This is a genomic window from Mesorhizobium sp. 01N446 (genome assembly GCF_056399285.1).
This window is the reverse complement of the sequence record NZ_JBFTRA010000001.1, coordinates 226,680-341,082: the sequence shown is the minus strand read 5'-3', so window position 1 is coordinate 341,082 and position 114,403 is coordinate 226,680. Positions and strand designations below refer to the sequence as shown.

General features: G+C 64.2%; 100 protein-coding genes (2 of these 100 only partly in view). 46 read left to right on the top strand and 54 right to left on the bottom strand.

Annotated elements, in window-relative coordinates; all coding sequences use genetic code 11:
* The 9 genes from dhaL to AC1DPX_RS01510 form a co-directional block, all read right to left on the bottom strand.
* Positions 1-358 carry the 5' portion of a dihydroxyacetone kinase subunit DhaL gene (gene dhaL / locus AC1DPX_RS01550; RefSeq protein WP_477234122.1) on the bottom strand. It extends 245 nt beyond the left edge of the window, so 358 of the gene's 603 nt are visible here — the first part of the coding sequence; its start codon is at positions 356-358; its stop codon lies beyond the left edge, outside the window.
* Positions 359-430: 72 nt separating this feature from the next.
* Positions 431-2,071, bottom strand: coding sequence for a dihydroxyacetone kinase subunit DhaK (locus AC1DPX_RS01545; protein ID WP_477234120.1), 1,641 nt, complete (start codon positions 2,069-2,071; stop codon positions 431-433).
* A 70-nt stretch (positions 2,072-2,141) separates the two neighbouring features.
* A complete protein-coding gene (locus AC1DPX_RS01540) occupies positions 2,142-3,155 on the bottom strand; it encodes an ABC transporter ATP-binding protein (RefSeq protein ID WP_477234118.1) in 1,014 nt (337 codons plus the stop codon).
* On the bottom strand, positions 3,148-4,260 hold the full coding sequence (locus AC1DPX_RS01535) for an ABC transporter ATP-binding protein (protein WP_477234116.1): 1,113 nt from the start codon (positions 4,258-4,260) through the stop codon (positions 3,148-3,150). The genes AC1DPX_RS01540 and AC1DPX_RS01535 overlap by 8 nt, the downstream gene beginning before the upstream one ends.
* 2 nt (positions 4,261-4,262) lie before the next feature.
* Entirely contained in the window at positions 4,263-4,469 is a 207-nt protein-coding gene (locus AC1DPX_RS01530; protein WP_477234114.1) for a hypothetical protein, read from the bottom strand.
* The gene (locus AC1DPX_RS01525; RefSeq protein WP_183455750.1) at positions 4,466-5,416 is read right to left on the bottom strand and encodes a carbohydrate ABC transporter permease; all 951 of its coding nucleotides are present in this window, start codon (positions 5,414-5,416) and stop codon (positions 4,466-4,468) included. The genes AC1DPX_RS01530 and AC1DPX_RS01525 overlap by 4 nt, the downstream gene beginning before the upstream one ends.
* The gene (locus AC1DPX_RS01520; protein ID WP_477234112.1) at positions 5,413-6,360 is read right to left on the bottom strand and encodes a carbohydrate ABC transporter permease; all 948 of its coding nucleotides are present in this window, start codon (positions 6,358-6,360) and stop codon (positions 5,413-5,415) included. Before AC1DPX_RS01520 ends, AC1DPX_RS01525 begins: the two co-directional genes overlap by 4 nt.
* A 111-nt stretch (positions 6,361-6,471) precedes the next feature.
* The gene (locus AC1DPX_RS01515; RefSeq protein WP_202356497.1) at positions 6,472-7,803 is read right to left on the bottom strand and encodes an ABC transporter substrate-binding protein; all 1,332 of its coding nucleotides are present in this window, start codon (positions 7,801-7,803) and stop codon (positions 6,472-6,474) included.
* Between the two features lie 232 nt (positions 7,804-8,035).
* The gene (locus AC1DPX_RS01510; protein ID WP_477234110.1) at positions 8,036-8,734 is read right to left on the bottom strand and encodes a PIG-L deacetylase family protein; all 699 of its coding nucleotides are present in this window, start codon (positions 8,732-8,734) and stop codon (positions 8,036-8,038) included.
* Positions 8,735-8,760: 26 nt separating this feature from the next.
* Here AC1DPX_RS01510 and AC1DPX_RS01505 point away from each other — a divergent pair, with 26 nt between their 5' ends.
* The 5 genes from AC1DPX_RS01505 (at position 8,761) to nhaA (ending at position 15,699) form a co-directional block, all read left to right on the top strand.
* Positions 8,761-9,648, top strand: coding sequence for a DMT family transporter (locus AC1DPX_RS01505; protein ID WP_477234108.1), 888 nt, complete (start codon positions 8,761-8,763; stop codon positions 9,646-9,648).
* A 47-nt stretch (positions 9,649-9,695) separates the two neighbouring features.
* On the top strand, positions 9,696-12,290 hold the full coding sequence (hrpB, locus tag AC1DPX_RS01500) for an ATP-dependent helicase HrpB (RefSeq protein ID WP_477234106.1): 2,595 nt from the start codon (positions 9,696-9,698) through the stop codon (positions 12,288-12,290).
* A 32-nt stretch (positions 12,291-12,322) separates the two neighbouring features.
* Positions 12,323-13,648: an ActS/PrrB/RegB family redox-sensitive histidine kinase gene (locus AC1DPX_RS01495; protein WP_202359221.1), complete on the top strand. Its 1,326-nt coding sequence runs from the start codon at positions 12,323-12,325 to the stop codon at positions 13,646-13,648.
* Positions 13,649-13,712: 64 nt separating this feature from the next.
* Positions 13,713-14,276, top strand: a complete 564-nt coding sequence (locus AC1DPX_RS01490; protein ID WP_010913121.1) for an ActR/PrrA/RegA family redox response regulator transcription factor — start codon at positions 13,713-13,715, stop codon at positions 14,274-14,276.
* Positions 14,277-14,502: 226 nt separating this feature from the next.
* On the top strand, positions 14,503-15,699 hold the full coding sequence (gene nhaA / locus AC1DPX_RS01485; protein ID WP_477234104.1) for a Na+/H+ antiporter NhaA: 1,197 nt from the start codon (positions 14,503-14,505) through the stop codon (positions 15,697-15,699).
* Between the two features lie 28 nt (positions 15,700-15,727).
* Here the strand turns inward: nhaA and AC1DPX_RS01480 are convergent, their stop codons facing one another.
* The 3 genes from AC1DPX_RS01480 to cueR all read right to left on the bottom strand — a co-directional run bounded on the left by AC1DPX_RS01480 (position 15,728) and on the right by cueR (position 18,659).
* Positions 15,728-16,228 carry an MmcB family DNA repair protein gene (locus AC1DPX_RS01480; protein WP_167514825.1) on the bottom strand — a complete coding sequence of 167 codons (501 nt, stop codon included), beginning with the start codon at positions 16,226-16,228 and terminating at the stop codon, positions 15,728-15,730.
* Positions 16,229-17,811: 1,583 nt separating this feature from the next.
* Positions 17,812-18,144: an SMR family transporter gene (locus AC1DPX_RS01475; protein WP_477234102.1), complete on the bottom strand. Its 333-nt coding sequence runs from the start codon at positions 18,142-18,144 to the stop codon at positions 17,812-17,814.
* Between the two features lie 92 nt (positions 18,145-18,236).
* The gene (gene cueR, locus AC1DPX_RS01470) at positions 18,237-18,659 is read right to left on the bottom strand and encodes a Cu(I)-responsive transcriptional regulator (RefSeq protein WP_202356491.1); all 423 of its coding nucleotides are present in this window, start codon (positions 18,657-18,659) and stop codon (positions 18,237-18,239) included.
* Positions 18,660-18,886: 227 nt separating this feature from the next.
* On the opposite strand from cueR, the gene AC1DPX_RS01465 reads away from it, so the two are divergent.
* Positions 18,887-19,504, top strand: a complete 618-nt coding sequence (locus AC1DPX_RS01465) for a L,D-transpeptidase (protein ID WP_477234100.1) — start codon at positions 18,887-18,889, stop codon at positions 19,502-19,504.
* A 154-nt stretch (positions 19,505-19,658) separates the two neighbouring features.
* On the opposite strand, the gene AC1DPX_RS01460 is transcribed toward AC1DPX_RS01465, so the two are convergent.
* The 6 genes from AC1DPX_RS01460 to AC1DPX_RS01435 all read right to left on the bottom strand — a co-directional run bounded on the left by AC1DPX_RS01460 (position 19,659) and on the right by AC1DPX_RS01435 (position 27,840).
* The gene (locus AC1DPX_RS01460) at positions 19,659-20,228 is read right to left on the bottom strand and encodes a NifU family protein (RefSeq protein WP_202356489.1); all 570 of its coding nucleotides are present in this window, start codon (positions 20,226-20,228) and stop codon (positions 19,659-19,661) included.
* A 276-nt stretch (positions 20,229-20,504) separates the two neighbouring features.
* Entirely contained in the window at positions 20,505-20,996 is a 492-nt protein-coding gene (locus tag AC1DPX_RS01455) for a universal stress protein (RefSeq protein WP_140744643.1), read from the bottom strand.
* Positions 20,997-21,311: 315 nt separating this feature from the next.
* A complete protein-coding gene (gene trpS, locus AC1DPX_RS01450; RefSeq protein WP_477234098.1) occupies positions 21,312-22,379 on the bottom strand; it encodes a tryptophan--tRNA ligase in 1,068 nt (355 codons plus the stop codon).
* A gap of 117 nt (positions 22,380-22,496) precedes the next feature.
* Positions 22,497-24,104, bottom strand: coding sequence for a murein biosynthesis integral membrane protein MurJ (murJ, locus tag AC1DPX_RS01445; RefSeq protein WP_477234096.1), 1,608 nt, complete (start codon positions 24,102-24,104; stop codon positions 22,497-22,499).
* 46 nt (positions 24,105-24,150) lie between these two features.
* On the bottom strand, positions 24,151-26,952 hold the full coding sequence (locus AC1DPX_RS01440) for a [protein-PII] uridylyltransferase (RefSeq protein ID WP_477234094.1): 2,802 nt from the start codon (positions 26,950-26,952) through the stop codon (positions 24,151-24,153).
* 90 nt (positions 26,953-27,042) lie between these two features.
* On the bottom strand, positions 27,043-27,840 hold the full coding sequence (locus AC1DPX_RS01435; protein ID WP_477234092.1) for a glycosyltransferase family 25 protein: 798 nt from the start codon (positions 27,838-27,840) through the stop codon (positions 27,043-27,045).
* A gap of 332 nt (positions 27,841-28,172) precedes the next feature.
* Here AC1DPX_RS01435 and AC1DPX_RS01430 point away from each other — a divergent pair, with 332 nt between their 5' ends.
* The 3 genes from AC1DPX_RS01430 to AC1DPX_RS01420 all read left to right on the top strand — a co-directional run bounded on the left by AC1DPX_RS01430 (position 28,173) and on the right by AC1DPX_RS01420 (position 32,063).
* Positions 28,173-30,692 carry a heavy metal translocating P-type ATPase gene (locus AC1DPX_RS01430; protein WP_477234090.1) on the top strand — a complete coding sequence of 840 codons (2,520 nt, stop codon included), beginning with the start codon at positions 28,173-28,175 and terminating at the stop codon, positions 30,690-30,692.
* A gap of 43 nt (positions 30,693-30,735) precedes the next feature.
* Positions 30,736-31,128 (top strand): CopM family metallochaperone, encoded by a 393-nt coding sequence (gene copM, locus AC1DPX_RS01425; protein ID WP_477234088.1) that lies wholly within the window; start codon positions 30,736-30,738, stop codon positions 31,126-31,128.
* An 89-nt stretch (positions 31,129-31,217) separates the two neighbouring features.
* Positions 31,218-32,063, top strand: coding sequence for an aldo/keto reductase (locus AC1DPX_RS01420; protein WP_477234086.1), 846 nt, complete (start codon positions 31,218-31,220; stop codon positions 32,061-32,063).
* A 543-nt stretch (positions 32,064-32,606) separates the two neighbouring features.
* On the opposite strand, the gene mutS is transcribed toward AC1DPX_RS01420, so the two are convergent.
* Positions 32,607-35,336 (bottom strand): DNA mismatch repair protein MutS, encoded by a 2,730-nt coding sequence (gene mutS / locus AC1DPX_RS01415; protein WP_477234084.1) that lies wholly within the window; start codon positions 35,334-35,336, stop codon positions 32,607-32,609.
* Positions 35,337-35,550: 214 nt separating this feature from the next.
* On the opposite strand from mutS, the gene AC1DPX_RS01410 reads away from it, so the two are divergent.
* Positions 35,551-37,830, top strand: coding sequence for an NADP-dependent malic enzyme (locus AC1DPX_RS01410; RefSeq protein WP_202356480.1), 2,280 nt, complete (start codon positions 35,551-35,553; stop codon positions 37,828-37,830).
* A gap of 166 nt (positions 37,831-37,996) precedes the next feature.
* Positions 37,997-39,076, top strand: a complete 1,080-nt coding sequence (locus tag AC1DPX_RS01405) for a GGDEF domain-containing protein (protein WP_477234082.1) — start codon at positions 37,997-37,999, stop codon at positions 39,074-39,076.
* Between the two features lie 53 nt (positions 39,077-39,129).
* On the opposite strand, the gene AC1DPX_RS01400 is transcribed toward AC1DPX_RS01405, so the two are convergent.
* Positions 39,130-39,822, bottom strand: a complete 693-nt coding sequence (locus AC1DPX_RS01400) for an antitoxin Xre/MbcA/ParS-like domain-containing protein (protein WP_477234080.1) — start codon at positions 39,820-39,822, stop codon at positions 39,130-39,132.
* A 389-nt stretch (positions 39,823-40,211) separates the two neighbouring features.
* On the bottom strand, positions 40,212-41,204 hold the full coding sequence (locus AC1DPX_RS01395) for an adenosine kinase (RefSeq protein ID WP_477234077.1): 993 nt from the start codon (positions 41,202-41,204) through the stop codon (positions 40,212-40,214).
* Positions 41,205-41,509: 305 nt separating this feature from the next.
* Between AC1DPX_RS01395 and AC1DPX_RS01390 the strand changes: the two genes are divergently transcribed.
* On the top strand, positions 41,510-42,412 hold the full coding sequence (locus tag AC1DPX_RS01390) for a DMT family transporter (RefSeq protein WP_477234075.1): 903 nt from the start codon (positions 41,510-41,512) through the stop codon (positions 42,410-42,412).
* A 193-nt stretch (positions 42,413-42,605) separates the two neighbouring features.
* The gene (locus AC1DPX_RS01385) at positions 42,606-43,304 is read left to right on the top strand and encodes a sulfate transporter family protein (protein ID WP_477234073.1); all 699 of its coding nucleotides are present in this window, start codon (positions 42,606-42,608) and stop codon (positions 43,302-43,304) included.
* A 25-nt stretch (positions 43,305-43,329) separates the two neighbouring features.
* Here AC1DPX_RS01385 and AC1DPX_RS01380 read toward each other — a convergent pair whose 3' ends face one another.
* The 5 genes from AC1DPX_RS01380 to AC1DPX_RS01360 all read right to left on the bottom strand — a co-directional run bounded on the left by AC1DPX_RS01380 (position 43,330) and on the right by AC1DPX_RS01360 (position 46,846).
* Entirely contained in the window at positions 43,330-44,133 is an 804-nt protein-coding gene (locus tag AC1DPX_RS01380) for an isocitrate lyase/PEP mutase family protein (RefSeq protein WP_202356474.1), read from the bottom strand.
* 74 nt (positions 44,134-44,207) lie between these two features.
* The gene (locus AC1DPX_RS01375; protein WP_477234071.1) at positions 44,208-45,062 is read right to left on the bottom strand and encodes a hypothetical protein; all 855 of its coding nucleotides are present in this window, start codon (positions 45,060-45,062) and stop codon (positions 44,208-44,210) included.
* Between the two features lie 72 nt (positions 45,063-45,134).
* Positions 45,135-45,794, bottom strand: coding sequence for an HAD family hydrolase (locus AC1DPX_RS01370; protein ID WP_477234069.1), 660 nt, complete (start codon positions 45,792-45,794; stop codon positions 45,135-45,137).
* Positions 45,794-46,279, bottom strand: a complete 486-nt coding sequence (gene dut / locus AC1DPX_RS01365; RefSeq protein ID WP_477234067.1) for a dUTP diphosphatase — start codon at positions 46,277-46,279, stop codon at positions 45,794-45,796. The genes AC1DPX_RS01370 and dut overlap by 1 nt, the downstream gene beginning before the upstream one ends.
* Before the next feature lie 96 nt (positions 46,280-46,375).
* The gene (locus tag AC1DPX_RS01360) at positions 46,376-46,846 is read right to left on the bottom strand and encodes an Lrp/AsnC family transcriptional regulator (RefSeq protein WP_202356470.1); all 471 of its coding nucleotides are present in this window, start codon (positions 46,844-46,846) and stop codon (positions 46,376-46,378) included.
* A gap of 114 nt (positions 46,847-46,960) precedes the next feature.
* On the opposite strand from AC1DPX_RS01360, the gene AC1DPX_RS01355 reads away from it, so the two are divergent.
* The 3 genes from AC1DPX_RS01355 (at position 46,961) to AC1DPX_RS01345 (ending at position 49,721) form a co-directional block, all read left to right on the top strand.
* Positions 46,961-47,209 (top strand): DUF6356 family protein, encoded by a 249-nt coding sequence (locus AC1DPX_RS01355; RefSeq protein WP_477234065.1) that lies wholly within the window; start codon positions 46,961-46,963, stop codon positions 47,207-47,209.
* 15 nt (positions 47,210-47,224) lie between these two features.
* The gene (locus tag AC1DPX_RS01350; protein WP_477234063.1) at positions 47,225-48,025 is read left to right on the top strand and encodes a class II glutamine amidotransferase; all 801 of its coding nucleotides are present in this window, start codon (positions 47,225-47,227) and stop codon (positions 48,023-48,025) included.
* 322 nt (positions 48,026-48,347) lie between these two features.
* On the top strand, positions 48,348-49,721 hold the full coding sequence (locus tag AC1DPX_RS01345; RefSeq protein ID WP_477234061.1) for an amidase: 1,374 nt from the start codon (positions 48,348-48,350) through the stop codon (positions 49,719-49,721).
* On the opposite strand, the gene AC1DPX_RS01340 is transcribed toward AC1DPX_RS01345, so the two are convergent.
* Positions 49,715-50,788 carry an NAD(P)/FAD-dependent oxidoreductase gene (locus AC1DPX_RS01340; RefSeq protein ID WP_477234059.1) on the bottom strand — a complete coding sequence of 358 codons (1,074 nt, stop codon included), beginning with the start codon at positions 50,786-50,788 and terminating at the stop codon, positions 49,715-49,717. The two genes, AC1DPX_RS01345 and AC1DPX_RS01340, sit on opposite strands and share 7 nt — an antisense overlap.
* A gap of 127 nt (positions 50,789-50,915) precedes the next feature.
* Between AC1DPX_RS01340 and AC1DPX_RS01335 the strand changes: the two genes are divergently transcribed.
* The 3 genes from AC1DPX_RS01335 (at position 50,916) to AC1DPX_RS01325 (ending at position 54,128) form a co-directional block, all read left to right on the top strand.
* Entirely contained in the window at positions 50,916-51,512 is a 597-nt protein-coding gene (locus tag AC1DPX_RS01335; protein ID WP_477234057.1) for a TetR/AcrR family transcriptional regulator, read from the top strand.
* Positions 51,509-52,435: a haloalkane dehalogenase gene (locus AC1DPX_RS01330; protein ID WP_477234055.1), complete on the top strand. Its 927-nt coding sequence runs from the start codon at positions 51,509-51,511 to the stop codon at positions 52,433-52,435. The genes AC1DPX_RS01335 and AC1DPX_RS01330 overlap by 4 nt, the downstream gene beginning before the upstream one ends.
* 100 nt (positions 52,436-52,535) lie before the next feature.
* Positions 52,536-54,128 (top strand): peptide chain release factor 3, encoded by a 1,593-nt coding sequence (locus AC1DPX_RS01325; protein ID WP_477234053.1) that lies wholly within the window; start codon positions 52,536-52,538, stop codon positions 54,126-54,128.
* 167 nt (positions 54,129-54,295) lie between these two features.
* Here the strand turns inward: AC1DPX_RS01325 and AC1DPX_RS01320 are convergent, their stop codons facing one another.
* From AC1DPX_RS01320 to AC1DPX_RS01310, 3 genes are all read right to left on the bottom strand, one after another.
* Positions 54,296-54,766 (bottom strand): VOC family protein, encoded by a 471-nt coding sequence (locus AC1DPX_RS01320; RefSeq protein WP_477234051.1) that lies wholly within the window; start codon positions 54,764-54,766, stop codon positions 54,296-54,298.
* A 45-nt stretch (positions 54,767-54,811) separates the two neighbouring features.
* The gene (locus tag AC1DPX_RS01315) at positions 54,812-55,339 is read right to left on the bottom strand and encodes an SRPBCC family protein (RefSeq protein ID WP_051726897.1); all 528 of its coding nucleotides are present in this window, start codon (positions 55,337-55,339) and stop codon (positions 54,812-54,814) included.
* A 74-nt stretch (positions 55,340-55,413) separates the two neighbouring features.
* Complete coding sequence (locus AC1DPX_RS01310) at positions 55,414-55,758, bottom strand: ArsR/SmtB family transcription factor (RefSeq protein WP_202356461.1); 345 nt, start codon at positions 55,756-55,758, stop codon at positions 55,414-55,416.
* Between the two features lie 195 nt (positions 55,759-55,953).
* Here AC1DPX_RS01310 and ilvD point away from each other — a divergent pair, with 195 nt between their 5' ends.
* A complete protein-coding gene (gene ilvD, locus AC1DPX_RS01305) occupies positions 55,954-57,798 on the top strand; it encodes a dihydroxy-acid dehydratase (protein ID WP_202356460.1) in 1,845 nt (614 codons plus the stop codon).
* Positions 57,799-57,924: 126 nt separating this feature from the next.
* Here ilvD and AC1DPX_RS01300 read toward each other — a convergent pair whose 3' ends face one another.
* Positions 57,925-59,679, bottom strand: a complete 1,755-nt coding sequence (locus tag AC1DPX_RS01300; protein ID WP_477234049.1) for an ABC transporter ATP-binding protein — start codon at positions 59,677-59,679, stop codon at positions 57,925-57,927.
* Between the two features lie 149 nt (positions 59,680-59,828).
* Here AC1DPX_RS01300 and AC1DPX_RS01295 point away from each other — a divergent pair, with 149 nt between their 5' ends.
* The 3 genes from AC1DPX_RS01295 (at position 59,829) to AC1DPX_RS01285 (ending at position 62,882) form a co-directional block, all read left to right on the top strand.
* Positions 59,829-61,109 (top strand): amidohydrolase family protein, encoded by a 1,281-nt coding sequence (locus AC1DPX_RS01295; RefSeq protein WP_477234046.1) that lies wholly within the window; start codon positions 59,829-59,831, stop codon positions 61,107-61,109.
* A 107-nt stretch (positions 61,110-61,216) separates the two neighbouring features.
* Positions 61,217-62,140, top strand: coding sequence for a DMT family transporter (locus tag AC1DPX_RS01290; RefSeq protein WP_477234044.1), 924 nt, complete (start codon positions 61,217-61,219; stop codon positions 62,138-62,140).
* A gap of 268 nt (positions 62,141-62,408) precedes the next feature.
* A complete protein-coding gene (locus tag AC1DPX_RS01285) occupies positions 62,409-62,882 on the top strand; it encodes a DUF805 domain-containing protein (protein ID WP_477234042.1) in 474 nt (157 codons plus the stop codon).
* Positions 62,883-62,933: 51 nt separating this feature from the next.
* On the opposite strand, the gene AC1DPX_RS01280 is transcribed toward AC1DPX_RS01285, so the two are convergent.
* A complete protein-coding gene (locus AC1DPX_RS01280; protein WP_477234040.1) occupies positions 62,934-63,836 on the bottom strand; it encodes a phosphotransferase in 903 nt (300 codons plus the stop codon).
* A gap of 103 nt (positions 63,837-63,939) precedes the next feature.
* Here AC1DPX_RS01280 and AC1DPX_RS01275 point away from each other — a divergent pair, with 103 nt between their 5' ends.
* Entirely contained in the window at positions 63,940-64,572 is a 633-nt protein-coding gene (locus AC1DPX_RS01275; protein ID WP_477234038.1) for a class I SAM-dependent DNA methyltransferase, read from the top strand.
* Here AC1DPX_RS01275 and AC1DPX_RS01270 read toward each other — a convergent pair.
* A complete protein-coding gene (locus tag AC1DPX_RS01270) occupies positions 64,569-67,022 on the bottom strand; it encodes a GcvT family protein (protein ID WP_477234036.1) in 2,454 nt (817 codons plus the stop codon). The two genes, AC1DPX_RS01275 and AC1DPX_RS01270, sit on opposite strands and share 4 nt — an antisense overlap.
* Complete coding sequence (locus AC1DPX_RS01265; protein ID WP_477234034.1) at positions 67,019-67,906, bottom strand: phosphotransferase; 888 nt, start codon at positions 67,904-67,906, stop codon at positions 67,019-67,021. The genes AC1DPX_RS01270 and AC1DPX_RS01265 overlap by 4 nt, the downstream gene beginning before the upstream one ends.
* A 512-nt stretch (positions 67,907-68,418) precedes the next feature.
* Between AC1DPX_RS01265 and AC1DPX_RS01260 the strand changes: the two genes are divergently transcribed.
* Positions 68,419-69,195 carry a DeoR/GlpR family DNA-binding transcription regulator gene (locus tag AC1DPX_RS01260; RefSeq protein ID WP_477234032.1) on the top strand — a complete coding sequence of 259 codons (777 nt, stop codon included), beginning with the start codon at positions 68,419-68,421 and terminating at the stop codon, positions 69,193-69,195.
* On the opposite strand, the gene AC1DPX_RS01255 is transcribed toward AC1DPX_RS01260, so the two are convergent.
* From AC1DPX_RS01255 to AC1DPX_RS01240, 4 genes are all read right to left on the bottom strand, one after another.
* The gene (locus tag AC1DPX_RS01255) at positions 69,192-70,091 is read right to left on the bottom strand and encodes an NAD(P)/FAD-dependent oxidoreductase (protein WP_477234030.1); all 900 of its coding nucleotides are present in this window, start codon (positions 70,089-70,091) and stop codon (positions 69,192-69,194) included. The genes AC1DPX_RS01260 and AC1DPX_RS01255 overlap by 4 nt on opposite strands.
* Entirely contained in the window at positions 70,081-70,530 is a 450-nt protein-coding gene (locus AC1DPX_RS01250) for an RrF2 family transcriptional regulator (RefSeq protein ID WP_477234028.1), read from the bottom strand. The genes AC1DPX_RS01255 and AC1DPX_RS01250 overlap by 11 nt, the downstream gene beginning before the upstream one ends.
* A gap of 67 nt (positions 70,531-70,597) precedes the next feature.
* Positions 70,598-71,959, bottom strand: a complete 1,362-nt coding sequence (locus tag AC1DPX_RS01245; protein ID WP_202356449.1) for a sensor histidine kinase — start codon at positions 71,957-71,959, stop codon at positions 70,598-70,600.
* A 10-nt stretch (positions 71,960-71,969) separates the two neighbouring features.
* Positions 71,970-72,644 (bottom strand): response regulator transcription factor, encoded by a 675-nt coding sequence (locus tag AC1DPX_RS01240; protein WP_140888298.1) that lies wholly within the window; start codon positions 72,642-72,644, stop codon positions 71,970-71,972.
* A gap of 320 nt (positions 72,645-72,964) precedes the next feature.
* Between AC1DPX_RS01240 and AC1DPX_RS01235 the strand changes: the two genes are divergently transcribed.
* The 8 genes from AC1DPX_RS01235 to AC1DPX_RS01200 all read left to right on the top strand — a co-directional run bounded on the left by AC1DPX_RS01235 (position 72,965) and on the right by AC1DPX_RS01200 (position 81,019).
* Entirely contained in the window at positions 72,965-73,534 is a 570-nt protein-coding gene (locus AC1DPX_RS01235; RefSeq protein ID WP_477234026.1) for a class I SAM-dependent methyltransferase, read from the top strand.
* Entirely contained in the window at positions 73,531-74,148 is a 618-nt protein-coding gene (locus AC1DPX_RS01230; RefSeq protein ID WP_477234024.1) for a DedA family protein, read from the top strand. The genes AC1DPX_RS01235 and AC1DPX_RS01230 overlap by 4 nt, the downstream gene beginning before the upstream one ends.
* A gap of 78 nt (positions 74,149-74,226) precedes the next feature.
* Complete coding sequence (locus AC1DPX_RS01225) at positions 74,227-75,138, top strand: LysR family transcriptional regulator (RefSeq protein ID WP_202356446.1); 912 nt, start codon at positions 74,227-74,229, stop codon at positions 75,136-75,138.
* 217 nt (positions 75,139-75,355) lie between these two features.
* Positions 75,356-76,510 (top strand): ABC transporter substrate-binding protein, encoded by a 1,155-nt coding sequence (locus AC1DPX_RS01220; protein ID WP_477234022.1) that lies wholly within the window; start codon positions 75,356-75,358, stop codon positions 76,508-76,510.
* A 210-nt stretch (positions 76,511-76,720) separates the two neighbouring features.
* Positions 76,721-77,719, top strand: coding sequence for an ABC transporter ATP-binding protein (locus AC1DPX_RS01215; protein WP_202356444.1), 999 nt, complete (start codon positions 76,721-76,723; stop codon positions 77,717-77,719).
* Positions 77,716-78,684, top strand: a complete 969-nt coding sequence (locus AC1DPX_RS01210) for an ABC transporter permease (RefSeq protein WP_477234020.1) — start codon at positions 77,716-77,718, stop codon at positions 78,682-78,684. Before AC1DPX_RS01215 ends, AC1DPX_RS01210 begins: the two co-directional genes overlap by 4 nt.
* Positions 78,674-79,489, top strand: a complete 816-nt coding sequence (locus AC1DPX_RS01205; RefSeq protein ID WP_477234018.1) for an ABC transporter permease — start codon at positions 78,674-78,676, stop codon at positions 79,487-79,489. Before AC1DPX_RS01210 ends, AC1DPX_RS01205 begins: the two co-directional genes overlap by 11 nt.
* 102 nt (positions 79,490-79,591) lie before the next feature.
* Positions 79,592-81,019: a gamma-aminobutyraldehyde dehydrogenase gene (locus AC1DPX_RS01200; RefSeq protein ID WP_477234016.1), complete on the top strand. Its 1,428-nt coding sequence runs from the start codon at positions 79,592-79,594 to the stop codon at positions 81,017-81,019.
* A gap of 223 nt (positions 81,020-81,242) precedes the next feature.
* On the opposite strand, the gene AC1DPX_RS01195 is transcribed toward AC1DPX_RS01200, so the two are convergent.
* The 10 genes from AC1DPX_RS01195 to AC1DPX_RS01150 form a co-directional block, all read right to left on the bottom strand.
* A complete protein-coding gene (locus AC1DPX_RS01195) occupies positions 81,243-81,557 on the bottom strand; it encodes a hypothetical protein (protein ID WP_477234014.1) in 315 nt (104 codons plus the stop codon).
* A 133-nt stretch (positions 81,558-81,690) separates the two neighbouring features.
* The gene (locus AC1DPX_RS01190; RefSeq protein ID WP_202356440.1) at positions 81,691-82,053 is read right to left on the bottom strand and encodes a nuclear transport factor 2 family protein; all 363 of its coding nucleotides are present in this window, start codon (positions 82,051-82,053) and stop codon (positions 81,691-81,693) included.
* Between the two features lie 84 nt (positions 82,054-82,137).
* On the bottom strand, positions 82,138-82,617 hold the full coding sequence (locus AC1DPX_RS01185) for a carboxymuconolactone decarboxylase family protein (RefSeq protein ID WP_202356439.1): 480 nt from the start codon (positions 82,615-82,617) through the stop codon (positions 82,138-82,140).
* A 109-nt stretch (positions 82,618-82,726) separates the two neighbouring features.
* A complete protein-coding gene (locus AC1DPX_RS01180) occupies positions 82,727-84,280 on the bottom strand; it encodes an alpha/beta fold hydrolase (protein WP_477234012.1) in 1,554 nt (517 codons plus the stop codon).
* Between the two features lie 116 nt (positions 84,281-84,396).
* A complete protein-coding gene (locus AC1DPX_RS01175) occupies positions 84,397-84,705 on the bottom strand; it encodes a formate dehydrogenase subunit delta (protein WP_477234010.1) in 309 nt (102 codons plus the stop codon).
* Positions 84,695-85,525: a formate dehydrogenase accessory sulfurtransferase FdhD gene (gene fdhD, locus AC1DPX_RS01170; protein ID WP_477234008.1), complete on the bottom strand. Its 831-nt coding sequence runs from the start codon at positions 85,523-85,525 to the stop codon at positions 84,695-84,697. The genes AC1DPX_RS01175 and fdhD overlap by 11 nt, the downstream gene beginning before the upstream one ends.
* 2 nt (positions 85,526-85,527) lie before the next feature.
* Positions 85,528-88,440 (bottom strand): formate dehydrogenase subunit alpha, encoded by a 2,913-nt coding sequence (fdhF, locus tag AC1DPX_RS01165; RefSeq protein WP_202356435.1) that lies wholly within the window; start codon positions 88,438-88,440, stop codon positions 85,528-85,530.
* 10 nt (positions 88,441-88,450) lie between these two features.
* Positions 88,451-90,007 carry a formate dehydrogenase beta subunit gene (locus AC1DPX_RS01160; RefSeq protein WP_477234006.1) on the bottom strand — a complete coding sequence of 519 codons (1,557 nt, stop codon included), beginning with the start codon at positions 90,005-90,007 and terminating at the stop codon, positions 88,451-88,453.
* Positions 90,004-90,483: a formate dehydrogenase subunit gamma gene (locus tag AC1DPX_RS01155; RefSeq protein WP_202356433.1), complete on the bottom strand. Its 480-nt coding sequence runs from the start codon at positions 90,481-90,483 to the stop codon at positions 90,004-90,006. The genes AC1DPX_RS01160 and AC1DPX_RS01155 overlap by 4 nt, the downstream gene beginning before the upstream one ends.
* Before the next feature lie 135 nt (positions 90,484-90,618).
* Complete coding sequence (locus tag AC1DPX_RS01150) at positions 90,619-91,518, bottom strand: LysR family transcriptional regulator (RefSeq protein WP_202356432.1); 900 nt, start codon at positions 91,516-91,518, stop codon at positions 90,619-90,621.
* 181 nt (positions 91,519-91,699) lie between these two features.
* Here AC1DPX_RS01150 and AC1DPX_RS01145 point away from each other — a divergent pair, with 181 nt between their 5' ends.
* The 3 genes from AC1DPX_RS01145 (at position 91,700) to AC1DPX_RS01135 (ending at position 94,678) form a co-directional block, all read left to right on the top strand.
* A complete protein-coding gene (locus AC1DPX_RS01145) occupies positions 91,700-92,926 on the top strand; it encodes a sensor domain-containing diguanylate cyclase (RefSeq protein WP_477234003.1) in 1,227 nt (408 codons plus the stop codon).
* Between the two features lie 102 nt (positions 92,927-93,028).
* Positions 93,029-93,670 carry a DUF47 domain-containing protein gene (locus AC1DPX_RS01140; protein WP_202356430.1) on the top strand — a complete coding sequence of 214 codons (642 nt, stop codon included), beginning with the start codon at positions 93,029-93,031 and terminating at the stop codon, positions 93,668-93,670.
* Between the two features lie 3 nt (positions 93,671-93,673).
* Positions 93,674-94,678 carry an inorganic phosphate transporter gene (locus AC1DPX_RS01135; protein ID WP_477234001.1) on the top strand — a complete coding sequence of 335 codons (1,005 nt, stop codon included), beginning with the start codon at positions 93,674-93,676 and terminating at the stop codon, positions 94,676-94,678.
* 16 nt (positions 94,679-94,694) lie between these two features.
* On the opposite strand, the gene AC1DPX_RS01130 is transcribed toward AC1DPX_RS01135, so the two are convergent.
* Positions 94,695-95,072, bottom strand: a complete 378-nt coding sequence (locus AC1DPX_RS01130) for a VOC family protein (RefSeq protein ID WP_202356428.1) — start codon at positions 95,070-95,072, stop codon at positions 94,695-94,697.
* Between the two features lie 215 nt (positions 95,073-95,287).
* On the opposite strand from AC1DPX_RS01130, the gene AC1DPX_RS01125 reads away from it, so the two are divergent.
* Complete coding sequence (locus AC1DPX_RS01125; RefSeq protein ID WP_477233999.1) at positions 95,288-96,457, top strand: Mrp/NBP35 family ATP-binding protein; 1,170 nt, start codon at positions 95,288-95,290, stop codon at positions 96,455-96,457.
* Positions 96,458-96,473: 16 nt separating this feature from the next.
* On the opposite strand, the gene AC1DPX_RS01120 is transcribed toward AC1DPX_RS01125, so the two are convergent.
* Entirely contained in the window at positions 96,474-96,923 is a 450-nt protein-coding gene (locus AC1DPX_RS01120; RefSeq protein ID WP_202356426.1) for an SRPBCC family protein, read from the bottom strand.
* 149 nt (positions 96,924-97,072) lie between these two features.
* Between AC1DPX_RS01120 and AC1DPX_RS01115 the strand changes: the two genes are divergently transcribed.
* The 4 genes from AC1DPX_RS01115 to AC1DPX_RS01100 all read left to right on the top strand — a co-directional run bounded on the left by AC1DPX_RS01115 (position 97,073) and on the right by AC1DPX_RS01100 (position 101,807).
* On the top strand, positions 97,073-98,878 hold the full coding sequence (locus AC1DPX_RS01115; protein ID WP_477233997.1) for an IlvD/Edd family dehydratase: 1,806 nt from the start codon (positions 97,073-97,075) through the stop codon (positions 98,876-98,878).
* Positions 98,879-99,136: 258 nt separating this feature from the next.
* Entirely contained in the window at positions 99,137-99,955 is an 819-nt protein-coding gene (locus AC1DPX_RS01110; protein ID WP_477233994.1) for a chromate resistance protein ChrB domain-containing protein, read from the top strand.
* Complete coding sequence (gene chrA / locus AC1DPX_RS01105) at positions 99,952-101,343, top strand: chromate efflux transporter (RefSeq protein WP_477233992.1); 1,392 nt, start codon at positions 99,952-99,954, stop codon at positions 101,341-101,343. Before AC1DPX_RS01110 ends, chrA begins: the two co-directional genes overlap by 4 nt.
* A gap of 65 nt (positions 101,344-101,408) precedes the next feature.
* Positions 101,409-101,807 (top strand): hypothetical protein, encoded by a 399-nt coding sequence (locus AC1DPX_RS01100; RefSeq protein WP_477233990.1) that lies wholly within the window; start codon positions 101,409-101,411, stop codon positions 101,805-101,807.
* Between the two features lie 18 nt (positions 101,808-101,825).
* Here the strand turns inward: AC1DPX_RS01100 and AC1DPX_RS01095 are convergent, their stop codons facing one another.
* Positions 101,826-103,415: a trimethylamine methyltransferase family protein gene (locus AC1DPX_RS01095; protein ID WP_202356421.1), complete on the bottom strand. Its 1,590-nt coding sequence runs from the start codon at positions 103,413-103,415 to the stop codon at positions 101,826-101,828.
* Positions 103,416-103,606: 191 nt separating this feature from the next.
* Positions 103,607-105,100: a MocR-like pyridoxine biosynthesis transcription factor PdxR gene (pdxR, locus tag AC1DPX_RS01090; RefSeq protein WP_010913204.1), complete on the bottom strand. Its 1,494-nt coding sequence runs from the start codon at positions 105,098-105,100 to the stop codon at positions 103,607-103,609.
* A 303-nt stretch (positions 105,101-105,403) separates the two neighbouring features.
* On the opposite strand from pdxR, the gene pgi reads away from it, so the two are divergent.
* Positions 105,404-107,047, top strand: coding sequence for a glucose-6-phosphate isomerase (gene pgi / locus AC1DPX_RS01085; RefSeq protein WP_477233988.1), 1,644 nt, complete (start codon positions 105,404-105,406; stop codon positions 107,045-107,047).
* 5 nt (positions 107,048-107,052) lie between these two features.
* On the top strand, positions 107,053-107,775 hold the full coding sequence (locus tag AC1DPX_RS01080) for an HAD family hydrolase (protein ID WP_477233986.1): 723 nt from the start codon (positions 107,053-107,055) through the stop codon (positions 107,773-107,775).
* Here AC1DPX_RS01080 and AC1DPX_RS01075 read toward each other — a convergent pair.
* Both AC1DPX_RS01075 and AC1DPX_RS01070 read right to left on the bottom strand, forming a co-directional pair.
* Positions 107,759-108,433, bottom strand: a complete 675-nt coding sequence (locus tag AC1DPX_RS01075; protein WP_477235714.1) for a class I SAM-dependent methyltransferase — start codon at positions 108,431-108,433, stop codon at positions 107,759-107,761. The two genes, AC1DPX_RS01080 and AC1DPX_RS01075, sit on opposite strands and share 17 nt — an antisense overlap.
* Positions 108,434-108,507: 74 nt before the next feature.
* Complete coding sequence (locus AC1DPX_RS01070) at positions 108,508-110,586, bottom strand: long-chain-fatty-acid--CoA ligase (RefSeq protein ID WP_477233984.1); 2,079 nt, start codon at positions 110,584-110,586, stop codon at positions 108,508-108,510.
* Between the two features lie 467 nt (positions 110,587-111,053).
* Between AC1DPX_RS01070 and AC1DPX_RS01065 the strand changes: the two genes are divergently transcribed.
* The 3 genes in view from AC1DPX_RS01065 to AC1DPX_RS01055 are tightly spaced (at most 45 nt apart) and all read left to right on the top strand, a layout consistent with a single transcriptional unit that may run on beyond the window.
* Positions 111,054-112,652, top strand: coding sequence for an ABC transporter substrate-binding protein (locus AC1DPX_RS01065; protein WP_202356417.1), 1,599 nt, complete (start codon positions 111,054-111,056; stop codon positions 112,650-112,652).
* A 45-nt stretch (positions 112,653-112,697) separates the two neighbouring features.
* On the top strand, positions 112,698-113,705 hold the full coding sequence (locus AC1DPX_RS01060; RefSeq protein ID WP_202356416.1) for an ABC transporter permease subunit: 1,008 nt from the start codon (positions 112,698-112,700) through the stop codon (positions 113,703-113,705).
* Positions 113,706-113,731: 26 nt separating this feature from the next.
* Positions 113,732-114,403 carry the 5' portion of an ABC transporter permease subunit gene (locus AC1DPX_RS01055; RefSeq protein ID WP_244730845.1) on the top strand. The gene runs 213 nt beyond the window's last position, so only the first 672 of its 885 coding nucleotides appear in the window; the start codon lies at positions 113,732-113,734; its stop codon lies beyond the right edge, outside the window.

The following is a 114,403-nucleotide window of genomic DNA, read 5'->3' as shown; positions in this document are numbered from 1 at the left end:
GCGACTTGCCGCGCGCGGCCACCGCGTCGATCGCCTTGCCGAAGGCAGCCGTCAGGCCGGCGCGATCGGGATCCACCGTGATCTCCTTGCCTAGCGCCATGAACAGTGTGCCGAAGAGCGGGCCGGACGCGCCGCCCACCGTCATCACCAGTTTGGTGCCGATCGCCTTCAGGGCGTCGGGCAGCGGCTTTGCCGCGAACGCATCAGCCTCGGCCCGCACGGCCTCGAAGCCGCGCTTCATGTTCAGCCCATGGTCGCCGTCGCCGATCGCCTGGTCGAGCGCCGTCAATTCCCCGGCGTGCGCGGCAATCGTATCGGCGGCCACCGCGATCAGCCTGGCAAGGTTCAACGCCGCCATGTCGCCCAAAATCCTGGTTTCCAGTCTGCCGGCAGTAGCGAAAGAACGGTCATTCGACAACTGGTGCATGCGTCAGGCCGAAACAAGCAGCGTGGCGGCGGCCGCGAACACCTCGGCCACCGCATGGGCGCCGGGGTCGACCACGCCCTGCAATTTGGTGCCGACATAGGCGGATCGTCCGGCCTTGGCCTTCTCCATGGCGGCCGTGGCCTCGGCGCCGCGCCGGGCGGCCGCCGCTGCCTCTTCCAGACCGTCGGCGTCGAGCGCCTTCAGGGCTGGCTCCAGCGCATCGACCATGGTGCGATCGCCAGGCTTTGCGCCGCCGTAGAAAGTCATCCGCTCAAGCCCGGCAAGCAGTGCCTTGGCCAAGCTGGCGCCGCTGCCGAGGGCCTGCGCCGCGGCGGTGAAGAAGATCGACAGCAGAACGCCGCTGGAGCCGCCCATCGATGCGCTGAGTATGTCGCCGATCGCGCCCAGGGTTGCCACCGGTTTGGCCAGCGGCAGCGTGTCGAGCCGTTCGAGGACGCTGCGCGCGCCGGTCGCCACCGTCGAGCCGGTGTCGCCGTCGCCGGCCTTGGCGTCGAGCCCGTTCAATGTCGCTTCGAGCGAGATCAGTCTTTCGCAGACCGTGACGATCAGGCGCCTGGTGCCGGCATCCTGGCTGGCCCTGTGCGCCGCACTTGGTCCGACGGCTTTCGCCATCGGCACGATGACAGGCGCCGCGACCGGCTTGGCCGGCATCCAGGCATGCGGGCCGACCGGCGCCTGCAAGGCGGCCTCGCGGGCCGCGTCGAGCCGGATCAGCGACAGCGAGAAGCCGTTCATGTTGAGTGCCGTCATCAGCGGGCCTGGACCGATCGTCAGCTTGACGGTCCTGGCCAGCGGCGAGGCCAGCACCGCATTGGCAATCAGCGACATTTCGAGCGGCGGCACCGCGCCGAGATTGTTGATCAGCAAGGCATGGCTGGCCTGGGGATCGAGCCGCGCCAGGCGCTCAGCCATGATCGCCACCAGGCGGTCGGCGCTTTGCACCGCGATGCGCTCGACGCCGGGCTCGCCATGGATGCCAAGGCCAAGCTCGCCATCATTTTCGCCGAACCGGTCTTCATGCGGCTGGCCGGGGATCGAACACGACGACAGTGACATGCCGAGCGAAACGATGTCCTTCGCCGCCGCCCGCGCCGCCGCCGCGATATCGGCCAGGTCGTGGCCGGCCTCGGACAGATGGCCTGAAATCTTGTGCACGAACAAGGTGCCGGCGACACCGCGTGGCTGGTTGATATCAGGCAAAGCTATGTCGTCGGCGACGATTACCATCTCGACGCGAAAGCCCTCGGCGCGGGCCTTCTCGGCCGCCAGGCCGAAATTGAGGCGGTCGCCCGTATAATTCTTGACGATCAGCAGGCAGCCGGCCGGACCGGTGACCGCGCGGATCGCCGCAAGCACCGCTTCGACGCTCGGCGAGGCGAAGATCTCGCCGGAGACCGCCGCCGTCAGCATGCCCTTGCCGACAAAGCCGGCATGCGAAGGCTCATGCCCGGCGCCGCCGCCGGAGACGACGCTGACCTTCGTCTTGTCCCAGTCGGCGCGCAGCACGACCTTGATCTCGGGATAGCCGTCGAGGCGCGCGAGGTCACCCGAGCCGATGGTGCGCAACAGGCCGTCCAGCGCCTCGGTGACGATCGTTTCCCTGCGGTTGAAAAAGTGCTTCATCGAATTCGTCCCGTATTCGCGATCGTCAATCACAAGCGGCGTACCCTTGGCGGGAAACGCCGAAACCCGTTCACATCAATCTTTGTCCGTCGGCGCCGAAATAGAGCGGCGAGCGGTAGCGGATCACCACTTTGTCGCCCTGTGCGAGATCGGTGTCGGGGTCGGTCAGCGTCACCAGCTTCTTCGGCCCCACCGTCACATGCAGGTGGTTCTGGTCGCCGAGATGCTCGACCCAATCGACGACACCGTCGGCGTGGGCATTGGCGGCCTTCTCGATCGACAGATGTTCGGTGCGCGCGCCGATCGTCTTCGTCCCGGCCGGCGCGCCCCCATCGGGCAGAAGGCCGGTCGGCAGAAGATTGATTGCCGGCTGGCCGAGCCTTGCCGCGACATGCAGGTTTGCCGGCTCCGAGTAAATGGTTCGCGGTGAACCGATCTGCACCAGCACGCCCTCGGCGAGGATGCCGATGCGGTCGGCCATGGTCATCGCCTCGATCTGGTCGTGCGTGACATAGAGCATGGTGGCTCCGAGTTCGGACTGGATGCGCTTCAACTCCAGCCGCAAATCCGCCCGCAGCTTGGCGTCGAGCGACGACAGCGGCTCGTCCATCAGATAGATGGCGGGCTTGCGCACCAGAGCCCGGCCGATGGCGACGCGCTGCATTTCGCCGCCGGACAGCTTGGTGGAGCGGTTGGCGAGCTTGTGATGGATGCGCACCATCTTCGCCACCTCTTCGACCCGCCGGCGGATCTGGTCCTCCGGGATTTTCCGCGCCGGCGAGCGCAGCGGGAAGGCGAGGTTGTCGTAGACCGACAGATGCGGATAGAGCGAGTATTGCTGGAACACGAAGGCCGTGTCGCGCTCGGCCGGCGACAGCATTGTGGCGTTGTGGCCGCCGATTTCGATCGTGCCGCTGTCCGGCCGTTCCAGCCCGGCAATCAGCCGCAGCGTCGTCGTCTTGCCGGCGCCTGTCGGCCCGAGCAGCACGACGAATTCGCCGTCGGCGATATGCAGGTCGAGACCGTCGACGGCGACGTGCTCGCCAAAGCTCTTGGTCACGTTCTTGATGTGCACGTCAGCCATGCTGCGCTCTCCCTTGAGAGGCGGTGTCGTGGACCGCGGTTCTCACCGCGCGGCCCGATCCCTTGTCGAACAGCGACAGCCGCGCGCTGTTCAGCGCGAGACCGACATGATCGCCGGCATTGAGCCGGATTTCTGCCGGCACCCGCGCCTTGATGATGCCGTCCGCCGTCTCCACGGCGACGATCTGCGTGGTGCCGAGATATTCCGTTCCATAGATGGCGCCGCGCAGCTTCGAGGCATCGTCGAAGCGGATGTGTTCGGGCCGGATCCCAAGCGCCATGTCGCTGGGTGCTACATCCTCGCGCACCTCCGGCACCGCCACCTTCGCGCCCTGGACGACGACCTCCTTCGCTCCCTTGGCGAGCCCGCCGCCGAAGCCCAGAAAATTCATTGGCGGCGAGCCGATGAAGTCGGCGACGAACATGGTCGCCGGGCGGTCGTAGATTTCACGCGGTGTACCGAACTGTTCGATGACGCCGTGGTTCATGACGGCGATCTTGTCGGCCATCGACATCGCTTCCATCTGGTCGTGCGTGACGTAGACGGTGGTCGCGTGGATGCGGTTGTGCAGCTCGCGCAGCTCGTGGACCATGAGGTCGCGGAATTCGGTATCGAGCGTGCCGAGCGGCTCGTCCATCAGGAAGCACTTCGGCCGCCGTACGATGGCGCGGCCGAGCGCCACGCGCTGGCGGTCGCCGCCGGCAAGGCCAGAGACGGATTTGTTGAGCAGATGGTCGATGCGCAAAAGCCTCGCCGTCTCCTCGACTCGGGTGCGGATTTCGGCCGACGGCATGCCTTGCGCCAGCAGGGGAAAGCCGATGTTCTTGCGCACATTCATGTGCGGATAGAGCGCAAACAGCTGGAAGACGAAGGCGATGTCGCGCTCGCGTGCCCGCAACATGGTGACGTCCTCGCCGCCGAGCAGGATCTCGCCGCCCGTCGGCAGCTCGAGCCCGGCGATCATGCGCAGTGTCGTCGTCTTGCCGCAGCCCGAGGGTCCAAGCATGACGAAGAACTCGCCATCCTCGACGACGAAATTGGAATCCTGCACGGCGACGAAATCGCCGAAGGCCTTTCTCAGGTGCTGAACACGGATCTCGGCCATGGTTATTCCGGGAATTTCGAGACGATGATGAACATCACGGTGCCGGTGAGCATGGTGATGAAGGAATAGGTGTAGAGCGACAGCGCGAAGGGCTGGAACAGCATCAGGAAGCCGATGGCGATCAGCGCCGTCGCGATGTTTTCCATCAGGCCGCGCCGGGCCCAGACCGGCCAGCGCGATTTGCGTTTGACGGGATTGGTCATGCTCATTTGCGCACCGCACCGAAGGTGATGCCGCGCAGCAATTGCTTGCGAAGCAGGATGGTGAAGACCAGGATCGGCACCAGGAAAATCGTCGTGCCGGCCGCCACCGCCGGCCAGTCCTGGCCGCCTTCACCGATGATGGTCGGGATGAAGGGCGGCGCGGTTTGCGCCGAGCCTGACGTCAGCAGCGCGGCGAAGGCATATTCGTTCCAGGCGAAGATCAGGCAGAAGATGGCGGTCGCGGCGATGCCGGTGGTCGCCTGTGGCAACACGGTGCGCCAGAAGGCCTGCAGCCTGGTGTAGCCGTCGATCATCGCCGCTTCTTCATATTCGCGCGGGATCTCGTCGATGAAGCCTTTCAAGAGCCACACCGCCAGCGACACGTTGACCGCCGTGTAGAGCAGGATCATGCCAAGTGCGGTGTCCGACAGGCCGAGCTCGCGGTACATCAGGTAGATCGGGATAGCGACCGCGATCGGCGGCATGAAGCGCGTCGACAGGATGAAGAACAGAAGATCGTCGGCGAGCGGCACCTTGAAGCGCGAGAACCCGTAGGCCGACAGCGTGCCGAGAAAGACCGCGCAGAAGGTCGAGCCGAAGGCGATGATCAGCGAATTGACGAAGCGCGGCAGGAAGTTGGAAGGGCCGGCGATCACCATGTTGCGCTTGCGCACGGTCTCGTCGCAGAAGCCGGTCGCCGGCCCCAGCGAGTTGATATATTCCGGCGTCTGCCGCGTCCGTGTCGTGAACAGATTGCAATAGCCCTCGATGCTCGGCTGGAACACGATCTTGGGCGGATAGGCGATCGAGTCCGGCGGCGTCTTGAAGCTGGTGGCGAAGATCCACAGCAGCGGCACGATCGAGATCAGCGCGTAGGCGATGATGATCGCACCGGCGATGCGCTTCGAGTTGGCCGAAGGGGCGACGACCGAATGGGCAGTGGTCAGGCTCATCTCTGCTTCACCTTGTTGAGCGCCTTGACGTAGATGTTGGCGAGTCCGAATACCGCCACGAAGAGGATGATGGCGAAGGCCGAGGAATAGCCGGTGCGCCAGCTCTCGAAAGCCTGCCGCTTCAGCGTGATCGAGGCGACCTCGGTGGTCGAGCCCGGCCCGCCGCCGGTGAGCAGATTGACCATGTCGAACATCTTGAAGTTCTCGATGCCGCGAAACAGCACCGCCAGCATGATGAAGGGCAGCGCCATCGGCAGGGTGATCGACCAGAATTGCCGCCAGTTGGAGGCGCGGTCGACCTCGGCCGCCTCATAGATGTATTCGGGGATGGAGCGCAGCCCGGCGAGGCAGATCAGCATCACGTAGGGCGTCCACATCCAGGTGTCGACGATGATGATCGACCACGGCGCCAGCGACACGTTGGACAGCATCTGGATGCTTGTCGGCGGAATGCCGCTGACAAAGGAGATGACATAGGAGAACAGGCCGATCTGCGGCTCGTAGAGGAAGCGCCAGAAATTGCCGACCACCGCCGGCGACAGCATCATCGGCACCAGGATCAGCGTCGTCCAGAAGGCGTGGCCGCGGAACTTCCGGTCGATCAGCCAGGCCAACGTGAAGCCGATCAGCGTCTGCAACAGGATGGTCCAGAACACAAAATGCGCCGTGGTCTGCATCGCGATCCAGATATCCTGGTCGCCAAGGATGCGCTGGTAGTTGGCGAGCCCGAGATTCTTCACCACCTCGTTCGGCCGGTTGGCGCGGTAGTTGGTGAAGGACAGATAGATCGCCCAGAACAGCGGGAAGATGTTGATGGCCAGCAGCAACAGGATCGTCGGCGAGATGAACAGCCAGGCGAGGCCCTTGTCGCTAATGCCCCGGACCTTGCGGGCCAACGGTTCCGGGGTCGCCCGGGCAACGTTCTCCGCGGTCCGATTGAGCATGGTCAGTCCTGCTTCGGTCACTTGGGTCGTCTCTGTGATGGAATTTATCTGAACTGCGTCCCGTGCCAAGGGTGGCACGGGACGCTTCGGTCCTAGCTCGGGAGGAGCCGGTTACATCTTGCCGTCGTCCTGGAACACCTGGGTCCAGTCCTTGACCAGGCCGTCGAGCGCATCCTTGGCCGAACCCTGGCCGGCGACGACATAGTCATGGAAGCGCTTCTGCGATGCCTGTAGCAGCGGCGCGTAGCTCGGCTCGGCCCAGAAGTCCTTCACGATCGCCATCGAGTCGAGGAAGGTCTGCGCGTAGGGCTGGCTGGCAGGGAATTTCGGGTCCTTCACCACCGCGTTCAGGCAGGAATAGCCGCCGAGCGACCACCATTTGGCCTGCACGTCCTTGTTGGCGAACCATTTGATGTATTTCAGCGCCGATTCCTGCTTATCGGAATAGGACACCACCGAGATGCCCTGGCCGCCGAGCTGGGCGAACTGGTCGCCGTCGGGACCCTTCGGGTTGACGAAGTAGCCGATCTTGTCGCCGCCGACATTCTCGTCCTTCTGCAGGCCGGGCCAGGTGAAGGCGAAGTTCATGTGCATGGCCACCTGGCCGGATTTGAAGGCGTCGACGCCTTCGCCCATATAGCTGTTGGAGGCGCCGGGCGGCGTGCAGCAATCGTAGAGCGCCTTGTAGAATTCCAGCCCCTTCACCGATTTCTCGGAATTGACGAAGCCTTCCATCTCGTAGGGCTTCTTCGGGTTCTCATACTGGAAGCCGTAGCTGTAGAGCACATCCATGGCGCCCATGGTGATGCCTTCCGAGCCACGCTCGGTGTAGATCGAGGCGCCATAGACGGTCTTGCCGTCGATCTGCCGCTTCTGGAAGAACTCGGCGATCTGCTTCAGCTGGTCGAAAGTGGCCGGCGGGCCGAGATCCCAGCCATACTTCTCCTTGAATTCCTTCTGCAGTTCGGGCTTGGAGAACCAGTCCTTGCGATAGGTCCAGCCGACGACGTCGCCCATGGCCGGCAGCGCCCAGTAGTTCGGCGTGTTCTTCGGCCATTCGGAATAACCGACGACGGTCGCCGGCACGAAGTCGTCCATGCTGATCTTCTCCTTGTCGAAGAAGTCGTTCAGCTTGACGTAGTGGCCGTTCTCGGCCGCGCCGCCGATCCACTGGCTGTCGCCGATGATCAGGTCGCACAGTTTGCCGTGCGAGTTCAGCTCGTTGAGGAAGCGGTCGGCATAGTTGGTCCATGGCACGAATTCGAATTTCATGCCGATGCCGGTTTCCTTGGTAAAATCCTTGGACAGTTCGACAAGCGCGTTGGCCGGGTCCCAGGCGGCCCAGCAAAGCGTCAGGTCTTCAGCGTGCGCGGCGTTCGAGACGGCTGTCGACGCTGCAATCGCCGAGGTCAGTCCCAACGCCAGTTTCAAGCTCGATTTCATGCCTTCCTCCCATTTGCGAAACACGCCCGGATGACGGTTTCAAGAGCCCTCAACCTCTCTCCTCAGAGGCCCAAACATGGCGGCGCCGGAGCGCGGCAGATGTTTAGTAATTTGTTTAGTGATGCAATTTTTACTAAACAACGCAAGCGAATTCGTTGCTGCGTCGCAGCATGACGAAACGGATGATTGAAATCGTTGGGAAATGATCGCCGGATGTTTCTCCGGCTGCCTCTCAGCCGGCCTCGCCGACGACGTTCGTCTGTGGCGTCACCGGCCGCACGGGCGGTGCCGGCGGCAGCAAAGCGCGTATGTCGGCGAAGGGAAATGTCGGCTCGAAGCGAAAAGCCTCGGCCAGAGAACCGGGGACGGCGTTGCATTGGCCGGCGCGAAATTCATTCTGGATGCGCGCCCTCTCGACATATTGCTCCGGCCGCTGTGACCGGTGCATGCGGATCGCCTGTGTCTTGATGTCCCGGTAGGCGGATATGTCGACATAGTGCGTCGGCGAGAATCCGGTGCCGCCCATCGTGTCGGCATGCAGCACCGGAACCGCGAACGACGCCGCGATGCGCACGCCGTCCGACAGGGCGCGGTGGTCGGCGTGATAGTCGTTGGGGGCGTGCGTGATCACCAGCTCCGGCCCGGTCTCGCGGATCAGCGTTTTCAGCGCGCCGATCAGCGCGGCATCGGCCACCAGCGCGCCATCGGGAAAGTCGAGGAAGCGCGGCGCGGCACCAAGCAGGGCGGCCGCGGCTGTCGCTTCCTCGCGACGGACGCCGGCGAGGACCGTGGCATCGCTCTTGCCGCCCTTGGCCCCATCCGTGGCCACGGCAAAAGTCAGCTCTGCGCCTTGCGCCGCGTAGGCGGCCATCGTACCGAACATGAAGATCTCGATGTCGTCCGGATGCGCACCGAGCGCCAATATTTTCAAACCACTCTCTCCCGGAAATGAAAAACGTGCCGAACGGAATCCTGCTCGCCCTGATCGCCTATGCAAGCTATTCGGGCAGCGATGCCGTTATCAAGAGCCTGGGCGGACAGTTCACCGTCTTCGAGATCGGCTTCTTCGTTACCTTGTTTGCCGGCTTTTTCCTGTTCTTCACCCGCCCGGCGGGTGAACGCTGGCGCGATTTCTGGCTCATGAAGCGGCCATGGGCGGTGCAGGCGCGCGCCTGGGCCGGCATCGCGTCCGGCGTGCTCAGCGTCTATGCCTTCACCCACATTCCGCTGGCCGAGGTCTACGCGCTGATCTTCCTGGCGCCCTTGCTGGTCACCATCCTGTCCACCGTCATCCTGAAGGAAAAGGTCGGTCCGTGGCGGTGGCTGGCCGTCGTCGCCGGCTTTGCTGGGGTGATGCTGGTGGTGCGGCCGGGTTTTCGCGAATTGAACCTCGGCCATCTGGCCGCCTTCGTGAACGCCTTCCTCGCCGCGACCAGCGTCATCCTGCTGCGCTCGCTCGCCCAGCAGGAGAAGCGCACCTCGATGCTTGGCGTGCTTGTCGGCTATGGCCTGCTGTTCAACGGGGCCGGCGCCGCTGCGTCGTTCACTCTTCCGAACGCCATGCAGTTCGTCTGGCTGGCGATGGCGGGCGCCTTCACCGCCGGCGGGCAATTCATGCAACTGCTCGCGGCCAAATACGCTCCCGCCAACCGGATCGCGCCGACGCATTATTCGCAGATCGTCTGGGCGGTCATCCTCGGCGCGCTGTTTTTCCAGGAATACCCCGACTGGCTGACGCTGGTCGGCCTTGCGGTGGTCGGCGGTTCCGGCCTGCTGACCATGGTGCGCGAGGAGGTGCGGCTGGGCACCGTGCGCTGGAACCCGTTTGCGCGCACCCGGCTTTGAGCCGGCGCCGGTTGCACGGCGACCGTGACCGCTGATATGCGGACGCGATGACGAAAAGATCCCTGCCGGAGCTTCCGGTATCCGCCGTGCTCCCGGCGCTCAGCGAAGCGCTTGGCGCTGGCAACAGCGCCGTGCTGGTGGCGCCGCCCGGCGCCGGCAAGACGACGCTGGTGCCGTTGGCGCTGCTCGATGCGCCGTGGCTGGGTGCGGGCAAGATCGTGCTGCTCGAGCCGCGCCGGCTCGCCGCCCGCGCCGCGGCCCGCCGCATGGCGCAATTGCTTGATGAGGAGCCGGGCGGCACGGTCGGCTACGCGATGCGCATGGAAAACCGCGCCTCGGCCAGGACCCGCATATTGGTCGTCACCGAGGGCGTGCTGGCGCGCATGATCCTCGACGATCCCGAACTGGCCGGCGTCTCGGCAGTCATCTTCGACGAATTCCACGAGCGCTCGCTCGACGGCGATTTCGGTCTGGCGCTGGCGCTCGACGTGCAGGGCGCACTGCGGCCGGACCTGCGTCTGCTGGTGATGTCGGCGACGCTGGATGGCGCCCGTGTCGCGAAACTCCTGTCGGGCGCGCCGGTGATCGAAAGCGAAGGCCGCGCCTTCCCCGTCGACATAAGCTACGACGAACGGCCGGCCGGCGTCCGGATCGAGGACGCCATGGCCAAGGCGATCCGCGCCGCCCTTGCCGGCGAGAGCGGCAGCGTGCTCGCCTTCCTGCCCGGCCAGCGCGAGATCGAGCGCACCACTGAGCGGCTGGCCGGCAAGGTCGGCGCCGACGCCGACATCGTCCCGCTCTATGGCCAGCTCGACGGCAAGGCGCAGGACGCCGCCATCAAGCCGGCGCCGGCCGGCCGCCGCAAGGTGGTGCTGGCGACGTCGATTGCCGAGACCTCCATCACCATCGACGGTGTGCGCGTCGTCATCGATTCCGGCCTGTCGCGGCTGCCGCGCTACGAGCCGGCCAGCGGCCTGACGCGGCTGGAGACGGTTCGCGTCAGCAAGGCATCCGCCGACCAGCGCGCCGGCCGCGCCGGGCGCACGCAAGCCGGCGTCGCCATCCGGCTCTGGCGTGCCGAACAGACGGCGGCACTTCCCGCCTTCACGCCACCGGAAATCCTCGAAGCGGATCTTTCGGGCCTGCTGCTCGACTGTGCCGCCTTCGGTGTCGCCGATCCGACCGGTCTCGCCTTCCTTGATCCGCCGCCCGCACCCGCGCTCAACGAGGCGAAGGTGCTGCTGCGCGCGCTCCATGCCATCGACGAGGCGGGGCGCCTGACGGAAGCGGGCGCTTCGATGCGCAAGCTCGCTCTGCCCGTGCGGCTGGCGCATATGGTCGCCGAGGCAGCCAGCAGTGGCCATGCCGGTGAGGCGGCCATGCTGGCGGTGCTGCTCACCGAACGCGGCCTTGGCGGCGATGGCGCCGATCTCGAACGGCGGCTGATGCGCTTTCGTGGGGAAAGATCGCCCCGCGCCACCGCCGCACGGCAACTGGCTGAAAGGCTGGCCAGGCAGGCCTTACCCTCCCCCATGAGGGAAGGGTCGGCGAGTGAGCAGAGCGAAGCGACGCGAGGGAGACGGGGTGGGGTCGGTTCGGGCACGCCATCGTCGAGCACGCCACCGGCGACCCCACCCCGATCCGCTGCGCGGATCGACCCTCCCCTCGAGGGGGAGGGTAAGGTCGGTTCCCTCCTCATCAACGCCTGGCCGGATCGCGTCGCCAAGGCGCGTGGCGAGCGCGGGCGCTTCGTGCTGGCCAATGGCTCCGGCGCCATGCTGGATGCGGCCGACCCGCTGGCGGGCGAGCCGTTTCTGGTCGTCGCCGACCTGCAGGGCAAGGCGCAGAATGCGCGCATCACGGCGGCGGCGGCGGTCGGCGAGGACGACATCCGCGCCGCGCTTGGCGACCGGATCGAAACGCGCCGGCAAGCGAGCTTCGACCGCGAGCGCCGCGCCGTGCGCGTGCGAGAAACCGTGCGTCTCGGCGCCATCACGCTCGCCGAGCGCATGCTGCCGGCGCCTTCAGGCGCCGATGCCGACCGCGCGATCCTTGACGCCTTGCGCGAACACGGCCTGTCGCTGCTGAGCTGGAGCAAGGAAGCCGAGACGCTGCGCCAGCGCTTGTCCTGGCTGCATCGTGGCCTCGGCGCACCCTGGCCCGACATGTCGGATGAAGCACTGATCGACCGCCTCGACGACTGGCTGCTGCCCTTCCTGTCGGGGGCGGCCTCCTTTGCCGCCATCGATCCCGGCGTCGTCTCGGCCGGCCTGGCCTCGCTTGTGCCGCATGAGCTGCAGCGCAAGGTCGATGCGCTGGCGCCAACGCATTTCGACGCCCCGTCCGGCAGCCATGTGCCGATCCGCTATGACGGCGAATGGCCGGTGCTGGCGGTACGCGTGCAGGAACTGTTCGGCCTCGACCGCCACCCCTCGATTGCCAACGGCACGGTGCCGCTGACACTTGAGCTGCTGTCGCCAGCACATAGGCCGATCCAGACGACACGCGACCTGCCCGGTTTCTGGCGCGGCTCCTGGGCCGACGTGCGCGCCGACATGCGCGGCCGCTATCCCAAGCATGTCTGGCCGGAAAATCCGCTGCTTGCCGCCGCTACCGCCCGTGCCAAGCCACGCGGGACCTAGCGCTCCTCCTTTCCCGGCTATAATCCTTGGCCATGATCAACATCCTGAACGCGCCCGATTTCCAGCAGAGCCAGCGGCTGCGCCTCAACACGCTGATCCGGCTGCGCTGGCTGGCCATTGTCGGCCAGAGCGTCGCGGTGCTCGTCGTCGCCTATGGGTTGAAATTCCCGCTCCCGGTCAGCCTGTGTTTTGCCCTGATCGCCTGTTCGGCCTGGATGAACCTGTTCCTGGCCTTCCGGTTTCCGGCGGCGCACCGGCTCACCCCGTTTGCCGCCTTCGGCATCCTGATCTTCGACAGCCTGCAGCTTGCCGGGCTTCTCTATATGACCGGCGGCCTGACCAATCCGTTCTCGCTGCTGATGACCGTGCCTGTCGTCATTTCGGCGACATCGCTGCCCTTGCGCCTCACCGCCATCCTCGGCGGGCTGGTGATGCTGGCCGCAACCTTGCTGGTGTTCATCCATCTGCCGTTGCCCTGGTATGAAGGCGCGCCGCTGGCCATGCCCTTCATCTATGTCGCCGGCATGTGGATGGCGGTGCTGTCCTCGATCGCCTTCACCGCCATCTATGCCTTCCGGGTGGCCGCCGAAGCGCGGCTTCTGGCCAATGCGCTCGCCGCCACCGAACTGGTGCTGCAGCGCGAACAGCACCTTTCGGCGCTCGACGGCCTGGCGGCGGCGGCCGCGCATGAGCTCGGCACGCCGCTCGCCACCATCACGCTCGTCGCCAAGGAGATGGAAAAGGCGCTCGGCAGCGATCCAAAGTACGGCGAAGACGTCAAGCTGCTGCGCTCGCAGAGCGAACGCTGCCGCGAGATTCTCAAGCGCCTGACCAGCCTGTCGTCCGAAGGCGAGGCGCATCTGTCCCGCTTGCCGCTGACCTCGCTGGTCGAGGAGGTCACCGCGCCGCATCGCGACTTCGGTATCTCGATCAAGCTTCGCCCGGGTGAACGCACCGGGCCGGAGCCGGTCGGGCGCCGCAATCCGGGCGTCATCTACGGCCTCGGCAATCTGGTCGAGAACGCCGTCGATTTCGCCCGCAAGAGCGTCACCGTGCGCTGGAGCTGGGACGAGGCCGCCGTCACCTTCTCGATCATCGACGACGGGCCTGGTTTCCCGCCCGAAATCATCGACCGTATCGGCGAGCCCTATATGTCGACGCGCCAGGGCACCGAGGCCGGCGGCGGCCTGGGGCTCGGCCTGTTCATCGCCAAGACCCTGCTCGAACGCTCGGGCGCCACACTCGACTTCCGCAATTCGAGCGGCCTGGGCGAGGGCGCCGTGGTACAGATTTCGTGGCCGAGAACAGTCTTTCTGAACCCGGAAACGGCCCCGGCCACCATGTTTGACACTGCGTAAATTGGACAATAGCGGCGCAAAACTATATCTGCGTAAAATTAAGGCAGCAGGAATTCTCACGACGATGACAGGCGATGAAAATATTGGCGCAATGGTTGAAGGCGAGGACACCTCGCTTCTGATCGTCGATGACGACAAGCCGTTCCTCACGCGTCTCGCCCGCGCCATGGAAACCAGGGGTTTTGTGGTCGAGACCGCCGAGAGCGTCGAGGAGGCGGTGGGCAAGGCTCGCGCCAACCCGCCGGCCTACGCCGTGGTCGACATGCGGCTCGGCGACGGCAACGGCCTCGACGTCGTCGCGGCCATCCGCGAGAAGCGCGAGGATTCCCGCACCATCATCCTGACCGGCTACGGCAACATCGCCACCGCGGTGACCGCGGTGAAGCTTGGCGCTGTCGATTATCTGTCGAAGCCCGCCGACGCCGACGACATCTTCGCCGCGCTCACCCGCACCTCGGGCGAGCGCGCCGCGCCGCCGGAAAACCCGATGTCGGCCGACCGTGTGCGTTGGGAGCATATCCAGCGCGTCTACGAGATGTGCGAGCGCAACGTTTCCGAGACAGCGCGCCGGCTCAACATGCACCGCCGCACGCTGCAGCGCATACTGGCCAAGCGCGCGCCGCGCTGAGACTGTTTGGAAATTCTACTCCGGCGGCCATCTGATGGCGTTTTCTGCGCTTCCGGTGCTCACGGACCCAAATGTCCGCTCCGCTCCGGTTCTCGAAACCACCACCATATGACTCGCCGGAGCGAATTTCGAAACAGTCTCTGAGGCACTGAAAGACGGTCCGATTACTTGCCCGGAGACTGGAGTTTGAGCATCATCGAGAATGAGGCGGCATAACGGAGGCGACATGCAGGGTTTGAAGCAGCGGCCGGTTTCCGTCTTCCGCGAATTCCTCGACAGCGAGGCGGCCGGCGGCATCATCCTGATGATCGCGGCCGCCCTGGCGCTGATCGTCGCCAACTCGTCGCTCGCCGAGACCTATTTCTCCGTTCTGCATGCCTATCTAGGCCCGCTCAGCGTGTCGCACTGGGTCAATGACGGGCTGATGGCGGTGTTCTTCCTGCTCGTCGGGTTGGAGATCAAGCGCGAGATGCTGGACGGCCAGCTGTCGACCTGGCCGCGTCGCGTCCTGCCCGGCATTGCCGCGGCCGGCGGCATGGTGGTTCCGGCGCTGGTCTATGTCCTGGTCAACCGCGACAATTCGGCGGCACTTTCCGGCTGGGCGATCCCGACCGCCACCGACATCGCCTTCGCGCTCGGCGTTTTGTCGCTGCTCGGCAGCCGCGTGCCGGCCTCGCTGAAGGTCTTCCTGACCGCGCTCGCCATCATCGACGACCTCGGCGCGGTCATCATCATCGCCATCTTCTATACGAGCGGCCTGTCGCTCGCCTATCTCGGCGCCGCCTTCGCCGTCATTGCGGCGCTTGTCGTCCTCAACCGCATGCGGGTGATGACGCTGGTGCCCTATCTCGTGCTCGGCGCAATCCTGTGGGTGCTGGTGCTGAAATCGGGCGTCCATGCCACGCTTGCCGGCGTTGCGCTGGCGCTGACCATTCCGCTCGAACGCTCCGCCGGGATCGGCCACGACCTTGACCATTCGCCGCTGCACCGGCTCGAGCATGGCTTGCACAGGATCGTACCCTTTTTCGTCATCCCGATCTTCGGCTTTGCCAATGCCGGCGTTTCGCTCGCCGGCCTCAGTTTCGGCGCGCTGATCGAGCCGCTGACGCTGGGCGTCGCCGCCGGCCTCGTGGTCGGTAAGCTGGTCGGGGTGTTCGGTTCCTCGGTGCTTGCCATCAGGCTTGGCCTCGCCGACCTACCCGCGCATGCCGGCTGGTCGCACATGATCGGCATCTCGCTGCTCTGCGGCATCGGCTTCACCATGAGCCTGTTCATCGGCCTGCTCGCCTTCGCCAGCGATGTCGCCCTGCAGGATGCGGTCAAGGTCGGCATCCTCGCCGGCTCCTTCATCGCCGCCATTCTTGGCGCCGCCGTTCTGCTGATGGCGCCGGCGGCAGGTGGGACGGAAGAGGAGACGGAGTAGGGCGGTCAACAAACCTGGGTTCTTCGAGCTACTCGCTCTCCCCCTCCAGCGCCGGCACCGAGACGCCTGCCAGCTCCGCCGCCAGCAGCCGCGCCGCACCGGCGCGCGCGATCCGCAGCATCAGCGCCTTGCGCGTCGCCGCCGCCATGCGGTGCTCCGGCGCATCGCGCAGAATCTCGGCGCCGTAGCCGTCGGAGAGGATGAAGCCGCACTCCTCGGGGAAGATTTCCGCCGGCACGCCGGGATGGGTCGCGAAGAAGAAGCGATCGGAATGCAGCCGGTAATCGGGCCATTTGCGGTCGACGCGGAAATCCTCGATCGAGGATTTGATCTCGATGATCCAGATGTCGCCCTGGCGGGTCAGTGCCACGAGGTCGGCGCGGCGGCCGGTCGCCAGCGACAGTTCAGGCAGCACATGCGCGCCCATTGCCATCAGCAGCCGCTGCACGCCCCGCCGCACCAGCATGGCGCGTTCGGACTGGCGACCGTCGATGAGCGGGTTGATTGCGATAGGGGAAATGATCGGCATGGCAGGCACCATGCCAGACTTTGTTCACGGTTTGAACCCTTTTTGCAGAGGGCGATCTGAAGTATTCCCGTCTTCCCTATGGGTGGTAGCTTTCGGAAGCTGCGCACGGCACGTTTCGAATTCCGTAGGGTCTTTGAGGCGTCCTGTGCCACTTCCAGCGTTTTTTCTCGCGTTCACGCCAGTCGTTATATTTATATATTTCAGTATTTTAGATATAAAAGCAATTCACTGGCGAAAAACCGAGAGAAGGTCCCTTCTGTACGTTTATTTGACGCTTCATGTAGCCGTCATTATTGGGATAGTTGTATCCTTTTTCGAGTTATATATTAAAGAATGATAGCGGCCTGCCTCCGGTTTCCGGCCTGTCAAGGGCAAATACCTATTTCACTTCTAGGTTTGTAAACCAGATAATCGCCTTGCGCGGGGCGATTGCATATTCGGGCAGACCTATGACCGATGCAGACCCGCAGGAGTTCGGCAGGAGGAAAGTCGAGTCGATCCAGTGGACTGGTGCGGCTCTGAATCAGTTCGATTCGCGCTGACGAATGCGTTGTTTTTCGAGGAACCGCTTGGCGTGTTCCCCCCACTCCGCAGCCGTTGTCTTGTGCTCTTGAACATACGTTTCGAAAGCCCTGCGCAGAGCGTCAAGGTCCAAAACCCAAAACGGCTCGTCTTTTCCATCGTTCAACATTGCATCACCCAGCCCCATTGGGCCAACGGTATGCCCTTCAAATCAAGCCTTCAAGAACCGATCCCGACTTCTTTTGGGTGTATCTGCTCGGTCAAATATGCATACGCTGGAAACAGCAGGACAGGTTCTACCCTCAACACCCGGCCTGTCCGTGGACGGGACTTCAGTCTCAATTGAGCTGTAGCTAATATGCATATAGCTTAGGCAGTGCGGAGACGATCCCAAAGCCTGACCCGCAACGACCCGGCACGACCCCATGTCCCCCCGACTGCGAGCGTGCCGGGTCGTTTCTACAGGTGCGTGGCAAGCGGTGCATCCAAGGCGCGATCGCTTACGGAGCAACGGGTCGGTCTAACAGACAATCGCTTCATGCCGGCCGATTACAGGGTTGGCAAACTCCGGTCCGGCCCGAGCGAGCCTCCCGCGATCGCGCAATATCGGGCTGAGGGCGGTCTGGTATCCATCCCTGCGGAACGGCCCTATGTCGAGGCGATCAACTTCGGTTCTTCACTAGAGAGCGGCAGGACTAAAGTCTTGCGTGCCGGTGTGCGAAGGTCTGAGGGGACCTTTTAGGTTCCACAAATGTCCATTGGACGTTCCATTACTTTAGTTAGTCGGCATATAAAGGATGACGCTAGGGAATATGCCTTGCGGAATGGCCGGTGCAGTTTGGCCTTGGGTCTATATAGGGGACTGCACCGGCCATTGCGGGTTTGGGCTTTTGGGTGTGATTGTCCCGCGTTGATCAACCTATATGTATATTAGCAATCGCGCAAATAAGACTGAAGTCCCTGGTTCGATCGGAGCTTGCCGCATCGGGCCTGCGGTTCGACAGGCCGATTGCCCGCATCCCGGATGGTCGAGGCGACCTATGTTTGACAGATGGTCTAGATCAATGGGCGCTGGTCCTGGACAACAGGTTTAGGACCAGCACACCAGCCAGGGTCAGGCCCATGCCAATGAGGCCCGCGGCATCCGGCTTTTGCCCATGGACAATCCAGGCGACCAGCGCGACGAGGACGATGCCACCGCCGGCCCATACAGCGTAGGCGATGCCGATCGGTATCCGGTCCAACACCTGCGCGAGGAAGAAGAACGCCGCCCCGTAACCGAGCAGCACCACTGCCGAGGGACCCAACCTGGTGAAACCTTCCGAGGCCTTCATCGCGCTCGTTGCGATGACTTCGGCGATGATGGCCAGGGCAAGAATGGCATAAGCAGGCACGGCGAACCTCCATCGATGGGAGGCATCTAATGATCAGAAGCCGATGACGTCGTCACGTTCACGTTCCCGTGATCGGCGCCTGCGCCTCGCAGTCAAGCGGACTGCGAAACAGTCCTGTCGCCAGGCGCCGCAGCCCCTGCCATGTCATCCAGGATCGGGCAATCGGGCCGCTCATCGCCATGGCAGGCGTGGATCAGTTTCTGCAGGGTCGAGCGCATCGACTGCAGCTCGCGCACCTTCTCCTCGATCGCCGTGACATGGGCGGCGGCGATCTCGCGCACGTCGGCGCTGGCGCGGCCGCGATCCTGGTAGAGCGCCATCAGCTGGCGGCAATCGTCGATTGAAAAGCCGAGGTTGCGCGCGCGGCGCAGGAAGGTCAGCCGGTGGATGTCGTCACCGGAATAGTCGCGGTAGCCGTTGGCGGCGCGCGCAGGCGCGATCAGGCCGATCTCCTCGTAGTAGCGGATGGTCTTGGCCGGCAGACCGGACCGCTGGGCTGCATCACCGACATTCATGACTGATCCTCGATTCCAGGTAACCGTTTGATGTCGCCCCCATTGAATTTCCTCCACAATCCGGTGAGGGCTGTTGCTGAAATGCCATAGTGATACGCTTACCAGCATGTATGGCCACGCATATAGGCATCGTGCGCTTGGCAAGCAAAGCAATTGCCAGCATGAATGATGGTGACAAAGCGGCCGACTCGTGCCGCTGACATTTGGGCGGGGCTCCGGATCACCACATGCGCATGAAGTCGCTTGCAATAATTGCCGCATTGGCGCTGTCCACGGCCATCGCCGGCTGCAGCACCATCGGCGGGCAGATCTTCTCCAACGACTACGGCGCAGTGACCGATGCTGGCTACCAACTGCCGCGCATCCCGATCGAAAAGGTACCGAGGCAGTATCACCGGCAGGAAGTAAACTACGATACCAAGGAAAAGCCGGGCACCATCATCGTCGACACGCAGAACAAGTTCCTCTACTTCGTCGAGGGCGACGGCCGCGCGATCCGCTACGGCATCGGCGTTGGTCGCGAAGGCTTCGAGTGGCACGGCACTGCCCACATCGCGCTGAAGCGCGAATGGCCGACCTGGACGCCGCCCCGCGAAATGATCAGGCGCCAGCCGGAACTGGCCAAGTTCGCCGGTGGCATGGAGCCGGGCCTGAAGAACCCGCTCGGCGCGCGCGCCATGTATCTGTTCAACAAGGGCGGCGACATGGGCTACCGGCTGCACGGCAGCCCGGAATGGAATTCGATCGGCAAGGCGATGTCGTCCGGCTGCATCCGGCTGATGAACCAGGACATCATCGATCTCTATGACCGCGCCTCGGTCGGCGCAAAGGTCATCGTGATGTAAGGACCAGGATCCCTCGCGGGATCATGGTCGAACGGGAAGACAAGTTTCGTACGCGGACCGTCTAGGCAACAACGGACGTCCCAAACAGAAAACCGGGCAATTCGGCCCGGTTTTTTGTTGTTTGCAATTGAGATCGTGCCGGCAGCGGCAGTGGTCAGGAGACCTGTTCGACCTGCTGCACTTCCGGCACGAAATGCCGAAGCAGGTTCTGGATGCCGTGCTTCAGCGTCGCCGTCGATGACGGACAGCCGGCGCAGGCGCCCTTCATGTGCAGGAACACCGTGCCGTTCTCGAAGCCGCGGAAGGTGATGTCGCCGCCGTCCTGGGCCACCGCCGGGCGCACCCTGGTGTCGAGCAGTTCCTTGATGGTGATGACGAGTTCCTCGTCCGCCTTGTCGTAGAATTCGCCGGTCTGGCTGGTCTCCGCGGCCGGGCCGCTTTTCGCCATGACAGGCGCGCCGGACATGAAATGCTCCATGATGGCGCCGAGGATCGCCGGCTTCAGGTGCTGCCAGTCGGGGCCGTCCTTGGTCACGGTGATGAAATCGTAGCCGAAGAAGACGCCGGTGACGCCAGGGATTTCGAACAGCCGGCCGGCAAGCGGCGAGGCCGTTGCCGCACTGTCGGCGTCACGGAAATCGGCGGTGCCTTCCAGCAGCACTTCCTTGCCGGGCAGGAATTTGAGCGTCGCCGGATTGGGCGTCGATTCGGTCTGGATGAACATGGCCGTCTCCGTGCCCGTTTTGGGCAGATAGTTTGGAATAGTTCTAAATAGGCGTTATCGGCTGGACATTCAAGCGAAACGCATCGCCCGAACGGCTGGCTGGCGGAATGTTTTGCAGACCCTGCACTCAGGTGGAGATGTGCTGAGATTCAGGTCAGGCCGAGTCGAAAATGGCTGATGCCGAGAACCGGAGCGGAGCGTACTTGAAGTACGTGAGCACCGGAAGCGCAGGTGTCAGCCATTTGCAGAGCGGCATCACCTGAATATCAACACATCTCAAGCGAGGCTGTCGATCTCCTCGTCGGACAAATTCTGTGGCACCACCGTGACCGGAATAGGGAAGGCGGCGCCCTTGCCGGCCACGGCGCCGACCAGCGGCCCAGGACCTTCCTTGCCGGCGCCGGCCGCCAGCACCAGGATGGCGATGTCCTGGTCTTCCTCGATCAGCTTGTGGATCTCTTCCGTCGGCTTGCCTTCGCGCACCACCATCTCCGGCTCGATGCCGAGCTTCTGGCGCACCTTGTTGGCGTAGCCATCGAGAGCCGCGCGCGCCGTGGCGGTCGCCTCCTCGCGCATGATCTTCTCGACGCCCAGCCAATGCTGGAAATCGTCCGGTACGATGACATAGAGCAGCACCAGCGTGCCGCTGGTGCTTTGCGCCCGCTTAGAGGCGTAGGCGACGGCGCGTTCGCACTCCGGCGTATCGTCGATGATCGTCAGGAATTTCCTGCGATGACCGGCTTCGCGGCTAAGGCGTTTGGAGACCATGTCTATCTACCTAGTGTCGTGATTTCGAAGTTCGCCTGCTTTCGATATCTCGCTCCGAGCGAACTTCGAAATCAAAAGCGACACTAGAAATCAATAGTTTGCTCGTGTCCCTGATTTTGAAATTCGCATTACCCTTGATATCCAACTCTAGCGAATTTCAAAATCAGAGACACGAGTGCTATTGCGGCCGCAATCTGCCACCGCAGCGGACCGGCGGCAAGCCGCCGGTCCCTGGGCCAGTATCTCTTGGGCAAGATATCCTCGGGGCAGATACGTTGAGGCCAGTACGGTGCTGCGGTGCACTGACGACAGGCATCAGCCCTGCAGCAGGCCGATAATATCGCGCACCGTCTTCATCGTCGTTTCGGCGAGCACGCCGGCGCGTTCGCCGCCGTCCCTGAGCACCGCGTCGACATAGGCGCGGTCGCCTTCGATGCGGCGCATCTCGCCGGCGATCGGCGCCAGCTTCTCCACCGCAAGGTCGGCAAGCGCCGGCTTGAACACGGAAAACTGCTGGCCGCCGAATTCCTTCAGCACCTCGGCCTTCGACATCTCGGCCAGCCCGGCATAGATGCCGACCAGGTTTTCCGCCTCGGGCCGGCTTTCCAGCCCGTCGACTTCGCCCGGCAAGGCTTCCGGATCGGTCTTGGCCTTGCGGATCTTCTTCGAGATGGTGTCGGCATCGTCGGTCAGATTGATGCGCGACAGGTCCGACGGGTCCGATTTCGACATCTTCTTCGAACCGTCGCGCAGGCTCATGATGCGCGCCGCCGGGCCGCCGATCACCGGTTCCGTGATCGGGAAGAAGCCGTTCACCGTCTCCTCTCCGACCTGCATCTCGACGCCGACGCCAAGCCTGGCGATGCGGTCGGAAAAATCATTGTTGAATTTCTGGGCGATGTCGCGGGTCAGCTCCAGATGCTGCTTCTGGTCCTCACCCACGGGCACATGCGTGGCGCGGTAGAGCAGGATGTCGGCCGCCATCAAGGAAGGATAGGCGAGCAGGCCCAGCGAAGCATTCTCGCGGTCCTTGCCGGCCTTGTCCTTGAACTGCGTCATCTTGTTCATCCAGCCGATGCGCGCGACGCAATTGAAGATCCAGGCGAGCTCTGCATGCTGCATCACCCGCGACTGGTTGAAGACGATATGCTTCTTCGGGTCGATGCCGGAGGCAAGGAAGGCGGCGGTGATCGAACGCGTCTGGTCGGCCAGGTCGTCATAAACGAGCTGCGCGGTCAGCGAATGCAGGTCGACGACGCAATAGATGCAGTCGGACGTGTCCTGCAGGGCGACGAATTTCTTGATGGCGCCGAGATAGTTGCCGAGATGCAGATTACCGGTCGGCTGGACGCCGGAGAAGACGAGTGGCTTGAAGGCGGACATGGTTTCCTCATGGCTTGTGGAGGGCCGTTTCGCGCGCGGCGAAAGTCTTTCGACGGCGCGCTTATGAACGAACACGGCTTTACGATCAAGACCGCTGTTGCGGTCGGCGTGCCCCGGCTATTCGTCCAGGCCGGTCTTTGGCGCCGGTGGTGCTGCCTTGCCCGATCCGCGTTTGACATTGCGCCGGATCATGCCGAAATCGGCGCCGCCGGTGGCAAAGGCGGTGACGAAATAGAGCAGCGCTCCGCCGGCCACCAGCGTCAGCAGCGTCGTCGCCTTGACCACCAGCGGCGAGCCGGGACCGAGCCGGACGGCCAGCCAATGCTCGGCGAAATACAGCGCCACCGCCATCACCGCGGCCGACAGAACAAGCCGCGGAATACGCTTCAGCAGCGGTACGTCGCGGCCCCAATGGCCGCGCCTGATCAAGACCGCAAGCAGCATCAGCGCGTTGACCCAGCCGGCCACGGCCGAGGCCACCGCAATGCCGGGTGCGCCCATCCTGGGAAACAGCGTCAGCGCGGTGGCGACGTTCACCGCCACCGAGATGGCGGCGAAGATCATCGGCGTGCGCGTGTCCTCGCGGGCGAAATAGCCCGGGGTGAAGGCCTTGATCAGCACGAAGGCCGGCAGGCCAAGGCCGAAGATCGCCAGGATCGCCGCCACCGTCGGGGTCGAATGGTTGGCGGCGAATGCGCCGCGCTCATAGACCAGCCGCACGATCGGCTCCGACATGACCCAGAGTGCCGCCGCCGCCGGCAAGGTCATGAACAAGGTGAACTCGACGGAGCGGTTCTGCAGATTGGCGGCCTCAATGAGGTTGCCTGACTTCAGCGCCCGCGACAGTTCCGGCAACAGCACGATCGCCACCGCCACGCCGACGACGCCGAGCGGCAGCTGATAGACGCGGTCGGCATAGGCGAGCGAGGACACCGCACTGTCTTGCGCCGACGCGATCGCCGTGCCGATCAGCTGGTTGATCTGGGTGATGCCGCCAGTGATCGCCGCCGGCAGCGCCAGGATCAGCAGGCGCTTGACGTTCGGCGTCATTTTCGGCCGGCGGAAGCCGATCGAGATGCCGGCGTTGCGCACCGCCACCCAGACGATGGCGAGCTGCACCAGCCCCGCCGCCAGCACGCCCCAGGACAGGCTGAAGCCGACGGCATGCGCATCCAGCCCGTGATACCAGGCATAGCCAAGCACGCTGATCAGGATGATGTTGAGGAAAGCGGGTGCGATCGCCGCCGCGAAATAGCGGCGCAGCGAATTCAGCATGCCCGCCATCATCGCCGCGAGCGACATGCAGATGAGATAGGGGAACATGATCGTCGCCAGCAGGACGGTCGTCTCGAACTTGCCCGGCGTGTCGGCAAAGCCCGGCGCCACCAGGTAGCGCACGATCAGCGGCATCGCCAGTTCCATGGCGATGGTCAGCGCCAGCAGCGCCGAGAACAGCACGCCGAACACTTCCTCGGAAAAGCGCTTGGCGCCGTCGGTGCCGTGCGTCTCGATCTCCTTGGCGAACAGCGGCACGAAGGCGGCGTTGAAGGCGCCTTCGGCGAACAGCCGGCGAAAGGTGTTGGGGAACTGGAAGGCGGCGTTGAAGGCGTCGGCCACCGGTCCGGTGCCGAGTGCTGCCGCCATCAGCATCTCGCGGCCGAATCCGAGCGCGCGGCTCATCAGGGTGCCGGAAGCGACGGTGGCGAATTTCTTGACGAGGCTCATGCGTTCGAGGACTGCCTGTGGGATTGGGACAAGGTGAGGATGGCAGTCACTCGGCGGCCGCCTTGGCCTTGCCGCCGCGTTCGGGCGCGATGCCTTCGAGCGCTGCCATCAGCCGGTTGCGGATGGTGGCGATGCGGGCCGGGTTGTCGATCTTCTGGCCGGTGAGGTCGGTGACATAGAAGGTGTCGATGACCTTCTCGCCGAAAGTGGTGATGTGCGCCGAAGCGATGTCGAGCGACAGGTCGGACAGCGTGCCGGTGATCTCCGACAGCAGGCCCGGGCGGTCGAGACCCTCGACCTCGATGACCGAAAACCGGTTCGACAGCGTGTTGCGGATTTCGGCGCGCGGCGGGATCTTGAACACCTTGGCGCCGCGCCGCGGCTTGGTGCGCTTCTCAATCATCTCCGGCAGCCAGCTCTTGCCCGACAGCACGTCCTCGATCAGCCGGCCGACGCGCTCGGCGCGCCGGCGTTCGTCCTCGTCACGGTCGAACTCCCGCGAAATCAGGATGGTGTCGAGCGCGCGGCCGTCGGCGGTGGTGAAGATCTGCGCGTCGACGATATTGCCGCCGGCACCGACGCATGCCCCGGCAATGACGGAGAGAAGACGAGGATGGTCCTGCGCCAGAACGGTTATTTCGGTCACCGCCTCGAATTGGTGGGTCTTGACCATGGTGGCGAGCTTCTTGCCGGCCGCGTCGGCCTCGCGGACGAATTCGGCGTGGCGCAACTGATCCGGCAGGTCGACGGTCAGCAAATAGTTCTCGTAATGCAGCCCGACATACCGCTTGCGCTCCTTGTCGGGCCAGCCGGCGAGCGCCTCGGCCAGACGTTCGCGCGCCGCCGCCGTGCGCTGGGCGCGCGACACCTCCGAGAAACCGCCGGTCAAGAGCAGTTCGGTCTCGTAATAGAGCGTGCGCAGCAACTGGCCCTTCCAGCCGTTCCACACACCCGGTCCGACGCCCCTGATGTCGCAGACGGTGAGGATCAACAGCAGCTTCAGCCGCTCGACCGACTGCACGATCGAGGCGAAATCCTCGATGGTCTTGCGGTCGTTGAGGTCGCGGGTCTGCGCCGTCATCGACATGACGAGGTGGTTCTCGACCAGCCAGGCGACGGTTTCCGTGTCGGCCGCCGACAGTCCCATATGCGGGCAGATGCGCCGTGCGATGCGGGCGCCGGCCTCGGAATGGTCTTCCGGCCTGCCCTTGGCGATGTCGTGCAGCAAGACGGCGACATAGAGCGCCTCGCGGCTCTTCTTCAGGCCGGGCATCAGCGAATGCGACAAAGGATGCACCTTCTCGCCATCGCCGCGCTCGATCTCGGCCAGCACGCCGATGCAGCGGATCAGGTGCTCGTCGACCGTATAGTGGTGATACATCGAGAACTGCATCATGGCGACGATCTTGCCGAAGTCGGGTATCAGCCGCCCGAGCAGCCCGGCCTCGTTCATGCGCCGCAGATTGAGTTCGGCATTGCGGTCCGAGGTCAAGATGTCGAGGAACAGCCGGTTGGCCTCCTCGTCGCGCCGCAGCGATTTGTTGACCAGGCCGAGCGAGCGGGTGAGCAGCTTCAGCGCATCGGGGTGGAATTCCAGCCCGTGCTTGTCGGCGAACCAGAACAGCCTGAGCAGATTGACCGGATCGCGCTCGAATACCTGGTCGTCGGCGATGTTGATGCGGTGGTTGTCGACGATGAAATCGGACGTGCCGGCAAGCTTGCGCTTGCGGCGCTGGAAGGTGAGGAAGATGCGGTTGAAGCCGGGTACGTGCTTGGCTTGCTCCTCCTCGAGCGCCGCGCAGAAGATGCGGGTCAGGTCGCCGACATCCTTGGCGACGAGGAAGTAGTGCTTCATGAAGCGCTCGACCGCCGACAGGCCGGGATGGGTGGTGTAGCCGAGCCGCTCGGCGATCTCGCGCTGGATGTCGAAATGCAGGCGCTCCTCGGCCTTGCCGGTGAGGAAATGCATGTGGCAGCGCACCGCCCACAGGAAGTCCTCGGCCTTCTGGAACTCGCGGTACTCGGCCTCGGTGAAGACGCCTTTTTCGACCAGTTCCTCGCCGGTGCGCACCCGGTAGAAATATTTGCCGATCCAGAACAGCGTCTGCAGGTCGCGCAGGCCGCCCTTGCCGTCCTTGACGTTGGGTTCGACCAGATAGCGGCTCTCGCCGGCCTTGGCGTGGCGCTCGTCGCGCTCGGCGAGCTTGGCCTGGACATATTCCGGGCCGGTCGTGCGCACCACCTCGTGGTCGAAGCGCAGCATCAGCTCGTCATAGAGCTTGCGTTCGCCCCACAGGAAGCGCGCTTCCAGGATCGAGGTGCGGATGGTGATGTCGGTGCGCGACAGCCGCAGGCACTCATCGATGTTGCGGGTGGCGTGGCCGACCTTCAGGCCCAGATCCCACAGCATGTAGAGCATGTATTCGACGGTCTGTTCGCCCCATGGCGTCTGCTTGTAGGGCAGCAGGAACAGAAGATCGATGTCGGATCCCGGCGCCAGCGTCCCGCGGCCATAGCCGCCGACCGCCACGACCGCCATGCGTTCGGCCGACGAACGGTTCTTCACCCGGTAGACATGCGTCGCCGCGAAATCGTAAAGCGCCCGGATCAGCTCATCCATCAGATGCGACAGCCGCTCGGCGCAGGCATTGCCGCCGCCATCCTCCTTCAGCATGGCCTCGGCAATTTTCCGGCCTTCGGCGAGCCGGGCCTTGAGAAGCTGCAGCACGCCGGTGCGGGCTGCTGCTCCCGAACCGTCGCCCGCCGTGGCCGCCGTCAGCGYGGTCATCTCGCGGCGCAAGGCTTCGCCGTCGATCAGTTCATCGAGCTTCAGGGAGATTTTCGCCATAGGTACCAGTCGGCCTTGCCATTTGGGCGGCGTCTATAGCGTGTTTTCGCGGCGCTGGGTATGGGGCTCGCTGGTGGCGCGGCAGGCGGGCTAGTCCGTTGCCTCGATCGGATCGAGGGGAACGACGATCCGTTGCCGGAATCTGCAGAAATCGGCGATCCACCGTGCGGTTCGCCCGGCCTCTCTGCTGATTCTCACGGCCATCGGCTTCCTCTGCCTTCCCATAAGCCCGCTCGCGGTCCGCGCCGCATCGCGTTCCTGGTCAAGCAGGCTTGGCAGCTTTCCGCCGACGAACTGATCCTGTGCGCAAAGCGCCGGAACAAGTTGGTAGATGGTCTTGCCGGCCGACAGGACGGGATTGAAGATGAGATCATCGGTGGCAATGTTGACCTGCGCCGTTGCCTCCAGAAAGTCGCGCGCCGTTTGCCGCGAGAGCAGATAACCGCCGGCCCCCGGATGGCCCTTGCGGAGGCGGACCATGGAAAAGCCATGTCCGGCAGAGGTCCTTCTCCTCTGGATCACGGTTGAGGAGAAGAACGTCTCGAGCTTCACGACATCGGCGTCCGCCGGCACCCAGCTCGTATCGCTCAGCAATGCCCCGGCCTTGCTGGAGAAGACCATGTCGTCCTCAAACACAGCGCCGTATGGGGCCTCGTCCTGCGCAATGATCGTCCAGCAAGCCCGATGACTGTGCAGGCAGGCGATTTCGCTGCCGGAGAGCGGCCGGTTGGCATGTATCGCGTGCTGCGGCTGCAGCATTAGGTCGGGATGTTGCTTGCCATCGATCCCCGCGACCCGCTCGAACCCGATGCCCATCCGGGCGAATTCCTTCGACATGTGGGCAAGCCGATCGGGAGATCGATCGAGGTTGATGACCAGACGCTTCATTTCGCGAGCTATTTGTTCGAAACCTTGCTTCCACGGAACCGGCGGGAGCCGCCAAGCACTGCGGGAACCCTCTAGCACAGGTTATGCTATGGTTTGTTGATTTTTCCGGCGTGGATATCATGCCGCGCTGGGAGAGCCAACAGAGAGCCAGGCTTTTAAAGCCGGCCTGACTTCCCGGGATTGCCGTGACATTACGCCCGATGTGGCCGCCAGTTGTGCGGGCGAACTGCCAGTTGCGGGCTGAAAACGAAAAAATCGGAACAGCCCTTGACCTTCCAGTTACTGGAAGCACTACCTCCGCAACCAGGCAGAGGCATAAAGGCATTTTTGACATGACGCATCCAGACCATGACCATCGCGGCGATCACCACGCACATGGCGCGCACGGCAGCTGTTGCGCGTCGAAGGGCGCCGATGCTGCGGCCGTTCTGCGCGATCCGGTCTGCGGCATGACCGTGGATCCGGCCGCCGGCAAGCCGACATCGGAGCATGGCGGCCGCCTCTATCATTTCTGCAGTGAAGGCTGCCGTTCGAAATTCCAGGCCGGGCCGGAACAATATTTGACGGCCACCGACCCCGTCTGTGGCATGAGCGTCGACCGCTCGACGGCGAAGCACTTCGTCCGCCATGAAGGCCAGGGCTTCTACTTCTGTTCCGCCGGCTGCAAGGCTAAATTCGAAGCGGCGCCGCAGGCCTACCTAGGTGACAGGCCGGCGCCGCCGCCGGCGCCCAAGGGCACGCAGTACACTTGCCCGATGCATCCGGAGATCGTCCGCGACAAGCCCGGCTCCTGCCCGATCTGCGGCATGGCGCTTGAGCCGATGGGCGTGCCATCGGGAGATGAAGGACCAAACCCCGAACTGGTCGACTTCACCAGGCGGTTCTGGGTCAGCGCGGTTCTGTCGATCCCGCTTCTGGTCATCGCCATGGCGCCGATGCTCGGCCTTAGCTTCGAAAACCTGGTCAGTGACCGGACAAAAACTTGGGCGGAGTTGGTGTTGGCGAGCCCGGTGGTGCTCTGGGCCGCCTTTCCCTTCTTTCATCGTGGCTGGGAGTCGGTCCTCAACCGCAGCCCCAACATGTGGACACTGATTTCGCTGGGCGTCGGCGCGGCCTACCTCTACAGCGTCGTCGCCACGCTCTTCCCCGACATCTTCCCGCATCAGTTCCGCGGCCATGGCGGTGCGGTGCCGGTCTATTTCGAGGCCGCCGCCGTCATCGTCGCGCTGGTCTTCCTCGGCCAGGTGCTGGAATTGCGTGCCCGCGAAAAGACCGGGTCGGCAATCCGCGCCTTGCTCGATCTGGCGCCCAAGACCGCGCGGCGTATTGCCGAGGACGGCTCCGAGACCGACGTACCGCTGGACAGCGTCACGGCCGGCGATCGCCTGCGCATCCGGCCCGGCGACGCCGTGCCGGTCGACGGCACCGTGCTCGAAGGCCGCTCCTCCATCGACGAATCGATGATCACCGGCGAACCGTTGCCGGTCGAAAAGGCCGAGGGCGATGCGCTGACCGGCGGTACGCTCAACAGACAAGGGTCGCTGATCATGCGCGCCGAGCGGATCGGTGCCGAGACCACGCTGGCCCGCATCGTCGAACTCGTCGCCAAGGCGCAGCGCTCGCGTGCGCCGATCCAGGGCTTGGCCGACCGCGTTTCCTTCTACTTTGTCCCGGCCGTCGTCCTCGTCGCCGTCGTGGCCTTCATCGCCTGGGCCGTCTTCGGCCCCGAGCCCAGCCTGGTCTTCGCCATCGTCTCGGCGGTCTCGGTGCTCATCATCGCCTGTCCCTGTGCGCTCGGCCTCGCCACGCCGATGTCGATCATGACCGCCACCGGGCGCGGCGCGCATGCCGGCGTGCTGATCAAGGAAGCTGCCGCGCTCGAACGCTTCGCCTCCGTTGACACGCTGATCGTCGACAAGACCGGCACGCTGACCGAAGGCCGGCCGAAACTGACGGATGTCGTCGCGGCGAACGGCTTTTCCGAAGACGAATTGCTGGGTCACGCCGCGAGCCTGGAGAAGGGCTCGGAGCATCCGCTGGCCGAGGCCATCGTCGAGGGCGCCGCGGCGCGCGGCGCAACCGTCACGTACGCCGGCGATTTCGAGGCGGTTACCGGGAAGGGCGTTTCCGGCACGGTGTCGGGCAAGGCCGTCGCGCTCGGCAATGCCGCGATGATGGACGATCTCGGCGTCGACATTTCCGCCGTTTCGGCCAGCGCGGAAGCGCTGCAGGGCGACGGCAAGACGGCGATGTTTGTCGCTGTCGGCGGCCGACTGGCCGGCATCGTCGCCGTCGCCGATCCGGTCAAGGCGACCACCGCCGAGGCGATCAGGGCGCTGCATGACAGCGGCCTCAGGATCATCATGGCGACCGGCGACAATGAGCGCACGGCCAACGCGATCGCCAGAAGCCTCGGCATAGACGAGGTTCGCGCCGGCTTGTTGCCGGAACAGAAGGCAGCGCTGGTCGAGGAACTGCGCGGCAGGGGCGCCGGTGTCGCCATGGCCGGCGACGGCGTCAACGATGCGCCGGCTTTGGCCAGCGCCGATGTCGGCATCGCCATGGGCACCGGCGCCGATGTCGCGGTCGAAAGTGCCGGCATCACCTTGGTCAAGGGTGACCTCAATGGCATCGTCCGAGCCCGTACGCTTGCCCAGGCCACGATCGGCAACATCCGCCAGAACCTGTTCTTCGCCTTCCTCTACAATGTGCTTGGCGTGCCGGTCGCGGCAGGCGTGCTCTATCCGCTCACCGGCATGCTCTTGTCGCCGATGCTGGCGGCGGCGGCGATGAGCCTGTCCTCCGTCTCGGTCATCGCCAATGCATTGCGGCTGCGGACGTTGAAACTCTGATCCAAACCCCCAAATACGAAACCCAAACAACAGGAGACCATGGATGACCTTTGCCAAGAAACTCGTGCTTTTGCTGATGGCGGCCGGAATGCTGCTCGCCGTCTTCCTCGAAAGCGTTCCGGCGCAGAGCGAAGAGATGAAACACGACATGGCTGGCATGTCGATGGATGCGACCAGCCCCTCGACCGAGGGCTACAAGGCGGCGATGGACAAGATGCATGCCGACATGATGGCGTCGCAATACACCGGCAATGCCGATGTCGATTTTGTCAGGGGCATGATCCCGCACCATCAGGGCGCCATCGACATGGCCAAGGTCGAGCTTGCCAACGGCAAGGACCCGGAAATCCGCAAGCTCGCCGAAGGCGTCATCGCCGCGCAGGAAGCCGAGATCAAGCAGATGCAGGACTGGCTTGCAGCGCATCCGGTGAAATGAGCCCTTTCGCAACGGGCAGATTTGGGTGAGAACCCCTCCGGATTTCTCGCCCGCCCAGTGATGCGATCCGACCTCGAACGGAGCCTGCCATGCCATCCACCATCAGAACCACCACGCTGCCCTCTGGCGAAGCCGTTCAGGTGCTCGGCCAGGGCACGTGGAAGATGGGTGAGGATTCGCGTCGCCGCGCCGATGAGGTCAACGCTCTCAAACTCGGCCTCGATCTTGGCATCACATTGATCGACACCGCCGAAATGTATGCCAGCGGCGGCGCAGAGGAAGTGGTGGCGGAAGCCATTGCCGGGCGCCGCGCCGAGGTCTTCGTGGTCTCGAAAGTTCTGCCATCGAACGCGTCGCGCGCGGGTGTGCAACGCGCCTGCGAGAACAGCCTCAAGCGCCTGCGCACCGACCGCATCGATCTCTATCTCTTGCATTGGCCCGGCAGCGTGCCTCTGGTGGAGACGGTCGAAGCCTTCGAAGCCTTGAAGAAGGCCGGCAAGATCCGCCATTGGGGCGTCAGCAATTTCGACACCGACGAGATGGAAGACCTGGCCGGCTTGCCAGATGGCGGCAACGTCCAGACCAATCAGGTGCTCTACAATCTGGTCAGGCGCGGCCTCGAATTCGATCTGGCGCCCTGGAGCCGCAAGCGCGGCATCCCGCTGATGGCCTATTCGCCGGTCGAGCAGGGCGCGCTGGCGCGCAATGCCAGGCTCAATGCCGTCGCCGCCCGCCACAATGCCACCCCTGCGCAAATCGCCTTGGCCTGGGTGATGCACCAGGACGGCATCATCGCCATCCCAAAGGCCAGCAGCCAGGAACACGTCCGTCAGAATGTCGCCGCACTCGACATCGAGCTTACGCCGCAGGACGTCGCCGACCTCGACCACGCCTTTCCGCCGCCGACACGCAAGCGCGGCCTGGAGATGATCTGACAGCGATGAAGCTGCCAATCTCCCCCACGAGGGGGGGGATTGGCGGTTTCGGCGCCGGCGCGCGGATGTTAAAAATTATTTCCCGCCCAACCCCTTCAGCCGGTGGTCGAACTCGCGCCCATTTGCGCTTAAGGAAGCCGGCGACCTCGCTTCTGCGTCAAGTCGAATAGCGTGATATGATTTTGTCGCCTCTCGTCGAGGGTTCTTGTCCACTGCTCGGCTGAAGGCTAAATCTGCCTGCCTATCTGTCAGGAGCGCTGCTGTGCTGAAACGCATTATCAGGTCTGTCTTCAAAAAATACGGGTACAATTTTTTAAAAACAGAAAACCTATACGACATAGGAAACACGAATTATGCATCGATAAGTGTCGTAAACGAAATGGATGGAGAGGGTCGCATCCTTTTCATGTATATGGCAGATGAAGTAAGCAGGACTCACATTTTGTCGGTAAAGAACGTGAAAGAGATTATGATCTCTTGTGAAGAAATACTAAACTATCAAGACTGACGGCGCCTTAAATCCCTTTGGTCTGAGACTTTTTCTCATTGGCTGCCGATTAGCCCCTTCAGCCGGTAGAGCGCTTCCAGCGCTTCCCGTGGCGTCATCTCGTCCGGGTTGATGTCGCCAAGGGCGGCGCCCAGCGCGTCGCTCTTCACCGGCTTCGCAGCCTCCCGCTTCACCGCTACCGAAAACAGCGGCAGGTCGTCGACCAGCCGGTTGGTCTTGCCGGAAACCTCGCCTTCCTCCAGCTGGTGCAGCACCTGCTTGGCGCGGTCGACCACCGCTTCCGGCAGGCCGGCCAGCCGCGCCACCTGGACGCCATAGGAGCGGTCGGCGGCACCCTTGCCGACCTCATGCAGGAAGACGACGTCGCCTTCCCATTCCTTGACCCGCATGGTGACGTTGTGCAGCCGCGCCAGCTTGCCGGCGAGCGAGGTCATTTCGTGGAAATGGGTGGCGAAGATCGCCCGGCAGCGGTTCTTCTCATGCAGATATTCGACCGCCGCCCAGGCGATCGACAGGCCGTCGAAGGTGGCGGTGCCGCGGCCGATCTCGTCGAGGATCACCAGCGCCCGTTCGCCGGCCTGGTTGAGGATCGCCGCCGTCTCGACCATCTCGACCATGAAGGTCGATCGGCCGCGCGCCAGATCGTCCGAGGCGCCGACGCGCGAGAACAGCCGGTCGACGACGCCGATATGGGCCGATGCCGCCGGCACGAAGGAGCCGGTCTGGGCCAGGATGGCGATCAGCGCGTTTTGCCTAAGAAACGTCGATTTACCGCCCATGTTCGGGCCGGTCAGCAGCCAGATCGCGCCGTTCTTGGCGCTTCCTTCCGGCGACAGGTCGCAATCATTGGCGACGAACGGCCCTTCGCCGGAGCGGCGCAACGCCTGCTCGACCACCGGATGCCGGCCGCCTGATATCTCGAAGGCAAGGCTGGAATCCACCACCGGCCGGCACCAGGCTTCGCTTTCCGAAAGCAGCGCCAGCGCCGCCGAGACATCGATCGCTGCGAGCGCGTCGGCGCCGGCACGGATCTTTTCCGCCTCGCCGACCGCTTCCGCCGTCAGCGCATCGAAGGCGGCGAGTTCGATGCTGAGCGCCCGGTCGGCGGCATTGGCGATCTTGGTCTCGAGCTCAGCAAGCTCGGTCGTGGTGAAGCGCATGGCGTTGGCCATGGTCTGGCGGTGGATGAAGCGCGCCTTGGCGCCATCGCTGCCGGTCATGATCGCGTGGTGGTTGGCGGTCACTTCGATGTAGTAACCCAGCACATTGTTGTGCCGGATTTTCAGCGAGCGGATGCCGGTCTCCTCGATCAGCGAGCGCTCCAGCCCGGCGATCACTTTTCGCGATTCGTCGCGCAGCGCCCGCATCTCGTCGAGTTCCGGATGGTACCCGCCACGGACGAAACCGCCGTCGCGCTTCAACAGCGGCAGTTCCTCGCCCAGCGCCTGCGTCAGATGCCGGGCAAGCGCCTGGGGCAGCGCCTGGATGGCGGCCATCGCATCAGCCAATTCCTGTGGCAGGGCGGTCGCGGCGAAGATTTCAACGATGGCGCTGGCCGCCTCGAAGCCGGCGCGCAGTGCGCCGAGGTCGCGCGGGCCGCCGCGGTTGAGCGCCAGCCGCGACAGCGCACGCGGCATGTCGGCGACGCTCTTCAGGCTCGTCCGCACCGCCTGGCACAGCCGGGTTTCGGAGCGGAAGAAGGACACCGAGTCCAGCCGCGCGCCGATCGCCGCCGGGTCGGTCAGCGGCGCCATCAGCCGGTCGGCAAGCAGCCTGGCGCCACCGCCGGTCACCGTGCGGTCGATCGCCTTGAACAGCGAACCCTCGCGGCTGCCGGACAGCGTGCGTAAAAGTTCGAGATTGCCGCGCGTCGCCGGATCGATGGACAGGGTCGAGCCCTGCTCCTCGCGCTCGGGCCGCGACAAAGGCGGGCGCTCGGCCTTTTGCGTCTTCTCGACATAGGCGATGGCGCCCGAGATCGCCGACAGTTCGGCGCGCGAAAACGTGCCAAAGCTGTCCGGCGTCGCCACCTCGAAGAACCGGGCGATGCGCCCGGTGGCCGACGCCGAATCGAACAGCGACGGCGGCTGCGGGTTGGCGACGCGGCCGAGCACGTCGAACACCGGCCTCAGCTCCGGATCGTGGAAAACCGGCTCGGCGACGATCAGCTCGCGCGGATCGACGCGGAAGATGTCGGCGAGCAGCCGGTCGGCGGTGGTCTCGGCGACGCGGAAGGCGCCGGTCGAGATGTCGATCCAGGCAATCGCGAAGCTTTGGTCGCTGCCGCCCTTCACCCGCCCGAGCGCCATCAGGAAGCTCGATTCCGACGGCGCCAGCAATTTGTCTTCGGTGATGGTGCCCGGCGTCACCAGCCGCACCACGTCGCGGCGCACCACCGATTTGGAGCCGCGCTTCTTGGCTTCGGCCGGATCCTCGATCTGCTCGCAAACGGCGACGCGGAATCCCTGGCCGATCAGCTTCTGCAGATAGTCGTCGGCCGCGTGCACCGGCACGCCGCACATCGGAATGTCATGGCCCTGGTGCTTGCCGCGCTTGGTGAGCACGATGCCCAGCGCCCGGCTCGCCTTTTCGGCGTCGTCGAAGAACAGCTCGTAGAAATCGCCCATGCGGTAGAACAGCAGCGAATCCGGATTCGCCGCCTTGATCTCGATGAACTGCTCCATCATCGGCGTCACAGCAGCGCCGGGCTGCGGCGCCGTCATCACCTCGGGGGCGTCGGGCTCATTGGCTATGTGCATGTTCATGGCGCGGCACGCTAGCAGATGTGGCGGCCGGATTTAATGCCGGGGCTTCGAAAAGCAGGGGAAGACCGAGGCGATCGTTTGTATGCAATTGCCATCGGCCTGCGATTCCCGCGCGCTGGCGGTTTACACGCGGCGGCGCGTGGTCTTAATTCGGACCGAAACAAAGCACCCCGCCTCAAGGAGGTGCTGCATCGGCGAGGAAATCAAAAGCATCATGGCCAGGAAAACCGAGAACAACGGTCCGTCCGTCAGCGCGCAGGAAGCGCTCGAATTCCACGCGATGGGCCGGCCCGGCAAGCTGGAGATCGTCGCCACCAAGCCGATGACGACGCAGCGCGACCTGAGCCTCGCCTATTCGCCGGGTGTCGCCGTGCCGGTGCGCGCCATCGCCGAGGACCCGAGCCGCGCCTTCGACTATACGACGCGCGGCAACATGGTGGCCGTCATCTCAAACGGCACCGCCATCCTCGGCCTCGGCAATCTCGGCGCGCTGGCCTCGAAGCCCGTGATGGAAGGCAAGGCGGTGCTGTTCAAGCGCTTCGCCGATGTCGATTCCATCGATCTCGAGGTCGACACCGAGGACGCCGACGAATTCATCAATTGCGTGCGCTTCCTCGGGCCTTCCTTCGGCGGCATCAACCTGGAAGACATCAAGGCGCCGGAATGCTTCATCATCGAGCAGCGCCTGCGCGAACTGATGGACATCCCGGTCTTCCATGATGACCAGCACGGCACCGCCATCATCTCGGCCGCCGGCCTGATCAATGCGCTGGAAATCACCGGCCGCGACATGAAGACGACGAAAATGGTCTGCAACGGCGCCGGTGCCGCCGGCATCGCCTGCATCGAGCTGATGAAAGCGATGGGCTTCGCGCCGGAAAACATCATCCTGTGCGACACCAAGGGCGTGGTCTATCAGGGCCGCACCGAAGGCATGAACCAGTGGAAGTCGGCGCATGCGGTCAAGACCGACACGCGCAGCCTTGCCGAGGCGCTCGACGGCGCCGATGTCTTCCTCGGCCTCTCGGCCAAGGGTGCGCTGACCACCGCCATGGTGCAGTCGATGGCCAAGAATCCGATCATCTTCGCCATGGCCAATCCCGATCCGGAAATCACGCCGGAGGAAGTCGCCGAAATACGCACCGACGCCATCATGGCGACCGGCCGTTCGGACTATCCGAACCAGGTCAACAATGTGCTGGGCTTCCCCTACATCTTCCGCGGCGCGCTGGATGTGCGGGCCACCACCATCAATGACGACATGAAGATCGCCGCGGCCAAAGCGCTCGCCGAACTGGCGCGCCAGGACGTGCCCGACGACGTCGCGGCGGCCTATCAGGGCAACCGCCCGAAATTCGGCCCCAATTACATCATCCCGGTGCCGTTCGACCCGCGCCTGATCTCGGCCATTCCGCTGGCGGTGGCCAAGGCGGCGATGGAGTCCGGCGTCGCCCGCAAGCCGATCCTCGACCTCGACCGTTATGCGCAGGAGCTGTCGGCCCGCCGCGATCCGATCGCCTCCACCTTGCAGCGCATCTACGACCGCGTGCGCCGCCAGCCCAAGCGTATCGTCTTCGCCGAGGGCGAGGAAGAGCAGGTGATGCGCGCCGCCGTCTCCTATGTGAACCAGAAGCTCGGCACCGCCATCCTGCTCGGCCGCGACGACATCATCAAGGAAAACGCCAAGCACGCCGGCATCGACCTCAACAAGCAAGGCATCGAGATCATCAATGCAAGGCTGTCGCGCCGCAACGGCATCTACACTGACTATCTCTACGAGCGCATGCAGCGCAAAGGCTTCCTGTTCCGCGATTGCCAGCGGCTGATCAACAACGACCGCAACCACTTTGCCGCCTGCATGGTGGCGCTGGGCGATGCCGATGGCATCGTCACCGGCGTGACGCGCAACTATTCCACCGCGCTCGACGATATCCGCCGCGTCATCGACGCCAAGCCCGGCCATCGCGTCATCGGCGTCTCGATCGTGCTGGCGCGGGGCAAGACGGTGCTCGTGGCCGACACCGCCGTGCACGACATGCCGAACGCCGAGCAGATCGCCGACATCGCCGAGGAGGCGGCAGGCTTTGCCCGCCGCATGGGCTATGAGCCCAGGCTCGCCATGCTCGCCTATTCCACCTTCGGCCACCCGCAAGGCGAGCGCTCCGAGCGCGTCCAGGAGGCCGTGCGTATCCTCGACAAGCGCCGCGTCGATTTCGAGTATGACGGCGAAATGGCCGCCGACGTCGCGCTCAATGCGCGGGCCATGGCGCAGTACCCGTTCATCCGCCTCACCGGTCCGGCCAATGTGCTGATCATGCCGGCCTTCCACTCGGCTTCGATCTCGACCAAGATGCTGCAGGAACTCGGCGGCTCGACGGTGATCGGCCCGCTGCTGGTCGGGCTGAACAAGCCGGTGCAGATCGTGTCGCTGAACGCGAAGGATAGCGACATCGTCAACATGGCGGCGATTGCGGCCTATACGGCGGGGACTTGAGGGAAGGCGCAAGCCAACGATCCGGCTGTTCCAACACGGCGGCGCTCAAACGCCGCCGCCCCACCCCATAAGACATTGATAAGATTCGGCTGATATAGGGAAGCTCTTGCCGACATGCCGTAACGGCATCCACGGCGCGCTCAGACCGCTAAATGGGGGTGCGGCCATGAAGCATGACGGAGTTTCCGTGGTCGGCGAGCGCGCCTACCACGACGAGCGGCTGGACGCCTTGCTCAGCATCACCGGCCGCATGGACGGTTATCTCTACCGCTGCCGTAACGACGCGTCCTACACCATGCTCTATATCAGCGACGGCATTTTCACCGTCAGCGGCTATCGGCCAAGCGATTTCATTCACAATGCGGTGCGCGACTATGTCTCGGCCATCCACCCGGATGACCTGCCGTCGGTCTATGCCGCCGTCGACGCCGCGCTCGAGGCGCGCTGCAACTGGAACGTCGACTACCGCATCGTGCCGAGGGCCGGCGAGCCGCTCTGGGTCCGCGAGATCGGTGGCGGTGTCTGGGACGAGGCCGGTGAGCTCGAATTCCTGGAAGGTTTCGTCGTCGACATCAGCGACCGCAAGGTGGTCGAGGACCTCAACGCCCAGCTGGTCCTCGACCTGAAGACCGCCAACGAGGAATTGTCCGCGCAAAAGCGCGAGATCGAGGTGGCCAAGCAGCAGAGCGACCATTCGGCCAACCACGATGCCTTGACCGACCTGCCCAACCGGCGCGCGTTCCACAACGAGCTCAAATCGGTGGTCGCCCGCTGCGGCGCCACGGGCGAGGCGGCCGGGCTTTTGTTCATCGATCTCGACCGGTTCAAGGAAGTCAACGACACGCTCGGCCACGAGGCCGGCGATGCGCTGCTGCAGCGCGTGTCGAGCCAGCTTCGCTCGATCCTGCGTAGCGCCGATTTCGTCGCCCGGCTCGGCGGCGACGAATTCGCTTTCCTGTTCTCGGCCGACACCGAGCTGGCCCAGCAGAAGGCCGTGCGCGTCGCCGAACGCATCCTGGAAAGGTTGCGGATCAAGGTTCCCACGCCCAACGGCGCCATCCAGGTCGGCTGCACCGTCGGCGTGGCCATGTATCCGGCGGAAGCCGCCGACTCCGAAGCGCTGATCGCCCTCGCCGACCGGCTGATGTACATCGGCAAGAAGAGCGGCCGAAACCGGCTGGTCACTGCCAGCGAAATGGCGCCGCAACAGCCTTCGTCCCGGCCTCGCCTCCGCAAGACGGCGTAGCTATCGGCGCGAACTCGAGCCGGCTCCGAAATCCAAGGGTTGACCGCGCCGCTTCAGCCCGGTGCGAACGCACGTGCCGCTTCGACGACTTCACTGATCTGGTCCTGCCGCAACAGATCGATCGGAATGCGGCCGTCGAGTTGTGCTGCCGGGCGCGTCAGCCACAGCCAGGCGAGCCTCGGATTGCCGATCAGCGACTGCACGTCGCTTATGCCCGCGACCGGCCGGCCGTCGACGAATTGCGCCAGCGGGAAGACGTGCTTGCGGCCGCCCTTGCGCAAGGCGATGACATCGCCGCGCCTTTGCCAGCGGTGCAAGGTCGAGCGGGCAATCTGCAGGTTTTCTTCCAGATAGGTCGAGCCGGCGACGCGGCCGGCCCAGTCCTCGATCAGCATCGATTCGAGATCGTCGGACCGTGGCGGCGCGGCAAGCGTTTCATCGGCCGGCAAAACCATCGGCATATCCATGGCGCCGGCTTCGCTGCGGCGCGCGGCTTCCGCCGCCAGAGCGCGCACGAATTTCGAGGCGAGACCGGGAAGGTCGGCATGAATGGCGTCGATGGCGCGCTGGTGCTTTGGCGACAGCAAGGTGACGGCGGATGCTATGCTGCCGGCGATCTTGCCGACCGAGACCACGGTGGACTGGTTTATGGCCTCGTCATAATGGGCAAGCGCGCGCTCGACATCCTCCGCGACCATCTCCGCGAAGTCGTCCTGTCCAAGACCGGTTGTCTGAAATCTGCTCATGCATCTGTCTTCCGGCTGCGTGCTCCTCCCTCAGCCGCGGCCGATTGCTGAATGTCTAGTGCGGAAAACGGAAATCATGGCGGCAACAAATCGCGCCGCCCGACAGCTTGCTGTCTTGCATCTTTTCAACATCCCATCCGTCTGCAGGCGCCCCGAAATGTCAGTCACGGGAGGCTCTCGATTTCGTGTAGGAGCGATATGTGACAACTGCGCGACGGTGGGTCACCCTCACCCGCCCTCCGCTTCGCTTCGGGCGACCTCTCCCCAAGGGGAGAGGAGACTGCCGGCGCCGGCGCTTTCCTCTTCTCCCCAATGGGGAGAAGGTGGCCGCGAAGCGGCCGGATGAGGGGGAGCCTCGCAGCAGTTGCCGCAACGGCGGCGGAAAAGCGTTACAGCAATCCGGCCAGTTCCGCCTCGCGGCGCAAATTCTGCCTCGGCCTTGGGCCGATCTGCTGGATCACCAGGCCGGCGGCCAGTGAGCCGAGGTCGCCGCAGGTCTTGAGGTCGCGGCCTTGCGTGTAGCCGTGCAGGAAACCGGCGGCGTAGAGATCGCCGGCGCCCGTCGTGTCGACCAGCTCCCGGATGGCGGTGGCCTGGATGACCACGGTCTCGTCGCCACGCACGATGACCGAGCCTCTTTCCGAGCGCGTGACGGCGGCTATTCTGCAGTCCTTGCGGATCTTGGCCAGCGCCTCGTCGAAGGATGAAGTCTGGTAGAGCGACTTGATCTCGTGGCTGTTGGCAAAGACGATGTCGACCGTGCCCGAACGCATCAGGTCGAGGAATTCGTCGCGGTAGCGGTCGACGCAGAACGAGTCCGACAGCGTCATCGACACTTCGCGGCCTGCGGCGTGCGCCAGCCTGGCCGTCTGCCGGATCGCTTCCTTGGCGCGCGGCGGGTCCCAAAGATAGCCCTCGAAATAGGTGACCTTGGCGCCCGATGCCTTGTCGGCCTCGACATCTTCCGGCCCGAGCTCGACGCAGGCGCCGAGATAGGTGTTCATCGAGCGTTCGCCGTCGGGCGTGACGAAGATCATCGAGCGTGCGGTCGGTGGCTCGCCCTGGAGCGGCTTGGTGTCGAAGGCGACGCCCTGCGCATGGATGTCGTGCGCGTAGATTTCGCCCAGCGCATCGTTGGAGACCTTGCCGAAGAAGGCGGCGCGTCCGCCGAAGGAGGCGACGCCGGCCGCCGTGTTGCCGGCGCTGCCGCCGGAGGCTTCGATTGCCGGGCCCATGCGGCTGTAGAGCAGTTCGGCGCGGTGCGTGTCGATGAGGTTCATCGCGCCTTTGATGATGCCGTTGGTTTCGAGGAATTCCTCCTCGCATTGGGCGATGATGTCGACAATGGCATTGCCGATGCAAAGCACGTCATAATCCGGCATCAATGTCTCCATCAAAAACCTAAAGCAATTCCAGGAAAAGTGCGTAGCGGTTTTCCGTTCGGAATTGCGTACAAAGAGAGAGCCGGCTTCTTGCCACGCTGGCCGGGCGCGGGTTTAGCGATTCGCGGCGGCTTTGCCTAGGGCATGTTGACATTCAGGTGATGCCGGCCTGACCTGAAGTGCGAAACGCCCTGGAGCGCGACACGCCAGGCGCTACGACAATTCGACCGTGGACGAAGCATTTCGTCTGGCTGTCGCTTACAAGCTGGCTCTGCCGATCACCTATCAAGGGCGAGCCAGTTCCCATGTCCGCAAAGAACGACACGACAATCGACCTGGCATTGCTCGGCGTGCTGGCTGTGCTGTGGGGCGCCTCCTACACTTTCATCAAGATCGGCGTCGAGACGATCCCGCCGGTCACCTTCATCGCCGCCCGCACCTTGATCGCCGGCGGTATCCTGTTCGCCATCATCCGCTGGCGCGGGCTCGCCATGCCGCGCGATGCCGCCACCTGGCGCCGCTTTGCCTTCCAGGCCTGCCTCAACAGCGTCATACCTTTCACGCTGATCGCCGCGGCCGAACGCTCGGTCGATGCGGGGCTCGCCACCATCCTCAACGCGACCTCACCGATCTTCACCTTCCTGCTCACCGCGCTCATCACCCGCCACGAGCCGGTCACGGTGCGCAAACTCATCGGTGTCGGCGCCGGCATAGCCGGCATCTGCCTCATCGTCGGCACCGAGGCGCTGGGTGGCATCGGCCACGAATTGTGGGCGCAGGTCGCCATCGTCGCGGCGACGATCTGCTATGCCGGCGCCGCCATTTTCGGCCGTGGCTTCAAGGGTCTCGATCCGATGCTGCCAGCGGCAGGCTCGATGCTCTGTGGCGCCGTCATTTTGGTGCCGCTCAGCCTGATGGTCGACCAGCCCTGGACGCTCGCGCCGTCGACGGCGTCGATCCTCGCCCTGCTTGGCTTGTCGGTGTTCTCGACCGCGCTCGCCTTCGTCATCTATTTCCGCCTCATCCACACGCTGGGATCGGTCGGTACGACCTCGCAGGCCTATCTGCGCGTGCCGATCGGCGTCGGCATCGGCGCCGTCTTCCTCGGCGAAAGCCTGGGGCCGACGGCATGGCTTGGGATGGCCTTCGTCGTGGCCGGTGTCGCGGCCATGACCATTCCGGTCCGCAAGCCGGCGTTCGCTCGTTAGAGTGTTTCACCGTTTCATGGAAACGGCGAACCACTCTAACTCTTTGTTTTGACGCAATTCCGGACGGAAAACCGCTCACACTTTTCCTGGAATTGCTCTAGCCGCCCCGATTTACTTGTGTTCGCGACCCGCGCTGCCTATGTCGGGAGCGTCCGCCTTCCGGCGGCGTCCGCTGACCTGGGGTTGAAACACGGTGATTTTCGAAGCTGCCCGCATTGCGGTCCTCGAACTGCTCTCGCCGCCGTTTCGTGCCGTGTTCCTCAAGACGCTGGGCCTGACCGTGCTGGCGCTGGTCGCCTTGTGGTTCGGCCTGACCAGCCTTGTCGAGTGGCTGGCCCTGCCGTGGCTCCAGGCCTTGTTGCCCGGCATACCGACATGGGCCGGCTGGCTGGGGGGCATCATCGCGGCAATCGCGCTGGCCTTCGGCATGGCGCTGCTCATCGCGCCGGTCACGGCTGTCATCGCCGGCCTGTTCCTCGACGATGTCGCCGAAGTGGTCGAGCGCACCGACTATCCCCGCGACCCGGTCGGGCGCCCCATGCCGGCGTTGCGCTCGCTGGTGCTGGCGATCAAATTCTTCGGCGTCGTCATAGCAGGCAACATCGTGGCGCTCCTGCTGCTGCTGGTGCCGGGCATCAACATCGCCGCCTTCTTCATCGTCAACGGCTATCTGCTCGGGCGTGAATTCTTCGAATTCGCCGCCATGCGCTTTCGCCCGGAGGACCAAGCCAGAGCCCTGCGCCGGCAGTATGCCGGCACGGTGTTTCTCGCCGGGCTGGTCATCGCGGCCTTCCTGGCCGTGCCGCTGCTCAATCTGCTGACGCCGCTCTTCGCCGCCGCCATGATGGTCCATCTGCACAAGGCGATCAGCGCGCGGGAAAGCCGCCGGTGACCGCAAGTGTCATGCAGTCGGCCCTTTAGGCTGAGGATTTGCCGTACAGCGCTTGCAATTTGCCGAACGGCATGGCGGCGCGGGTGAAGCCGAACGTGCCGTCCTGCTGGATTTCGCGGGCCGCCGTCTCCAGCATGCCGTAGGCGAAGTTGGTCAGCCACGGCCCGAGCGAAATGCGCTTGACGCCAGCCATTGAGAGATCGGCGATGGTGAAGCCCGGTTTCGCCATGACGTTGACCGGCTTGCTGACAGCCGAGCAGAGCGTGCGCACCATCTCGATATCGCCGATACCGGGCGCGTAGAGCACGTCGGCGCCGGCCTTCTCGAAGGCTTGCAGCCGCTTGATGGTGTCGTCCAGATCGGACTTGCCCCACAGGAAATTCTCGGCCCGCGCCGTGAAGACGAAATCGCGTTTGAGGGCTCGCGCGGCCTCCACCGCCGCCGCGACGCGCTCGACCGCATGGGAGAAATCGTAGATCGGCCTGTCCGGGTCACCGGTGTGGTCCTCGATCGAGCAGCCGGCAAGACCGGCCGCTTCCGCCGCGAAAATGGTTTCGGCAGCCCGCTCGGCGCTGTCGCCCTTGCCTTTCTCCAAATCTGCAGAGACGGGCAGATCGGTCGCCGCCGTCACCTCGCGGCAGTGATGGATCATCTGCTCGAAGGTCACCGCGCCGTCTGGCAGGCCGCGCGAAAAGGCAAAGCCGGCGCTGGTCGTCGCCAGCGCCTTGAAGCCGAAGGATCCGAGCAGCTTGGTCGTGCCCGGATCCCAGGGATTGGGCATGACGAAGGTCGAGGCATGCAGGTCGCGAAAGATCTTGCCCTTGTCCATGAATGCTCCCCATCACGAGTGTAGGGGCGGATGCTATCGCGCTGTCTGCGGTCGGGCAAACGAATGCGGTTGGTTCAGAAGCGTTTCTCGTTCTCTCCTGCCAATTTCTCGAACGCATCGGAATCCTTCACGTAGCGCGATGTCTTCTTGTGCCAGTGATAGGTGACGGAAATGTCGTGTGACGCCGCATCGGGTGGCGCGTCGTCGCAGCTCTCATCGCTCGGCACCGTGCTGTCGGTCACCGTCACCTTGACGGCGGCATAGGGCTGGCCGTCGGCGATGGTCTGGAAAGCCATGTCCTGCTTGCGGCTGTATGCGCAGAGCCTTTCGTCGAACGTGTAGATCATGTCGATCAGCTCGAATTTGTCGTCACGCACCATGATCAGCGGCGTGATCACGTAGCCCTGGCTCGAATTGAAATGCGTGCTCATGGTGATGAGCATGTCGTCGCCGGCGCCGATCGATAGCTTGTTCGGTTCGCGGAAATAGGTGCTGCGGTCGACCGCGACATTGGCCGCATCGAGCAGTTTCGGCTTGGCCGTGACGTCGTAGAGCGCCAGCACCGCATAGCCCTCGGCGCTGTCGGGAGAATCGCCAAGGTCGAAAAGCATGGCCAGCCGGTCCTTGCCGCCGGCCCTGATGGGAAGCACCGCGGCATTGGGCAGGCTTGTCGTCTCGGGCGGCGAACCGCCGCTATCCGGTCCCTCGATGTGGCGCATCTCGATCGGCAATCCGCCCTTGTAGAAGCCGTCCCCGTTCGCGGCGAGGCTCGGGATGACCATCTTGGCCAGGTCAAGATAGGTCACATCGCTGCGGCCGGGCAGGGCGCCGCCCAGATCCGGAAAGCTGACGGCTTGGGCGCCGGCCGCGTTCCACAGGAACGGCAGCAGCATCACGGCAAGGATGATGCGTAAAAAGTTCGTTGGCATGAGCGCCCCCCAAGGATCAGGCCACTCACGCTAGCACGGGTCCAAGCATCGTGCAGCCGTGCCGGAACCGGATCAGTGGATCGGAACCAGCCCGGCCAGTTCGCGCATGTCGTCGAACAGGATGCCGCCGGCCTGGATCAGGCCGTCGCGGTCGGAATAGGGATCGCCGTGATAGGAAAACACCCGCATGCCGGCGGCGATCCCGGCCTGCGTGCCGGCGACGCTGTCCTCGATGACGATGCAGTCCGCGGGCGCGAAGCCCATGGTCTTGGCCGCATGCAGGAACAGGTCCGGGAACGGCTTGCCGCGCCCGACCATGGTCGAGGAAAACATGGCATGTTCGAACAGCGGCAACAGCCCGGTCTGGCCAAGCGTGATGTGCATCTTCGAAATCCTGGCCGAAGTGGCGACGCAATAGGGGATGCCGGCCGCCCGAACCGCCTCGATGAACTCCCGCACATAGGGGATTGCCTCGACGCCATGGGAAAACAGGTCCGGCAGGCCGGCGTTCCAGCGTTCGACGAAATCGGCGCCGAGTCGAACCTCGGTCGTCTCCTCGATCTCCTTCTGCACCGACGCCATGCTGCGGCCGGAGAAGTTCTTGCGGCAATATTCGAAGTTCGTCGGATAGCCGGCAGCGCTCAGCCATTCGGCAAGGCGTCGGTTGGCGAGATTTTCGGTGTCGACGAGGATCCCGTCGCAGTCGAAGATCACAAGGTTGGGTATGGGCATCAGGCTGTGCCGGTCGATCCGAACCCGCCCGAGCCACGCGCCGTGCCGCCGGCCAGCGAACGCTCTTCGACGGTCACCTGCGTCACGGCAGCGAAAACGATCTGGGCGATGCGCGTGCCCCGCGTCACCGCAAAATCCTCGTCGCCAAGATTGACCAGCAGCACCTTCACCTCGCCGCGATAGTCGCTGTCGACCGTTCCAGGGGAATTGAGGACGGTAAGGCCATGCTTGAAAGCCAGGCCGGAGCGCGGCCGCACCTGGCCTTCCATACCTTCGGGGATTTCCAGGATCAGCCCGGTCGGCACCAAGGCGCGTTTGCCCGGCAGGATCAGCAGCGGCCGGTCGTCGGGCACCGCCGCGCGAAGATCCATGCCGGCGGCGCCGGCGCTTTCGTAGGCGGGGAGGGGTAGACCTTCGGCGTGCGGCAATCTGACGAAGCCGACAGTCGGGCCGATGACGGAGGAGTTTTGGAGGGCTGCGCGCATAAAATCGATCCTATCGGCGCGATTGCCGATTCGGTCAATTCGCCCGCAAGCCTATCAACGGCTTTCTTTCAGGCATCACTATGGCCTGGGCACGCTTTAGCGCACTTCCATCGGGACAACCGTGGTCTCCTTGATCTCCTCCATGACGAAGGAGGCCGACACGTCGGACAGCGCCACCTTGGCGATCAGCCGCTGGTAGAGCCGGTCGTAGGCTTTCACGTCGGCGACGCGGGCGCGCAGGACATAGTCGAGGTCGCCGGACATGCGGTAGACGCCGGTGATCTCGGGAAGGCCGGTCACCGCGGCGCGAAATTTTTGCAGCCAGTCGGGATCATGGTTGGACGTACGGATCAGGATGAACACAGAAAGGCCAAGTCCGAGCTTGTCGGCATCGACCAGCGCCACGCGGCCGGTGATGACGCCGTCCTCCTCCAGTCGTTTGACGCGCCGCCAGCAGGCATTGCGCGACAGGGCCACCCGTTCCGACAGCTGGTCGACCGACAAGGTGCCGTCGCGTTGCAATTCGGCAAGCAGTTTTCGGTCTATTTCATCAATATCCAGTGCCATATTGGGATGTTTGTCCCATGAAATGGCAAAACACAAGGACATTTTGAGACCGATGAACCGGCGAAGCGTGTCAGGATACTCATATCGGAACGCAAGCGCTGAAGGGGGACCTCAATGTCGGTCGCAAGCATCTTCACTTCTCATCCCGCCAAGGTCGGCGAAACCTATTTCAGCCATATGGCCTTTGCCGCCTGGTTCTCCTCGCGCCTGCTGATGGCGGCCGGCGCCGCCCTCGTTCACGCTTTCTTGCCATTTCTCTTCGAGACTACCGCCAGCCGAATCGTTCGCGAGCTTTACGAGCGGACGCACAACAGAGGCACACACGCGACCAAGGAGCCGGCGGCTCTTCCAGATCGCGCCTAGAGGACGACGGAAGCAATGTGCCGGTGGGCGGCCTATCTCGGTGAAGCGGTCTTTCTCGAAGACATTCTGACGGCGCCCTGCCACTCGCTGATCGCCCAGAGCCATTGCGCCCAGGAAGCCAAGTCGCCGACCAATGGCGACGGTTTCGGCCTTGCCTGGTATGGCGACCGGCCGGAGCCTGGCCTCTACCGCGACATCCTGCCGGCCTGGTCCGATCCCAATCTGAAGAGCCTGTGCCGGCAGATCAAATCCGGCCTGTTCCTCGCCCATGTGCGGGCCTCGACCGGCGGCGCCACCAGCCGCATGAACTGCCATCCCTTCATCTCCGGCCCCTGGTCGTTCATGCACAACGGCCAGATCGGCGGCTTCGAAAAGATCCGCCGCGCGCTGGAAAACTCGCTGTCCGACGCCGTCTTCGACCAGCGCGAGGGCACCACCGATTCCGAACTGTTTTTTCTCCTGATGATCGACGAGGGCCTGGCCGGCGACCCGCAAGGCGCGGTGTCGCGCGCCACCAGCCGCGTGCTCGAAGCCTCACGCCGCGCCGGCCTCGAACCGGCCCTGAAACTCACCGCCGCCTTCTCGGACGGGCAGGCGCTGCACGCGGTGCGCTACGCCACCGACGCTCATGCGCCGACGCTCTACACCTCTATCCTGCGTAAAGGCGGCGGCCGCTGCATCGTTTCCGAGCCGTTCGACCGCGAAGGCGGTGATTGGCAGGCGATCCCGCCCTCGAGCTTCGTCACGATGACCGGGGATGGCATTGCCATCCGTCCGTTTGCTCCGGCGGCGGCAAAGCTGGCGCTGGCAGTCTAATTGCAAATTGGGGCGACGCCGCGGGCCAGCGCCCCCCTGTCCTGCCGGACATCTCCCCCACGAGGGGAGATTGGCTGTCATCGCGGCCTTCGCCAATTTTCAACGTCGCAGGAAGAGCGAGGCGCCGAAGCTGCCGATCTTCCCACCCGTGGGGGAGATGTCCGGCAGGACAGAGGGGGGCGCCGTAGAGCGCCGACTTCAACAGACGGTCGGCGCAATTTCGATCAAGTACCACTGAGCTTCAAATGCTCAACTCCGCTTGAAGTCGCGCCGCTGCCCACCATTTTCCAGGCAAGTGCGGCCAAGTCGGGAGCCTTTGATCATGGACATCGCTTTCTCCTCGACAACCGAACTCGCTGCCGCGATTCGCAACCGCAAAATCTCCGCCGTCGAAGCACTCGACGCTCATCTGGCGCAGATCGACAGCCACAACGACGCGATCAACGCCGTCATCTCGCTCGACAGGGAGGGCGCCTACGAACGCGCCAAAAAAGCCGACGCGGCACTCGCGCGCGGTGAGGCGGCCGGACCGCTGCACGGCGTTCCCTTCACGCTGAAGGACACGCACGAAACCGCAGGCATGAAAACCACGGTCGGCTTCCCACCCTTCGCCGGCTATGTCGCCAGCCATGACAGTCCCGTCGTTGCACGGCTGAAGGCGGCCGGCGGCATCCTGATGGCCAAGACCAATGTCCCCACCATGTTGTCGGACTGGCAGTCGAACAACCCGCTGTTCGGCCGCACCAGCAATCCCTGGAATCTTGAGCGCACCGCCGGTGGCTCCAGCGGCGGTGCCGCGGCGGCGGTCGCGGGTGGCATGACGCCGTTCGATGTCGGCACCGACATGCAGGATTCGATCCGGCTGCCGGCCGCCTTCTGCGGCGTCTACGGCCTGAAGCCGACCGAACACCGCGTCTCGCTGGCCGGCGCCTTCCCAAATCCTGGCGATGCCGCGCGCAGCGTGCGGCTGATGTCCTGCCTCGGGCCGCTGGCGCGCGGCGTGGACGATCTATCCCTGATCTATCAGATCATCGCCGGGCCTGACGGGCGCGACACCGATCTGCCGCCGGTGCCGGTCGAGACCACGCCGAAGCTCGATCTGAAGACCCTGCGCATCGCCTTCGCGCCGTCCTTCCCCGGCGTCCCGGTGGCCGGTGATATCAGCGTCGCGGTGGAAAACCTCGCGAGGCAGCTGCAATCGGCTGGGGCCATCGTGGAGCCGGCGAAACTGCCCAGGCTCGACCTGTGCGACGATCTCGCCCAGGGCGGCGCGCTGATCGGCATGATGATGGAGGCCGCCCAACCCCAGCCGCCGGAGCGGCCAACACCGGTCTCGTGCTGGTTCCAAGCGCTCGCCCGTCGCGACCGATCCATTCTGGCCTGGGACCGGTTCTTCGACGAATGGGACGCGCTGTTTTGCCCGGTCGCCATGACCACGGCCTTCCCGCATTGCGCGCCGGGGACGCCGATCAAGGTCGACGGCAAGGAGCAAAACTATTGGATGCTGCCGGCCTATGGCGCCGTCTTCAATTACAGCTGCCATCCGGCGCTCTCGATGCCGTGCGGACAGGATCGCGACGGCTTGCCGATCGGTCTGCAACTGGTCGGCAAACGCTGGTCTGAGGCGCACCTGCTGGCTGTCGCGGCGGCCGTCGAGCCGCTCACCGGCGGCTTTCGCCGCCCACCGGCTTACTGAGCAAAGCGCGACAACCCATAGGGCGCCAGCAGCGGGTCGCGCTCGCCGTCGAGGATTTCCCTTGTGGCGAACAGGCCGATGGCCGGCGCCAGCGTGATGCCGGAATGCATGACCGCGACATAGAGGCCGTCCAAGCCCTCGGCGCGGCCGATGATCGGGAAACCGTCGATCGGATTGGGGCGGTAGCCGATGGTGTGGAAATCGAGTTCCAGCCCCTCGGCGCCGCGCAATGCTGCCTTCGTGACCGCGAACAGCGCTTGGGCGGTCGCTTCGGCGTCCATACCGGGATCGCCGCCGGCGAAATCCGAGCCGGCGATGATGCGGCCCTCGGCCGTCTGGCGCATATGCAGCCTCTCGGCGTGCGCGAGGCCGTTGAGCAGCTTTTTGTACGGCCGCGAATGGACGATCAGCCCAGGTGGCGTCTCGATAGGCAGCCTGATGCCAGCCGTCGCGGCAATGTCGGGCGAGCCGGCGCCAGCCGCGATCACCACTTCGTCGGCGGCAATCAGCCCATGCGGTGTGTCCACGCCCGTGACTCTGCCGTGGGTCTGCGTCAATGCCGAGACCGTGCTGGCAACGACCCGAGCGCCATGCCGCTCGGCATCCGCCAGCAGGGCCCTGGCCGTCGCAACCGGCTCGGCGACGCCTTCCTCCGCGACATAAACGGCGAATTCAGGAGGCTCGACGAGGTTTGGTTCGATTTGCGCCGCCCGCTTGGCGTCAACGCGTTCGATGCCGTAGCCCCATGAAGAATGTTCGGCCGCATAGGCCTCGAGCCGGCCGGCCGGCAGGTCCCAGCACAGCCCGCCGCACCAGGCGACCGGCAGCCCGGGCAGCTCGTTCGCCAGCCTTTTCCATTCGGCCATGGCGCGGGTGCGCAGCCGGAAATAGACCTTGGGGTTGCCCCAGCTGGCGTTGATCCAGGCAAAGGAATTGGGCGTCGCGACGCCGCCCGCGCCGCTTTCGGAAACGACCGTCACCTCAGCGCCTGCTTTGGTCAGATGCCAGGCGATGGAGGCGCCGATGATGCCGGCGCCGATGACGATCACTTGTTTCGCATCTGCCATGTTCGCTCCTTTATCCGGTGGTCCGCCGAGGACGCTCTTGCAGTGCCACCGCGTTCGTCGCTTGCCAACATCGGACACGGCAAAAATATGCGCTTGACATCAATACGTACGTACGTATTATTTCGGCATGGCTAGACAATCACTCCGCGAAAAACTTCTCGACGCTGGTTTCCAGACCCTTTGGAACTCAGGCTATGCCGCCGCCGTCGTGCGCGACATCGTTGCCGCCGCCGATGCCCGGCCGGGATCCTTCACCAACCATTTCGCCTCCAAGGAGGCGTTCGCCGGCGAAGTGCTGGACCGTTACTTCACCTATGTCAGTGGGCTGGTCGAGGCGGCGCTGGCGAAAGACGGCACACCGCCCATCGGCAGGCTGCGCCGCTATCTCGACGTCATCACCTCGAAGCTCGAGGCGCATGACTGGGCGCGCGGCTGCATGATCGGCAATCTCAGCCTCGAGACCGCCGTGCACAGCGAGCTGTTGCGTTTGCAACTCGTCGCCATTTTCGAGCGCTGGCGCCAGCCATTCGCCGCCTGCATCGCCGAAGGCCAGGCGGCCGGCGACATCGCCAAGACCTTCGAGGCCGAGGACCTCGCCGACTTCCTGCTGTCGTCGTGGCAAGGCGCCATGTTGCGCATGAAGGTCGAGCGCAGCCCCGAACCGCTCGAGCGGTTCAAGAAAATCATCTTCAGCACAGTGTTCGCAAAGGAAGCGACCCCATGAACTCGAAAGCCGACGATCAACAGGCCGACCTCGCGGCGAGACGTTCGCAGGTTCCCGTACTCGATTCGACCATGTCCTATGTCGAGGCGGGAGCGTCCGGCCCGACCGTGCTGTTCCTGCACGGCAACCCGACCTCGTCCTATATCTGGCGCAACATCATTCCGCATGTCGCGCCTTTTGGCCGCTGCGTCGCGCCTGACCTGATCGGCTACGGCCAGTCCGGCAAGCCCGACATCGACTATCGCTTCTTCGACCAGGTCCGCTATCTCGATGCCTTCCTCGACGCGCTCGATATCGGTGACGTGGTGCTGGTCGCGCAGGATTGGGGCACTGCCCTGGCCTTCCATCTCGCGGCGCGGCGGCCGCGGTGCGTCCTCGGCCTCGCCTTCATGGAATTCATCCGGCCGTTCGCGCGCTGGGAGGATTTCCACCAGCGCCCGCAAGCCCGCGAAATGTTCAAGGCGCTGCGCACGCCCGGTGTCGGCGAAAAGCTCGTCCTGGAAGACAATGTCTTCGTCGAGAAAGTGCTGCCGGCCTCGGTGCTGCGCACGATGAGCAACGAGGAAATGGACGCGTACCGGGCGCCGTTCCCGACGCCGCAATCGCGCAAGCCGGTACTGCGCCTGCCCCGGGAAATGCCGATCGAGGGCCAGCCCGCCGACGTTGCCGCCATCAGCGCGCACGACCATCGCGCGCTGCTTCTGTCCACCTATCCGAAACTGCTGTTCGCGGGTGATCCCGGTGCGCTGATCGGGCCGCAGGCCGCGCAAGAATTCGCGGCCGGGCTGAAGAACTGCCGGTTCATCAATCTCGGGCCCGGTGCGCACTATCTGCAGGAGGATCATGCCGACGCGATCGGCAGCGCCATCGCCGGCTGGCTTCCGGAGGTCGTTTTGGCGAACCGGACGGGCGAACTGGCCTGAGGCAAGCCATGGCATCCAGCGGCGTCCGCGCCGCCGGACCGGTCGACAGCCCGGCACTACGCTGCTAGAAGCCCGGCCTGTCACACGGAAATCCCAGAGAATGCCCGAAACAATACCAGAGGAAGTGGCGCGCCGCCGCACCTTCGCGATCATCGCGCACCCGGACGCCGGCAAGACGACGCTCACCGAAAAGCTGCTGCTGTTCGGCGGCGCCATCCAGCTTGCCGGTGAGGTCAAGGCCAAGAAGGACAAGATCCAGACGCGCTCCGACTGGATGAAGATCGAGCGCGAGCGTGGCATCTCCGTCGTCACCTCGGTGATGACCTTCGAGTATGAGGACAATGTCTTCAACCTGCTCGACACGCCCGGCCACGAGGATTTCGCCGACGACACCTACCGCACCCTGTCGGCGGTCGATAGCGCCGTCATGGTCATCGACGCCGCCAAGGGCATCGAGCCGCGCACGCTGAAACTCTTCGAGGTCTGCCGGCTGCGCGACATCCCGATCATCACCTTCGTCAACAAGATGGACCGCGAAAGCCGCGACCCGTTCGAAATCCTCGACGAGATCGAGCAGAAGCTGGCGCTGGACACTGCCCCCATCACCTGGCCGATCGGCCGCGGCAAGACATTCTCGGGCACCTACCACCTGGCGTTGAATGCGGTGCGCAGGGGCGACGACGAGAAGGAGCGCACGCCGGTCAACGGCCCCGATTCCAACCGCGTCGCCGGGCTGCTGCCGGAAAACGAGCGCGAGGCCTTCATCGAGGAACTGGAATTGGCGCGAGAAGCGTGCAGACCCCTCGACATCGACGCGTTCCGCGAGGGCCATCTGACGCCGGTCTATTTCGGCTCGGCGCTGCGCAATTACGGCGTGCGCGACCTGATCGAGGCGCTCGGCGCCTTCGGCCCGCCGCCGCGCGCGCAGGAGGCCGATACCCGCAAGGTCGAGGCGACCGAGGACAAGATGACCTCCTTCGTCTTCAAGATCCAGGCCAACATGGACCCCAACCACCGCGACCGCATCGCTTTCGTGCGCGTCTGCTCGGGCAAGCTCGAGCGCGGCATGAAGGCCAAGCTGGTGCGCACCGGCAAGCCGATGAGCCTGTCGGCGCCGCAATTCTTCTTCGCCCGCACCCGCGTCACCGCGGATGAAGCCTTTGCCGGCGATGTCGTCGGCATTCCCAACCACGGCACGCTGCGCATCGGCGACACGCTGACCGAGGGCGAGGAGATTCTTTTCAGGGGCGTGCCGAACTTCGCGCCGGAAATCCTGCGGCGCGTGCGCCTCGGCGACGCGATGAAGGCGAAAAAACTCAAGGAAGCGCTGCACCAGATGGCCGAGGAAGGCGTCGTGCAGCTGTTCTCGCCCGAGGACGGCTCACCGGCCATCGTCGGCGTCGTCGGCGCCCTGCAGCTCGACGTGTTGAAGGAGCGGCTGAACTTCGAATACACGCTGCCCGTCGAGTTCGAAATGTCGCGGTTTTCGGTCTGCCGCTGGATCTCGGCCGACGACAAGGCCGAGACGCTTCGCTTCATCGAGGCGCATCGCGGCGACATCGCCCGCGACCTCGACAACGACCCGGTGTTCTTGGCCCAGCACGCCTTCTCGCTGAACTACGAAGCCGAACGCTGGAAAGCGATCCGCTTCGCCACGATCAAGGACTATCAGGTCCGCGACAAGGCAGCTTAGGTGCCAGTTTTACCTTCTCCCCGTTCACGGGGAGAAGGTGCCCGAAGGGCGGATGAGGGGCGGCGCCGACCTCAAGGATCATGTGCCCCCGGCCCTTCGCAGGCTCCGGGCGTTCGAAGCTCGAAAAGCCAAGCAATTGGCTTTTCGTCCGCTACGCGGACCGCTTCTCACCCCTTCGCTGCCGCTTCGAGCTTGGCAATGTCGATCTTGCTCATCTGCATCATCGCATCCATCACCCGGCTGGCCTTGGCCCTATCCGGATCCTGAAGCAGGCGCGGCAACTGCTCCGGCACGACCTGCCAGGAAACACCGAACCTGTCCTTCAGCCAGCTGCATTGCGATGGTTCGCCGCCACCTTCGAGGAGCCTGTCCCAGAAATAATCCACCTCTTCCTGCGTCTTGCATTCGATCGACTGTGACATCGCCTCGTTGAACTTGAATTGCGGTCCCCCGTTGAGCGCCTGGAACCGCACGCCGTCGAGCTCGAACGTCGTCACCAGCACCTTGCCTTCATCGGCGTGGCCCTTCGGCCAACGCATCATGCTGAGCACCTTCGAATTCTTGAAGATGGAGACGTAGAAATTCGTCGCCTCTTCGGCCTGGTCGTTGAACCACAGGCAGGTGGTGATCTTTTGCATGTCGTGCTCCTTGTTTTCTCTTTGGCTGCTTGGGTGAAGGAAGGGTCAGGCGGCGCCTTTGGCAGCGTCCTGAAGTGAAGCGAGATAAGCGTCGAGCTGGGCATAGCTCTCGCCCATGCCGCGGGTCATGCCGGTACCGAGCGCGCCGTCACGGGCCGCTTGCGAGGCGTAAAGCACCGTCTGGGTCAACAGCGTCTTTCCGGCCTGTTCGGTGAAGACCACGGTCCCTATGGTTTCGCCACCAGTCCAATCCTCGTCGAACAGTTCGGTGGCGACGATCCTGGCCGGACGCACGATTTCGCGATAGGCGCCGCTCATGCCCATGCTTCGGCCATCGCGATGCTGCCAGACGTAGCGCGTGGCGCCGCCAACCCTGAGGTCGATTTCGCAGATCGCCAGCCGCCAACCGTCCGGGCCATGCAGCCAGCCCTTCAAAAGCTCCGGTATCGTCCAGCAATCGAAGACCATTGGCCGCGACGCATCGAAGATGCGGGTGATCTGGACCTCGCGGTCGCTGGGCGTGGTCACCGTCAGCGTGGCGACGGTCGAACCGGGCAAGGTTGTGGTGCTCATCTTGGTCCTCCTCATGTTTGCCAAAGGACGTGCGGCAGGCCGGTGATCCGACACAGGCCGCGATCTTTTTTCGGCTATTGGTCGGTACTGTCGGGGGCTTTCTCGGCCTTCATCGCGCCGAGCAGCGCGTCGAGGCGCTGGAAGTTGCCTTCCCAGATCTTGCGATAACGCTCCAGCCAGTCATTGGCGTCGGCCAGCGGTTTTGCCTCCAACCGGCAGGGCCGGCGCTGCGCGTCGCGGCCACGCGAAATCAGCCCGGCGTTTTCCAGCACCTTGAGGTGCTTGGAGATCGAGGGCTGGCTCATCGCGAAGGGCTCTGCGAGTTCCATCACGGATGCTTCGCCCTGGATGAGCCGGGCCAGGATGGCTCGGCGTGTCGGATCGGCGAGTGCGGCAAAAGTGGCGTCCAGCTGGTCCATCGGATTTCCATAGCCAATAAGGTATATACCCAATTGGCTATATACAACCGAGATCCGATCGTCAACGTCCATCCGGATTTCGTGGCGCATCGCAAAAATGTGGCCAGACCAAGCTATGGCGTCTATAACGCCTGCGATCCAAATTCAGCTCCGCCGCGCCATTCCCCGGCCGCGGCCAGCCACCAAGGAAAAAACATGCCTGCCTATCGCTCCCGCACCACCACCCATGGCCGCAACATGGCCGGCGCCCGCGGCCTGTGGCGCGCCACCGGCATGAAGGACTCGGATTTCGGCAAGCCGATCATCGCGGTGGTCAATTCCTTCACGCAGTTCGTGCCGGGCCATGTGCATTTGAAGGACCTCGGCCAGCTGGTGGCGCGCGAGATCGAGAAGGCCGGCGGCGTCGCCAAGGAGTTCAACACCATCGCTGTCGACGACGGCATCGCCATGGGCCATGACGGCATGCTCTATTCACTGCCGTCGCGCGAGCTGATCGCCGATTCCGTCGAATACATGGTCAACGCCCACTGCGCCGACGCCATGGTCTGCATCTCCAATTGCGACAAGATCACCCCCGGCATGCTGATGGCCTCGCTGCGCCTCAACATCCCGACCGTGTTCGTCTCCGGCGGGCCGATGGAAGCCGGCAAGGTGGTGCTGGCCGGCAAGACCCAGGCGCTCGACCTGGTCGACGCCATGGTCGCGGCCGCCGACGACAAGATTTCCGACGAGGACGTCAAGGTCATCGAGCGTTCGGCCTGCCCGACCTGCGGCTCCTGCTCGGGCATGTTCACCGCCAATTCCATGAACTGCCTGACCGAGGCGCTCGGCCTGTCGTTGCCCGGCAACGGTTCCACGCTGGCCACCCACGCCGACCGCAAGCGCCTTTTCGTCGAGGCCGGCCATCTCATCGTCGATCTCGCCCAGCGCTATTACGAGCAGGACGACGAGAGCGCACTGCCGCGCAGCATCGCTTCGAAGGGCGCCTTCGAGAATGCCATGACGCTCGACATCGCCATGGGTGGCTCGACCAACACCGTGCTGCACATCCTGGCCGCCGCTCATGAGGGCGAGGTCGACTTCACCATGGAAGACATCGACCGGTTGTCGCGGCGGGTTCCGGTGCTCTGCAAGGTGGCGCCGGCCAAGTCCGACGTCCACATGGAAGACGTCCACCGCGCCGGCGGCATCATGGCCATCCTGGGCCAGCTCGACAATGCCGGGCTGCTCAACCGCGACCTGCCGACCGTGCACACCGCGAGCCTTGGCGAGGCGCTCGACCATTGGGATATTTCCCGCACGTCCAGCCAGAATGTCCGCGACTTCTTCCTTGCGGCACCCGGCGGCGTGCCGACGCAGGTCGCCTTCAGCCAGGACCGCCGCTGGGACGATCTCGACCTCGATCGCGAGAAGGGCGTCATCCGTTCGGCGGAAACGCCGTTCTCGAAAGATGGTGGCCTTGCCGTGCTGAAAGGCAATCTGGCGCTCGACGGCTGTATCGTGAAGACGGCCGGCGTCGATGAGTCGATCCTGAAGTTCACCGGCCCGGCGCGGGTGTTCGAAAGCCAGGACGCCTCGGTCAAGGCCATCCTTTCCAACGAGATCAAGGCCGGCGATGTTGTCGTCATCCGCTATGAGGGCCCGCGCGGCGGCCCCGGCATGCAGGAAATGCTCTATCCGACCAGCTATCTGAAGTCGAAGGGCCTGGGCAAGGCCTGCGCGCTGGTCACCGACGGCCGCTTCTCCGGCGGCACGTCTGGTCTGTCGATCGGTCATGCGTCGCCGGAAGCCGCCGAAGGCGGCACGATCGGGCTGGTGCAGGAGGGCGACACGATCGAGATCGACATCCCCAACCGCACCATCCGCCTTGCCGTCAGCGATGAAGAGCTTGAAGCACGCCGGGCGGCGATGGAAGCCAAGGGCGCCCTGGCCTGGAAGCCCGAGGAAAAGCGCAAACGCAAGGTGACGACCGCGCTGCGCGCCTACGCCGCCTTCGCCACCAGCGCCGACAAGGGCGCGGTGCGGCACGTGCCGGAGTGAACTAAGGCCGCGACCCCCTGCCTCCCCCTTGTGGGGAGGTCGGACCGAAGGTCCGAGTGGGGGCGGCGCCGTACCCCCCGCCCCGCTGCTGCCCGGCGACCCTCCCCACAAGGGGGAGGGTAAGGCTCACGGCATCAACTGGTACTCATAAAGCTTCTGGTAGAGCCCGCCCTGCGTGAGCAGCTCTCGATGTGGCCCGCTCTCCACCACCTTGCCGCCCTCCAGCACCACGATCGTGTCGGCCTGGTGCACGGTCGACAGGCGGTGGGCGATGACGATCGTCGTGCGGCCTTCGGTCAGCTGCTGCAGCGCCTCGCGGAACAAGGCTTCCGACTCGGCGTCGAGCGCGCTGGTCGCCTCGTCCAAGAGCAGGATTTCGGCGTCGCGCAGCATGGCGCGCGCGATCGAGATGCGCTGGCGCTGGCCGCCCGACAAGAGCCCGCCATTCTCGCCGACGTCGGTCTCATAGCCCTTCGCCTGCGCCATGATGAAGTCATGCGCGTTGGCGGCCTTGGCCGCGGCAATCACCTCGTTGTCGGTCGCGTCCTGCCGCCCAAGCCGGATGTTGTGCATGATGGTGCCGGCGAACAGGAACGTGTCCTGGCTGACATAGGCGATCTTTTCCCGCAGTGAGGCGAGCGTCGCGTGGGAAATGTCCTGGCCGTCGAGCAGCACCCTGCCGCTGTTGGGGTCGTACATGCGCATGATCAGGTTCAGGATCGTCGACTTGCCGCCGCCGGAGGGCCCGACCAGCGCCGTCATCTTGCCGGGCGCAAGGGTGAGGTCGAAACCATCGAGCACCGGCGGGCCGTTCTGATAGGCGAAGCTGACGGTATCGAACCGGATCTCGCCCGGTCCCGCCAGAAGTGGCTTTGCATCGGGCCTCTCGGCCAGTGTCAGCGGCGCGTCGGCGAGCTGGAACATCATGCGCACGCCGACGATGCCGCTTTCCAGCGAGATGCGCACGCGCGCGAGGCGCTTTGCCGGTTCATAGGCGAGCAGCAGCGCCGCGATGAATGCCATGATGTTACCCGGCATCTGGCCGCCCTGCAGAACCAGGAGACCGCTGATCATGACGGCGCCGGCGATCGCCAGCCCGGCCAGCGTCTCCATCACGGGGCTGGTCACCGCTTCCAGCGCGGCAATGTTGTTGGCCCGATCCTCGACGTCCGCCACCGCCTTGTACATGCGCTTGCGCATCAAGCCTTCGAGGTTGAAGGATTTGACCACGCGCACGCCGATAGCGGTTTCCTGCATCACCTGAATGATCTGGCCAACCGAGCGGAACTCCATGGCCGCGAACTTGCGCACGCGCTTCAGGATGCGGTTGACGCCATAGATGGCCACGGGCCCGGCGACGAAGCAGATCAGTGACAGCACCGGCTGCTGCCAGACCATGACACCAATCAAGGCAAGCAGGGTCACCAGATCGCGCACATAGGAGGTGACGATCAGGTCGAGCACGTTGCGTGCCGCCTGGGCATTGTTGGTCATGCGGGTGATCAGGTCGGATGACGAGGTCGAATGGTAGAATTCGATGCCTTGCGCCAGGATACGGTCGTAGATCTTGCGCTGTCGGTCGGCGATGATGGCATTGCCGACCCGGCTCATGAAATAGGCCTGGACGAAATTGGCGAGGCCCTTGAGGACGAAGATCCCGGCGACCGCCGCGGCAATCATGTTGACGCGGTCGACCCGCTTGTCGATCACGAATTCATTGGTGATTTCGCGCAGGATCCAGGCGCTGGCCGCGGTCATGCCGGCCACCACCAGCATCGATAGAATGGCCGCGCCATATCCGAACATATGCTCCCGGAACGATTCCCTGACCAGCCTTGCGACGAGGCGCTGGTTTTCCGTCGAGCGGAAGAAACGAAACAAAGGCTGATCCTTGATAGCGGAATGACGAAGGCGGCTTATAGAGGGAGTTGTGGCCGGATGGAACCGTTGGCGGCTTCTGGAAAGAAACCGCTGCGTCATGCTGTCTTTTGGGACACGATGGCAAAGTGATTCTTCAAGCGAGACGACAGATGGATTTCGACCTTATCGTTCGTGGCGGCACGCTGCCGGATGGCAGGATTGCCGATATCGGTATCAGCGGCGAGACGATCGCCGCGATCGAGCCCAAATTGCCGGGTTCCGCCCGGGCCGAGGTCGATGCCAGCGGCAATCTGGTCTCGCCGCCCTTTGTCGATCCGCATTTCCACATGGATGCCACGCTGTCCTACGGCATTCCGCGCATCAACGCCTCGGGCACGCTGCTGGAAGGCATTGCGCTATGGGGTGAGCTGAAGCCGCTTCTGACGCATGAGGCGGTGCGCGACCGGGCGCTGGCCTATTGCGACTGGGCGGTGTCGATGGGCCTGCTCGCCATCCGCACCCATGTCGACGTCTGCGATGACCGTTTGCTGGCGGTCGAGGCCCTGCTCGACGTCAAGAAAACGATCGCTCCCTATATCGACCTGCAACTCGTGGCCTTTCCGCAGGACGGCTTCTACCGCTCGCCGAAGGCGCGTGAGAACACCATTCGGGCGCTGGACATGGGCGTCGATGTCGTCGGTGGCATTCCGCATTTCGAGCGCACCATGGCCGACGGCGCGCGCTCGGTGACCGAGCTCTGCGAGATCGCGGCCAAGCGTGGCCTGATGGTCGACCTGCATTGCGACGAGACCGACGACCCGCTGTCGCGTCACATCGAGCAACTGGCCCACGAAACGCAGCGCCTCGGTCTGCAGGGCAAGGTGGCCGGCTCGCACCTCACCTCCATGCATTCGATGGACAATTACTATGTCTCGAAGCTGCTGCCGTTGATTGCCGAGGCCGGCGTTTCCGCCATCCCCAATCCGCTGATCAACATCATGCTGCAGGGCCGTCACGATAACTTCCCGAAGCGCCGCGGCCTGACCCGGGTCAAGGAGATGCAGGCGCTCGGCATCCGTGTCGGCTGGGGTCAGGATTGCGTGCTCGATCCCTGGTATTCGCTGGGCACCGCCGACATGCTCGACGTCGCCTTCATGGGCCTGCACGTCGCGCAGATGTCGAGCCCCGCCGACATGGCGCGCTGCTTCGACATGGTCACCAACGTCAACGCCGCCATCATGGGACTCGACCATCTCGGCCTCGCCGTCGGCAAGCGCGCCAGCCTTGTCGTTCTCGACGCCGGCAATCCGATCGAAGCCCTGCGCCTCCGCGCCGAGCGCATTTGCGTCATCGCCAGGGGCAAGATGGTGGCGGAGCGGACAAGGCAGGATACAAGGCTTTCCATCCCGGGCAGGCCGGCGCAGGTGAACCGCAGGCACAAAGCCACCTAGGCACAGCCGATTCCCGGCCCTGGTCCCGCGATTTTCCGGATTCTTCTCGTCAAAGCCGCCGCTTCCGTCTACGACGCGACCTAGGCGAGGGAGGAATCGGGATCGGCATGACGCAGCCCGTTACGCAGAATTCCACGATCAGGAACGTGCTTCTGGCCGGCATTCTGCTGATGCTGGCCGGCGACTTCCTGTTTGCGCTGAATGACGCGATGGGCAAGTGGCTGGTCGCCAGCTTCTCCGTCGGCCAGGTGGTGCTGATCCGCTCCATCGGCGCGTTCTTCGTGCTCGGGCCGATGATCGCGCATCAGGGCGTCGCCAAGCTGTTTCGCATGGAACGCCCTGAACTGCAGATCTTGCGTGTCGTCATGACCACGCTCGACACCGCGCTCTTCTATGCCGCGGTCGTCTATCTGCCATTGGCCGACGTCATGAGTTTCTACATGGCGGGGCCGATCTATGTTGCGGCGCTGTCGCACCTGCTGCTCGGCGAAAAGGTCGGCTGGCGCCGCTGGGTGGCGATCCTGGTGGGCTTCTGCGGCGTGGTGATCATGCTGAAGCCTTCCTCGGCGGCGTTCTCGCTGTCGTCGAGCTTCGCGCTCGCCGGCAGCATCGCCTTTGCCTTCGCCATCATCCTCAACCGGCGGCTGCGCGGCACCAGCGACACCAATCTGGTGACATGGCAGACGCTCGGCACGCTGCTGGTCGGCGGCGTGCTGACGATCGGCGCCTGGCAGACGCCCTCGGCGCTCGATTTCGGCGCCATGCTGCTGCTCGGCATTGTTTCCTGCGGCGCCCATCTGATGATCACGCGGGCGCTCAAGCTGGCGCCGGCCTCGACGCTGGCGCCGCTGCACTACACGCTGCTCCTGTGGGCCGTGGTGTTCGGGCTGGTGTTCTTCGGAGACGTTCCCAGTACACGCATCCTGATCGGCTCCGGCATCATCGTTCTGGCCGGCCTGTTCATCTTCCACCGCCAGAAGGTGGTCGACACCACTGTGCCGCCCGAAAACGTGCCGAAGGGCGTCAATTAAAGCGCTTCCTGGAAAATGCGAGACGGCTTTCCGTCCGCGATTGCATCCAGGCAAAGCATAAAGCGCGTCACGCCGCGCCATTTCGAAGCGACGCGGTTGGCGGCTGAAGGCTATCATCCGGAATTGTCTGAGTTTCCGCCCAGAAAAATCCGGTATTTACATCGATATTTTGCTGTGTACGTTGCCTTCCGGGCGCAATACGGGATCGATTCTTGCCCGGGAAGGGCAAGATCAGCATCTCTGGAAAATTGCGATAGAGGGGGCGACAATGGGTAGTTTTTCCGCATGGCACTGGCTGATTGTTTTGATCCTGATCGGCTTGCCACTGGTGTTTATTCTAAGAGCAGCGCCAGCTGGTGCCAATCGGTTCGGAGAAATGCCGCCTTCGATGAATTTTGGTGAGGCCGTTTCAAGTTTCTTCCGGAACTATGTGAATTTTTCCGGCAGGGCCAGCCGCTCGGAATTCTGGTATTCCTACCTCTTCATTTTCATTGTCGGCGTCGTTCTTGTCATAGTCGATGCCATTGTGAAGAATGAAATCATCTCATCGATCTGGAATCTTGCCATCCTTCTGCCGACGCTTGCCATGACTGCTCGCCGGCTGCATGACATCAACAGAAGCGGTTGGTATCAGCTTCTTGCGGCATTGTTCCCCATCGGCACCATCGCGCTGATCATTTGGTATTGCAAAAAGTCTGACGACACCGTGACGCTGGGCGAGATCGAGCGGGTTTTCAGGTAGACGCGACAACAGGCATTTAGGGGCTCCGAGCCCATGTCATATGGAATCGCTCTAACCCAGGCGCACGGCCGCCAGGTGCCGTGAAAACTCCGGCGTCTCCATCAGCGCCTTGCAGCGGGTGAAACGGCCGTCGGCATAGGCGCGGAAATCGTCGACGGGATTGTCGTTGGCAAGCTGGATCAACCCCCACAGCGTCCACAACAGATCACACATTGCCTTGTAGATGACGACGCGGCCGCGCTCTGCCGGTCTTGCCTCGCCGCCGAAATAGGCGCGCATCAGCGCTTCGTCCTGCGCGGCGTCGAATTTGCCTTCGACGCTGAGGTCGCCAAGATCCCAGAGCGGGTCGTTCATCCCCGAATATTCCCAGTCGACGATCCACATCCGCTCGCCGGTATCGAGGAAGTTTTCGCACAGCGGATCGCAATGGCAGGCGGCGAGGGGGGGCGGATGGGCGGCCAGCGCCGAACGCACGCTGCCGGCCTCGCGCACTACGTCGTGATAGCCGATGGGCAAGGTGACGTCCTTGGCCGACAGCACCTTGAGATAGTCGTCGATCATCGAAAACAGCTCGAAGCGGAAGGGAAACACCGCACCGGACGCGTGCAGCTTGCGGAAGGCTTCGCCGGCCCGGGCCGGGCTGCCCGGTCGCTCCCTGAATTTCTCCGGCGACATCGTCACGGCGCCCGCGATGAAGCGCGTCACCATCACGCCGGTATTGGCATCGGCATGCAGCACTTCAGGGCTGACGCCGGCTTTCGCCGCTTCACGCGCGGCCACCGTTTCGTTGGCGCGGTTGATATATTCTTCGGTGCCTTTGCCTGGAACGCGCAGACAGAGATCGCCGGCCCTGAAGACGAGGTTGGTGAGGCCGCCGAGACGCTCCAGCGGTCCGCTATAGCCGGCCAGCAAGGGAATGGCGGCCAGTTTTGCCCGCACCTCGTCCGTCGCCATGTCCGCGCCCCCGCGTCGTTATTTCTCACCGCAACGGTTCCACAATTTTCGCCGTTTGGCTATCATCGGATCGAAGGCAACTCGATCAGGCGACAAGGCAGCGATGACGGACGGTAAACATTTGGGCGCGCTCAGCGCAGCCTATGCGGCGACGCGGCCCGAGGAAGTGGCGGCGCTGTATGACCGCTGGTCGCAGACCTATGACGCCGACATGTCGGCGGCGGGTTATCGTCATCCGACGATCTGCCTGGCTCTGATCGCCCGCCATCTGCCGCGCGGCGCGGCTCCGTTGCTGGATGCCGGCGCCGGCACCGGGCTCATCGGCGAATGGCTCGATATTGCAGGCTATCCGCAAGTCGAGGCGCTGGACATCTCGCAAGGCATGCTGGACCAGGCCGCCCGCAAGGGCGTCTATTCCGCGCTGCATTGCCTCGCGCTTGGCGGCACGCTGCCCTTTGCCGACGATGCCTATGCCGGGATCGTCTCGGCCGGTGTCTTCACCTCAGGCCATGTCGGCGTCGAAGGGTTGGACGAGCTGATCCGCATCTGCAGGCCCGGCGGGGTGATCGTGCTGACGGTCAAGAACACGCTGTGGGAGCAGGGTTTTGCCGCACGCATCGCCGAACTCGAGGCGCAAGGCGTCGTCACCCGTGCCGAGGAAACGCGCCCTTACGTCTCGATGCCGGGCGAGGCAGATACCGTGCCCAGCCGCGGCCTTGCATTGCGTGTGAGCTAGGCCTTTACCTTCTCCGCTGCCGGATCGTACATCGGCTCGAGATGGATTTGGGCCGGCGTCCGCTCCATGGCGACGACCAGCTCGTAGTCGCCCGAGGCGAGGAAATCGTCGCTCACCCCCTCGGCGTTGCGCACATAGCCGTAGCCGATGTTCCTGCCGACCGTGTAGCCGTAGCCGCCGCTGGTCAGATAGCCGACCGGCTCGCCATTGCGCAGGATGGTCTCTCGGCCGAGCAGCACGATTTCGGGACTGTCGACCGTGAAGCCGGCAAAGCGTTTCTTCAACGGCGCGCCGGCAACCTTCTCCAGCGCGCGCCGCCCGACGAAATCGGTATTCTTCCTGAGCTTGACCGCCCAGCCGAGCCCGGCTTCCTGCGGCGTGTCGTTGGGTGTGATGTCGGAGCCCCAGGCGCGGTAGCCCTTTTCCAGCCGCAGCGATTCCAGCGCCCGGTAGCCGACCGGGCGGATGCCGTGCGTCTTGCCGGCGGCCATCAGCGCGTCGAAGACTTCGCCTGTTGCCGCGATCGGCACATGCAGTTCCCAGCCGAGTTCGCCGACATAGGTGACACGCAGCGCCCGGACCGTGTGGCCGGCGATGGCGATCTCGCGGACATGGCCGAACGGGAACGAAGCATTCGACACATCGGTCTCTGTCACCGCGCAGAGCACGTCGCGCGCCCGGGGTCCCATCAGCGACAGCGTGCCGAAATCCTCGGTGACATCGGTCAGCCCGGCATCGAGGCCTTCGCCGATATGGTCGCTGATCCATGAGGCATCATGCGTGCGGAAACCGGTGCCGGTGACGATGTAGAATTTTTCCTCGGCCAGCCGCGCCACGGTCAGGTCGGCCTCGATGCCGCCGCGCGTGTTGAGTAGCTGCGTGTAGGTCAGCCTGCCCACCGGCTTGCTGACGTCGTTGGCGCAGATCCAGTCCAGCGCCTTGGCCGCGTCGGGTCCGCTCAATTCGTACTTGGCGAAGGACGACTGGTCGAAGATGCCGACCTTCTCGCGCACATGCCGGTGCTCGTCGCCGACCGCCGAAAACCAGTTCTGCCGGCCCATGGAATAGATGTCCTGCGGCCCGACGCCTTCCGGCGCGAACCAGTTCGGCCGCTCCCAGCCAAGCTTGGAGCCGAACACGGCGCGCTGCTGCTTCAGCCTGTCGTAAAGCGGCGAGACGATGCGCGGCCGGCCGCTGGCATACTCCTCATGCGGGAAGCCGATCGTGTAATGCTTGCCATAGGCCTCCAGCGTGCGTTCGCGCACCCACTGCCGGTCGCGGTGCAGGTTGGAAAAGCGCCTGATGTCGACCACCCACAGGTCAAGCGGCGCCTCGCCGTCGACCACCCACTGCGCCAGCACCCAGCCGGCGCCGCCGCCGGAGGCGATGCCGAAGGCGTTGAAGCCGGCGCCGACGAACATGTTGGCGCATTCGGGCGCCGTGCCGAGAATGAAATTGCCGTCCGGCGTGAAGCTTTCCGGCCCGTTGATCATCTGCTTGACGCCGACGGTTTCCAGCGCCGGCACGCGCGCGATCGCCTGTGTCATATGCTGCTCGAAATGGTCGTAGTCGTCGTCGAACAGCCGGAATTCCCAATCGTTGGGCACGTCGCCGCCGGGAAGATCGGTCGCCCAGGCCTGCGGGTTCGGCTCATAGCCGCCCATCACCAGCCCGCCGACCTCTTCCTTGAAATAGGTGCGCCGATCGGGGTCGCGCAGCGTCGGCGCATCCGTCGCCAGACCATCGATCTTCTCGGTGATGATGTATTGGTGCTTCACCGGCTGCAGCGGTACGTTGATGCCGGCCATGGCGCCGATCTGCCGCGCCCATTGTCCGGCGCAGTTCACCACCTTCTCGCAGGCAATGTCGCCTTGATCGGTCTTCACCGCCGTGATGCGGCCGCCCTTCATCTCGAAGCCGGTGACGCGGACATTCTCATAGAGCTTGGCGCCGTGCATCCGCGCGCCTTTGGCCAGTGACTGGGTGATGTCGGAGGGGCTGGCCTGGCCGTCGGTCGGCAGCCACGATGCGCCGACGAGATCGCCGGTTTCCATCAGCGGCCACATCGCCTTGACTTCGGCGGGGGACAAAAGATGCATGTCCATGCCAAAACTCTTCGCCGTGGTCGCCAGCCTTTTGTACTCGGTCCAGCGGTCGGCATTGGTGGCGAGCCGCAGGCAACCGGTCATCTTCCAGCCGGTGGCAAGGCCAGTTTCGGCTTCCAGCCCCTTGTAGAGGTCGACCGAATATTTGAGCACCCGGGTGATCGAGGCGGACGAGCGCAATTGGCCGACCAGGCCGGCGGCATGCCAGGTCGAGCCCGAGGTCAGCTTGCCCTGTTCGAGCAGCACGACGTCGGCCTTGTGGTCGCGCGCCAGATGATAGGCCGTCGAGCAGCCGATGATGCCGCCGCCGATGACGACGATGGCGGCCTGGCTGGGCAAGGTCATGATTTCAGGATCCCGTATTTTGTCCGGTAGTTTTCCAGCGCCGCGTCGAGCCGCACGAGGTTTTCCTCGGTGTAGGCGACGTAATCGATGCCGGGCGCGTCGAGATAGAGTTCCGACACCATGCTCCACATCGCCTCGCGCAGCAGCGAGGCGCATTGCATGGCAGCGTGCGAGCGGCGGATTGCTGCGTCCGGCTCCTTCATGAAATAGGCGGTCAGGAAGGCGAAGGATTCTTCGTCGCTCATGCCGGCGTTCGAGGCGACGCCGGCAAGATCGAACATCGCCGTGTTGAAGCCGGCATATTCGAAATCGATCAGCCACAGCCTGCTGCCGTCGTCGAGAATATTGGCTGGCAAAAGATCGTTGTGGCCGAAGACGATCGGCAGCAGTTTCTGCGCCCGCTCCAGTTCGTCGGCCAGCGTCAGCAGGCGCGGCAGGTCGCTGCGCTTGCGGCTGTTGCCTTCCTCGAGCGTGCGCGCGTAGTCGCGGATGACGTGGAACACCCAGAACATGAAGCCGGCGCCGGAGACATGGTTCGGCATCTCACGATGGAAGGATCGCAGCAGAGCCGCCACGCGGCCGAGATTGGCGCGCACGTCTTCAGCGAGGAAGGTCTTGGCGCCGAGAAACTGCGTCACCAGTATGCCGGGCTCGGAATAGTGCACGGCGGGCGCAAAGCCGGCGGCATGGGCCGCCCGCGCGGTCATCACCTCGCGCTCGCGGAAGACATGGTGGAAGGGGTAGTCCTGGCCGAAGCGCACGACATGCCGTCCGGCACCGTCGCTGACCACATAGTTGGCGTTGCTCAGGCCGCCGGGCAGGGGGGCGATCTCGATGGCGCCGGTCCAGCAGGGCAGGGCGCGGATGCGATCTTCGGCAATCACGGGATCATCCCTGGTTTGCTGGGCTTCGACTAAAGCGCGTCGCGTTGAAACGGATCCATGCGACGCGCTTTAGGTCCTTGTTTTTATGCATGTCGTTCTCTCAAACCGAGGTCACTTTTGGGCGACATGCACCAGGCGCCATGGACAGCGCGACGAGAGCGGGGAGAAACGCAAATAATCTCGTCGGTGCGGGACGCCAGGATCGGTATCCCGCACCGCACCGACGAGCCCCTTGGCCAGGATTTTGATCCCGGCATCCGCCCCCGCGGATCTGAAAATTCCTTGCGCCAGGCGCGTTCAAGACCGCCTGGCCAGTGAGTTGCGGCTCTGCCATCACCCTCCCGTTGCAGCTCCGGACCCCTGCTGATGCCTTGAATTTCACGCCAGGGTTGCCCGGTTGTCAATAAAAAGATGTGACTTTTTCTGGGTGTTTTGCCCGAAAGCAAGATTTGATCCCTTTAAAAGCGCTTGAATTACCTTAAAACCGGTCAAAACCTAAGCCGGGAAACCCAATGGTCCATTCCAAACGCCACGGCGAGATCCTGCGGCTGTTGCAGGAAGAGGGAACCGTCACCATCGCCAGCCTGGCCGACCGGCTGGGTGTTTCGCTGGAAACCGTGCGCCGCGATGTCAAGCCGCTCACCAGCGACGGTTCGGTTCTGAAGATGCACGGCGCCGTCGGCCTGCCGTCGATGGTCGGCGAAGCACCGTTCGAACGGCGCATGCGCGAGAATGCCGATGCCAAGCGCATCATTGCCCGCATGGTCGCCGCCACCATCCGCGACGGCGAATCGGTCATGCTCGACACCGGCACCACGACCTCGTTCCTGGCACGGGAGATGCTCGGCCACCGGCGGCTGACCGTCGTCACCAATTCGTCCGACATCGCCCGCACGCTGGCCACCATCAACGGCAACAAGGTCTATATGGCCGGCGGCGAATTGCGCAGCGACTCAGGTGCCGCGTTCGGCACTTCGGCCATCGAGTTCGTCAGCCGCTTTTCGGTCAGCCACGCCATCATCTCCACCGGCGCCGTCGACGCGGTGACGGGCGTCATGGATTATGATCTGGAAGAGGCCGAATTCGCCCGCATGGTGCTGTCGTGCGGCCAGCGTTCGCTTGTCATCACCGACCATACCAAATTCGGCCGTCAGGGCCTGGTTCAGGTCTGCGGCTTCGACGGCTTTTCCGAACTCGCCACCGACCGTTCGCCGCCGCATGACATCGCCGCGGCGCTGGCACAGGCCGGCGCGCGGCTCAGCATTGCCGGCGGCGAAGCCGGATTTTAGCCGAACACCAAGGATTGGTGGGCGCACACGCCCGCGAAGGTCCCAGCCGATACGGCGAAGGCGATGTTGTGCATCGCGCGTGCCGCGTCGCCGGCGGCATAGACACCGGGAATTGTCGTCTGCTGCCGATCATCGACTGATATTGCCGGGCCGAGCAGGCCGTCCGTGAAGGCGCAGCCGAGTTGCTCGGCCAGCGGGCTCGCCATGGTGTTGCGCGGCGCGGTGAACATCGCTTTGACGCCGGCCTTCCGGCCACCGTCGAGGCGGACGACCAAGCCGCCCGCGCCGTCTTCCCTGAGTTCGCCGACGATCGCGGGTTCGAACCGGATAGCCTTGCCCTCCAGGGCGAGCATCTGCTCGGCGTCGGGCTCGATCTGGCCGTTACCGAACAGCGTGACGTCACCCCAATCGGCGATCAGCTGTGCCTGGTGCAGGGACATCGGGCCGGTCGCAAGCACGCCGAGCGGCCCGCCCGACACCTCGTAGCCGTGGCAATAGGGGCAATGCAGCACGGTCTTGCCCCATTGCTCGGCAAGCCCGGGAACCTCCGGCAGGATGTCGCGCACGCCGGTGGCCAGCACCAGCCGCGCGGCGCTGTATGTCTCGCCGCCATCGGTGGTGATCGCGAAATCGCTGCTGCTGTTGGCGACGGCTTTGTCGGCACGCGCCTGGACAAACCTGGCAGTCGGATAGGCCAGCAATTGCCGCCTTGCATCGTCGAGGATGGCACCGGGCGAGCGTCCGTCCTGGCCGAGAAAACCGTGCGAATGCGCGGCGAAACGGTTGCGCGGCTGGCCGGCGTCGATCACCAGCACGTTGCGCCGGGCCCGCGCCGCCTGGATGGCGGCGGACAGGCCGGCAAAACTGCCGCCGACAATGGCAAGATCATACTGCATGGCTGGAAACTCCAATGAGGTCGTAACGGCGTCGGAAATCGGCGGTCAGGTCGGCCAGCGTGATGCGGCTGAGCTTCTGCGCCAGTAGCTTCTCCGCCTCGATGCGGAAATCGTCGAGCACGGCGATCACCGCTTGCTCGACAAGGCAGCCCGGGCTTTCCGGCTCGGTGCTGAACGGCAGCAGCGTCTCGCCAAGCGCGACGCTGATCTCGGCCAGTGAGATGTTTTCGGGCGCCCGCCCGAGCAGCCAGCCGCCGCCATGGCCGCGCGACGAGGTGACGATGCCGGCGTCGCGCAGGCCGGCGATGGTCCGGCGCACCACCACCGGATTGGTGTGGATGAAGGTGGCAAGCTGCTCGGAGGTCAGCGCGTGTTCCGGCTTCTCGGCCATGTGGACGAGAATGTGCAAGGTGGAGGACAATCGGCTGTTGCGTTTCATGTAACTTAGTTAGTTACGATCTCGGCGATGTCAAACGCGTCAGCGTAACTTTCCGTCTACGGCGGCGTTATGCGGGCAACGGGCGAAAACTCATCCGGAAGCAGGCGCCGCTCGGTTTGCCGTCGAGAATCTCGATGCGCCCGCCATGCAGTTGCATGATTTCCTGCACCAGATTGAGGCCGAGCCCGGCGCCGTGATCCTGCGGGCGCAGCCGGTAGAAGGGCTCGAAGATACGTTCGCGCTCGGCTGGCGGCACGCCGTCGCCTTCGTCGCGCACCTCGATGACAGCGGGAGCGGTGACACTGACCGTGATCTTGCCAGTCCTGCCGCCATGCTCGATGGCATTCTGGACGATGTTGGTCACCGCGCGCTCGATCGCGGTGCGGTCGCCGCTGGCGAAGACCGTCTCCCGTTCCGGCTCGAACGACATCTCGTATCCGGCCGAGAAAGCCATTGGCGCGAGGTCGACGATGACGCCGCGCGCGATTGCCACGAGATCGACTTTCTCGAAAGGCGAGGTCTGCCGGTCGAGGCGTTGCAGGTCGAGCAACTGGTCGGTCAGCGTCGAAAGCCGTGCTGCGTCCTGCAGCAGGCGTGCCCGCTCCGGTGTCGCCGGCAGCGAGGCCAGGCGCGTGTTGAGGATGGCCACCGGCGTTCGGAGTTCATGGGCGGCGTCGGTCAGGAAGCGCTTGTGGCGCTCATAGCCTTTGTCGAGGCGCGCAAGGGCGGCGTTCACCGCCTTCACCAGCGGTGTCACTTCCGTCGGCACGTCCTTCAGCGGCAGTTGCACGCCGCGCTGGTCGATGTCGATGCGCTCGGCCTCGGCGGCGGCATGGCCAAGGCCCGACAGCGCGCCGCGCACCACCCAGGGTGTCGCAAACAGCGTGGCCAGCGCCATGAGGCCGGCGAGCGGCAATATGCCTTGCAGGAAGAATGCCGGCGCCTGTCCGAGCAGGCGAAGCAGCGAAAGCCCGCCCTTGGTGCCGGAGAAGATCTGGACGTTGCCCGCGGCCGTTTCGGTCCAGCGGATCTTTGCGTCCGGCGGCGCGCTCTCGCCGATGGAATGGTCGATACGCGCGTCACTGATCGTGTCCAGCAGGCCGGCGAAGGGCTGGAAGATGGTCGGAACCGTACCTTCCTGCAGCCGCTGCCCCTGCTTGTCGCGGATGATGAACCACAGGTCGGGGACATCGGATCGCAGCTTCTTCAGATCCGAAGTCTCGCGCAGCACAAGCTTGCCGCCCGCGTCGCGCACCACCGCATCCGCCAGCACATCCATCGTGCCGTCCTCATAGTCGTGCGGAATGAGGCCGGTGGCGAGCAGGGCGCCGAGAATGCCGACAATGATCAGCGTCAGCATAGCGCATTGCAGCAAGGCGATGCGCAGCACCAGGCTCCATTTGAGCGAACGTGGGCGCTTGAGGCTCATCGCTTAATGCTCATGTCGTCTCGCGCAGGAGATAGCCGACGCCGCGAATGCCGTTGATCGTCACCCCGGCATCGGCGTCGGCGAGTTTGCGGCGCAGGCGCGAGACGTGGGTGTCGAGCGCATTGGACTGGATTTCGTCGTCGAGGCCGAACACCGCTTCCATCAGCGCCTCGCGCTGCACCATGCGGCCGGTGCGCCGCATCAGCGCCTCCAGCACCAGGAGTTCGCGGCGCGGCAGGCTGAGCGGCTCGCCGCGGATCGCAGCCTCGCGGTGTCCGACATCGAGCACCAGATGGCCGGCGCGGATGAATTGCGACTGCATCGGCGCCGGGCGCCTGAGCAAGGCGCGCAAGCGGGCCAGCAATTCCTCGAAGGCGAACGGCTTTGCCAGATAGTCGTCCGCGCCCATGTCCAGCCCATCGACCTTGTCGGACGTGTCGCCCTTGGCCGTCAGCACCAGCACGGGCGTGGTGTTCGCCGCCGAACGCAATCGCGGCACCAGCGACAGCCCGTCGCCGTCCGGCAACTGGCGGTCGAGCAGGATGGCGTCGTAACTGTCGACCGCAACGAAGCCCTCCGCCTCAAGCAGCGTGCCGGCGTGATCGACCACCATGTCGTGGCGCTTCAGCGCCGCACGCAGCGCCGAGACCATTTCGGGCTCGTCTTCGACCAGCAAGATACGCATCCACACTCCCCGGCAACGAGCACACCGTATCGGGCGCTACAGCGCCAACATTGCGCAAACATGGCAAAGCCGAATGGCCCGCGGCCGGCAAGTTCTTTCTTTGCGCCAGCGCTATTGCGCAATGTCTATGCAATCCAGCCACGCCAAACAGCGCCGGTCGGCAGGAACCGCCCATGCCGGCGTCAAGGCGTCGGGCCCGACGATGCAACAGGTTCGGGTCCGACGCCGAAACGAAATCATGCGGCCACGCCAACTGCCTGGCGTGCCGTTGTCCGGGATTGAGGTTGGTTATGCCTGCACATGATGCCCTGTCTTTTCTCATGGCGTGGACCGTTGCGCCGTTCAGGGTCGGCTCCGTCACGCCGTCCAGCTCCAGCCTGTCGGCCTTGATGACACGTGACATCGGTCCCGAGACAGGCCCGGTGCTGGAACTCGGTCCCGGAACCGGCCCGTTCACACGGGCGCTGCTGTCACGCGGGGTGAGGGAAGAGGATCTGACGCTGATCGAATCCGATCCGGATTTTGCCGCACTTCTCATGCGCCGCTTTCCCGCCGCCCGGATTTTCGAGATGGATGCCGTCGGGCTGCGCCATCTGTCGCTATTCCCTGGGCCGGTGGTTGGCGCTGCCGTCAGCGGGCTGCCCTTCCGCCTGATTTCGCCGCGCAAGACCCTTGCCATTCTCGAAGGCGTTTTCGCGAATCTGCGCCCGGGTGGAGCGCTGTATCAGTTCACGCTTGGCCGGCGCTGCCCGTTCGACCAGTCGCTGCTCGACCGGCTCGATCTCGAAGTCACGCGGGTCGGCCATACTTTTCGCAATTTCCCGCCGGCTACGGTCTATCGCGTCACCAGGATCAATACGCTGGGGACCTATGACTGGCGCTTCGCATGACGGGTCCGCTGTCGGCCATTCTCGGCTTCGGCCTGTTCGGCGTCTTCTGCCTCGCCTTCACCGAGAAGATCCTGCCGATCCCGCCCTCGCATGTGCTGCTGCTGTTCCTCGGCATGACGGCGGCGCCGGATAGTCCGACGCTGGCGATCCTGCTGGCGGTGACGACGCTTGCCTCCTTCGCCGGCTGCCTTGTCTGGTATGGCGTTGGCCGCCGGATCGGATTCGACCGTGCCGACCGGCTGATCGAACGGGTTGGCAGATATATCTTCCTGCGCCCGGCAACCTACCGCAAGCTCGGCCAGGCCTATCGCCGCAATCATGTGCGGGTGTCCCTGCTGGCGCAGTTCATCCCGACGGTGCGCAATTATTTGCCGATCGCGGCCGGCGCGCTTTGTCTGCCTGCTCTGCCCTTCGCGATGGCGACGCTGCTCGGCGCCACCATCTGGAATGCGGGCTTTCTCCTGACCGGCTATCTCTTGCGCGGCAGCGGCCAGGATTCCTTCACGGTGGGTTTGCGCATCATCGTCATCGTCGTGGCGCTGGAAACGGCTTTCATGCTGGCATTGCGCTATGGCCCCGCATGGCGGCGGCGTATCATGCTGGCGCTTGGCTGAGCGCACGGCAGTCTCCGGTCATGGGATAAGTTCCGCCGTCGGCTTTCCTTCGCCCGGCCGCCGGTGTTTAGTCCGGCCATGGCCTTCACCATCCGCCAGTTGCAGTTCTTCATCGCCGTCGCCGAACAAGGCACGGTGTCGGGCGCCGCGCAGAACCTTTCCATCTCGCAGTCGTCCGTCACCGAAGCGATCAAGGAGCTCGAAAGCGATCTGGGCGTCGAATTGTTCGAGCGCCATCCGCGCGGCCTCAACATCACCCACAAGGGCCACCAGTTCCTGCGCCACGCGACCAAGATCCTCGCCGACGTCTCCGACGCCCGCCGCTCTTTTTCCGGCGAACAGGCGGTGGCGGGAGGGCGGCTGCAGCTCGGCGTCACCTCGCTGGTCGCCGGCTATGTGCTGTCGGATCTGCTGTCCCGCTACCGCCGCGCCTATCCCGGCGTCGAGGTCTCGGCCATCGAGGACAATGGCGACTACCTCGAGCACCTGCTCATCGGCGGCAAGCTCGACATCGCCGTCATGGTCACCTCCAATTTGCGCGACCGCACCGCGCTGCAATCGGAAATCCTGGAAGTGTCGGCCTACCGCCTGTGGCTGCCGCTCGGCCATTCGCTGGTCGGCGCCGACATCATCAGCATTGGCGATATCGCCGGCGAGCCGCTGATCATGCTCACCGTCGACGAGATCGAGGAGAACACGGGAAAACTGCTGACGGCGATAGGCGCCAAGCCGCATGTCGCCTTCCGCACCCGTTCGGTCGAAGCCGTGCGTAGCCTGGTCGCCACCGGCGCCGGCGTGGCGCTGCTGCCCGACCTTGTCTACCGGCCGTGGTCGCTGGAAGGCGACCGCATCGAATCGCGTGATATTTCCGGCTCCTTGCCGGTGGTGCAGGTCGGCATGGTCTGGCGGCGCGGCTCCGGCCTGCCGCAGGCGGCGCGCGACTTCATCGGCCTTGCCCAGTCGCAACGGACGGTCCGTCAACGCCTTTGAATGACGAGTACCCAATCTATCGGAAAAACCGATATCGTCGTTCTGATAAATGAATTTGCGAAACCGGAATTTTCCAAGCACCTTCAGTTTCAAGGACCAAAGCCGCCATTAGAGCGGCATCAGGTCCACGGACGAACGGATACGTTTTTCAGTCCGCGCGTGATCTGGCGAAAACCGGAGCGGTTTCGGGATCAGGCGCCAAAATGGGAGATCGATGATGAATTCATTCCTGAAGTCATGCACGGCGCTGACGGTCGCGCTGACCTTCTCCGGTCAGGCCATTGCCCAGGTCAAGGAACTCGGCAAGGGCGAGGGCCAGGTCAACATCGTTGCCTGGCCTGGCTATATCGAGCGCGGCGAGACCGACAAGGGCTATGACTGGGTCACCGCCTTCGAGAAGGAGAGCGGCTGCAAGGTCAACGTCAAGACCGCCAACACGTCGGACGAGATGGTCTCGCTGATGAACGAGGGCGGCTTCGACCTCGTGACGGCTAGCGGTGACGCCTCGCTGCGCCTCGTTGCCGGCAAGCGCGTGCAGCCGATCAACACCGATCTCATCCCGAGCTGGAAAAACGTCGACGACCGGCTGAAGGACGCTCCCTGGTTCACCGTCGACAAGGTGCATTACGGCGTTCCCTACCAGTGGGGCCCCAACATCCTGATGTACAACACCGAGGTGTTCAAGGAAGCGCCCAAGAGCTGGAACGTCGTGTTCGAGGAAATGAAGCTGCCGGACGGCAAGTCCAACAAGGGCCGCGTCCAGGCTTATGACGGCCCGATCCACATTGCGGACGCCGCCAACTATCTGATGTTCCACAAGCCGGAACTCGGCATCAAGGACCCCTACGAGCTCAACGAGGACCAGTACAAGGCAGCCCTCGAATTGCTGCGCGTCCAGCGCACGCTGGTCGGCCGCTACTGGCATGACGCAGCCATCCAGGTCGACGATTTCCAGAATGAAGGCGTCGTCGCCTCTGGTTCGTGGCCGTATCAGGTCAACACGCTGGTTGCCGCCAAGAAGCCGGTTGCCTCGACCGTGCCGGAAGAAGGCGTCACCGGCTGGGCCGACACCACCATGATGGAAGCCGACGCGGCCCACCCGAACTGCGCCTATATGTGGCTCGAACATTCGCTGTCGCCGAAGGTGCAGGGCGATGTCTCCGCCTGGTTCGGATCGCTCCCCGTGGTGCCCGCCGCCTGCAAGGGCAACGAGCTCTTGACCGACGAAGGCTGCAAGACCAACGGCTACGACAATTTCGACAAGATCAAGTTCTGGAAGACGCCGGTTTCGAAATGCGTCACCCAGAACGACCAGTGCCTGCCTTACTACCGCTGGGTGTCGGACTATATCGGCGTCATCGGCGGACGGTGATTTCCCTTACCCTCCCCCTGGTGGGGAGGGTCGACGCGCAGCGTCGGGGTGGGGGGCTGTCCGATAGATTCGCGCCATCACCCCCACCGGCGGCTTCGCCGCGACCTCCCCCGTCGAGGGGGAGGTGAAGCGGCGCGCGAATTTCGTGATCCTAGCCAGATTTGTAGCTGAGGATGATTTTGACAAAACCGGCAACAGACTGACAGTCCGATGACATCAGCCGTCTCCTTCCAGAAAGTCTCGCGCCATTTCGGCAGCGTTCGCGCCGTCGATGCGGTCGATCTCGACATTGCGCCGGGCGAGTTCTTCGCCATGCTTGGTCCCTCGGGGTCGGGCAAGACCACTTGCCTGCGCCTCATCGCCGGCTTCGAGCAGCCGACTTCGGGCTCGATCTCGATCTTCGGCGAACGCGCCGAGGGCGTGCCGCCCTATCGCCGCAACGTCAACACCGTCTTCCAGGACTATGCGCTGTTCCCGCATCTCAATGTGCTGGATAACGTCGCCTACGGGCTGATGGTCAAGGGCGTCGGCAAGGCCGAACGGCACAAGGCGGCCGAGGAGGCGTTGTCGCTGGTGCGGCTGCCAGGCTACGGCGCCCGCCGCCCCGGCCAGCTTTCCGGCGGCCAGCGCCAGCGCGTCGCGCTCGCCCGCGCTCTGGTCAACCAGCCCAAGGTGCTGCTGCTCGACGAACCGCTCGGCGCGCTCGACCTGAAGCTGCGCGAGAACATGCAGGAAGAGCTGAAATCGCTGCAGAAGGCGCTCGGCATCACCTTTGTCTTCGTCACCCACGACCAGGGCGAGGCGCTGTCCATGGCCGACCGCGTCGCCGTCTTCAACGACGGCAGGATCATGCAGATCGGCACGCCGGAGGATATCTACCAGCGACCCCGCACGCGTTTCGTCGCCGATTTCGTCGGCTCCTCCAACGTGCTACCGCCGGATTTCGTCCAGCGTTATTCCGGCCAGCACCGCTGGGGCAGCCTTCGCCCTGAATCCGTTCGCGTCAGCCGTGCCGCAAGCGGCGAAGGCGTCGCCGCCCGACTGATCTCGACCAACTATCTCGGCGCCACCACCAGGCTCGCGCTCGACGCCGATGGGTTGAAGCTGCACGCCGTGGTGCCGGCCGGCACCGCCCTGCCTGCCGAAGGCGAGGCGGTCATGCTCACCTTCAACCGCGAGCACCTGCACCTGATGGATGAACCGGCATGAGCGTCGACGCCACCATGCCACGCGCCACCGCCCCCGCCATCCTGCCCGGCAGCGGCGGCATGCGCGGCGCGCTGTCGGACTTGTTCTGGCGCCGGCCGCAACTGCTTCTGCTGCTCATGCTTTTGCCGCCTGTGCTGTGGCTCGGCATCGTCTATATCGGCTCGCTCTTCGCGCTGCTGGCGCAGAGCTTTTTCTCCATCGACGAGTACTCCGGCCTCATCAACCGCCAGTTCACGCTGAAGACCTATGGCGATCTGCTCCAGGCCGCCAATCTCGACATCATCCTGCGCACGGTCACTATGGCGGCATTGGTCACGCTGGCCTCGGCCATCGTCGCCTTTCCGATCGCCTACTACGCCGCGCGCTATGCGCGTGGCCGCTGGAAGGCGCTGTTCTATCTCGGCGTCATGCTGCCGCTTTGGTCGAGCTATCTGGTCAAGATCTATGCCTGGAAGCTGATCCTCGCCAAGGAAGGCATCCTCACCTGGCTCCTCGCCAAACTGCATGTGCTGTGGCTGCTCGATGCCTGGCTGTCGCTGCCGGTCGTCGGCGGCAACTCGCTGTCGGTGTCGTTCACCGGCACCTTCATCGTCTTCGTCTATGTCTGGCTGCCCTTCATGATCCTCCCCGTTCAGGCGGCATTGGAGCGCGTGCCCGGCAATCTGGTCGAGGCTTCTTCCGATCTCGGCGCCTCGCCGGGCCAGACCTTCCGCAACGTTTTGTTCCCGCTGGCATTGCCCGGCATTGTCGCCGGCTCGATCTTCACCTTTTCCCTGACATTGGGCGATTACATCATCCCGCAGATCATCGGCACCTCGCGCCTGTTCATCGGCCAGGCCGTCTATTCGCAGCAAGGCACCGCCGGCAACATCCCGCTCGCCGCAGCCTTCACCGTCGTGCCCATCGTCATCATGGGCTTCTACCTCTGGGGCGCCAAGCGCATGGGGGCCTTCGATGCGCTCTGACCGTGGCCAGTCGGCTCCGCCCGGCCTGAAGATCGCCGCCGCCTGCGGCCTGCTCTTCCTGCATCTGCCGATCCTGCTGATCTTCGTCTACGCCTTCACCACCGAGGAGAAGAGTTTCGTCTGGCCACCGCCAGGTCTGACCACGCAGTGGTTTGCCGTCACCTGGAACCGGCCCGACGTCTGGGAGGCGCTGTCGCTGTCGGTGCGCGTCGCCGCCATTTCGACGGCGATCGCGCTGGTGCTCGGCACGCTGTGCGCCGCCGCGGTGTCACGGACGAAATTCTTCGGCCGCGAGACCATCTCGCTGCTGGTCATCCTGCCCATCGCGCTGCCTGGCATCATCACTGGCATCGCGCTGCGCTCGGCCTTTTCGCTCGCCGACATCCCCTTCTCGTTCTGGACGATCGTACTCGGCCACGCCACTTTCTGCGTGGTCGTCGTCTATAACAATGCGGTGGCCCGCTTCCGCCGCACCTCGGGCTCGATGATCGAGGCCTCGATGGATCTCGGCGCCGACGGTTTCCAGACCTTCCGCCATGTCGTGCTGCCCAACATCGCCACCGCGCTGCTTGCCGGCGGCATGCTGGCCTTAGCCTTGTCTTTCGACGAAGTCATCGTCACCACCTTCACCGCCGGCCAGCAGCAGACCGTGCCGATCTGGATGCTGGAGGAACTGATCCGTCCGCGCCAGCGTCCGGTCACCAATGTCGTGGCCATGGTCGTCGTGCTGGTGACACTGCTGCCCATCCTGTTTGCCTATTACCTCACCCGCGACGGCGACCAGATCGCCGGCAGTGGGAAATGACAACGGCGAATAGGGAGTAGCGAATAGCGAATAGGGAAATCGCCAACCGCCCCTATTTGCTGTCAGCTATTCGCTACTCGCTCCTGACAAAGGAGAAACCCAATGGATACCGAGATGCTGATCGGCTCGAAATTCGAGAACGGCGCCGAGACCGAGGAGGCGATCCTCAATCCGAAGACCGGGGCGACCATTATCAACCTGCCCGAGGCCGGCCAGGCGCAGATCGAGGCGGCGGTGGCTGCCGCCGAACAAGCGTTCGTCCTGTGGTCGCGCACCACGCCCGCGCAGCGCTCTGGCTATCTCCTCAAGATCGCCGACCGTATCGAGGCCGAGGCCAAGGAGTTCGCCGCGCTCGAGGCGCTGAACTGCGGCAAGCCGATCAATGCCGTGCTCAACGACGAGATCCCGGCCATCGTCGACTGCTACCGCTTCTTCGCCGGCGCGGTCCGTTCCATGCCGGGCGTCGTGGCGGGCGAATATCTGCCCGGCCACACCTCGATGGTGCGGCGCGACCCGATCGGCATCGTCGCCTCGATCGCGCCCTGGAACTACCCGCTGATGATGATGGCCTGGAAGCTGGCGCCGGCGATCGGCGGCGGCAACACCGTCGTCTTCAAGCCGTCGGAGCAGACGCCGCTGACGGCGCTGAAACTGGCCAGGATCCTGGCCGATATCCTGCCCGAAGGTGTGGTCAATGTCGTGCTCGGCCGCGGCGACAGCGTCGGCAACGCGCTGATCAACCATCCCAAGGTCAACATGATCTCGATCACCGGCGACGTCGCCACCGGCAAGAAGGTGCTGCAGGCCGCCGCCAAGTCGGTCAAGCGCACGCATCTCGAACTGGGCGGCAAGGCCCCGGTCATCGTCTTCGACGACGCCGACCTTGGCGCGGTGGTCAACGGCTTGCGCGCCTTCGGTTACTACAATGCCGGCCAGGACTGCACCGCCGCCTGCCGCATCTATGCCGGCAAGAAGGTCTACGACAAGCTTGTCGCCGATCTGTCCTCGGCTGTTTCGACCATCAAGTACAACCAGCCGGACGACACCGAAAACGAGATCGGCCCGCTGATCTCGCGCCGCCAGCGCGACCGCGTGTCGAGCTTCGTCGAACGCGCCTCGGAACTGAAGCACATCGAGATCACCACCGGCGGCAAGCCGGGCGAGGGCACCGGCTTCTACTACCAGCCGACCGTCGTCGCCGGCGCGCTGCAGGAGGACGAAATCGTGCGCCGCGAAGTGTTCGGCCCGGTCGTCTCGGTCACCCGTTTCACGGAAGTGGACGAGGCAGTGAACTGGGCCAATGACAGCGACTACGGCCTGGCGTCATCGGTGTGGACCAAGGACGTCTCGCGCGCCATGGCGACGGCGGCGCGCCTGCAATATGGCTGCACCTGGATCAACACCCACTTCATGCTGACCAACGAGATGCCGCATGGCGGGCTGAAACAGTCCGGCTACGGCAAGGACATGTCGCTCTACGCGCTGGAAGACTATACCGCCGTGCGGCATGTGATGGTTGCGCATGGGTGAGAAGCGGTCCGCGCAGCGGGCGAAAAGCCCCAAATGGGCTTTTCGAGCGACGAACGCCCGGAGCCATGGCGAAGGGCCGGGCGGTGGCCATTTCCCTTCTGCCCGATCACGGGGAGAAGATGGCCCGAAGGGCCGGATGAGGGGCGGCGCAAACCTGGCTGAGGTTGGCTCCGCCCCTCATCTGCCTGCCGGCATCTTCTCCGCGTAAACGGGGAGAAGAACGCTATTCGACGATGCGATAGATGTTCCACAGGCTGGTGCCTGACACGACATAGGGCTCCATCTCCTTGCCCCATTTGGCATGGGCGTCGATCTTGCCGATCTTGGCGAACATCGCCTCCAGCTGGGCCAGGCTTTCGACCTGGTGATGCGACTCTAYCGTCGCTTCCCGCGCGCCGATCGATCCGGTCATGATCTGGAACTTCAGCTCGGCGAGACCGACCTGCGAGCCGATCTCGCGTTCCCATTTCTTCAACAGGTCAAGCACGGTCTGCTTATGCCCGAATTTGGCATCGATCTGCCATCTGGCGCTGAACATCTTCTTCTCCTCCGGGTTGCGGCCAGAGCATGATCCCGAAAACGGAATCCGGTTTTCGGAAAAGGATCATGCTCCAGCACGAAAACGGAGCCCMATCCCACTTCAATCGGGATAGACAGGCTCCGCGATTGATCTACTCGTCCCAGGCCTGCACGACCGTCTGCCGCGTGATGCGCCCGTTCTTGAGCTCCAACATCGCCGCGGCAAACACCTTGGTGCCGTCCGGATAGGCGCAAGCCTGGGTGAAGGCGAGGCTGTCGCCGTCGGCGATCGTGGTGTCGACCTTGTGGGTCATCGCCCGGCTGCAGATGTCGTCCCAGAAGGTGGCGATCGCCGCGCGCCCGCGGACTTCGCGCGGCTTGCTCGGGGGGTTGTTGCGGTCGATCACACGCACCAACGCGTCGTCGGCATAAAAGCTAGACAACATCTTACCATCGCGGCTCTCGATCGCCTTCTTGATCGCCGCGCCATCCACGACTTGAGTCTTGGTCAGCATCTTATCCTCCATGTGCCCGTCTTCACGATCGGGCGGTTGATATTCGGTAGGGGCTGCCCGGCGCTCGTCGTCGGGCAGGGATTTTCACTGCGACTTCGCCTTGACGGCCGCGAAGACGTCATCGGTCTGCTTCTTGAACGTGGCGAGATCGACCTGGCTGCCGTTGAGCATCGTCGACCAGTGGCGCACGATCGCCGCCATCGCGATCGTTTCCTTGATTTCCTCGTCGCTCGCACCGTTGAGCTTGGCCGCCTCGGTGTGGAAATAGATGCAGTACTGGCAAGGTATCTGCGAGGCGACCGCAAGGCCCATCAGCTCTTTGGTCTTGCCGTCGAGCGCGGTTTTCGGGTTGAGCTGGACGCCCTTGATCTCGGCCCAGGCGCCGGCGACCGCGACATCAGGCAGTGTCTTGAACATGTCCGGCACCGAGCCGAGCGTCGCCTGGATGTCCTTGTAGGCGGCTGTCGCCGAAGCATCCTCGGCCTTTGCGGGAGAGATCGTGGACAGCGCGCCAATGCCTGCCGCGATCACAAATGATCTGACGTTCAGTTTTGACTTGAGCATTTCATCCTCCGTTCGCAGTGCCTTCCCGGCGATATCCACCTCGGCCTGCATGGGGGAATTGATAGCGCTTACATCGGTGTGCCCGCTTCGCCCGAAAGCGCCATGGCTCTCATGGCCCGTCCGGGCCAGTGTGCCTGGCGGAAAATGCCGCCGCCGCCGCGCGCGATGGCAGTTCGAGCTTGAGCAGAATGTTGGCGACGTGGCGCTTGACCGTGTGTTCGCTCAGCCTGAGCTCGGCTGCAATCGCGGCATTGCTCTTGCCGTCGGCAATCAGGCTCACCACCTCGCTTTCCCGCGCCGTCAGCACGGCCGGTTCGCTCGTTTTGGTCCTGGCGCGGCAGTCAGGCTCCAGATGCTGTTCCGACATTGCCCGCACCAGTGCCATCGGCTCGTCCAGATCGTCCAGCGTGACCCGGCTGGCGTCTTCAAAATGCAGGCCCGAGCCGGTTGCCAGATCAGCGACCAGCCGCGACGCCAGGATATCGCCTCGGCTGGCCTGCGCGGCGAGTTGCATCGTCACCCGCGCCGTCAGCCCAACTGGCGGCCCGCGCAGTTCGATCTCACCGACATGCGCGCCCTGCGCGCTTGCCACGCCGATGCCTTGTGCCGCCTCGCGCAGCGCCGCCGCACAGCGTATGGCGCGCGCCGGCCCATCGAAGCGCGAAATCATCATTTCGCCTTGCGTACCCAGCGCGCGGCCACCATGGCGGCCGACCAGCGACCGCCAGGTTTCCTGGAAGCGCTCGCTGCGTTCGCTCCACATACGGTCGCCCATCCGTGTCGTATCGTAGATGCGCGTCACCAGGAGTGCCGCCAGCACGCGGTCCGCTTCGGCGACGGCGCGCTCGCCGGTCAGGAACTCCTCGATCAGGTCGGCGACCCGGTCGACATCGCCGGTCCAGATCGGATGGTCACGCCCCGGAATCTCGACCAGCCGCGCATTCGGAATCCTCTTGGCCAGGAAGCGGCTGGCGTCGGGATCGACCCGCGCATCGTTGCGGCGATGGATCAGCAGCGTCGGCGCGCTGATTGCCGCCAGCACGCCACGTACATCGATTTCCGCATTCATTCGCGCCAGTGCCACTGCTGCCGTCGGGCTCGCTGACAGCCGCTCGAAACGCGCCCACCACTGGGTAAAATGCGCGTCGTCGACCCGCCCCGGCGCGAAATTCGGTAAGGTGGCTCCGGTGCCCCAGGCCGTCTCGGCCGTGGCGATGAAGGCATCGAGGCGTTCGGGCGGCATCACCCATTTGTGGAAATGCGCATAGCCGCCATAGAGCGCCAGCGCGCGCGTCCGCTCGGGATAGGTGGCGGCGAACAGCATGGCCATCGGCGCGCCTTCCGAGGCGCCAAGCAGGGCAGCACGACCACTGCCGGCGGCGTCCATCACCGCGCGCACATCGTCCATGCGCGTTTCAAGACTGGGCAGGTTGTGCGCATCGACACGGTCGGAAAGACCGGTGCCGCGCTTGTCGAACAGGATCAGCCGCGAGAATGCCGAAAGCCGCCTCAAGAGCCTTGTGTAGCCCTCGTCTTCCCAATGCAGGTCGAGATTGGAAATGAAGCCCGGGACGAAGACGAGATCAAGCGAACCCTGGCCGACCACCTGATAGGCGATCCGCACCTCGCCACTGAGGGCATATCGGGTCTCGATCGGCCTCACGAGGTTTCTTCCGCCCCGCCTGACGATTTCTGATCGTCAAACATAGCAGAGCCGCGCCGATAGCGGCAGCTCAAACTTTAGCGAAAGTGAATGTAAGCGCGGACGGCCCGTTGCGGCTATTTCTGCGACGCGGCGGCGTCGGCCGGGAAGGGCTTGAGCCCGAGCTTGATATCGGCCTCGGCTGGCGTGATCGGCCGCTTGATCCTGGCCGATGCAGCCACGACGAGCTCGTCGAAGCCTTCCCCGCTGTCCAGCAGCTCGAAGAACTGCCGCCGCATCCTGGGTTCCCAGAATTTGTTGATGTGCTCGGCGACGCCGGCAACACCTTCCTCGCGCGACTTGGAGTGGAAGAAGGCCGCGATCTGGTTGGCCATGCGCACCAGCTTTTCGCTGGTGCTCGTGACGTGGTCTTCGTCATGCGACATGCTGGGCAACTCCCAAAACCACCCGGTCCGGGTGGGTGAAAACATCGAAATCTTCGCCGCGCACCAGCGCCACCAGCGTCATGCCGGCCTCATCGGCGGTGCGGATGGCAAGCGCGGTCGGCGCCGAGACGGCGGTGATGAAGGCCGAGCCGATCGCCGCCGTCTTCTGCACCATTTCGACCGACACGCGCGACGTCACCACGACGGCGCCCGACGCGCCGCCGATGCCGGCCTTGGCCAACGCGCCGGCCAGCTTGTCCAGCGCATTGTGGCGGCCGACGTCCTCGCGCGCCATCACGACGCCCTTGCCGGGAATGTAGAAGCCGGCGGCATGCACGGCTCCGGTTTCCTGATGCAGTGGCTGCACCTTCGACAAGAGCTTGACGGAGCGGACGATGTCGTCGGCACCAAGCGTAAGTTTTGACGCACCAACGGCATCGACCGATCGCATCGCTTCCTCGATGGATTCGATGCCGCAGAGCCCGCAGCCGACCGGTCCGGCAAGCCTGCGCCGCCGCGCCTCGAAGCGTGTATTGGCCAGGTCCTTCAGCCGGATCTGAATATCGATGCCGGCGCCATGATCCTCGACCTCGATCGCCTCGATCTCTTGCGGGTCGGCGATGATGCCTTCGGTCAGTGAGAAACCGAGCGCGAAATCCTCGAAGTCGGCGGGGCTCGCCATCATCACCGCATGGGTGGTTCCGGCAAAGGAGAACGCCACCGGCGTCTCCTCCGGCACCATGCGGTTGGCAGCAGCCGTGCCGCTGGCGCGGTGCGCCAGCCGCGATATCTCGGTCGTTGCTTTGCGGCGCGCGGCCACGGCTACTCCGCTGCCTGCAGCGCGGCGATGCGGCGGCTGTTCCTGGCCTGCTCGTCATACTCGCGCTGCCAGTCCGACGGGCCGTTGGAAGCGCCGACCTGCACCGCCGTCACCTTGTACTCCGGACAGTTGGTCGCCCAGTCGGAGAAGTCGGTGGTGATGACGTTGGCCTGCGTGTCCGGGTGGTGGAAGGTGGTGTAGACCACGCCCGGCGACACCCGGTCGGTGATCAGCGCCCGCAGCGTCGTCTCGCCGGAGCGGCTGGTCAGCCGCACCCAGTCGCCGTCGCGCAGGCCGCGGTTCTCGGCATCGTGCGGGTGGATCTCCAGCCGGTCTTCCGAGTGCCACATGACGTTGTCGGTGCGCCGCGTCTGCGCGCCGACATTGTACTGGCTGAGGATGCGGCCTGTGGTCAAAAGCAGCGGGAAGCGCGGCCCGGTCCTCTCGTCCGTCGCCACATATTCGGTGCGGATGAACTTGCCCTTGCCGCGCACGAAGCCGTCGATATGCATGATCGGCGTGCCGAGCGGGGCCTTCTCGTTGCAGGGCCACTGCACCGATCCGACGCGGTCGAGCAGCTCGAAGGAGACATTGGCGAAGCTCGGCGTCGTCTGGGCGATCTCGTCCATGATCTGCGACGGATGCGTGTAGTTCCAGTCGAGCCCGATGGCGCGGGCAAGCTCCTGCGTCGCCTCCCAGTCGGCATAGCGCGCCTTCGGTTCCAGCACCTTGCGCACCATGTTGATGCGGCGCTCGGCATTGGTGAAGGTGCCGTCCTTTTCCAGGAAGGTCGAGCCCGGCAGGAAGACATGCGCGTAGTTCGCCGTCTCGTTGAGGAAGAGATCGTGCACGACGACGCATTCCATGGCGGCGAGACCGCCGGCGACATGCTTGGTGTCGGGGTCGGACTGCAATATGTCCTCGCCCTGGATGTAGATGCCCTTGAAGGAGCCGTCGACGGCGGCATCGAGCATGTTGGGGATGCGCAGGCCGGGTTCGTCGTCCAGCTTCACGCCCCACAGGCTCTCATAGATGTCGCGCACGGCTTCGCCGGAGATGTGGCGGTAGCCGGGCAGTTCGTGCGGGAAGGAGCCCATGTCGCACGAGCCCTGCACATTGTTCTGGCCACGCAGCGGGTTCACGCCGACGCCCGGCCGGCCGATATTGCCGGTGGCCATGGCGAGGTTGGCGATCGCCATCACCGTGGTCGAACCCTGGCTGTGTTCCGTCACGCCGAGGCCGTAGTAGATCGCGCCATTGCCGCCCTTGGCGTAGAGCCGCGCGGCACCGCGGATCAGCTCGGGGTCGACACCGGAAAGCTTGCCGACGATCTCGGGGCTGTTTTCCGGCAAGGCGACGAAGGATGCCCAGTCCTGGAACTCCGTCCAGTCGCAGCGTTCGCGGATGAAGGCTTCGTCGAAAAGCCCTTCGGTGACGATGACATGCGCCAGCGAGGTCAGCACCGCCACGTTGGTGCCGGGCTTCAGCGGCAGGTGATAGTCGGCCTCGATATGCGCCGACTTGACCATCTCGGTGCGGCGCGGATCGAGCACGATCAGCTTGGCGCCCTGGCGTAGCCGCTTCTTCAGACGCGAGGCGAACACCGGGTGCGCCGAAACCGGATTGGCGCCGATGACGACGGCGACGTCGGTGAATTCGACCGAGTCGAAATCCTGCGTGCCGGCCGAGGTGCCGTAGGTCTGGCCGAGCCCGTAGCCGGTCGGCGAATGGCAGACGCGGGCGCAGGTGTCGACGTTGTTGTTGCGGAAACCCTGCCGCACCAGCTTCTGGACGAGATAGGTCTCCTCATTCGTGCAGCGCGAGGAGGTGATGCCGCCGATCGAGGTGCGGCCATACTGGTACTGGATCCGGCGGAATTCCTTGGCCGTGTGGGCGATCGCCTCTTCCCAGCTCACCTCCCGCCACGGATCGGAAATCTTCTCGCGGATCATCGGCGACAGGATGCGGTCCTTGTGGGTGGCGTAGCCATAGGCGAAACGGCCCTTGACGCAGGAATGGCCGTGGTTCGCCTTGCCGTCCTTGTAGGGCATCATGCGGATGACTTCGTCATCCTTCACTTCGGCCTTGAACGAGCAGCCGACGCCGCAATAGGCGCAGGTGGTGACGGCCGAGCGTTCCGGCATGCCCTTCTCGAGCACCGTCTTCTCCCGCAGCGCGTCGGTCGGACAAGCCTGCACGCAGGCGCCGCAGGACACGCATTCGGAAGCGATGAAATCCTCATGCATGCCGGCGACCATGCGCGATTCGAAACCGCGGCCTTCGATGGTCAGCGCGAAGGTGCCCTGCACCTCCTCGCACGCCCGCACGCAGCGCGAGCAGACGATGCACTGCGCCGGATCATAGGTGAAATAGGGATTGGATTCGTCGCGGGCGATGTAGTCGACCGCCAGCGAGCCATGGCCGGGCGCCACGCCGTCTTCCTGCTTGACGTGGTTGCGGCCCTCGACGCCGTAGCGGTTCTCGGTCAGGCCGACCGACTTCGCCACCGTGTCGAATTCGCTGGCGCCGGTGCCGGCCTTCTCGTTCCAGCCGGTCGGATGGTCGGAGACGTAAAGCTCCATGACACCGCGGCGGATGGCGTCGAGCCGGTCGGACTGCGTGCGCACCACCATGCCTTCGCCGACCGGCGTCGTGCAGGAGGCCGGCGTGCCGCCGCGGCCTTCGATCTCGACCAGGCAGATGCGGCACGAGCCGAACGAGTCCAGCATGTCGGTGGCGCAGAGCTTCGGGATCTCGACGCCGCCTTCCATCGCCGCGCGCATGATCGAGGTGCCTTCCGGCACCGTGACGCTGCGGCCGTCGACGCTCAGCGTGACCTGCTTTTGCGCCCGCGATTCCGGGGTTCCGTAGTCGATCTCTTCGACGAGCGGTGGGAAGTCGGCCTTGATGTTCATCTGCCAGCTCCTATTCAGCAGCCACGCGCGCCGGCGCGGGCTTGAAATCTTCGGGGAAATGCGTGATCGAGCTCATCACCGGGTAGGGCGTGAAGCCGCCCAGCGCGCACAGCGAACCGAACTTCATCGTGTTGCAGAGGTCGGTGACCAGAGCGAGGTTCTTTTCCGGCTCGATGCCGGCGGCGAGCCTGTCGATGGTCTCGATGCCGCGCGTCGAGCCGATGCGGCAGGGCGTGCACTTGCCGCAGCTTTCGATGGCGCAGAATTCCATGGCAAAGCGCGCCTGCTTCAGCATGTCGGCCGTGTCGTCGAACACGGTGATGCCGGCATGGCCGATCAGCCCGTCACGCTTGGCGAATTCTTCGTAGTCGAACGGCGTGTCGAACAGGCCGCGCGGGAAATAGGCGCCAAGCGGTCCGCCGACCTGCACCGCCTTCACCGGACGGCCAGTGGCCGTGCCGCCGCCGATATCGTCGACGATTTCACCCAGCGTCAGGCCGAAGGCGGTCTCGAACAGGCCGCCATTCCTGACATTGCCGGCGATCTGGATCGGGATCGTGCCGCGCGAGCGACCCATGCCGAAATCCTTGTAGAAGGCCGCACCCTTGTCCATGATGATAGGCACGGAGGCCAGGCTGATGACATTGTTGATCACCGTCGGCTTGCCGAACAGGCCCTGGATGGCCGGCAGCGGCGGCTTGGCGCGCACCACGCCGCGCTTGCCCTCCAGGCTGTTCAGCAGCGAGGTTTCCTCGCCGCAGACATAGGCGCCGGCGCCGACGCGGATTTCCATGTCGAAGGCGTTGGGCGAACCCAGCACATTGACACCGAGCACGCCGGCCTTGCGGGCGATTTCGACGGCCTTGTTCATTGTCGCCACCGCATGCGGATATTCCGAGCGGATATAGACGAAGCCCTTGGTCGCGCCGGTGGCGATGCCGGCGATCGCCATGCCTTCGATCAGCACGAAGGGGTCGCCTTCCATGATCATGCGGTCGGCGAAGGTCGCGCTGTCGCCCTCGTCGGCGTTGCAGACGATGTATTTGCGCTCGGACGTCGTATCCAGCACCGTCTTCCACTTGATGCCGGTCGGGAAGCCGGCGCCGCCGCGGCCGCGCAGGCCCGAGTCCGTAACCTGCTTGACGATGTCGGCCGGCGCCATGGCCACGGCGTTCTGCAAGCCCTTGAGCCCGCCGAGCGATTTGTAGGCGTCGAGCGAAAGCGGGTCGTTGATGCCGCAGCGGGCAAAGGTCAGCCGCGTCTGCTTGGCCAGGAACGGGATCTTGTCGGGCGCACCGAGCCAGCGCTTGTGGTGGCCGCCGGTGAGGAAGCCGCTGTCGAACAGGCTCTTCACGTCGGAGGGCTTCACCGGTCCGTAGGCGACGCGGCCGTTGGCAGTCGCCACTTCGACCATGGGCTCGAGGAAATAGGCGCCGCGCGAGCCGTTGCGCACGATCTTGGCTTCGATGCCGCGTTCGGCGAGTTCCGCGCGAACAGCCTTGGCCACCTTTTCGGCGCCGAGCGCCAGCGCGCCGGAATCGCTGGGAATGTAGATGCGGGGGATCATGAGCGCACCTCGGCAAGGATCTCGTCGATCTTCTCGTCATCGAGCCGCCCGATCACCTCGCCGTCGAGCATCGCCGACGGCGAACAGGCGCAAAGCCCGAGGCAATAGACCGGCTCGAGTGTGACCGATCCGTCGCGGGTGGTCTCATGGAAACCGATGCCCAGCAACTGCTTGATCTTGGCGGCTACGGCATCCGAGCCCATCGACTGGCAGGCTTCCGCCTGGCAGAGCTTGAGCACATGCCGCCCGGCCGGACGGGCACGGAAATCATGGTAGAAGGTGACGACGCCGTGCACCTCGGCCCTGGAGAGGTTAAGCCCATCCGCGATGACCGGCAGTGCCGCCTGCGGCACGTGGCCGAACTCTTCCTGGATCTCGTGCAGGATCGGCAGCAACGGGCCTTCGAGGCCCTTCATCTCCTGGATAATCGCCGCCGTGCGCGATGCGATCTCGGTACTTGCAGGCTGCATCGTCATGCAGCGCCCTCCCTGGTCGGTAGCGTTCTAGCGCTAAGTCGTTACAAAAACAGAGGAAACTAGCGAAATCAATAAAGCTGATCCGTCGCTTGATAGAAATTTTCTATCAAGCACGCTCAGCCGCCATTCTCTACCCTAGCGGTGGTTGCGGAAATCGTCTGCCAGCGCCATTGCCTCGTCCAGCAGCGCCTGCACCAGCGGCGTGTGCGGTTCGCGCGGCGCGGCCACAAGGCCAACCGTGTGGCTGGCGTCGGGCTCGACGATCGGGATGGCCCGGATCGGTTCTGAAAAGCCGAATGTTTCCGCGAGGTTGAGCGGCATGATCGACGACCATTTGCCGGTGCGTATGTGCGAGAACAGCACGATCATCGAGTTGGATTCCAGCGTCGGCCGCACCTGCACGCCGGCCTCGGCCAGATGCTGGTCGATGATGCGGCGGTTCTGCATGTCCGGCGTCAGCAGGCACAGCGGCAACCGGCTGATCTCGGCCCATGTCACTTTGTCGCGGTCGGAATAGGGGTTTCCGACCGCCGTGATCAGCTGATAGCGCTCGTCATACAGCGGCACGCTGGTCACCCGCCCCAGCGGCTCGTTGTCGAGATAGGTGATGCCGGCGTCGATGTCGAAATTGCCGAGCAGCGACAAGACTTCGATCGAGGTGCGCGACAGCACCGAGAAGGTGACGCCCGGATGCTTTTCGCGAAACGGCGTCGTCAGCCGCGCCACCATGGCGAGTGCCGTCGGGATGGCGGCGATGCGGATGCGTCCGGAAAGGCCGTGGCGCGCCGCGCGCATTTCCTCGCGCATCGTCCTTGAATCGCCGACGATGCGGCGCGCCCAGACCAGCACCTGCTTGCCCTCCGGCGTCAGCCCCTGGAACCGCGACCCGCGGTTGACCAGCATGACGCCGAGCTGCCCCTCCAGTTGCTTGATGCCGGCCGACAGCGTCGGCTGGGTGACGCCGCATGCTTCCGCCGCCCGGCCGAAATGCTCTTCCTTGGCCAATGCGATGAAGAATTCGAGTTTGTCGATCATGCCGTGCCTTTTGCCTCGCCCCCACGAAATCGCGCAGCGAGCCGTTGATTGATCATCGCGCATGCGGCGGCGAATGGCGACAGCAAGCAATAACCAATTGATAATATTTGGTTCGCCATCATGGTCGATGCGGCAGGGGCGCCGAAGATAGGTGGTTCGCATGCTCCAGGAGCATTCGGAAATGCCGGCGCCTTCCGCCGCCGACCTGCGCGAAGCAGCACGGCTCAGGGCCGTCGAGCGCTTCGATGTTCTGGACACGCCGCGCGAAGCGTCGTTCGACCGTATCACGCGATTGATCAAGACGGTCTTCGATGTCCCGGTCGCCATCGTCTCGGTCATTGACGGGCACCGCCAATGGTACAAGGCCTGCGAGGGCCTGGCGGTCAATGAAGTCGGACGCAAGGCGACATTCTGCCAGTACACGATCCTTAGCGAGGAGCCGCTGATCGTCACCGACGCGACCAAGGATCCCCGTTTCGCCGACAATCCCATGGTCAGGAACGATCCTCATATCCGCTTCTACGCGGGCGTGCCCTTGCGAAGCCGCGACGGCCACAACATCGGCAGTGTCTGCGCGATCGGCTACACGCCGCGCGAATTCAGCGACCGCGATATCGCAATCCTGCAGGATTTCGCCGATCTTGCCATGGACGAGCTGGAACTGCGCCAGCACGCCTCCAGTGATGCGCTGACCGGCGTGCTGTCGCGGCGGGCCTTCATCGACCAGGGCAACAAGGCATTCGCGCTGGCGCAGCGCCAGCGCTTCGATTTCTCCTGCATTGCGTTTGATGTCGACCATTTCAAATCGGTCAACGACAATTTCGGCCATGCCGCGGGCGACAAGGTCCTGAGTGGTGTGGCCCGGCAATGCAGTGCAACCCTGCGGGACGTCGACATATTCGGACGCGTCGGAGGTGAGGAATTCGCGGTGCTTCTCTACACCGGCCGCAACGGTGCGCTTGAATCCGCCGAGCGGCTGCGTGGCACCATCGAGGCCATGCGGATCACGCACGGCGCACATGAAATGCAGGTCACCGCGAGCTTCGGAATTGCCTCGCTCGACCCGGCGACCAGCGGCCTGCAGGAACTGATCGAACGCGCCGACGCCGCCATGTACCGCTCGAAGCAAGCCGGCCGCAATCGGACCTCGGCCTGGAATTCCTCCCAGGGCGATCAGGTACGGCCGCGGCGCAGGGTGCTGAAGGCCGGGCAGATCGTCTTCAACGCCCGCATGTCGACCATCGACTGCACGGTTCGCAGCATTGGCGAGGATGGTGCCACCATCGACGTTTCGAACATCGCCGGCATTCCCGGCCAGTTCGTGCTGGCCATCAGGGCGGATCGGTTCGAGACGAAATGCCGGGTCGTCGCCCAGGCCGAAAGGCGTCTGGAACTCGCCTTCGAGTGATCGGGCTCCGACGGCCCCGGTGCTCAATCCACATATTTGAGCCGGCTTACTGTTCCCTGCGGCGCGATGCGGCGCTATGTGGATGAAACTGGGAGGTCGACAATGCTGGGCTGGTTCCGCAAGCTGCTGCCACGCGAGGATCGTTTCTTCGAGCTCTTCGAGCGGCATTCCCGTACGGTGGTCGGCGGCGCGGAAGCGCTGCAGCTGCTGCTTCAGGGCAAGGACATCGATCGCTGGTGCCAGAAGATCGTCGATCTCGAGGACGAGGCCGATCATATCACGGCGGAAGTCCTGCTTGCCGTACGGCGCTCTTTCATCACGCCTTTCGATCGCGGCGACATCAAGGATCTGATCCAGTCGATGGATGACGCCATCGACATGATGCACAAGACCGTCAAGACGGTGAGGCTGTTCGAGAAGAGGGAGTTCGATCCGCTGATGCAGGAAATGGGTGCCGTCATCGTCGACGCCGCCCGCTTGGTCGCGGAAGCGATCCCGCTGCTCGCCAAGGTCGGCGCCAACAGCGCACGCCTCAACGCCCTCGCCGAGGAGGTGATGCGCGCCGAAGGCCGGGCCGACGATTTGCACGAGCAGGGCCTGAAGGACCTGTTCAGGCGCCATGGCCGCGGTGACGCGATGGCCTATCTCATCGGCAGCGAAATCTATGGCCAGCTGGAGAAGGTGGTCGACCGTTTCGAGGACGTCGCCAACGAGATCAGCGGCATCGTCATCGAGAACGTCTAGTCGATGGACGTCGCGATCGCTTTTCCCCTGTTGGCCGGCCTCGTCGCCGTCGCGCTGTTCTTCGATTTTCTCAATGGTCTGCACGATGCGGCCAATTCCATCGCCACCATCGTCTCCACCCGCGTGCTCCGGCCGCAATATGCAGTGCTGTGGGCGGCCTTCTTCAACTTCATCGCCTTCATGTTCTTCGGCCTGCATGTCGCCGAGACCGTTGGAAAGGGCATCGTCGACGTCAGCATCGTCACGCCGGCAGTGATCTTCTCGGCCCTGGTCGGCGCCATCGTCTGGAACATCGTCACCTGGATCGCCGGCATCCCCTCGAGCAGTTCGCACGCGCTGATCGGCGGGCTGGTCGGCGCCGGCGTTGCAAAGGGAGGCGTCGGCGCCATCGTCTGGTCGGGACTTGGCAAGACGGTCGCCGCGATCGTGCTGTCGCCGGCGACCGGTTTTGTCCTGGCGCTCGTCCTGGTCCTCGTGGTTTCGTGGCTGTTCGTGCGCCAGACGCCGTTCGCCGTCGACAACACGTTTCGCGTCCTGCAGTTCTTTTCCGCCTCGCTCTATTCGCTGGGCCATGGCGGCAACGATGCCCAGAAGACCATGGGCATCATCGCCGTGCTGCTCTATTCGCAAGGCATGCTCGGCGAGAAATTCTACGTGCCGCTCTGGGTCGTTCTGACCTGCCAGTCGGCGCTGGCGCTCGGCACGCTGTTCGGCGGCTGGCGGATCGTCCACACAATGGGGTCGAAGATCACCCGGCTCAATCCGATGCAGGGCTTCTGCGCCGAAACCGGCGGCGCCATAACGTTGTTCGCCGCCACCTGGCTTGGCGTTCCCGTATCGACCACGCATACGATTACCGGCGCCATCATCGGCGTCGGCGCCGCCCGCCGCGTCTCGGCGGTGCGCTGGGGCATCGCCGGCAACATCGTCATCGCCTGGGTCGTCACCTTGCCGGCGACGGCGGCGATCTCGGCTCTCACCTATTTCGTCACAAAAATGGCAGGCTGACCCGAAGCGGCGAAGCCTATTTGTCGACGAGGTTCAGGATATTGCCGTCGGGGTCCTTGAACCAGGCGACCTTCATGCCGTCGCCGACATGGACGTCGCCTTCGAGCGTCAGGCCGGGCATCTCATAATGTTCGAAGGCCACGCCCTTCGATTTCAGCGATTTGACGACATCGCCGATCTGGTCGCCAACCGTAAAGGTCAGTGCCGTCGCCTTGTTGGTTCCGGCAAATTGCGAGTGATAGACATTGATCAGCGTGGCACCGCTTTTGTAGACAATGAGTTCGCCGCCCATGTCGTCGACCTGCTTGAGGCCTAGCGTGCCCTCATAGAATGCCTTGGCCCTCGCCAGGTCCTTGACGGCGAGATTGGCCGTTGCGTTGCTGTTTTGAAGCATGACCGTCTCCTTCCCGGATAGTCGTGTCTCGCTCAGGCAACCGAAATAGGGCGCGCTGCCCGTTTGGCCATCGGCAATTGCCGGCAGGAAGTGTCATCCCGCAAAATCCGACAGCATCGGTCGTTTTCCGTGGCACGCTGGCTAAGCCTTTGCGTCACGGCTTGGTTCTCGTTGGAAACTGCACTATCTGGATCGCAAAACGCCGAGGAAAGATCATGACCGTCACCAAGGAAATCGTCACCGAGCGCCTGAAGACGGTCAATGGGCCGGACTTCACCGGCAACATCGTCGACCTCGGCATGGTTTCGGAGATTTTCATCGCCGATTCGAAAGTGTTCTTCTCGATCACTGTTCCCGCCGCCAGGGCGCAGGAAATGGAACCGCTGCGCGCCGCCGCAGAACGGGTGGTGAAAGCAATTCCCGGCGTCGCCGGTGCCGTAGTGGCGCTGACGGCGGAGAAAAAGGGCGGCGGCATGGAGGCGCCGGTCCCGGCGCGCGCCGCGCCCAGGCCGGCACCGCCGGCGGCTCCGCAGCGTCCCGCGCCGCAGGCGCCGGCCTCGCAAAGCTCGGGCAAGCGCGGCGTCCCGGGCATCGAGGCGATCATTGCGGTTGCCTCGGGCAAGGGCGGCGTCGGCAAGTCGACCACCGCCGTCAATCTGGCGCTGGGCCTTGCCGCCAATGGCTTGAGGGTCGGCGTGCTTGATGCCGACATCTACGGCCCCTCCATGCCGAAGCTCCTCAACATTCACGGCCGGCCGCAGACGGTCGACGGCAAGATCCTGAAGCCGATGGAGAATTACGGCCTCAAGGTGATGTCGATGGGCTTCCTCGTCGATGAGGAGACGCCGATGATCTGGCGCGGGCCGATGGTGATGTCGGCGCTGACGCAGATGCTGCGCGAGGTCGAATGGGGCCGGCTCGACGTGCTCGTCGTCGACATGCCGCCCGGCACCGGCGACGCGCAGCTGACCATGGCCCAGCAGGTGCCGCTGGCCGGCGCCGTCATCGTCTCGACGCCGCAGGACCTGGCGCTGATCGACGCCCGCAAGGGGCTGAACATGTTCAAGAAGGTCGACGTGCCGCTGCTCGGCATCGTGGAGAACATGAGCTATTTCATCGCGCCCGACACCGGCAAGCGCTACGACATTTTCGGCCATGGCGGCGCGCGTCGCGAGGCCGAACGCCTCGGCGTGACCTTCCTCGGCGAAGTGCCGCTCGAAATGGGCATCCGCGAAAGCTCGGATGCCGGGGCGCCTGTGGTTGTCTCGAAGCCCGATAGCGCGGAGGCCAAAACCTATCGCGACATCGCCGCCAAGGTCTGGGACAGGGTCAATGAAGAGCGCGGCGCGGCCCAAGCGGCGGTGCCGAGCATCGTCTTCGAGTGAACCCGCAGCGCAAGGGTCAGCCGCCGACCTTCTCGCCGAAGCTGGAAAAGAACTGCCCGGCCAGTTTCTTCGAAGTCGACTCGATCAACCGGCTGCCGAGCTGGGCGATCTTGCCGCCAACTTCGGCCTTGGCCGCGTATTTCAGGATCGTGGCATCCGCTCCATCCTCGGTCAGCGTCACATCGGCGCCACCCTTGGCAAAGCCGGCAATGCCGCCTTTGCCTTCGCCGTGGATGGTGTAGGAATGCGGCGGCTTGAGGTTTTTCAGCGTCACCTCGCCGTTGAAGGTCGCCTTGATCGGGCCGATTTTCACCACCACGGTGGCCGCCATCTCGGTCGGCGACTTCATGTCGAGGCTCTGGCAGCCGGGAATGGTCGCCTTCAAAACCTCGGGATCGTTCAGCGCTTCCCAGACTTTTTGCAGGGGTGCGGCAATGCGTTCCTCGCCTTCGATCACCAAAGCCATCAAGAACCTCCCGGAAACAATGGTACGAAGCCCTAGCGCAGGGGCGCCGTTGTGTCTATCGCACCAAAGTGCGGGTTGGGAACGCGCGTGCCCCTTGCTTGCATTGACGCGTTGTCATATCGATTTGTCATACAAATACGGAGACCGTGATGGCCGGCGCCCACACCAAGAAGAAAAAATTCCGCTCGCAGGAGTGGTTCGACAACCCTGACAATCCCGGCATGACGGCGCTCTATCTCGAGCGCTACCTGAATTACGGGCTGACGCGTGCCGAACTGATGTCGGGCAAGCCGCTGATCGGCATCGCCCAGACCGGCTCGGATCTGTCGCCGTGCAACCGCCACCATATCGAGCTCGCCAAGCGTGTGCGCGAAGGCATTGTCTCGATGGGCGGCATCCCTTTCGAATTTCCCTGCCACCCGATCCAGGAGACCGGCAAGCGCCCGACCGCGGCACTCGACCGCAACCTGGCCTATCTCGGCCTCGTCGAGGTGCTCTATGGTTATCCGCTCGACGGCGTCGTGCTGACCATCGGTTGCGACAAGACGACGCCGGCGCTGCTGATGGCGGCGGCCACCGTCAACATTCCGGCCATCGCGCTGTCGGTCGGCCCGATGCTCAACGGCTGGCACAAGGGCAAGCGCACCGGCTCCGGCACCATCGTCTGGGAATCGCGCCAGCGCCTGTCGGCCGGCGAGATCGACTATGACGAGTTCATGGACATCGTCGCCTCCTCGGCGCCCTCCACCGGCTACTGCAACACGATGGGCACCGCCACCACGATGAATTCACTGGCCGAGGCGCTCGGCATGCAGCTTCCGGGCTCCGCCGCCATTCCCGCCCCTTACCGTGAACGCGGCCAGATCGCCTACGAGACCGGCAAGCGCATCGTCGACATGGTGCATGAGGACTTGAAGCCCTCCGACATCATGACGCGCAAGGCCTTCGAGAACGCCATCGTCGTCAATTCGGCGATCGGCGGCTCGACCAACGCTCCGATCCATCTCAACGCCATTGCCCGCCATCTCGGCGTGCCGCTCGACAATGACGACTGGCAGGAGATCGGCCTCAAAGTGCCGCTCATCGTCAACCTGCAGCCCACGGGCGAGTATCTCGGCGAGGATTACCATCACGCCGGCGGCGTGCCGGCCGTGGTGGCCGAGCTGATGAAGGGTGGGCTGCTGCCGCATCCGGATGCCCTGACCGTTAATGGCAAGTCGATCGGCGACAATTGCAAGGCAGCGGTCGTCGAAAACGCCGACGTCATCCGTAGCGTCGACAAGCCGCTGAAGGTCAATGCCGGCTTCATCAACCTCAGCGGCAATCTGTTCGATTCGGCGATCATGAAGACAAGCGGCATTTCGCCGGAATTCCGCGAGCGCTATCTCTCCAACCCGAAGGACCCGGAAGCTTTCGAAGGCAACGCCATGGTCTTCGACGGGCCCGAGGATTACCACGCCCGCATCGACGATCCGGCGCAGGGCATCGACGAGCACACCATCCTGTTCATGCGCGGCGCTGGCCCGGTCGGTTATCCCGGCGGTGCAGAGGTCGTCAACATGCAGCCGCCGGCCTACCTCATCAAGAAGGGCATCCATGCGCTGGCCTGCATCGGCGACGGCCGCCAGTCGGGCACGTCGGGCTCGCCGTCCATCCTCAACGCCTCGCCGGAAGCCGCCATTGGCGGCGGGCTGGCGCTGCTCAAGACAGGCGACCGCGTCCGCATCGACCTGAACAAGGGCACCGCCAACATCCTGGTCAGCGACGACGAGATCGCCAAGCGGCGCGCGGCGCTGCAGGGCAATGGCGGCTACCACTATCCGCAGCACCAGACGCCCTGGCAGGAAATCCAGCGCGGCATGGTCGACCAGTTCGACCAGGGCATGGTGCTGAAGCCGGCGGTGAAATACCAGGATGTCGCGCACACCAGGGGCGTGCCCCGGGACAATCATTGATTATTCCAAGGGATAGTCATCGATTATTCCTGGCGGCAATCACTGATGTTGGATCGGCGGCTGGCGGCCCGTGCAATCGGACCGCCAGTCGCTTTTTTCGTTTGGCGTGTAGCGTTCTGGCGGGAGTCGAGACCGGCTATCGTCCTTGACAAGCGCGCGCAACAAATCCACGATCATCACAAGGGGTGCATCGCGACGACCCCGTGAGGCGTCAGCCCAACGTTCGCGTCCAGGCTTCTCTATCAGGAGGTGGACGCCATGCCGTCAACAACCGCTATCACCGTATCGCAACTGTCCCGTCTGGTCGGCCTGCCGGCAGCCCCGGTCATCATCGATGTTCGCATCGATGAGGATTTCGACGCCGACCCTCGCCTGCTGCCGGCCTCATGCCGGCGCGATTTCAAAACCGTTTCGACCTGGGCGCCCGATTTCGCCGGCAAGCCGGTAGCGGTCGTCTGCCAGAAAGGCCTGAAACTCTCGCAAGGTGTCGCCGCATGGCTGCGCCATGAGGGAATATCAGCCGAATCCCTGGAAGGCGGCTTCGAAGCCTGGCGCGAGGCAGGTGGGCTCTTGGTTCGCACTGAAAAATTGCCGCCCCGCGATGAAAAGGGCCGCACGGTGTGGGTGACGCGGGCGCGCCCGAAGGTCGACCGCATCGCCTGCCCGTGGCTGATCCGGCGTTTCGTCGATCCTCATGCGGTCTTCCTGTTTGTCGAGGCAGCCGAAGTGCCCGCTGTCGCCGATCGCTTTCAGGCCGTGCCGTTCGACATCGACAATGTGTTCTGGAGCCATCGCGGCGAGCGCTGCACCTTCGACGCGATGATGGAGGAGTTCGGGCTGGAATCCACAGCGCTCGATCGCCTTGCCGCGATCGTGCGCGCGGCCGACACCGCAAATCTCGATCTGGTGCCCCAGGCCGCCGGCTTCCTGGCGGCCTCGCTTGGCCTGTCGCGGATGTTTCGCGACGACCTGGAACAGCTGGAAGCAGGCATGCTGCTCTACGATGCATTCTTCCGCTGGTGCCGCGACGCCACCGAGGAGACACACAATTGGCCCAGCGTGGGGAAACCGTCATGAGCGCCGTTTCGCCTGCACACAAATCGGGGAACGTCGAGGCGCCGGCGGCGCCGACCTTTGCCGAAGCCGTGAAGGTCTGGGCGAAGATCGGACTGCTCAGCTTCGGCGGGCCGGCCGGGCAGATCGCCCTGATGCACAGGGAACTGGTCGAGGAACGGCGCTGGATCGGCGAACAGCGTTTCCTGCATGCGTTGAACTATTGCATGCTTTTGCCTGGCCCGGAGGCCCAGCAACTCGCCATCTATATCGGCTGGCTGCTGCACAGGACCGTCGGCGGCCTTGTCGCCGGCATCCTGTTCGTCCTGCCCGGCGCGCTCGTCATGCTGATCCTGAGCAGCCTCTACGTCGTCTATGGCGACATGCCGCTCGTCGAGGCGCTTTTCCTCGGAGTGAAGGCGGCGGTGCTTGCGATCGTCATCGAGGCGGTGATCCGCATCGGGCGGCGCGCCCTGAAAAACCAGGCAATGGTGCTGATCGCGGTCGCGGCCTTCATCGCCATCTATGCATTGAATGTGCCGTTTCCGTTGATCATCCTGCTCGCCGGCCTGACGGGATGGCTGGGGGACCGCGTTGCTCCGGGCCTGTTTTCCGGCTCCGCGCATGGCAAGGACGAGATTGTCGACGTCAAGGGAGCGGTCGACCTGATGTTCGAGCGCGGCGAACTGACCCATGTCAAACCGACCAGATGGCATGCGCCGCGCACCGTCGCGATCTGGCTGCCGATCTGGCTCGGACCGGTTCTGCTGATCTGGTGGTTCACCGGCTCCGCCAGTGTGTGGACCGAGATCGGCCGGTTCTTCAGCCTGATGGCGGTCGTCACCTTCGGCGGTGCCTATGCGGTGCTGGCCTATGTCGCGCAGGCAGCCGTCCAGTCCTTCGGCTGGCTGGCTCCCGGTGAAATGGTCGATGGTCTCGGGCTTGCCGAGACCACGCCCGGCCCGCTCATCCTGGTGTTGCAGTTTGTCGGCTTCATCGCCGCTTTCCGTCACGCCGGGTCACTCAACCCGTTGCTCGCCGGATCGCTCGGATCGCTGCTGACCCTGTGGGTGACCTTCACGCCGTGCTTCTTCTGGATATTCCTCGGCGCGCCCTATATCGAGGCCCTGCGCGGCAACAGGGCCTTGTCGGCCGCGCTCGGCGCGATCACCGCCGCTGTTGTCGGCGTCATCATGAATCTCGCTTTGTGGTTTGCCTTGCACGTCGTTTTCCGCGAGGTGCACGCAGTGAGCCTCGGCATGAATGTGCCGGTGCTTTCCTCGATCGACTGGCGTGCGGCGCTGCTTTCGCTGGCCGCGATGATCGCCATCCTGAAGCTCAAGATCGGCATGCTGCCGACCCTTGCCGGATCGGCCCTTGCCGGTGTCTTGCTGCTGGCGGTTGGTGGCTAGATCTTCGCCTGCCTTTGTATTCCGCTTGCCTACCGCTTAAGTGGTTGGAAACGGATTGGAACATTATGGCGCAACGACGCTCTTCCCTCGGCTTCCTCGGCATGTTCGGACGCTCGGGCGATCTGAGGCAACTTGATGCCGCCTTGCGCGGCGCCGACCTGCATCCCGCCCTCGTGCCGGAGGGGGTGAAACTCACAATCGTCAATCTGATGAAGGATCGCTGGCCCGACGAGCCGCCCGCGGCGGCTTATCCGGACGTGGCGCGGCTGTTCAGCTATTGCATTGCCGGTCCGGAAACCTTCGAAAGCGCGCAAGGCCCACAGCAGCGTCAGGACGTCGAACGCCGGATCGAGACCGCGGTGGAAGCCGGTGACAGTTTCGACGCGCAGATCGTCTTGATGGCTCTGCACGCCAAGCTTATCAGCGCCGAGGTCGTCGAGCGTTACGGGCTTAGCGCGGACTGACTTTTGTAAGGCGAGGCGCTACCCGCCCATATTGGCGCGCGGCAGCTTGATCATGTCGCCGAAGCGGGCGCGCAATTTGTCGTCGAGAAGTTTTGCGACATGGCGCGGGAAGCGTTCGGCAAGGATGCGTTTCTTCTCGATGATCGCGCGCTGCAGGATGTCGGGCCGGCCTTTCTCGTTCCATTCCTTCGGCGAAAACCGGTCGCCGACGGCCGGGTAGAAATACTCGGTTTGCATCAGCCGCAGCGTCTGCTCGTTGCCGAGATAGTGGCCCGGCCCGTTCAGGCAGACTTCGGCGATGGTGTCGATCGACAGCGCCTCGTCGGTCACCTCGATGCCGCGCACGCAGCGCAGGCAGTGGCCAAGCATGTCATTGTCGATGATCAGGCTTTCCAGGCAGAAGCCGAGCAGCGAGGCGTGCATCCCCGCCGATTCATAGACAAGGTTGAGCCCGGCCAGGCCGGCCATCACGTCGGTGATGCCCTTTTCGTAGCCGGACTGGATGTCGGGCAGTTTCGAATCCGTCATGCCGGCGGCCGAACCGCCCGGCAGATCGTAGAACTGCGCCATCTGCGCGCAGGCCGCGGTCAGCACCGCCTGTTCGGCCGATCCGCCCGACATGGCGCCGGTCCGCAGATCAGACACGAACGGCCAGGTGCCGAAGATCGCCGGATGTCCCGGCTTGATGGCATTGACATAGACCAGGCCGGCCAGCACTTCGGCCACGGCCTGCACCACGGCGCCGGCAATCGCCGCCGGCGCGGTCGCGCCGGCCTGTCCGGCCGACAAAAGCAGGATCGGGATGCCGCCCTCGACGCAGGCCTCGAGCACGCCGCAGGCGTCCTCGGCGAATTTCATCGGCGGCACGACGAAGCAGTTGGAGTTCGACACGAATGGCCGGGCGCGGAAATTCTCCTCGCCGCCGGCAATGGCATAGAGCATTTCCAGCGCCGGCTGCACGTTCTCGCGCACCGTGAACGAGGTGCCGACATGCTTCGACGTGCCCATCACGCAGGCGTAGAGCGTGTTGAAGTCCATCTCGAGCGGATCGGGAATGTCGCGCGGCACCATCGGCCGCTGGAAGAAATGGATGTTGTCGAGCCCCTCGACGATGCGGGCGGCGTCATAGATGTCCTGCAGCAGCGATTCGCGATATTCACGCTTCTCGACATCGACCAGATGCACGGCCGCACCGGCCGTGCCGTAATGCACGCGCTTGCCCTGGATCACCATGTCGTGTTTCGGGTCCTGGCCGTGCAAGGTGAAATTGCGTGCGGCCTTCTTGATGGTGTCGAGCACCAGCGCGCGCGGGAAGCGGATGCGGCCGTCATCGCCATAGGTGGCGCCGGCCTTGGTCAGCGCCTCGATGCAGGAGGGTATGGCATTGGCGAAGCCGACCGTTTCCAGCAGCGTCAGCACCGCCTCGTGGATTCGCTCCTGGTCGTTGCCGCGCAACGGTCCGTAGCTGCCGCCCTCGAGGCCGGCGCGCACCGGCCTGATGTCGTCGGCGAGCGGCGCTGCCCGCATGGCACGGCGCGCTTCGCGTCCACCGGAGCGGCGCGAGCGCTGATCCACTGCTGCTTCCTGCTTTTCAAGAACCACTGACATGGAGGCACTCCACTTTTCTCGGAAACAGGGCGGCGGTTGGTCCACCATCGGCTGCTTCTTCCCCTTTGTGCCACGACTATGCCGCCGGCATTGGCACAGACTATGAGCCAGCCGGTCTGGTTGCATATGCCAGCGCTAAAGGAAACGGAGCCGCGATTGGGCGGCTCCGTTCAAAGGATCGGGTAGGTGGATCAGGCTGCTGCCGGTCTGCGGCCGGCGGCCGTGGCGAGTTCCCGGATGCCGGGCTCGATATGCTGCAGCGCGATCGAGGAAATGCCCAAACGCATGAAACGCGAAGGCTTTTCGGTGCGGTCGAAGAAGCGGTCTCCCGGCTCGATGATGACGCTGCGCGAGGCGGCGGCCTCGGCCAAACCGCGGGAATCGGTGCCGCGCGGCCCCTCGAGCCAGAGCGATGTGCCGCCGGCCGAATCCGTCGAGCGCCATTCCGGCAGGAAAGCGGAAATCGCATGGACCAGACGCTTGCGCCGCTCGTCGAAGGCGCTCGACAGACGCCGCACCAATGCCTCGTGATGGCCGAGCGACAGGAAGAGCGCCACGGCGCGCTGATTGTTGGCCGGCGGATGGCGCAGCATGAAGCGCCGCAGCGCCCTCAACTCCGAGATTAGTCCAGCGGAGGCGACGATGTAGCCAAGCCGCAAGCCGGGAGCCAGCGTCTTCGACATCGAGCCGACATAGACGACGCGGCCGGAGCGATCGAGGCTCTTCAACGCCTGCTGCGGCGCCTCGTCGAGAAGCTGGCTGTCATAGCCGTCCTCGATGATGATCTGATTGTGCCGGTTGGCGCGCGCCAGAAGATCCTGCCGCCGCTCGGCCGACAACGGCACCATGGTCGGGCAATGATGGCTGGGCGTGACAAAGACGAAGCCGGAATCATTGGGGATAGAAGAGGTTACGATGCCGGACTGGTCGACCGGCACCGGCTGGATGTCGGCGCCGGCAAGCCGGAAGATCGAGCGTGCGTCGGGGTAGCCCGGATCCTCCATTGCCACCTTCGAGCCCTTGGTCATCAGCAGCGAAGCCAGCATATAGAGCGCGTTCTGGGCGCCAAGCGTGACGATGATTTCGTCCGGATTGGCGAAGATGCCACGCCGCGGCAAAAGCCGCGCCTGGATCTGCTCGATCAGCAGCGGATCGTCGCGATCGACCATGTCGGACGCCCAGTTGCGGATTTCGAGCACCGCGAGCGCCATGCGGTTGCATTCGCGCCACTCGGCGGTTGGGAACAGCGCAGGATCGAACTGGCCGTAGACGAAGGGATAGGACGACTTGATCCAGTTCTCGTGCTTGGCCGGCGGCGGCATGTCGCTGGCGGCGATCTGCCGGCGTGCCTTCCAGTCGATCTCATTGGCCTGGTCGGGCGCCTTCTGGTGCGGCTTTGCCGGTGTTGCCAGCACGTCGGGATTGACGAAATGGCCGCGCCGCTCGCGCGCCACCAGGAAACCCTGGTCGACGAGCTGCTGGAAGGCCAGAACCACCGTCCCGCGTGCGACGCCAAGCTTTTCGGCCAGGATGCGGCAGGAGGGAAGCGGCATCGAAGCGGCGATCTGCCGATCGAGAATGGCGGCCACGATGGCCTGGCGGATCTGCGCCTGCAGGGTTTGGCCGGATTCGGCCGAAATCCGGAACAGGCCGGACCATATGGCCGTGTCGTTGCGCTGTGGCATGGGAGATCTTCCTCGGATGGCCAGCAATTTTCATTTGGCTGGACCAGTCGAGTGTATGGGTGGCACAAGGGGTTGCGCCAATCAATTTTTCTGATCTTTGGGATTTATGCCAGTGATCCTTCAGCCGAAATCGGGCTCCGTCGCCGCCCGGAGTGACACATTGTGTCATCGCATCGTGATGCGATGCGGCATCGCCGCGTATTGACCGCACGGAATTCGGCTCAATAGGTTTGTCGCGACGACACGCGCCGGAAACATCCGGTCTGATAAAGTACGTCGAAAAACGCCAGGAGCCTCCCGCCAGTGGATAAGTCAGCCTTCCAGAAACAGCTTGCCGCCTTGCGCGATCATCGCGCCGCGGCACCTGGCAGCATGCGCCAGGCCTTCGCCGCCGATCCACGGCGTTTCCAGACATTCTCCGCCACCGACGGCGACCTTTTGCTCGACTGGTCGAAATGCGCCGTCGACGCAACCACCATGGATTTGCTGGAAAAGCTCGCCGGCGCCGCTGATCTCGAAGGGCGGCGCGCCGCCATGTTCGCCGGCAAGAAGATCAACATCACAGAGGACCGCGCCGTGCTGCACACGGCGCTGCGCAATCTCAGCGGCAAGGGCGTCACGGTCGATGGCCAGGACGTCAAGGCCGACGTCCTTTCCGTGCTCGACGCGATGGGCGCCTTCGCCGATGCCATCCGCTCCGGCAAGGCGCCAGGCGCCACCGGCAAGAAGATCACCGACATCGTCAACATCGGCATTGGCGGCTCCGACCTCGGCCCGGCCATGGCGACGCTGGCGCTGGCGCCCTATCATGACGGGCCGCGCGCGCATTATGTCTCCAACATCGACGGCGCCCATATCCATGACACGCTGAAGGGCCTGTCGGCGGAAACCACGCTGTTCATCATCGCCTCCAAGACCTTCACCACGGTCGAGACGATGACCAATGCGCAGACGGCGCGCGACTGGGTGCAGAAGGCGCTCGGCAAGCAGGCGGTCGGCAAGCATTTCGCCGCCGTCTCGACGGCGCTCGACCTTGTGGCCAAGTTCGGCATCGAGCAGGACCGCGTCTTCGGTTTCTGGGACTGGGTCGGCGGCCGCTATTCGGTCTGGGGCGCGATCGGCCTGCCCGTCATGATCGCCGTCGGTCCGAGGAATTTTCGCGCCTTCCTCGACGGCGCGCACGAGATGGACGAGCATTTCCGCACCGCGCCGCTCGCCGGGAACCTGCCGGCGCTTCTCGGCCTGGTCGGCTGGTGGCATCGCGTGATCTGCGGCTATCCGGCCCGCGCCGTCATCCCCTATGACCAGCGCCTGTCCCGGCTGCCGGCCTATCTGCAGCAGCTCGATATGGAATCGAATGGCAAGGGCGTCACCCTTGACGGCACGCCGGTGGCGACGCCGACCGGGCCGCTGGTCTGGGGCGAGCCGGGCACAAATGGCCAGCACGCCTTCTTCCAGCTCCTGCATCAGGGCACCGACTTCATCCCGGTCGAGTTCCTTGCGGCTGCCGTCGGCCATGAACCTGAACTCAGGCACCAGCATGACCTGCTGCTCTCAAACTGCCTGGCGCAGTCGGAAGCGCTGATGAAGGGCCGCACGCTGGACGAGGCGCGCGCGCAGATGCTGGCCAAGGGCATGAAGCCGGCCGACGTCGACAAAATAGCGCCGCACCGTGTCTTCTCGGGCAACCGCCCTTCGCTGACCATCCTCTATCGCAAGCTCGACCCGCGCACTTTCGGCCGGCTGATCGCGCTCTACGAGCACCGCGTCTTCGTCGAGGGCACGCTGTTCAACATCAATTCCTTCGACCAGTGGGGCGTCGAGCTCGGCAAGGAACTGGCGACCGGCCTGCTGCCTGTCGTGGAAGGCAAGGAAAGCGCCGCAAACCGGGACGCCTCGACCAGGGGCCTTGTGGAACGCATCCACCAATTGCGTGGTTCGGAGTGACTGATTTGGCAGACATCAAAGGCATATTGTTCGACAAGGACGGGACACTTGTCGACTTCAACGCCACCTGGCTCGGCGTTGCCGACTTCATGGCCATGGACGCTGCCGACGGCGATCGCTGGAAGGCCGACAGGCTGCTGGCGGCCGCCGGCTTCGATTTCGCCAACCGCCGCTTCAAGCCCGATTCGATCTTTGCCTCGGGCACCAACATGGATGTCGTCGAACTGTGGTTCCCGCGCCTGTCCGACGAAGACCAGATGCTGGCCGTCGCCCGCTTCAACGAGATCACCTCGGTGCAGGGCTCGGCGATGGCGGTGGCGCTGCCGGGCATCGTCGACACGCTGGCAACACTGCAGAAGCGATCCTACCGGCTTGGCGTCGCCACCAACGATTCCACCAGCGGCGCGGAAAAGACCTTGGTCACGCTGGGCGTCGCCCAACTGTTCGACGCCGCCTATGGCTATGACGCGGTGGCCAACCCCAAACCCGCGCCCGACACCATCCAGGCCTTTTGCGACCTTACCGGCCTGAAGCCGGCGGAGATCGCCATGGTCGGCGACAACCGCCACGATCTCGAAATGGCGCGCGCCGGCGGCTGCGGCCTGGCGGTGGGCGTGCTCTCCGGCACCGGCACGCGCGAATCGCTGGCCGGTATTGCCGACGTCGTCCTCGATTCCGTCGCCGACCTGCCGGATTTCCTGTCGGCACGGGTCAAGGAGACGGTTTGATCGCTCCCGCCGGCGCGGGTGCCGTCTCAGCCTCGAAACGAAAGACGCCGCTCGGCTTGGTCGCAACGTCCTTCGCGTCGCCGAAATCCGGCACCGGATATTCCGCAAGCAGCCGCAGCCGGGACAGCGGCAGGTCGTGGCGTCGGGGATCGCCGACCAGCACCTCGATGTCGGCTGCGAGGCAGCGGTCGAGGAACGGGATAACCCGCAGGGCAACCTCGCGGCTGTAGAACACGTCGCCGGCAAGCACGAGGTCGACCGGCGGCGGCGGACCCGTGGTGATGTCCTTGTCGACAATGGTGATGGCGACGCCGTTGGCTGCTGCGTTGAGGCCTATCGCGGCCACACCGTTGCGGTCGATCTCGGCAGCAGTCACCTCGCTTGCGCCGGCCTTCGCGGCGGCGATGCCGACGATGCCTGAACCAGCGCCAAGGTCGAGCACGCGGCGGCCCGCCACCATCTCCGGATGATCGAGGATGTGGCGTGCCAGCACGGCGCCGCCGGCCCAGGCATAGGCCCAGTAGGGCGGCTGCGGTTCGGGCGCGTCGTCGTCCGCGTCAGCATCGTCTTCAGGGTCGACGAGGCGCCTCAGCCCGCTGCCTGGGTGGGCTGTGTAAAGCCGGATTTCGGCAAGCGCGGGCACCGGCACAAGGCGCATGTTCGCCTTGATGAAGCCCGTCGGGTCGAGGCGCGGGCTGCCCGGCGCCTCGTCGCCGAAGGGATGATCCTTCACTAGGCGCGCAGCGCCCGCCGCAGGATCTTGCCGACCGGCGTCTTCGGCAATTCGGTCCTGAACTCGATGTATTTGGGCCGCTTGTAGCCGGTCAGGTTCTCGCGGCAGAAAGCGGTGATGGCTTCCACGGTCAGGGCAGGATCCTTCTTGACGATGAACAGCTTCGGCACTTCGCCCGAATGCTCGTCCGGCACGCCGATCGCCGCCACTTCGAGCACGCCCGGATGCATCGCCACGACCTCCTCGAGCTCGTTCGGATAGACGTTGAAGCCCGAGACCAGGATCATATCCTTCTTGCGGTCGACGATCTTGGTGTAGCCGCGCTCATCCATGAAGCCCATGTCGCCTGACTTGAAGTAGCCGTCCTTGGTCATCACCTTGGCGGTCTCGTCGGGCCGGTTCCAGTAGCCCGCCATCACCTGCGGTCCCCGGATACAGATTTCGCCGACCTCGCCCAGCGGCAGATTGTTGCCGTCGTCGTCGCGGATGGCGATTTCCGTCGAAGGCAGCGGCAGGCCGATCGTGCCGGTGAACTCGCCGGAGCTGAACTTGTTGGCCGTCGCCACCGGGGATGTTTCCGAGAGGCCGTAGCCTTCGGTGACAGGGCAGCCGGTCAACGCCTTCCAGCGTTCGGCGACGCCCTTCTGCACCGCCATGCCGCCGCCCAACGTCAGCACCAGCGGCTTGAAGTCGAGCTTGCGGAAGTCCTCGTTGTTGAGCAGCGCGTTGAACAGCGTGTTGAGGCCGGGAAAGATGTGGACCGGATACTTCGCCAGTTCCTTGACGAAGCCTGGAATATCGCGCGGGTTGGGAATGAGCACGTTGCGGGCGCCTTGCTGCATGCCCATCAGCGCGTTCACCGTCAGCGCGAAGATATGATAGAGCGGCAACGCGCAGATGAAGTTCGGGTGCGCGGGTTTCGGCTTGATCGTATAGGCGTCCTCCATCCACTGCGCGTTCTGCACGACATTGGAGAGCACATTGCTGTGCAGCAGCGTGGCGCCCTTCGACACACCCGTGGTGCCGCCTGTATATTGCAGGAAGGCGACATCGTCGGCTGCAACCTTGGCCGGCTTGAAGCCAAGGCCGGCGCCGGCCTTCATCGCCGCATTGAACTTGACATGCCCGGGCAGCGACCATGCCGGCACCATCTTCTTCACGCGGCGTACGACGAAGTTGACGATCGTGCCCTTGAGGCCGAGCATGTCGCCCATGGCCGCCACCACGACATGCTTGACCGCGGTCCTGGCGATGACCGCCTGCAAGGTGCTGGCGAAATTTTCCAGGATGACGATGGCTTGCGCGCCGGAATCCTTGAGCTGGTGCTCTAGCTCGCGCGGCGTGTAGAGCGGATTGATGTTCACCACGACATAGCCGGCGCGCAGGATGCCCATCATCGCCACCGGATATTGCAGGACGTTGGGCATCATCACGGCGACGCGCGCGCCCTTTTGCAGCCCCTTCGATTGCAGATAGGCACCGAAGGCCGCCGACAGTTGCTCGACATCGGCGTAGCTGATGGATTTGTCCATGCAGGTGAAGGCCGGCTGGGCGGAGAACTGCTTGCAGGCGGCGACCAGGAAATCGCCGATCGAACTGTAGGGCAACGCACCGATCTCGGCCGCAACATTTTTTGGATAGCTCTTGAGCCACGGCTTCTCGGGCAGGCCGGCGGCAAGTTCCGTGAGTGCCTTCGGCAGCCGCTTGGTGGCAGCCGTCGCCGGCTTCGATGTCGGCGCTGCCTTTGCCGGCGATGCGGCCTTCGTTGCCCCAGTCTTTGCGGGAGAGGTCTTTGCGGGAGAGGTCTTTACGGGAGAAGTCTTTGCCGGAGCAGCCTTCGCCGGAGTCTTCGTCGCAGAGGTCTTCGTCACGGAGGTCTTTGCCGGGGCGGCTTTCGTTGCCGGCTTCGCAACCGCCTTGGCGGTGGCCGCCTTTGCCGCCGGTGCCGTCTTGGCAGGCTTTGCGCGTGTCCCGGCGGTCGCGGTCTTGGCGCCAGCTTTGCCTTGCCCGTCGGCGGCGGCTGGTTTCGAGACTGCCTTTGCCGACGCTTTCACCGGCGCCTTTGATGCTTTTGCCACCCGTTCCTCCCTAGCAATTCCTGTTCGCCCGTTCTGGTCGCCCATGCCGCGCCCGCCTCCGAATTGACAGAGACGTCCTCCGTGCCGCCAGCATATCCATCTATGTATTGCCTCTATCGGCGGTGGTGCAAGTCTTGCCCCTGCGGCAAGGCGCCGAAAGATTTGCCGTCGAAAATCTTTCCCGCCGGCGACACTTGAAACCGGCATGTTTCCGCATCGATGACCGGGTGAAGGCAGGCGCGGCGTCCATGTCGCCAGATGCCGGATCAATAAAAAAATGCGGTCGTTAATAATCTCGTGAATGGAAAAAACTGCTAATTTTTTCTGCCGTTTAGCAAAATGGCGGATTTTTTTCCTGCTTCCCGCGGGGTAAGCAAACGGGGTGTTCCAAAGCCGGAAAAACGGTGCTTATATGCGCGCTTCGCGAGCCTGATAGAGGGGCTTGGAAGAACATCAGGGAGTGCTCAATGAAAAAGAAACTCGCTTTTGCGGCCGCGTTGCTGGCCGCAAGCGTCCTGGGCGGCATGGCCAATGCAAAGACGCTCGTCTATTGCTCGGAAGCATCGCCTGCCAATTTTGATCCGGGTACCACGACCGGCGGCAACGACTTCGATGCCTCGTCGCGTACCGTCTATTCGCGCCTGGTCGAGTTCAAGCATGGCGGCACCGAGGTCGAGCCCGGCCTTGCGGACAAGTGGGAAATCTCCGACGACGGCCTGGTCTACACCTTCCACCTGCATCCGGGCGTGAAGTTCCAGACCACCGACTATTTCAAGCCGACGCGTGACCTCAACGCCGACGACGTCATCTTCTCCTTCGACCGCCAGTTCAACAAGGAAAACCCCTGGAACGGCGACAAGTATTTGCCGAACCTGACCTGGGACTATTACACCGGCATGGACATGCCGAAATATGTCGCCAAGTGGGAGAAGGTCGACGACCTGACCGTCAAGCTGACGCTGACCGAGCCGAACGCGCCGATGCTGGCCAACCTCGGCATGGACTTTGCTTCGATCGTGTCGAAGGAATATGCCGACCAACTGGCGAAGGACGGCAAGATGGCCGACTTCTCGACCAAGCCGATCGGCACCGGCCCATTCCAGTTCGTCGACTACCAGCTGGATTCGGTCATCCGCTATGCGGCCAACCCCGACTACTTCAAGGGCAAGGAAAAGATCGACGATCTCGTCTTCGCCATTACGCCCGACGCCACCGCCCGCACCCAGAAAGTGCTTGCAGGCGAATGCGACATCGCGCCCTATCCGAACCCGGCCGACATCGCTTCCATCAAGGCCAACAAGGACGTGACCCTGATGGATCAGGCCGGCCTGAACATCGGCTATATGAGCTACAACACCACCATCCCGCCGCTCGACAAGCCTGAAGTGCGCCACGCGCTCAACCAGGCGATCGACCGGGAATCGCTGATCAAGTCGCTCTTCCAGGATGCCGGCGCCACGCCTGCCGAAAACCTGATCCCGCCGACCATGTGGTCGTGGAACAAGGATGTGAAGACCGACGCCTACAATCCGGATGCGGCCAAGAAGGTGCTCGAGGCTGCCGGGCTGAAGGAAATCCAGCTCTGGGCTTCCGATCGCGTTCGTCCCTACAATCCGAACTTCCAGCGCGCCGCCGAACTGATCCAGGCCGACTGGGCCAAGGTCGGCGTCAAGGCGGAGATCGTCAACTACGAGTGGACCAAGTACCGCTCGGAAGGCAAGAAGAAGGACCGTCCCGGTGCGTTCCAGATCGGCTGGACCGGCGACAATGGCGATCCGGACAACTTCTTCGCCACCCTGTTCGCCTGCTCGGCCATCGGCGTGTCGAACTACTCCAGCTGGTGCGACAAGGACTTCGAGGATCTGATCCAGAAAGCCAAGAAGACCAGCGATCAGGCCGAACGCACCAAGCTCTATGAGCAGGCGCAGGTGATCTTCGCCAAGGAGGCGCCCGCCTTCCTGCTGGTCCATAGCCAAGTCTATGCGGTCGTGCGCAACAATGTCAGCGGTTTCAAGATGGATCCGCTCGGCATTCACCGCTTCGACGGCGTTGACAAGGCCGAATAAGACTATAGAGCGGGGCGGCGCAATGAGGCGCCGCCCCCCTACATCATGCTGAAATATATACTCCACCGAATTGCACTTTTGATCCCGACGCTTGTCGGCATCACAATCTGTGCCTTCGCCTTCGTCAGGCTGCTGCCCGGCGATCCTATTCTTGCCATGGCCGGCGAACACGGCGTGGCGCCGGCGCGTTACGAAGAGCTCAAGGAGCAGTTCGGCTACAATCTGCCGATCTGGGAGCAATACACGCGCTATGTCGGTGCAGTCGCCAAAGGCGACTTCGGCGTTTCCATTTCGTCCAAGCGCCCGGTGCTTGAAGAATTCAAGACGCTCTTCCCGGCGACGCTGGAACTGTCGTTCTTCGCCATGATTTTCGCCATGGTGCTCGGCATCCCGGCCGGCATCTTCGCGGCCGTCAAGCGCGGCTCGTGGTTCGACCAGTCGCTGATGGGCACCGCGCTCGTCGGCTACTCCATGCCGATCTTCTGGTGGGGCCTGCTGCTGATCATCTTTTTCTCCGGTTATCTCGGCTGGACACCGGTTAACGGCCGCATCGACCTGCAGTACTTCTTCAAGCCGATCACCGGCTTCATGACCATCGACACCTTGCTCTACGGCAAATGGGACGCGTTTCGATCGGTATTGCGCCATCTGGTGCTGCCGACAATCGTGCTCGGCACCATTCCGCTGGCTGTGATAGCGCGCCAGACGCGCTCCGCCATGCTCGAGGTGCTGGGCGAGGACTATGTGCGGACGGCCCGAGCCAAAGGGCTTTCGTCGGCCCGCGTCATCGGCGTGCATGCTCTGCGCAACGCGCTCATTCCGGTGGTCACCACCATCGGCCTGCAGGTTAGTACGCTGCTCGCCGGCGCCATCCTTACCGAAACGATCTTCTCGTGGCCCGGCATCGGCAGATGGATGGTCGAATCCATCTCCAAGCGCGACTATGTCGTCGTGCAGTCCGGCCTGCTGTTGATTGCCCTTATCGTCATGGCCGTGAACCTGATCGTCGACGTGCTCTATGCCGTCATCAACCCACGCATAAGGGCGGCGTGATGAGCCAGTCGAGCGAAATCGCCCCGATGGCCGCCGGCAACCCGGATCGCCTCACCGGCCTCAAGACGTTCTGGTACTATTTCTCGGTGAACCGCGGCGCCGTCATCGGCCTGTTCGTCTTCATCCTCTTGGTGCTGGCGGCGCTGTTCGCGCCGCTGCTGGCGCCCTACGCGCCTGACGTTCAGGACAAGACCGCATTCCTGCGGCCACCGGCCTGGCAGGACGGCGGCTCCACGCAATATCTGCTCGGCACCGACCCGGTCGGGCGCGACATCCTCTCGCGCCTGCTCTATGGCGCGCGCTTCTCGCTGCTCATCGGCGCGGTCGTGGTCTCGCTGGCGCTCGCCGGCGGCATCACGCTCGGCCTGCTGGCCGGCTATTTCCGTGGCTGGGTCGACGTGGCGATCATGCGCGTCATGGACCTGATCCTGGCCTTCCCGTCGCTGTTGCTGGCGCTGGTGATGGTCACCATCCTCGGCCCCGGCCTGTTCAATGCGATGCTGGCCATCGCGCTCGTCCTGCAGCCGCATTTCGCGCGCCTTGTGCGCGCCGCGGTGATGGCCGAGAAGAGCCGGGAATATGTCGTCGCGGCGAAGGTCGCCGGCGCCGGGCATCTCAGGCTGATGCTTCGCACCATCCTGCCCAACTGCCTCGGGCCGTTGATCGTCCAAGGCACCCTGTCCTTCTCCAACGCCATC

Coding starts and splice junctions, on each gene's coding strand:
- AC1DPX_RS01545 (WP_477234120.1), bottom strand. CDS start 2,071: ATGAAGCACTTTTTCAACCGCAGGGAAACGATCGTCACCGAGGCGCTG.
- AC1DPX_RS01540 (WP_477234118.1), bottom strand. CDS start 3,155: ATGGCTGACGTGCACATCAAGAACGTGACCAAGAGCTTTGGCGAGCAC.
- AC1DPX_RS01535 (WP_477234116.1), bottom strand. CDS start 4,260: ATGGCCGAGATCCGTGTTCAGCACCTGAGAAAGGCCTTCGGCGATTTC.
- AC1DPX_RS01530 (WP_477234114.1), bottom strand. CDS start 4,469: ATGAGCATGACCAATCCCGTCAAACGCAAATCGCGCTGGCCGGTCTGG.
- AC1DPX_RS01525 (WP_183455750.1), bottom strand. CDS start 5,416: ATGAGCCTGACCACTGCCCATTCGGTCGTCGCCCCTTCGGCCAACTCG.
- AC1DPX_RS01520 (WP_477234112.1), bottom strand. CDS start 6,360: ATGCTCAATCGGACCGCGGAGAACGTTGCCCGGGCGACCCCGGAACCG.
- AC1DPX_RS01515 (WP_202356497.1), bottom strand. CDS start 7,803: ATGAAATCGAGCTTGAAACTGGCGTTGGGACTGACCTCGGCGATTGCA.
- hrpB (WP_477234106.1), top strand. CDS start 9,696: ATGACGAAAAGATCCCTGCCGGAGCTTCCGGTATCCGCCGTGCTCCCG.
- AC1DPX_RS01495 (WP_202359221.1), top strand. CDS start 12,323: ATGATCAACATCCTGAACGCGCCCGATTTCCAGCAGAGCCAGCGGCTG.
- AC1DPX_RS01490 (WP_010913121.1), top strand. CDS start 13,713: ATGACAGGCGATGAAAATATTGGCGCAATGGTTGAAGGCGAGGACACC.
- nhaA (WP_477234104.1), top strand. CDS start 14,503: ATGCAGGGTTTGAAGCAGCGGCCGGTTTCCGTCTTCCGCGAATTCCTC.
- AC1DPX_RS01480 (WP_167514825.1), bottom strand. CDS start 16,228: ATGCCGATCATTTCCCCTATCGCAATCAACCCGCTCATCGACGGTCGC.
- cueR (WP_202356491.1), bottom strand. CDS start 18,659: ATGAATGTCGGTGATGCAGCCCAGCGGTCCGGTCTGCCGGCCAAGACC.
- AC1DPX_RS01465 (WP_477234100.1), top strand. CDS start 18,887: ATGCGCATGAAGTCGCTTGCAATAATTGCCGCATTGGCGCTGTCCACG.
- AC1DPX_RS01460 (WP_202356489.1), bottom strand. CDS start 20,228: ATGTTCATCCAGACCGAATCGACGCCCAATCCGGCGACGCTCAAATTC.
- AC1DPX_RS01455 (WP_140744643.1), bottom strand. CDS start 20,996: ATGGTCTCCAAACGCCTTAGCCGCGAAGCCGGTCATCGCAGGAAATTC.
- trpS (WP_477234098.1), bottom strand. CDS start 22,379: ATGTCCGCCTTCAAGCCACTCGTCTTCTCCGGCGTCCAGCCGACCGGT.
- murJ (WP_477234096.1), bottom strand. CDS start 24,104: ATGAGCCTCGTCAAGAAATTCGCCACCGTCGCTTCCGGCACCCTGATG.
- AC1DPX_RS01435 (WP_477234092.1), bottom strand. CDS start 27,840: ATGAAGCGTCTGGTCATCAACCTCGATCGATCTCCCGATCGGCTTGCC.
- AC1DPX_RS01430 (WP_477234090.1), top strand. CDS start 28,173: ATGACGCATCCAGACCATGACCATCGCGGCGATCACCACGCACATGGC.
- copM (WP_477234088.1), top strand. CDS start 30,736: ATGACCTTTGCCAAGAAACTCGTGCTTTTGCTGATGGCGGCCGGAATG.
- AC1DPX_RS01420 (WP_477234086.1), top strand. CDS start 31,218: ATGCCATCCACCATCAGAACCACCACGCTGCCCTCTGGCGAAGCCGTT.
- mutS (WP_477234084.1), bottom strand. CDS start 35,336: ATGAACATGCACATAGCCAATGAGCCCGACGCCCCCGAGGTGATGACG.
- AC1DPX_RS01410 (WP_202356480.1), top strand. CDS start 35,551: ATGGCCAGGAAAACCGAGAACAACGGTCCGTCCGTCAGCGCGCAGGAA.
- AC1DPX_RS01405 (WP_477234082.1), top strand. CDS start 37,997: ATGAAGCATGACGGAGTTTCCGTGGTCGGCGAGCGCGCCTACCACGAC.
- AC1DPX_RS01400 (WP_477234080.1), bottom strand. CDS start 39,822: ATGAGCAGATTTCAGACAACCGGTCTTGGACAGGACGACTTCGCGGAG.
- AC1DPX_RS01395 (WP_477234077.1), bottom strand. CDS start 41,204: ATGCCGGATTATGACGTGCTTTGCATCGGCAATGCCATTGTCGACATC.
- AC1DPX_RS01390 (WP_477234075.1), top strand. CDS start 41,510: ATGTCCGCAAAGAACGACACGACAATCGACCTGGCATTGCTCGGCGTG.
- AC1DPX_RS01380 (WP_202356474.1), bottom strand. CDS start 44,133: ATGGACAAGGGCAAGATCTTTCGCGACCTGCATGCCTCGACCTTCGTC.
- AC1DPX_RS01375 (WP_477234071.1), bottom strand. CDS start 45,062: ATGCCAACGAACTTTTTACGCATCATCCTTGCCGTGATGCTGCTGCCG.
- AC1DPX_RS01370 (WP_477234069.1), bottom strand. CDS start 45,794: ATGCCCATACCCAACCTTGTGATCTTCGACTGCGACGGGATCCTCGTC.
- dut (WP_477234067.1), bottom strand. CDS start 46,279: ATGCGCGCAGCCCTCCAAAACTCCTCCGTCATCGGCCCGACTGTCGGC.
- AC1DPX_RS01360 (WP_202356470.1), bottom strand. CDS start 46,846: ATGGCACTGGATATTGATGAAATAGACCGAAAACTGCTTGCCGAATTG.
- AC1DPX_RS01355 (WP_477234065.1), top strand. CDS start 46,961: ATGTCGGTCGCAAGCATCTTCACTTCTCATCCCGCCAAGGTCGGCGAA.
- AC1DPX_RS01350 (WP_477234063.1), top strand. CDS start 47,225: ATGTGCCGGTGGGCGGCCTATCTCGGTGAAGCGGTCTTTCTCGAAGAC.
- AC1DPX_RS01345 (WP_477234061.1), top strand. CDS start 48,348: ATGGACATCGCTTTCTCCTCGACAACCGAACTCGCTGCCGCGATTCGC.
- AC1DPX_RS01340 (WP_477234059.1), bottom strand. CDS start 50,788: ATGGCAGATGCGAAACAAGTGATCGTCATCGGCGCCGGCATCATCGGC.
- AC1DPX_RS01335 (WP_477234057.1), top strand. CDS start 50,916: ATGGCTAGACAATCACTCCGCGAAAAACTTCTCGACGCTGGTTTCCAG.
- AC1DPX_RS01330 (WP_477234055.1), top strand. CDS start 51,509: ATGAACTCGAAAGCCGACGATCAACAGGCCGACCTCGCGGCGAGACGT.
- AC1DPX_RS01325 (WP_477234053.1), top strand. CDS start 52,536: ATGCCCGAAACAATACCAGAGGAAGTGGCGCGCCGCCGCACCTTCGCG.
- AC1DPX_RS01320 (WP_477234051.1), bottom strand. CDS start 54,766: ATGCAAAAGATCACCACCTGCCTGTGGTTCAACGACCAGGCCGAAGAG.
- AC1DPX_RS01315 (WP_051726897.1), bottom strand. CDS start 55,339: ATGAGCACCACAACCTTGCCCGGTTCGACCGTCGCCACGCTGACGGTG.
- AC1DPX_RS01310 (WP_202356461.1), bottom strand. CDS start 55,758: ATGGACCAGCTGGACGCCACTTTTGCCGCACTCGCCGATCCGACACGC.
- ilvD (WP_202356460.1), top strand. CDS start 55,954: ATGCCTGCCTATCGCTCCCGCACCACCACCCATGGCCGCAACATGGCC.
- AC1DPX_RS01295 (WP_477234046.1), top strand. CDS start 59,829: ATGGATTTCGACCTTATCGTTCGTGGCGGCACGCTGCCGGATGGCAGG.
- AC1DPX_RS01290 (WP_477234044.1), top strand. CDS start 61,217: ATGACGCAGCCCGTTACGCAGAATTCCACGATCAGGAACGTGCTTCTG.
- AC1DPX_RS01285 (WP_477234042.1), top strand. CDS start 62,409: ATGGGTAGTTTTTCCGCATGGCACTGGCTGATTGTTTTGATCCTGATC.
- AC1DPX_RS01280 (WP_477234040.1), bottom strand. CDS start 63,836: ATGGCGACGGACGAGGTGCGGGCAAAACTGGCCGCCATTCCCTTGCTG.
- AC1DPX_RS01275 (WP_477234038.1), top strand. CDS start 63,940: ATGACGGACGGTAAACATTTGGGCGCGCTCAGCGCAGCCTATGCGGCG.
- AC1DPX_RS01270 (WP_477234036.1), bottom strand. CDS start 67,022: ATGACCTTGCCCAGCCAGGCCGCCATCGTCGTCATCGGCGGCGGCATC.
- AC1DPX_RS01260 (WP_477234032.1), top strand. CDS start 68,419: ATGGTCCATTCCAAACGCCACGGCGAGATCCTGCGGCTGTTGCAGGAA.
- AC1DPX_RS01255 (WP_477234030.1), bottom strand. CDS start 70,091: ATGCAGTATGATCTTGCCATTGTCGGCGGCAGTTTTGCCGGCCTGTCC.
- AC1DPX_RS01250 (WP_477234028.1), bottom strand. CDS start 70,530: ATGAAACGCAACAGCCGATTGTCCTCCACCTTGCACATTCTCGTCCAC.
- AC1DPX_RS01245 (WP_202356449.1), bottom strand. CDS start 71,959: ATGAGCCTCAAGCGCCCACGTTCGCTCAAATGGAGCCTGGTGCTGCGC.
- AC1DPX_RS01240 (WP_140888298.1), bottom strand. CDS start 72,644: ATGCGTATCTTGCTGGTCGAAGACGAGCCCGAAATGGTCTCGGCGCTG.
- AC1DPX_RS01235 (WP_477234026.1), top strand. CDS start 72,965: ATGGCGTGGACCGTTGCGCCGTTCAGGGTCGGCTCCGTCACGCCGTCC.
- AC1DPX_RS01230 (WP_477234024.1), top strand. CDS start 73,531: ATGACGGGTCCGCTGTCGGCCATTCTCGGCTTCGGCCTGTTCGGCGTC.
- AC1DPX_RS01225 (WP_202356446.1), top strand. CDS start 74,227: ATGGCCTTCACCATCCGCCAGTTGCAGTTCTTCATCGCCGTCGCCGAA.
- AC1DPX_RS01220 (WP_477234022.1), top strand. CDS start 75,356: ATGAATTCATTCCTGAAGTCATGCACGGCGCTGACGGTCGCGCTGACC.
- AC1DPX_RS01215 (WP_202356444.1), top strand. CDS start 76,721: ATGACATCAGCCGTCTCCTTCCAGAAAGTCTCGCGCCATTTCGGCAGC.
- AC1DPX_RS01210 (WP_477234020.1), top strand. CDS start 77,716: ATGAGCGTCGACGCCACCATGCCACGCGCCACCGCCCCCGCCATCCTG.
- AC1DPX_RS01205 (WP_477234018.1), top strand. CDS start 78,674: ATGCGCTCTGACCGTGGCCAGTCGGCTCCGCCCGGCCTGAAGATCGCC.
- AC1DPX_RS01200 (WP_477234016.1), top strand. CDS start 79,592: ATGGATACCGAGATGCTGATCGGCTCGAAATTCGAGAACGGCGCCGAG.
- AC1DPX_RS01190 (WP_202356440.1), bottom strand. CDS start 82,053: ATGCTGACCAAGACTCAAGTCGTGGATGGCGCGGCGATCAAGAAGGCG.
- AC1DPX_RS01185 (WP_202356439.1), bottom strand. CDS start 82,617: ATGCTCAAGTCAAAACTGAACGTCAGATCATTTGTGATCGCGGCAGGC.
- AC1DPX_RS01175 (WP_477234010.1), bottom strand. CDS start 84,705: ATGTCGCATGACGAAGACCACGTCACGAGCACCAGCGAAAAGCTGGTG.
- fdhF (WP_202356435.1), bottom strand. CDS start 88,440: ATGAACATCAAGGCCGACTTCCCACCGCTCGTCGAAGAGATCGACTAC.
- AC1DPX_RS01160 (WP_477234006.1), bottom strand. CDS start 90,007: ATGATCCCCCGCATCTACATTCCCAGCGATTCCGGCGCGCTGGCGCTC.
- AC1DPX_RS01155 (WP_202356433.1), bottom strand. CDS start 90,483: ATGACGATGCAGCCTGCAAGTACCGAGATCGCATCGCGCACGGCGGCG.
- AC1DPX_RS01150 (WP_202356432.1), bottom strand. CDS start 91,518: ATGATCGACAAACTCGAATTCTTCATCGCATTGGCCAAGGAAGAGCAT.
- AC1DPX_RS01145 (WP_477234003.1), top strand. CDS start 91,700: ATGCCGGCGCCTTCCGCCGCCGACCTGCGCGAAGCAGCACGGCTCAGG.
- AC1DPX_RS01140 (WP_202356430.1), top strand. CDS start 93,029: ATGCTGGGCTGGTTCCGCAAGCTGCTGCCACGCGAGGATCGTTTCTTC.
- AC1DPX_RS01135 (WP_477234001.1), top strand. CDS start 93,674: ATGGACGTCGCGATCGCTTTTCCCCTGTTGGCCGGCCTCGTCGCCGTC.
- AC1DPX_RS01130 (WP_202356428.1), bottom strand. CDS start 95,072: ATGCTTCAAAACAGCAACGCAACGGCCAATCTCGCCGTCAAGGACCTG.
- AC1DPX_RS01125 (WP_477233999.1), top strand. CDS start 95,288: ATGACCGTCACCAAGGAAATCGTCACCGAGCGCCTGAAGACGGTCAAT.
- AC1DPX_RS01120 (WP_202356426.1), bottom strand. CDS start 96,923: ATGGCTTTGGTGATCGAAGGCGAGGAACGCATTGCCGCACCCCTGCAA.
- AC1DPX_RS01115 (WP_477233997.1), top strand. CDS start 97,073: ATGGCCGGCGCCCACACCAAGAAGAAAAAATTCCGCTCGCAGGAGTGG.
- AC1DPX_RS01110 (WP_477233994.1), top strand. CDS start 99,137: ATGCCGTCAACAACCGCTATCACCGTATCGCAACTGTCCCGTCTGGTC.
- chrA (WP_477233992.1), top strand. CDS start 99,952: ATGAGCGCCGTTTCGCCTGCACACAAATCGGGGAACGTCGAGGCGCCG.
- AC1DPX_RS01100 (WP_477233990.1), top strand. CDS start 101,409: ATGGCGCAACGACGCTCTTCCCTCGGCTTCCTCGGCATGTTCGGACGC.
- AC1DPX_RS01095 (WP_202356421.1), bottom strand. CDS start 103,415: ATGTCAGTGGTTCTTGAAAAGCAGGAAGCAGCAGTGGATCAGCGCTCG.
- pdxR (WP_010913204.1), bottom strand. CDS start 105,100: ATGCCACAGCGCAACGACACGGCCATATGGTCCGGCCTGTTCCGGATT.
- AC1DPX_RS01075 (WP_477235714.1), bottom strand. CDS start 108,433: ATGCGCCTTGTGCCGGTGCCCGCGCTTGCCGAAATCCGGCTTTACACA.
- AC1DPX_RS01065 (WP_202356417.1), top strand. CDS start 111,054: ATGAAAAAGAAACTCGCTTTTGCGGCCGCGTTGCTGGCCGCAAGCGTC.
- AC1DPX_RS01060 (WP_202356416.1), top strand. CDS start 112,698: ATGCTGAAATATATACTCCACCGAATTGCACTTTTGATCCCGACGCTT.